A 115,343-nucleotide genomic window follows, 5' to 3' on the forward strand; every position below is an offset into this window, starting at 1 on the left:
GTATCGTCTACGTTTCACATTGTTAGCAAATTGTTAATGGTTTGGTTAGTGGTCGGTGTTATTTCCGCTTCTCTGATTTATTTTGCACATGCGGCTGACCGCTATTCAAGGTTGTGGGTAGGGCTCACGCTCGTTCTTTCTTTCTTATTGGCGGCTGGTGCGCGCTCGCTCGTGCAGTATGGGCTGCGTAGAATTCGCATTAGAGGTGGTGCCCGTCGTCCCATTTTTTTGATTGGCCCCGGCAGCAATGTACTTCATGTTGCTAAAGGAATGCGTTCGGCCTCTTGGGAGGGGCATTCCATCGCCGGCGTTGAGCGCTTACATAGTATGCCGACTATGGCGCAGCTTGAAAAAATAGCTGAACGAATCAGTGCTTCTAATGCTTCTGAAGTTTGGATCTGCGCACCATTGGAAATGGGCGAGATGGTGCATAATATCTTTTATGTGCTAAGGAATCATACTGAAGAGATTCGCTTAATTCCTGACTTTAAAGATATGCGGCTGCTTAATCATCGTACCAGCGAAGTGGCTGGTCACTTGGCGATTGACTTGAGCGTTTCGCCCATTAACGGTGTGGCGCGAGTCGTCAAGCGTACGGAGGATATTCTTTTCGGTGCTGCGATTACGCTGATGATTTTACCTATCTGCTTACTTATTGTCTTGATGATAAAAGTTACCTCGCCAGGCCCCGTTCTCTTTAAGCAGTATAGAACAGGCTCAAATGGTAAGGTGTTTAAAGTCTATAAATTCAGGTCTATGAAAGTGCATCAAGAGGAGGGCGGGTCGGTTACTCAGGCTCGAAAGAGCGATGATCGTATAACGCCGATTGGTGCTTTTTTGCGAAGGACATCTCTAGATGAGCTTCCTCAGTTTTATAATGTTTTACAAGGTCGTATGTCTATTGTAGGCCCCCGCCCCCACGCGCTAGCGCACAATGAATATTATAAGGAGCTTGTTGAGTCCTATATGCGTAGACATAAAGTCAAACCCGGTATCACAGGCTGGGCGCAAGTAAATGGGTTGCGAGGTGAGACCGAGACCCTAGAAAAAATGCAGCGTCGAGTTGAATATGATCTGTGGTATATCGATAACTGGTCGCTGTGGTTTGATGTAAGAATTATTTTTATGACTGTTTTCAAAGGCTTTAAGCATTCAAATGCTTACTGACGAGCGGGTTATATGATTTTATTAACAGGCGGTACCGGTTATATCGGTTCGCACATAGCAGTAGAGCTGCTTCAGGCTGGTCATGAAGTGGTGATTTTGGACGACCTGTCTAACAGCAACGAATCTGTGATTGGTCGCATTAAGAATATCACGCAGCGCGATGTCCTTTTCTATCATGGTGATATACGTGATGTTTCTCTGTTAGATTCTATATTTCAAAATCACCTTATTGAATCAGTGATTCACTGTGCAGGATTAAAAGCAGTTGGCGAGAGTGTTAAAAACCCTTTAGCTTACTATGACGTAAATGTTTACGGCAGTATTTGTTTATGTTCCGCTATGCAGAAAGCAGGAGTTAAGCGGCTCTTATTTAGTTCTTCTGCGACTGTTTATGGTGTAGATGCTGAGCCACCTTATATCGAAACAATGGCAAGGGGCGTTTCGAGTAGCCCCTATGGCACCTCCAAGGGCATGGTGGAACAGTTGCTGGAAGATCTTTCCGCGAGTGACCCTCAGTGGTCGGTGGGCCTTTTGCGCTATTTCAATCCTATTGGGGCGCACCCTTCGGGCTATATCGGTGAGCTTCCCCAGGGCACTCCTAATAATTTAATGCCCTATATTAGCCAGGTCGCGGCGGGAACATTGCCGGAACTCTCAATCTATGGTGATGACTATGCCACTGATGATGGTACCTGTGTGCGTGACTATTTACATGTAGTCGATTTAGCCATAGGGCATAGAGTGGCTTTAAAGGTGCTAGATAGCCCAGGCGTTCATTGTTACAACCTCGGCGCGGGAAGCGGTATATCGGTTAAGCAAATGGTGGATGCCTTTGTAGCCTCAACAGGCGTTGAAGTCCCTCATCGCTACGCTCCTCGGCGAGAAGGCGATTTAGCAGCTTTTTGGGCTAGTGCCAGCAAAGTCGAGCGTGATTTAGGATGGCGACCCGTTAAAACGCTCGAGGATATGATGATCGATACGTGGCGTTGGCAGCAATTCTCAAATAAGGCATAGCAAGGCAGCTAAGTTTTGGCTGTGATTGCTTGTTGGTATGTACCGTAAGGAATTTTGATGAGAGACCATCCATGAGTGCCTCTACGATGAGTGTACAAGCGCGTTTTCCTGAGTTTTACACTAGCGTTGCCGTTTTCCTGTTCGGTGCGATCGCGCTGGTCATTCCTAGCGGTTATTCAGTGGGAGCAGTGTTGCTGCTGTTAGGCGGGCTTGGTCTGCTGTTTACCATGCGCGTTCCGCGTTTCTCAAAGGGAGATGCTTGGATAGTGGGCGCTGTTTTGGCCTATGCGCTCGTTGCGTTAGCAGAGGTTTGGTGGGATGGCCAGGGTAGTCGAGGGCTAGATAAGCCAAGTCGTTTTATTTTAGCGATACCTGCGCTTTGGTGGGTGCTGCGCTTCCCGCCTAGGCGAGCTTTTCTATGGAGTGGTCTTGCTGTTGGTGCCATTGCCGCGGGTAGCTGGGCAGGATGGCAAAAGTTATTTGAAGGCGTGGATCGGGCCCAGGGATACACGTATGTAATTCAATTTGGCAACCTTAGCATGCTGCTTGGCGTCATGTGCTTAGCAGGACTTGGGTGGGCCACTGTGCAGCGACATCGCCACGTGTGGGTGTGCTTTTTAATGCTAGGGGCGCTAGCAGGCATTCTTGGATCTTTGTTCTCAGGTAGCCGAGGCGGCTGGGTGGGTTTCCCTATTGTTTTATTAGTGCTTTACCGCGCCTATGGCAGAAATCTGTCCGTCAGGCTAAAAACGGCGGTGGTAGCGGCTGTTATTGTAGGCGCTATCGTTGTGTATGCCGTGCCGCAAATAGGTGTGCAAGGGCGTGTTCACGAAGCATTTAATGATGTCAGTCTTTATATTTCCGGTGAGAACCGCACGACATCAGTAGGCGCGCGTTTTGAAATGTGGCGTGGGGCGGCGCATCTTATCCAAGAAAAGCCGCTACTTGGTTGGGGATACAACGGCTACAAGAACGAGATGCTAGCATTATCCGACCAAGGCTTCATATCACGTGAAATAGGTGAGTATGGCCATGCACACAATGAGTTCATTGATGCTTTTGCTAAGCGTGGCCTGCTAGGGCTGGCAGTCCTGATTGCGCTTTATTTAATCCCGTTAAGGCTGTTTTCAAAAGGGCTCACTGCGAATGGTTTATCAGACCGAGCGTTAGCAACGGCGGGTGTATTATTGCCCGTAACATATATCGATTTTGGTTTGTCGCAGGTGTTTATGACCCATAATAGCGGCGTCATGATATATGCCTTTTTGTTGGCAATTTTGTGGGGTATTCATTCAGGAAGGCTAAGGCGCTTACCAATGAAAGAGAACCATTCGTAAAGAAAGCGTTCCTATTCAGCAGGCCATAGACAGCCGATCATTGAAAAATGGTCGGTTTTTCTTTCTCTGAAGGGTTAGTGTTTTCATAATTTAAATGAGTGTCAGTACAACTGCTGTCGATGTGGAGGCGGTGGCAGTAATCCTCTACAATGGTAGCCTGGTGTGAACATAGTGCACCACCCCATTCAACCGCACAGATCGAGTAGGGCAAGGGAATATGCCCGTTTCAATCCCTGGGCGGTAGCGTGCCTTTCATCTGGAATCAATTATGCCAATATCCCAACGTTCATTTGTATCGCCAGCGCGCATGCTGCTGACAGCACTGAGTGTGGTCGCTATAAGTGGCTGTGCTACAAGCTACCCTTCTGGTAGTAATCAGCAAGAAGCGCGATACGTCCTGAATAATGATGCGGCGACGTTATTAGAAAACGAAAGCCTCAATAATTTTCTCTCGCAAGCACCGGCCAGTGGAGTTCTTAACGTGGCGCGCAGCCCGTGGGGTGATAACGTCGAGATTATTGCTGATGAGTCTTACTTAGCTGCCAGCGGGCGTGAATGCCGTAAGCTTCGCGTAGTTGCAGCAGGAGGCAGTGCTAACAGCGCTCTTGTCTGTGCAACGCCCAACGGCTGGGTAAATCAACGCGTAGTGACGCAGATAGGCATGCAAACAGTTGAAGGGCGCTATTAATGTTCAAGCAAACCGCAGCAATCGTGTCTATTACTTTTTTAAGCGCGGTCATGGGCGGCGCAGCCTGGGCGCAGTCTCTTAGCCTGTCCGATACTATTTTACCGTCTGAGAGTAGTCAGCAAGGGGGGGCACAGCAGCAAGACGAAGTGAACGATACGCCTCGTGCAGATTGGCGCAGCGGTACTTATGGCCCTGTGACGTTGCCGCTGCAAGATACCGATACTTTGCCGCCATTTGGCGCTAATCTATTTACTGGCGGCTTTCGTGGCGCCATGGGCGATGGCCTTAACCCAGACTACCGCATTAAACCCGGCGACCAAGTCACCGTCCGTGCCTGGGGGGCGTTTGAGTTTGACCGCGTGCTACCGGTAGATGCTCAGGGCAATATCTTTATTCCTGGTTCTGGCCCGATAAATGTAGAAGGGCAAAGCAGCCAGGAAGTGGATAACAGCGTCCGCAGTGCTATTACCTCCGTCTATCCGGATAACGTAGAGGTCTATACAAATCTGCAAGGCGTGCAGCCAGTTGCGGTATACGTAACGGGCTATGTAGAAAATCCTGGCCGCTATGCAGGTACGCCCAACGACTCGTTGCTGTATTTCCTTGATCAGTCCGGGGGGATTGACCAAGACCTTGGTAGCTATCGCCAAGTGAGGGTGGTGCGTGATGACCGCACCGTTGCAACCGTTGACCTATATGACTTTCTAATCGATGGCATCATTGCCCGCCCGCAGTTCCAAGATGGCGACACCATTGTGGTAGAAGAGCGTGGCCCCGCGATTGCAGTAGGCGGTGACGTGCATCGTGCCCACCGTTATGAGTTGGTCGGCAATCAGCTAAGCGGTGCTGAGCTAATTAATTTGGCACGACTTAAAAGCGGCGTTTCCCACGTACTACTCCGCGGCGACCGTGAAGATGGGCCCATTGCTCAGTACTTCCCCATCGACATGTTCTACGGCCAAATGATTCGTAGTGGCGATGAAGTGCTATTCAGCGCAGACCAGCGTAGCGAGACTATCGTTGTGGAAGTGGAAGGCAGCTACTACGGGCCATCACGCTATGCACTGCCACGCAATGCGCGTTTAAGTGAGTTACTGGACGCTATAGCTGTGCCGGAAAACATGACCGCAGTAGAAAGTGTTTCTCTACAGCGTGAAAGCGTGCGCCAGCAGCAAGCCGAGGCCCTTGAAGACAGCTTACGGCGCTTAGAAACTACCTACTTGGGCGCAGAGTCGCGGACCGATGAAGAGGCGAAAATCCGCCTGCAAGAAGCCGAATTGATAGAGCGTTTTATCTCAAGGGCTCGCGACCTAGAGCCCAGCGGCCGACTGGTTGTAGCTAACAGTGACGGTATCTCTGATATACGCCTGCAGGATGGTGATGTCATTACCATTCCTGAAATAAGTGATTCCGTACTTATCAGTGGTGAAATCCTGGTGCCCCAAGCCGTTGTTTACCGTCCCGGCATGAGCGTGATCGATTACGTCCAAGGCGCTGGCGGCTTTACTGTGCGCGCTGATGAAGACCAAATTTTATTGGTCCGCCAGAACGGTGCAGTCGAGCATGCCAGCAATTCACCGCTACGGCCGGGTGATGAGATTTTGGTGATGCCTGCCGCACCCATACATAATCTGCAGCTAGCGGCTACGCTAACCCGAATACTTTTCCAAATCGCTGTGACAACTCGAGTCGCTTTAGATCTGTAAAAAAGGAAATAGTGAGGTGTGAGGGAGTCAATACCTCACACCTCACACCTCACACCTCACTCCTTTACAAAGTAGCGCTATGGAAAATATAAGCAGTGAGCCACGGCGTGCCCGCACACCGTGGCAAGTAACCCGTAGTGTGTGGTATGCCATGTTCGTGCGTGAAGCCCTTTCCAGAACGATGGGTGACCGCATGGGATGGTTTTGGATGATTTTTGAGCCAGTCGCATTCGTCGGTATTATGATTGCTGTACGAAGTTTTATACGTGGTGACCGGCTTGTTGTTAATGCTGAGTTTATACCCTGGCTAATTGCTGGCCTGCTTGGGTTTGGGTTGGTACGTGAGGGCATGATGCGTGGTATGGGCGCGATAGATGGCAACAAATCATTATTTGCTTATCGTCAAGTGCAGCCCATCGATCCAGTCCTGGTACGTGGCTTTCTTGAAGGGGCGTTACGAAGTTTTGTATTCCTCATTTTTATTGGCGGTGGGCTAATGTTGGGGTTGGATATGTATCCCGATAATGCCATAAGAGTCTTGGCAGCTTGGTTATCACTTTGGAGTTTAGGTTTGGGTTTGGGGCTCGTCACCTCTGTTGCAGCAACTCTAGTGCCAGAAGTGGGCAAAGTGATTCGTATGCTCTCGCTGCCGCTAATGATTTTATCTGGGGTGATTATGCCACTCAATAGTCTTCCTCACTGGCTGCTAAAATACCTCATGCTGAACCCTATTCCCCATGGTTTAGAAACTCTTCGTCTTGGTTTTTTTGAGGATTATCAAGTGGTTCACGGAACTAGCATGCTCTATTTCTGGCTGTTTACATTCACCCTTATTGCCCTGGGGCTGTTAATGCACCTGCGCTTTATTGATCGCTTAAAGGCAAAATAATCCATGCAACGTTCTATAGGTAGTTTTGTAAAAAAGTCGCCGCACTGGGCCGTGGCTGCTATCGCCATTATTTTAGTTTCGTTTTACTGGTTTGTATGGGCAGAGGAGCGTTATGTTTCGCGTGCCACGGTGGTGCTGGAAAGCCCGCAAGTGGCGGCCCCTGAAATTAGCCTGTCATCAATAATGGGAGGCGGCGCTGGTAATACTAAAGATCTCTTGTTGCTGCGTGAGCACTTATTGTCAGTGGATATGCTGCGCCTCCTAGACGAAGACCTAAACATCCGAGAGCACTACACCGAACACGGCGATATTTTCGCAAGGCTATATGATCGAGACGCGCCGATTGAAGACCTGCATAAATACTATCTACGCCGCGTAAATATAGAGCTCGATGAGTACGCAGGTGTTCTTAATATTTCTGTACAGGGTTATACACCAGAGTTTGCCCATCAAATGACCACGCTGCTACTGCAAGCTGGCGAAGACCATATGAATGAAATGGGTCATCGTCTAGCCGAAGAGCAGGTCCACTTTTTAGAGCAGCAAATGGTGCGACTCGATGAGCGCTTTAAAGAAACCCGTGCCGCCTTGCTGGCGTACCAAAATGAGTTTGGTCTAGTCTCGCCCACTGATACCGTGGCAAGTATTAATCAGGTGGTGTCAACACTTGAAGCTGACTTGGCACGCTTCCAGGCGCAGCGTAACGCACTCGCCAGTTTCCAAAGCGAACAATCACCAGAGTTGCGCCAAGTTGAGCGTAATATCACCGCGCTACGCGACCAAATTATTGAACAACGTGATCGTATAGCACAGGCATCGGGTGGCTCGCTGAACAGTGTTTCTGCTGAATATGAAACGCTAGAACTGCAAGCACAGTTTGCTCAGGAAACCTACTCCAGCGCACTTGCTGCGCTAGAAAATACTCGCTTAGAAGCCGCTCGCCAGCTTAAGCAGGTAAGCGTACTGCAAAGCCCACTGCTGCCGGAATATCCCACAGAACCAAACCGGCTCTACAACAGCAGCGTCTTCGCCATCATTGCCATCTTCCTTGCCTTTATCTTCAGTATGCTGCTCATGATTATTAAAGATCACCGAGACTAAAAAGGAGCGATCTTTCGTAGCCTCATGCTCGATATTCTTCATCATGGTGGCGCTATCGGTGTGACCGGTAGCTGCCACCAGTTAATACTGAATAACGAACACTCTCTCCTTGTTGATTGTGGTCTCTTTCAGGGAAAAGATGCCGCTAAAGATAGCTTCGAACAGCTAAAAATTGAATTCGATATCTCAACGGTTAAAGCCCTGATCATCACCCATGTGCATATTGATCATGTAGGGCGACTGCCCTATTTACTAGCGGCTGGTTTCACAGGTCCGATTATTTGCTCAGAGCCTTCTGCCACGCTATTGCCCCTTGTGATTGAAGATGCGCTAAAAATAGGCTTTACCCGCGATGCGAAACTGATCAATCGCTTTCAGGAACAGTTAAGGCAGCAGGTTGTTAGCGTGCCCTATGGCAAGTGGCACAGTGTTGCCTTTGACAATGTAGGAATAACGCGCGTAAAGCTGAAGCGGGCAGGGCACATTTTAGGCTCTTGTTACGCTGAAGTGGCTTATCAGGATGCCGTTACCGGTGAAAAAGAGCGCGTTGTATTCTCTGGTGACTTGGGTGCGCCTCATGCGCCATTGTTGCCTGCGCCACAATCGCCTTACGGTTGTGATCAGCTAGTGCTAGAAAGCACCTACGGTAACCGCACTCACCCTGATCGCCGCCAGCGCCAGGCGGTATTAAAGAATGCGATAGAAACCGCGCTCGTTAACGGCGGTACCGTGATGGTGCCAGCTTTCAGCATAGGCCGCACGCAAGAGCTTCTTTATGAGTTAGAAACCATTATTCATCATGCGCACTCATCGCGCTGGGCCTCACTAGAAATCATTGTGGACTCGCCGCTAGCTGCACGCTTTACCAAGGTATATCGTGAGCTAAAACCTTACTGGGATAAAGAAGCCCAACGCCGCCTGCGCAGTGGTCGTCACCCGCTTAACTTTGCGAATCTCTACACCGTTGATAGTCACGCAGAACATGAGCAAACTGTCGAGTACTTAGCCAAAACAGGCCGGCCAGCAGTGGTGATTGCTGCTAGTGGTATGTGTGCAGGCGGGCGCATTATGAATTACCTGAAAGCCATGCTAGGTGATGTACGCCACCAAGTGTTGTTTGTTGGATATCAAGGCACAGGTACTCCAGGGCGCGATATTCAGAAATACGGCCCGCAAGGCGGGTGGGTCGATATCGATGGGCAACGCATTGATATAAGAGCCGGCGTTGCCTCGGTCAGTGGTTACTCCGCCCATGCAGACCAAAAGAATCTGCTCGACTTCGTAAAGCGTATGCGCCGTTGGCCCCACACTATCCGCCTAGTACACGGTGAACAAACCGCCCGCGCAGCACTCAAAGAAGAGCTCGAAAGCCTCTATCAGCGAAAAGGCAGGAGTGTGACGGTGAGGTGTTAAGTGTTAGAAATGAAGGTCACTCCTAACAGGCGCAGCGTTCATCCCCTAGCCATCACTAAGAATGCAAATGATTGAAATTCGCAGTCTCTACAAGCGCTACCATAACCATCACGGTAGCGACTGGGTATTGAAAGATATCAATCTCACCATCCCACCCAAGGTCAGCGTTGGCCTGATAGGTGCAAACGGTGCAGGCAAGTCGACCTTGCTGCGCTTAATAGCAGGTATGGATAAGCCTGAAAGAGGTGAGGTGATTCGCCATACCAAAGTTTCCTGGCCAGTTGGGCTTTCAGGAGGCATGCAGCAAAACATGACTGCCAGGCAAAACGTAAAGTTTGTGGCCCGTGTTCATGGCAGCTCCAGTGAAGATGTAAAACGCGTTATCAAATATGTTGAAGACTTCGCTGAGATAGGCAAAGCCTTTGATGAGCCAGTAAGAACATTTTCATCGGGGATGCGCGCTCGTATCTCATTTGGACTATCGCTAGCGTTTGATTTTGACGTTTACATCTCAGATGAAGCCACTGCGGTGGGCGATAAAAACTTTAAAGCCAAAGCAAAAGCCGCCTTTCGAGAAAAGACCGGAAAAGCCAGTCTGATTATGGTCTCGCATAGCGAGGGAATACTTAGGGAGCTATGCCAGGCAGGCATCTTTATCAACAAGGGCGAAGCCACTTGGTTTGACAAAATCGACGATGCAATTGAAGCCTACCACCAGGCATATGGTTTGGGAGAGTCTGAAAAACTTAAGCAAACGCGACAAGACCTGCTCACCGCTAGGAAAAATTTCAGGGCAGCCAAAGCAATTTATAAAGAAGCCAGTGAAAGCAACGGCGTGCCACCCAAAGAGTTAATTGAATTAAAACGTGATGTGAATGCCAAGCTTAAAATATTACGGACACATAAGGCAGCACTTAAAGCTCTTCAAGAAGCCAACGACGACGAATGAATTTTTTACAGATGGCTATTAAACATGCTCCCAACACATAAAGACAGTATTGCGCACGCCGATGACATCGCCTCTCTACACGCTTGGAAAAACTTCACTCTCAGGTTCTGGGAAGAAAATGCGCCAACTCACAACGAAGAGCAGAGCCGTCAGCTGTTTCACAATGGGTTCTACAGAAGCCGAGCAGCCCTGTACGACTTAACGGAAAATGACCTTAACGCCTATTTAAGCGACTACCAGATACATAGACTTCAATCGATAAATAAAACATATCAAACGGTTCTGTCAAACAGAGTTTTATGTAGCCATGTAATGGCAAATTACTTTGAAGTGGAAAAGAACTACTGCCTTATCACAAAAAGTGGGGTCCAGTGGTTAGAGCCACCATGGTGGAAAGACGAAACCACATTTCCAGAGACAGTGCAGATACACTCTTTAGATCCGGGTAGCTACGGGCCCTATAGGACAGTCAAATTAAGCAAGCATAGTAGCTCTCTAGAATTTCAAAAAACATTCATTGAACAGTTAGCTAGCGAAGCGCAAGAAACTGACGAGACATTAATCATTGCTGCTGCACCTACGCAGCATCGCTGGCTAACCGCGGTAAGCCCTTACGGCTATCATTTGCTTCATGTATTACTGGTGCGCGAATCGAACGATGGCCTTCCTGAAATAGCGGCTGCCAGCTTGACGATAGGAAATAGTGAAACCCACGCCAGCTCTCCGGCGAAAGTGGAAGATGGTGCGCTTAGCGCCAGCATTACTCCTCAAACAGGGCTTATAACGGCATGCCTTACACTTGCGCAACAACATAAAGTAGAAAGCTGTTTACAACATCCCGAAACAGGCCAGTCCCTAATAGGTGAGTACTTGCCAAATTGGGAGGCTATTAAAGCAGCGCTGCTTAAATTTTTTGATGAGTCATCATACTTGCACATTTGCAGTTTAAGCTTTGTAGTAACTGAGACAGGGTTATCTTTTTTTGGAACCAACACGGATGCAATGGCGGCACATCAAATGCACCAACCACTACTTGAGCACCCCGGCATTGCCGACCATGTGAATAAGGTCAGTGGTTAGCTATGCCTGCGCAACTAATTGCAACACTATTCAAAACGCTTCAATGGCGCCTTAAAGAGAAGCTAGGCTACCAGGAGGCTAAGATTCGGGCAGAAATTGAGCAAAGCGGATACTTTCATTCAGAATGGTATCTGGCTAATTACCCTGAGCTGCTGAACGAACCAAGTGCCGTAAAGGATCCGTTAGGCTATTTCTTGGCGGCTGGTATATCGCAAATGCACAACCCTGGGCCTGGGTTTCATACTCAGTGGTACCTGGATGAGTACGACGATGTCCGGGAAGCTTCAAGTAATCCACTGCTGCATTATTTACGCTTTGGTCGCCATGAAGACCGCCGATCGACTCCCTTTTTAGGGGGAGTACAAAGCATGCTGTACAGCCAGGGCAGTGCTCAGCACCATCGAGTTATTTACAAAACACGCAGAAGCGCAGATCTAAGCCACATTGGCCGCATTAAAAGACTGGATAACCAAAATAGCGTCGAGGCATGGCGAGAATTTAGCCTAGCCTTTAGGGCGCAGCAAGGAAAACTCATCCAGCAAGAGGCCGAGTACCTACATAATCGTGGTTTTCTACCTAGTCGAAAAAGGCTCTATAAGTTGCCTGGTACACGGGTAGATGCCTATATCAGCGATTTGCAGGTTAACCTCCTAGCCCAGACGAATGGCCCCATGCAGTCCGTGCTGGAAGATACTGAACTCCAGTGGCAGCTTTACAACCACCGCTTGCCCATGATGCCGAAACAAGAGCAACCTACCGGCGTGAGACTTAAAGTCATTTTAATGTTAGACCCCGCGGGTGCTGGATTGGTACCGCTTTCAGTAGTGGCTACCAAAAAAGCTACTGCCGCTACGATGGGCATGGCCTCAAGTATGGAGCTATCGCCCAACAGTGGCCGTACCCGAAGTGTAGCTCGCTTTAACACAGGTGGTGGTGTTGTAGTCCCTAGCAAGCCTCTTCCCTGGAAGAGATATGGCTATAAAGCAGCATGGCAACAAGCACAGAAGAACATTATTTTCCCTATTCAAAAAGAATCACTTTACTCATTTATTCAAGTAGATATGGATATTTCTACACCGAAGGCGCGATTGATCCGCTTAACCGGCACTGCTTCAGTAGAAGACTTCCAAGTACATGGCCCATTAATGCAAACCCAAGCAGCCATCGACTTCATGCGTGAGTTTGGAATATGAACCCTAACACCACCTTTTGGGCCCCCAAGCATACCCCTAAGCTAATTTCTACTGATCAAGTTATGTTAGCTACTGTCGACACAATGCTACCGAAAGACCACCACAAACGTCTGATGGAGAGCCTTAAGGAAACGGAGCAGCTAGCATTACTAAAACGCTTTACGCTCGACTTCCATGCTGATCCAGATCTAGACACCCTAAGCGAAGAAGAGGCTTTGTTCCTCTACGAGCGCGGTTTTCTACCTGAAAAAGTACGGCTGTATGGGCTCAACCACGACAACATCGACAGGTATCTCAGTGATGTTCAACGTTGGTTGACTCGCTTGGTAAATGGCCCCTATAGCATTGTTTTTAATAATAAAATATTGTTTGACCAAGTGTTCGGTCAGTATTGCAACGTGCCGCGTACCGTAGCAGTATGCCGGCAGGGAAGGGTAATATCCCACACCAAGTTATGGCAACAGATCGAAGCCGGTGAAGCAGGCCCGCTAATGCTAGTGGCTAAACCCTTGGGCGGTGGTGGCGGCGGAAGTGTCTACTTTATACGTATAGACAAGCGCCACGCCGTGATAGAAACCAACGATGCGATTAATCCACGTTTCAGCGTGAAATCAGAAGCGCTTGGTGACGTATTCAGTCGTCAGGGGGTGCCATTTATTGTTAATGAATATGTACAGCAAGGAGAGTTTTCTAAACGACTTTATCCACTCACAGTTAATACTGTGCGTGCTTTAGTGGTTCGTGATGAAAATACTGGGGAACCATATTTAGTACGCGCTGTATTAAGAGTGGGTAATAGTGAGTCTTACCCAATCGATAATTTTTCGTTGGGTGGACTCAGCATAGAAGTGAATAATGAAACAGGGGAGTTAGGCCACGCAGTGGCAGCAGCAGGCCGGTTCACCGGTCAGCGATGGGTGACGCATCCAGATACTGGAGAAAGAATCACAGGTGCTTACATTCCTAACTGGCAGGTATATAAAAACAAACTACTAAGCTTGTTCTATAAATTGCCTTATTTGAAGTACTGTGGCTTTGATTTAATACTGCAAGATGATGGCTTTGTAGTATTAGAGGGGAATAGCTATAGCCAAGTAAGACTTTTTCAGATGCATGAACCACTATTTAGTAATGAGCTTGTCGTTGAACTGTATGCTAAGTATGGGATTGTTGTTAAGCGGTAATTGTTATTTATATGGCATCTTGTCGAGTTGCTAACTAAACCCTACTAGAGGTGATTGTGTGAAAATATGTAATGCGGAAGTAGTTCTTTTAAAAAATATTCCTTTAACTCGTTCAGAGCGTGAGGACAGTGGACAAGAAGGGCCAGCAAGAAAGTCGAGTGAATACTCGATTTTTATTAGAATTACAGGGGATTATGACGGAGTTCCTTTAGTAGGGCTGGGTGAAGCAAGGCCTACAAGTGCCAGCAATGAGACATTGAAAAGCACCTTGCGCTATTCTCGCAAAATGGCAAGGCGTCTCGTTGGTAAACAGCTGGATTTAACGTCGCAAGCGCCTGCTGAGCACGTTCATGACGTGGTACATGAGGTGGTAAGCGATATCTTTGGTATGGGTGGCAATGTAGCAAGGCAACGACGCCCAAGCCCTTCCGTTTGCTTTGCCGCCGAATGTGCATTACTAGATTTAATTGCCAAAAACCGTGGTATTAATGTTGCGCAATTAACCAGCTCAGAAGCGCCGGTAAGTGTTGAGCGTAACGTATTCAACGAGCCTCTCAAAAAACTAGAAGGGCTACAGAGTTCTATTGCCAAAGGTAAGCAAGTAAGTGGTTGGCTTCGTCGTGGTAAACGTATTAGTGGAAAAGATGCCAGTGCCCTAGTGAATTCACTTCTTTCCTCTCTTTCAGAACGCACTCACGACCTTAAAGGCATTATACTTAACGCAGGTCAGCGTTGGTCTTCAGAAGAATGGAGCGATTTCTGCGATGGCGTTACCCTCACGGGCTTAGCTGCTAAACAAAATGTCGCGATTATTGTTGAAGACCCTTTCCATGAAGATTCCGATGCTTTTTATCAACAAGCATTTTCCAAAATGGAAGGCACCCCGCTGCGTATTATGCTGTCTAAGCCAGTGTGGGGCAGCGAATCTATCAGCCACTTAGCAGTTTACCTGCCCCATGTGGAACTGAAAATCGTTCCTCAAAAAGCAGGTGGCTACCATCAAGTGCTGGAAGCTGAAAAAGAGGCTGAGCGCTTAGGCTTCAAGGGCGGGATTTATCTTGCAGGCGTTGCGGGTACTACCAATTTCAATAGCATTGCTATGGTATCGCTAGCAAGTGCCATGCGTTTTAACCGCTATTTCTCGACCTCCTTCAAAAAAGAAGGCAAAACGCGGTTAGTGTACCCTTACGTTACGCTTGAAAATAACCAGTTACAGGTTCCAGAAGGCCCTGGTTTTGCAACCAACTTATGTCGTTCAGGGGTGCGTAAGCGTTCAATCGAGCTTTACGCGTTTAGTGCTGAAGGGCGCACCAACAAGCGCGAAGTACGCAAAGCACTACTCGATAGTACCTATGATGATCGGTTCATTGATCGCGAGCTAGCCGAACAAGAGCGTTACAGCTACTCTGACATAGCGCTTGAAGCCACCCCCAACTCGACTCGATAATGGTGTTGTAAATGTCGCCAGACCTCTTCTATGTTACACGCATTGAGCTAATTGCCTATGACAAGCCATATAATGAACCTGTTGCACATGATGTTCTGACAAATGGTGACAAACAGGTCAACTTCTACCTTAAAGTGGCCGTTACTGGTGCAGGGGAGGAGCGCGTTGCGGCTATTGAAGGGGGGCTGGGGCAGCGTACCGGTAAACCGATGGCTGCCCGTTACTGGGACTATCTGGAGACAGTAGCGTCGCGCTTGATGGGAAGCCAGTTAACGTCGGAAATAGTACACAGCGGTAGCGTGCCCAGTGCTGCAAGGCAATGGGTAGAGGCTACCGATGGCCTGATTGATAACGCTGGAATCAGTGACAAGCACCAGTGGGGCAAAATACAGTCTGCGGTCACTGGTACTTACAAACTGTTAGGAAAGGTGTTCGAAGCGTTAGCACAACAAGGGGCGGCTGAGAAAGCTGCCTCCGATACTACGCTGATTGAGGCTCTGTTCCATAGGGCAGAAAATGTTCTATATCTGCCCGAAGGAGCGCCGCCAACATACACCTATCAGCCCACGATCAAAGGTACGCCCCAAACCCCTTCAGAGCCCCTCCCACCTAATAGCTCTAACGACACGGTGCTTATGCTTCCACTCGGAACGATGGATGCCAAAAGCCATTTGATGGAGCGCGAGTGCGTACGCCAGGGTTACAATATTCTGCGTACGGGTAAAGGTGTTTTTACGGCGGATAACAAAGGGCAACGGTTCTATTTCAAGCTAAGCCGTTCACCGTTGGTGAGCATCGACGCTATTTCGCTGTGTACCCATAAAGAAGCCACTCGCGAATTTCTAGCACCGTTAGGCTTTCCGGTTCCTCGTGGGAGAATGTTTCCTCCCGGTGACTACGCGAATGCCACAAAATTTGCCAACCTGATTGGCTACCCGGTGGTTGTTAAGCCAGCAACAGGCGTACGCGGTATTGGCGTAGTTCCAAACATTACTAGCGACACCGAACTAAAAAGCGCTTTCCATGTGCTTGAAAGCAGTAAGCTAGGCCATGATGACTTTATCGTAGAAAAGCACATATTCGGCGAAGACTATCGAATTATGGTTATTGGAGGCACGGTGCGTGCCGCGACCCTCAGGGCACCTGCCAATGTAACCGGCGATGGAAAACATAATATTGCCGAATTGATACTCATCAAAAATCGTTATCGCCAAAACATTCCGCACCTGAAATCACGTCCCATCGTATTCAGTGAAGCCACTCATTATCAGCTGAATAAACAGGGGCTTACGCTGCATAGCGTACCAACGGCGGGTAAGCCGGTTATACTGTCGGGCTCGTGCAACCTCTCCCAAGGAGGCGACAGCGTCAATATTCTTCATGAAATGCATCCAAGCATAATCAAGGTCGCGGAAGACGCCGTCAAAGCAGTGCCAGGGCTTGATTATTGCGGCATTGATTTCTTGATTGAAGACCACCGCAAACCCGTTGGCGAGACCGATATCGGTATCTGCGAACTGAATGCCCACGCGGCGATTGGCACGGCGTGTTACACCATGTTTGGTGAACCGGTAAACGTGCCAAGAGACGCGATTGAAGAAGTGCTGATCAAGAATAAGCTGCCGCTCAGGCCATTGCCTGAAGATAAGATGGCTGTAAAAGTAAATATTCGCGGCAAAGTCACTGGTGTTGGTTACCGTAAGTGGCTTGCACGTCACGCACAGCGCAGTGGCCTAACCGGTTACGTGAAAAACGTAGGGCCAAGAGAGGTGGAAACAGTGTTGCAAGGATCGCTAGTCGGGATTACCGCGCTAACCACCGCGTGTATTCGTGGACCATCTGAAGCGCTGCCAACGTCGGTTCGCACAACGCATCTCGATGTGACCCACCTCGATGAATTCACTCTTATTCCCTGAAGGCTAACCCGTGATGGATGCAAGTCTCGATAACTTCACAAATTTACTTGAACAGTTGCCCAGCATTACGAAAGAAGGATTGTTAGTGCATGCGTTGCGTATGCCCAACAGTGCGCAATCATTACTGCTTCCCCGTCAGTTGGCCTACTACTACCAGCAAATACCCACGCCAGAAGCCGGGGCGGAAAACGTTAAGCCCAGTGGTTATGTGTGTGGTGTTAGTGGCCGTAACCTGTTGCCCGAAGTTAACTTCTGCCAGGACATTCGCGCATGGCGTGCCAGGTTAGAACGAGCAGGGGTGAAAGTCGTTAAAGCCGCCTCGTTTTCGGGCCGATCAATACGTGACCACGTTCGGTACGCGCGAAAGATTGGTTACCCCGTTGTGCTTAAGCCCGTCATACGTAACACGTTATTTGAAGAGTACATCAAAGACATTAAAAACGATGCTGAACTGGAATTTCTGTTCAGGCAGTCCCGTGAGCTCAAAAAGCAAAAAGCCAGTGATTTATCGGCATCGCCTTACGCCATGACACGGCTTTCCGAAGACCACATTGACGAGCATGGCCGCAAATTCCTGCCGTTAAGTGTGCGCTATATGGTTGAAAAGCAGCAGGAAGGCCAGCAGTTACGGCTAATAATGGCCTTTGGCAACGTCGTCGCGGTACTTACCAAGCCGGCAGGCGCCAAGCAATGGCAGCAAAGCGCTGATCTTCATGAAAGCTATCACGGCGTTGGCCGCAAAGTAGCAAAAGTACTTCAGGGAATGGACTTCCTGCGGATTGACTTAATCGTCGACAACCCCGCATCGCCTGCAAGCGACGACAACCATGTGGTCATCGCGGTGTCTGAACACCTTAAATGCTATAAACTCATCACAGATCATTTTGATACCGCGCAAGCCATTTTAGAGCAGGTAGCAGAATGCAAAATGCCAGACTTAGCAAAGGAAGCCACTATACATGTAGAGCTTTCAGGGGTGAGTAACGGTCAGCGATTAAAGAAAGAACTAGCCGACGTTGCCAACATGCTAGCGCTAACGCTAAAACTGGATGAGTTGGATGAAGTGATCGGGCGAGTTCACTTCGAACTAAGCGGCCCCTCCTGGGCGCTAGCTAGCCTAACGTGGATTTATGCAAATGGGTTGGGTATAAAGGAAGTGCCAACTAGCGTTTGTTGCCGATAAAATTTGATGAATGGGTTTAACTTAAAATGACGAAGTCTTTCAAAATTACGATCTGTGGTGATACTAGTCTCGGTTATTATTACCTTGAGAAAAGCAAAAATAAATATCCTGAAGCATACTCGCGTTTACAAAATAATCCGTTCTCTTTTTTTGAAGGAGTCACTCCCTTATTAGAGGGTAGTGACGAAGTGATTATTAATTTAGAAACTGTCTTGACTAAGAACCCTGGTGAGCCTATTGAAGGAAAGGAGTACCCCGGGTTTGATGATCCCGACGTCACAGTTGAAATTCTAAAAAAATTAGGCACGACAGCGGTAACACTGGCCAATAATCATGCTATGGATTTTGGTGAAGATAAGCTTATTGAAATGATAGATTTTTTGCATGCTAATGGAATAGCGACAATAGGGGCTGGTCGAAATAGCGATGAAGCAAGGGAGCCTTATGTAATTGCAATGCCAGATAACGGTCAAAAAGTTTATATACTTAATGGCATGAGAGCGCGCAAGCGTTATATAGAGTACGGTTTTTTTGCGACTAAAAATAAGCCTGGTATTGCTAGCACTAACATAGGTGCAATGAAAAGAGCTATCGATAAGATTAGGAGTCAAGATAAAACAGCGCAAATTATAGTTATTCCACACTGGCAAGGTGCCGACTATAAAGACGTAAACGAAAATCATATTAAATGGTGTCGCGATGTAATTGAGCTTGGAGCTGATGCTGTTGTTGGACACGGAACACATAAAAGAGACGGATTTATAGAAGTGAAAGGTAAGCCTGTTTACCTTTCCATTGGGAATTTTGTTTTTAATTCGCCGGGCCGTTACAGTGCATTGGAAGCAGAGCCATCAAGCATGGTTGTTTCATTTGAATGTGCTAATAATGAAATTAACCCTAATCATAATTTTATATTTTCGGACAATAAACAGTCTGATTTTAATGTTCATTCTATTGAAGACGATGCTTCTAGTGCTGCTTTAAACTCAAAAGATAAAGTCAACATGAATATTTCAGACTTTATGCAACAGCTTTTTCCTGGCGGCGGCTATGAGGTCAGGGGGAATAAAAACGCTTTGTTCTCTGGCTTTGATATTGCAATGGTCAGGCATTGTGAAAATTTATTTTATATACTTGCGGATCAGAGCTGTCCAAAAAAACTTTTTAACAGACAGAAAAGTATCGGTGTAGAAAAGCTGGTTAAGAAGGCAATCTCTAAAGGTTTTAATCGATTCGTTGTTCCAAGTGAATACAGTGATATATTTGTAAATTTCCCAGAAGTGGAAAGTTTGGTAGTAGTTGAAAAGACCTGGCCTTTTTTTATTAATGCTTCAAGGCATATAAGAAAAAATTCTGATTGTAAGATTTTTGCTGTTACAGGCTCTGCAGGAAAAACATCAACTTGTGAAATGTTAAAAACTGTGTTGAGTAAATGGCATGGTGACGACCTTTACGTAGCAGAAGGAGTAAATCGAAATTTATTTCGTGATTCTGTTTCAACGCTATCGCGGCTTAGTGGGTATGAAGCGGCAATTCTAGAGGTTTCAGCTTCTAATCAGTTTAAAAAGAATAGATTCTTCATATCGCCAAATGTAGCTATTTTTACCGCTCTATCTGAAGCTCATACTGAATATCTTGGCAGTTTGAGTGATATTGCTAAGACAAAATCCACATTGTTTCAAGATATGCCGGCCAATGGCCGTGTAGTGATTAATTTAGATATGCCATGCTCAGATATCGTGCACAAGATTGCTAAAAAATTTGCTGATGAAGTAATTACGTATGGTGAGACTGAGGCTGCGGATGTTCGATTGCTGCACCATGATTTAGCAAAAGGTATCGCTGAAGTATCTTATTTTGGTGAAAAGATCTTTTTTGAAACAAATTTATTAGCTAAGCATATGCTGTTAAATGTAATTGCCGTAATAACAGCATTAAGTGAAAAAAGCTCAGATTGGAAAGTTGTTTCAAAGGAATTAGAAAATTTTGCTCCATCTAAAGGAAGAGGGGCTGTGCATGAAGTGATTTTGAAAGGGAAGAGCCTGACTTTAGTTGATGAGTCATATAATGCTAACTTGGCTTCAGTAAAAGCTAGCTTAGATAGTCTTTCTAATTACTTGCCTAAGTTTAATGGAAGGCGTTTGGCAGTTATTGGCGATATGCTAGAGCTTGGAGATATGTCGCTAGATCTTCACAAACAGCTAGGTGTTTTAATCAATGAATCAAGCGTTGATAAAGTTATTCTGGTTGGTGAAGAGGTTGTAGAAGCTTGGCGAGAATTGCCTTCGAATAGAAAAATCGGATTATTGCCTAACTGCAAAAATTTGTTGCAGGTTCTTGATGAAAATACTTTAGATGGGGACGTTGTTTTGTTTAAAGCCTCAAATGGTATAGGGCTTGGGAAAGTTGTAGATGATATGGTCTGACTTTAGGCTGTTGGCTTATATGTTTCTGATTTTTATCTTATCACTTAAAGCTGTGAATTTTTGAGGCAGGTATGCAGACAAGAGAGCTTTTAAAAAGTTGCTCCAGCGTGATTGGGGCATCTGCGAGTGATGTTCAATTTTGCGGTGTTGATTATAGGTTGAGTAGGCTTAGCCCAGGAATGTTCTTTATCATTATGGATGACTCTTGGCCTTTGAAATCTAAGAAAAGATATCGTCAATACGGTAAAAGCGCAACCGAACTTATAGGTGAAGCACGTAAGATCGGGGTGAGTAAGTTTGTTATAAACTCCGATGCCTTTGTGGTGTCAGACTTTGTAGATTCGGAATTTATAAAAGTAACTGATACAAACAGATTTTTCTACGAAATTGCATCGGCTTGTAATGAAATATCATTAACCACGAAAATTGCTATTACAGGTTCGGCTGGAAAGTCAACAACTAAGGATATGGTTAGTCTATTATTAGATGATGAAGGAAAAAGCGAGCAACTATTTGTAGCGAGGCCATCAGAGAATATTCGTCCTACGATACTGTCGCAGTTAACTCAACTAAATGGCTATGATTATGCTGTTTTAGAAGTGGCTGGTTCATGTTTTATTTATTTTGAGAGAGAGCGGTTTAGTTTAGCTCCTGAAGTAGCAATTATTACTTCCATATCTGAGGGCCATTTAGATTACTTAGGCACGTTAAAAGGTGTTGCTGAGCACAAAGCAAAAATATTTTCTGGTATGTCCAAGAGTGGTTTCGCTGTAATAAACCTTGACACGCCGTTCAGTGACCTGTTGGTTGAAAAAGCTACGCAAGCTGGTGCAAGCGTTGTAGGTTATGGTTCATCTGAAGTTGCTGATGTACAGCTTATAGATTATGAATATTCTAGTGGTTTGGTGACAGCAAAATTCTTTGATGAAACTATTTCTTATAAATTGGGAGCACGTGGTAAGCACATGGCTCTTAATAGTATTGCCGCTGTGGTCGCAATTAAGCTTAGCGGATGTAAGGGCTGGAAGTCACGGATAAACTACCTTGAGAAGTTTTTTGCTTTAAGTGGTAGAGGAGAGATTTCTAAGATTACTATTAAAGACAAAAAAATTACCGTCATTGATGAAGCTTATAACGCGAATCCTGTTTCTATGGAGTCTGCTCTTCAGATGCTTAGTGAAATTTCACCTGATGAAGAAGGTAGAAGAATAGTTGTGCTAGGGGATATGATGGAGCTTGGTGGAGAAGCTGAGTCTCTTCATGCTAAGCTGCTTGATTCAGTTTTATCATCAAAAGCTGATAAGGTTTATCTTGTTGGCGATTATATGCAACACCTTTGGGTCAAGCTCCCAAAAAATATTAAGGGTGCACTATTCCCAACGATAGAAGGTTTTTATCGTTTTTTAAGGCCGAGCCTTAAGGATGGCGACGTTGTGCTGTTTAAGTCTTCTAATAGCACGCGATTAAATGTTGTTGTGAAAAAGCTAAAACAAGCTGGTTTATAAGGAGTTATTATGTCTAAGTCACTATCTCGTGTTGCTGTGTTGATGGGGGGGATCTCTGCGGAAAGAGAAGTCTCTCTTAAAAGTGGTACTGCTATTCTGAATGCCTTGCTGCGTTCTGGTGTTGACGCTTTTGGTATTGATGTACAAAAAAATGCAGTACAGCAGTTGTTAGAAGCTGAGTTTGATGTTGCCTTTGTCGCGCTTCATGGCCGCGGGGGCGAAGATGGCTGTATTCAAGGTGTTTTAGAATGGCTTGGTAAACCCTACACCGGCAGTGGTGTAATGGCATCCGCTATTGGCATGGATAAGTATAAGACCAAACAAGTGTGGTCTATGGGAGGTTTGTATACGCCTAAATCTACGCTTCTTCACTCTAAAGAGGAATTAGATAGGGTTTGTGGCACTTTTACGTTTCCCGTGATGGTTAAGCCAATTCATGAAGGTTCTAGCATCGGTATTGTAAAAGCAAAAGATCAAAATGAGCTGATTGAAGCTTATCAGGATGCTTTGCAATACGATAAGCTGGTAATGGTAGAGGAGTTTGTTAAAGGTAACGAATATACAGTTGCGGTAGTTTCTGGTGAGGCGCTGCCCGTAATTGGTATGGTTCCTTCCAATGATTTTTATGATTACGAAGCGAAATATCAGTCTTCAGGTACAGTTTACAACTTACCCTGTGGCCTTGAGCCTGCAACCGAAGAACGCCTCAAAGTGCTATCAAAGAAAGCCTATGAAATGATTGGCTGTGAAGGCTGGGGTCGTGTAGACGTTATTGTCGACGATTCAGGCATGCCATGGCTAATTGAAATTAATACTTGCCCAGGTATGACTGAACGTAGTCTAGTTCCTCAAGCTGCTAAGCACGCAGGCACAGATTTTGATACTTTGGTTATGTCGATTCTTGAAACTGCGAGCCTAAAGGCCCTTTAAGTATGAGCCAATCAAGTGTTATTGATAGCGCAGGGCTAGAGCAGTTTGAAAAGAGTGACTCTTCAATTCGCTTTGGTCATCTGCGCTATAATGAGGTGGCAACTGAAAACCTAGTTTGTTTAAATGATAGTGTCTGGCTACATAAACATGCTGCCTCTGCCTTTTTAGAAATGAGCAATGCCATGCATAGAGATGGCGTTGCCCCCGTTATTATTAATATTGGCTATCGCTCTTACAGGCGCCAATCCAGAACTTTTGAATATTATCGTGTGAAAAAAGAGTTTGGTACTGCTAAAACTCTTACTAGAGTTGCTTTGCCGGGCCATAGTGAACATCATACTGGCTTTGCAATTGATATTCGTTTGCCAAAGCAAATGGCGGGTGGCCGTCTATCTCGTTCAGACTCTTATAAGTGGCTTAAGAAACATGCGCATAAGTATGGTTTTTATGAATCTTATAAAAAAGATAATATCTTTGGGGTGATTTTTGAACCATGGCACTGGTGTTTTAATGGTTGTGCTGAAAGTAGAGCGCTTTTTTCAACACGTTCTTTGCTTTAAAAAACGTTGATCCGTCAGATCAAGTGTTGTTGGACATTATTCGCAGCAATGACCCAATGAGAAATTATTCTGATGATCTTTTTGAACAATTTCCCAAAATATATTCCGCATTAGCAACACATTAGTTGTAAAAATTTAGGGCTGGATTTTTCCCGCTTGTTTAGTGGTTTAATATTGGCCCTCTTCCCCCCTCCTTGTATCTATTTGCTACGGCTTTACCGATGAGCGAGCTTGTTATCCCTCCTTTTTGTGATTTTCTTCTCCAACCTGAACAGTTAGCTTGGGTTCAAGCTTCTCACCCTGCTCGTAAAGGAACCTTGCCCGCGCCGCCTTCATTCCGTTCTGCAATGGATTCACTGGTGCGTCGCTACCAGCGGGAAGAACAACAGCCAGGGGTTTGTAGTTTTGCTGAGCTGGCGGGGAATCGTGGTTGGGTGGCAGGCCAAGTACAGGCGTTGGGGGTGCCCACCGCGAAGATCCTGAAAGATGACTTTTCATTGCAGCACTTACGGGATGTGCTGGAAGGCATTGATGCGTGTGTGATTAAGCCGAAAGAGGCGCACAGCTCCCGTGGAGTGCTCTCGCTAAAGCGAGTGGATGAGATCACTTTTGAATGCTTGCAGCAGCGCTGCCGCTTGCGTTTGGTGGACATTCTTGAGCGGCTTTACCAGGAAATGCGCGAGTATCAATTTCCAAACCATTGGCAGTTGGAAGAGCTATTGCTACCGCCTTCGGGGTTGCTTCGCCCGGTCGATGATTTCAAGTTTTACGCGTTCCGTGGCCGTGTAGGATTAATCCTACAGGTAGCCCGCCAGCCGGAAGGGCAATATTATCGTTGGTACGACCGTGATTGGCACCCTGTTGAAACGGGGAAGTATGCAGAGGCGAATGATCCCGCCTTGTTACCCCCACGTGAGCCTGAGGCGTTATTAAGCGTTGCAGAGCAAGTGTCGGCGGCGTTGCCCACCCCGTTTTGTCGAATAGATTTATATGAAGCCCGCCAGGGGCCGGTATTAGGAGAACTTACGCCGGTGCCAGGGACTTACCATACCTTTGGTGAGCAGGCTGATCTTTACCTCGGGGCGATGTTTGAGTTGGACGATGCTTGACCAGACAATGTTGAGGCTGGACAACGCAATCGCTGATTAATAGCCAACATGCCGCGCATTTAAGAGCTTTGTAATGATGAACTCTGTAGTTTTGCCCAAGTGTATGGGTGATGAATCCCTAAATAGTTATACCGATGAATTAAGTGATTTAGCGCGTAACGCCCATGAAGCACATTTACTTGGGCCTTGGTTAATTGCCCGTGTAGCGGAAAGCGAGGGTGCGGAGGTCACTTGGTTTAGCAAGGCGATGTTTATCGCTACGCTCAATGATGTTCAGGTTTTTTTTTGGGATGTGCGCTCTAACGAATCGGCTGTGGGGGGCAAAATTGCCACCCACAAGCTGTTTACACACCGCTTTTTAGACCGAGGTAACGTCTCTAAACCCCGCTATAAGGTGGTTCATTCAGCGGAAGGTGCTGCAAATTTTGCTGCAAAGCTTGCTAAGCCTGTGGTGGTGAAGCCTATCAAGGGCACCCGTGGGCGTGGCGTTAGTTTAGGCTTGAGTGATAAGTCCGAGATTGTTGATGCTTATCACAAGGCGAAATCATCCATTGGCGTGTTGGTGGAAGAGCAGGTGTCTGGCATTGAGTACCGCTTTTTTGTACTTGGCGGCCAAGTGCTTTCTGTGTTGGGTAAAAACCCCGCCCATGTGATAGGCGATGGTACGCGGTCGGTAAGTAAGTTGGTGGATGCAAAGAACGAACTGCGTGCCCTAAACCCTCGTTTAATGACTAGCCTGATTCCCAAAGATGAGTGGGTGGAGCAGAACTTGTCCAAGCAAGCGCTAACCTGGGAAAGCATACCCGCTGAAGGACAGGAGGTCGTGCTTCGCCATGAGGCGAATATATCGCTGGGAGCAGACTCGTTTGATGCGACCGATAGCGTTCCAGAAATAGCGAAACAAGTGGCTGTCGAGGCCGTTACGTCTATTCCTGGCTTGGATTGGGCTGGGGTCGATGTGATGGTAGATACCTCTGATGAGTCGGAGCCGGCCGCTTACATCATTGAAGTCAATACTGGCCCTGGCATTGGTGGTCATCACTTCCCGATGCGTGGCGCACCACGAGATTTGGCAACACCTATTTGGCGGCGCGCTTATGAAAAACAGAAGGCGCTGGCCACTACGTTTTCTATTACGCCCATACACACATCTCCGCCTGTCTCATGTCAGCGCCTGGTATCTATAGAGGGAAAAGTACAGGGTGTGGGGTACCGTAAATGGTTACGTCGTGAAGCGGCGGTAATGAATATTCAAGGATGGGTTCGGAACCGACAGAATGGTACTGTACAGGCGGTATTTAAAGGCGATCGCACAAAGGTTGAACAGCTATTGGGTAAGCTGCACTTCGGACCCAAAGCTGCATCGGTGGCTAAAGTATCCGCAACCTCCCACAGCCGCTCGCTTAAGCATTCGGGCTTTATAATACTGAAAACACGTTAGTCCATGGCGTTGTTAAGCCTCTGGCGCTTACTCGTTAGTGCTAGGGAAACCCGAGGCGATTTCAGTATGTCGCTGGATAATAATCAATTGCCCATAGGGGCATTGTTCACCTACTGATGAGTTGTTGATTATTAGTGACCATTATTTCTTTTTTTAAAGCGCTTTATCCACTATCCAGTGCAAAAGAGCGCAGCGATATGCGTTTGTTAACACAACATGGCGAATTCGATCGGCGCTATTATCGAACCCAAATGCCTGCTTGGCAGCGGTGGCTATGGGTTAGGCCGGAGCTGCATTTCTTGCGTTTGGGCTGGCGTGCGGGGTTAACCCCTAGCCCGCGGTTTGACGCCCAGTGGTATACCTCCCGCTATGTGGACATAGGGCGGGCAAAAGTGAACCCGGTGCTGCACTTCTTACGTTATGGCATTCACGAAGGGCGTTTGCCAGCTGCTAATAGACATATTAGTGATTTTCCCGTGTTTCAAGACCAAGCTGTTTGGTTGCACCATCAGGCATGGCATGGCCACGCGGGTGTAGCTATTCCTAAATTGCAGGTACTGGCAGGCCAGGGGCAGCCGGCAGCGCTGTGGTATTTGGCCGGTTGGTATTATGGCCAATCTCGTTACGAACAAGCGCTTACTTATTTACAAACATTGGCGGAAGGCGATGCTGGTCGCTACCAGCAGTGGATTCCGCAGGCGTTGCTGAAATGTTATGTACGCTTAGGTAAGCAAGATGAGCTAGATGCGCTACGCGATCAACCGCATTTTTCTGGCAATGGGCTGGATCAGGTAATGCTGCCATTGGCGTCTGTTAATCTACCCTTAGAGCAGCGGCTAGCACCGCTTAACCAGTGGTTCGCTCGACGCAAACTGGTGCCGTTATTACCGCTAGAGTCGAAAAATGGCTTGGGCCGGTTAAAGACACGCCGGGTGAGAACCAAGGTGAGCCGGCGTATGCCGCTGGTGTCAGTGGTGGTACCCGCTTTTAACGCAGAAAATACGATTGGTGTGGCGTTGAAGTCGTTACTGGCACAGAGCTGGTCCAATCTTGAAGTTATCGTCGTGGATGATGCCAGTACCGATGGCACGGCTAAGCGGGTAGAAAAGAGGGCGCGCTTAGAGCCTAGACTTACGTTGATTCGACATGAGAAAAACCAAGGGGCTTACAGCGCTAGAAATACCGGTGTTAGAGCGGCCAGAGGGGCATTTGTTACGGTGCATGACAGCGATGACTGGTCGCATCCGCAAAAGATTGAACGCCAAGCGTTGGCGCTTATGCAACATGCCAGTGTGATGGCGACCCAGTCGTTTTGGATACGGGTAGATGAGAGCTTACAGCCGCTGGGGCCATGGCATTTATGTGCTGATTGGTTAGAACCAAACCCTGCCTCTGTGATGGTTCGCCGAGAGGTGTTTGGTATACTGGGAATGTGGGATGAGGTGGCGGTAGCAGCAGATAATGAATTTGTAGAGCGACTTCAGAAGCATTATGGCGCTGATGCGCTGTTTAAAGTAGCGACCAACGTGCCGTTGGCATTTTCCTTAGTGCAGGCAGCTTCGCTAACCCAGCGAAAAGCGACACACGTGCGCACCATTCATTGTGGCGTGCGCCACTTGTATCACCAAGCGGCATCTTGGTGGCGGGAAAGGCAAGTAGTGCCCGTAATGTCTAACCACAGCGTCCGTCGGCTTTTTCCAACTCCGCTTGGTAACCATCCGCAGCCCTGCATGCAGTACGATATTGCTATCGTGGCAGATGTTTCTGTGCGTAACCCACGATTATTGGAGCTGTTGAATACGCTTCTACGGCTGCGTCATGAAGGCTACTACGTTGTCGTTTGCCCCTGGAGCAGGCCAGATGATTTTAATACCCGCTGGTTAGCAGACGACATGTGGGAACTTTGCCATGAAGAGGATATTGCGATTGCCCATGGGGGCTTTAGGTTACGGTGTCGCGAAGTGCGTGTACAAGCGCTAGCTGGTTCCATAGATTGGCCTGATAGCGTGCCGCAGCTTACTATCCAGGAGGGTGTGCGTGACCTTACGGGCAGACCGCTTCCTGCCGCTAAGGCGGAATCATTAACCGTGTATTTGGCTGGTGGTGGCAGAAACGTGTTATGACGTTTTTGGGGGCGTTCAGGAGCTTTTATTGGGGGCAGCACAAGAAGGGGTGGCGGCAGTATAACTGGCGCTACCCCTTTTTATTTTGGGCGGCAGCACGCTTGTTTAACAGGCAGTGGTATTTGCAGCACTATCCTGATGTGGCAGCTGCGGGGGGAAATGCCTTCGCCCATTTTCTATTGTACGGCCTTGCGGAAGGCCGAGAGCTCTCGCCACATATCAGCATAAGCGGTTATGGATATTGTTATGGTGGCAATAGACCGTGGGAGCCTTCCTCTGTTGTTATTCATTACTGGTGGTGGGGGCGGTGGCGTGGGTTAGATCCACTGCCCTGCATTCCTGGTGATGGTGCTCAAGCAGCATTGGCTGGGCAGCCTTGCTTGGCAGTATTTGCCCATACGGTTACCCCACGTTTATATGGCGCGGAACGTAGCTTGTTGGATGCGCTGGATACTCTTGAGAAGTTGGGTATTGCAGCGGTGGTCATAGTGCCTAATGCTAGTAACCCCGCTTATTTAGCAGCGTTACAGCGCGTTAGCCGTGCACTGTACGTCTTACCCTATGGCTGGTGGCGAGAGAAACAGGCCAGTAACGCCTCCACGATAGCGTCGATGCAGGCGCTGCTTGGGGCCACAAGCGCTGACGCTGTATACATGAACACACTAACGCTGCACGCGCCCTCGGTTGCGGCTAGGCGTTTGGGCTTGCCCGTAATGACGCATGTTCGTGAATTGCCGGCGCATGATCCTGGTCTTTGCCAAGCACTGAATAGTTCGGCTGAAGGCGTGGTGGCGCACGCTGTTGCCCATTCAGATTGCTTAATTGTGAACTCTCAATGTACCGCAGAGGCGTTTCAGGGTAGAGGCGTGCCGGTATGTGTGGTGCCTAATATGGTGGATATGCCTGCTTGGCAAGCGGTACCTGCTGTGCAGCTTGATGCGCAGCGGCCGCTGCGGGTGGGGCTGATGGGAAGTTTAATTCATAAAAAAGGGCTTGTAGATTTTGCAGCGCTTGCTGACGCCTTGGCATGCGAGAGCATTGAGGTTGAATGCTGTCTATACGGTGCAGCTACTCCAGATCTAGATGCTTTGCTTCAGCAGCGTTTTGAAGTGGGCAGTGCCGCGGGCAACAAAAAAACTAACTTGTTCCACCGAGGTTATGCAGAAGAACCCAGGGCCGCGATGGCGAACCTTGATGTTGTGGTGAACCTCTCTCATTTTCAGGAGTCTTTTGGCCGTACCGTATTAGAAGCGATGGCTGCCGCAAGGCCTGTGGTGGCCTATGACTGGGGGGCATTGCCTGAGCTTGTAGAGCATGGGAAAACAGGTTTTTTAGCCCCATTGGGTGATGTTCAGCGCGTAGCTCAGTGGGTTGTAATTTTAGCCAATGACCCTAAATTACTCGCTGCTATGGGGCATGCTGGCCGCCAGCGTGCTAACGCTTTATATGGTGCTGAGGCGCATCAGGCGGCAATGGCACAGGCACTTAACTACCTATTTCCTGTGGCTACGGTGGAAGCCGGTCAGATTAGTGGTGATTCGGCTAGTAACGATTTTTAGCAACGACTGGGAGTGAAGGACTATTTCAACGTCGAATACGCTGCCCCGGTTAGGTGTTGCAGCAGTTATTAAAAATGAATTGGATGCACTGCAAGAGTGGATTGCGTTCCATTTGGCTGTGGGTGTCGAGCATTTTGTTATTGTAGACAGCGGTAGCAGTGATGGCTCTTATGCTTATTTACGCGAACTTTCTCGTCTTGGCCTGGTGACATTGGTGCGTTCCTCTGGGGATGATCATGCGTCAGGAGAGCTATTCGCTTACCATTCTTTATTGGCTGCTTGCCCCAAGACGCTAGATCTTGTGGCCTTCATTGAGGTGGACGAGTTTTTATTGCCACTGGAGGAAGGCAGTACGCCAGATAGCTCAGCAAATGCGCCACCGGCAAACGAGCTGCGTACCTGGCTTGGTGGGATATTCAGTGACTCGGATGTGAGCGCTCTGGCACTGAACTCTGCCTGTTTTGGTTCTTCCGGGGAGCGCTTTCGTGGCGATGGCTTAGTGATTGAGCGTTTTACCCAGCGTTCTTCTCGTACCTTTCGCTATAATCGATTCTACAAAAGTGTCGTTAGGCCTTCGCGGGTTAGTCATTTTGATAATGAACGCCATGCGGTACTTAAAACGGGCCGCTACGTTAATAGCAGTGGTTCGCCACTGCAACTGGTTGATGGGCTCCCTGGCGCAAGCCGTCGAGTATGTTGGCAGGGGGCCCGAATTAATCACTATGCGGTTAAATCAGTGGAAGAGTTTGTGCTTGGGCAAATGCTACATTGCACTGACATCACATTGACGACCACCCATGGTGAGGCGTATTTCGCGCGCTTTGATCGAAATGCACGCGAGTGCTATGCGGCTCAGGCGTGGGCGAGTAGTGTCTACCTGCAGTCGCTATCGTTACCTAATGCAAGCGTATTTGCTGTCCCTTTTAATGCGCCGGAGCAATCATGGTGGCGTAAAGCGCTGACGTTTTCTTTATCCTGGTGGAAGCGCGCGCATTATGTGTCTGTACAATCACACACGCTACCACTGGAACCGCCCATTACTGCCTGGAAGCGGACATGGCCTCATCGATCGGGCGTGATGCTCACCCAGCGTGGTGTGTTGCTTCAGGCAAGCTTGAGTGTTGTAGGAGTATCGGTACAGAAAGAAAACGTGAAGCTCGCTTGTACCTGGCAAGCGGGTGTGGAGTGCGTGTTTCCTGCTCATCACATTGATGGCCATAAAAGTGGTTGTCTTGATGAGGTCGCTCACTTTCGTATCGAGCTGCCTGTTCGTTCAGGAAATGTGGAGCTGTCTGCCGTGGTGATTACCGACGCTGGGGAGCGTCGTATTCCGCTAGAGCGTTTAACGCTTATGCCTGATGTGTCAGTACCGGAACGCCGGGCAAGTGCACTAATTGGAAAGCAGGGCTGGCTTTTTCTTGATCAAGATACCAACGTAAGTCTTTACCAGCACCTTGGCTATATGTCGTTAGGTCAGAATGCTATCGCTCAGTGGGTTGCCTATGCTGAACAGGTGGTGGCGCTTTCTCATCAGCTGAATGCGAAAGTGATGATGGTAGTTGCCCCTAGTAAGGAGCGGGTGATGAGCGATTATCATCCTTATCCCATGGGCGCTATTTCACCGGCCGATCAGGTCGTGACAGTGTTGCCTGATGATTTTTGTTTATATCCTGAGGCATTGCTAACGCAGATGGGTGATGACGCTTACCACGTGACGGATACCCATTGGACCCAGCAAGCTGCCATGCGTGTTACCTGTGAGGTTGTGAGTCGATTAGAGCTGGCCGCGTTGAAAGATATCGAACGTTGGTTTACTGAGGATCAGTATAAAACTGTGCGATTACGCGGGGATTTGGGAAGTAAGCTGGATCCTGTGCGTATGGCCGCTTCCCCGCGCTTGAGCTCGTTTGACCACCGGGATCTAAAACGCTATGACAACGGATTGCCCAACTTCGGGCGTGTCATCGTGTGGGAAAATAGCGCTGCGTTTCTTGACCAGTGCTGCTTGGTAATGGGTGCCTCTTCAAGCTATATGATGTTTCCATTTTTAGTGCGCACTTTCCGCCGCGTGGTATTTGTACATAGCGCTGGCAATATTGATGTATCGCTAGTTGGTTCTGTCGCTGCCCAGGTAGTGCTAGTGCAGACTAACGCTCGTTTCATGGTGGAGGCACCGCAGCTAACGTGGTCGTTGCAAGATACCATTCTTGAAAAAATAGAAGGCGTAAGCATGGATGAACATACCGTCGCGCTTGCTGAGCGCAGGCCAGCCGACCAGGCGAAATTAGCGGAATGGGGATTGGGGAAGTGGGATGATTTTCTTCCTGTAGGGTGGTTTAGCGCGTGACGATCACAGCCAATATGCAAGTGGTGCTCGGCACGCTGACATTTCAGCAAGCCCTAGCGCCTAAAGATAATGTTGTATGGGATGCCTATCACCATCGCTGGGAAGCGCTAGACGAGTCCATGGAGTTTACCGCTCAGGGCGGCGTCTATTTACCCGGCTGGTATATGATTGAGCTTATGGTAGACCGCTCGGTAACCTCGGTGGCCGCTAGCTTTCGTTTTGTGGCGGGTCGTAGGACCTTCAATATTGATATGCCTTTGCGGGTTGGCAAACTGAGTAAGCGCCTAGTGCATGTGCCTTGGGGAGTTAAGTCCTTTGCTTTCAGGCCAATGAATGCCAAGGGACATTTTTCATTGCCACACTTTCGCCTTGTGTGGGTCACTGCTTCGTTCGCCCGTGATCGTTTACTGCAGCGGTTGATTAACATTCATCAGGACTATCGCGATATCTCACAGCAAGAGGCTGCCAGAAAAGTTCGCCTGCGTGCGCGCGCGAGCGGTGAGTCATGGCGCCGAACAGCCATTCGAGAGTATGAGTCAACCTACATTAGCTTGTGCTCACGCCGTAATTATAGGCTTTGGGTGCGTGAGTTCGAAAGTAAACCAGATGGGGCTAAAATAAGAACGAAAATTCAAGCGCGGCAACTGGTAGGTGAATACCTTTTTTATATTCCTGTTGCAGGTATTCATGATGCTGATTCTCTTGTAAAAACGATAAAAAGCCTTCAGCTCCAATTGCTAGATAGCTGGAGAGCTGTGCTTTTACCCTCGGTAGGCTGCGCCGCGGATGTGCTCCCGTATCTTGAAAAAATGGTGGCGGAAGACCCACGCATTACGATATCAGATACAAAATCTGAGCCTCGAAAAATGACACTCTCTGCCTCCATGTGGGTGTCTGTTCTTAGCCCTGGCGATAAGCTATCAGCCCATGCGCTTTACATGTTGGCAGGTTATCCTGATGCAGAGTTGCTTTATAGCGATGAGGATCAGTTAGATGCTGAAGGCATGCGACATTCTCCGCTTTTTAAACCCCAATGGAACCCAGACTTGTTGCTTTCGCAGCCCTATATTGGATGTGCGATATGGGTACGTGGCGATAAATTCTCAGAGATAATGCCGGCCGGCGGCTTACCTTGCGCTACATCAATCGGCAGCTGGCAGGCTAAGCTGGCGCTTAACGTGTTAGCCAGTAATGTTAGAAAAATACAAAGTATTGGGCGCATTCTGCTTCATCGTGCAGTTTCGAGCCCGCTTTCGCTTGCTAATGATTATGCGGCTCTAGTGTCTCTCAGCCTCAATGAGATGGGCTGCTCTGCTCAGGTTGTCCCTGGGCGTGTGGTGAATTCAGCGCGGGTTATGTGGCCAGTCCCTTCGCCTCAGCCTCTCGTTAGTTTGTTAGTACCCACTCGTGATGGTGTTGAAATACTGAAGCCATGTGTGGATGCTATCTTGGAGAGAACCGCTTACCGGCATTTTGAATTATTGATTCTAGATAACCAGTCCAGCTGCGCTAAAACACTGGCTTATATGGAAGAAGTGGAACAACGTGATTCGCGGGTAAAAGTCATGCGCTGGAACCACGATTTTAATTATTCTGCAATTAATAATTTTGGTGCCCAGCATTCTAAAGGCGATATCATCGGTCTGATTAACAATGATGTTGAGCCTATCGATGGCGAATGGTTAACAGAAATGGTTAGCCAAGCATCCCGGCCGGAAGTGGGGTGTGTGGGTGCGAAGCTCTATTACCCAAATGGGACCATTCAGCATGGTGGGGTCATATTAGGGATAGGCGGAGTGGCGGGGCATGCGCACCGGTTTTTCCAACACAACGAAGAAGGCTATGCGGGTCGCCTACAGCTTGTTCAAAACCTAACGGCTGTAACGGCAGCATGCTTGCTACTGCGTCGTGAGGTGTTTGAGCAAGTAGGTGGCCTTAACGAGCCTGATTTAGCGGTCGCTTACAACGACGTAGATTTGTGCTTGAAGGTGCATAAGCTGGGATTGCGCAATCTGTGGACACCGTTTGCTGAGCTTTACCACCATGAGTCCATTTCCCGTGGTGCTGATGATACGCCTAAAAAGCGTGCCCGTGCTTTGAAAGAAGCTCGCTATATGCGAGAGCAGTGGGGGCCGTTGCTCGATAAGGACCCTGCCTATAATCCTAATTTGACGTTGGCAAATGAGGATTTTTCGTTACGATGATTTTAGGGGGAAGGCGTAGAGAGCGGCCAGATACGCATTGGCTGGTGCTTAGCGATGGCGCAAGGCCAACTGAGGATATCTATTTTTATGAGTCGGCCGCGACTGCCATGCATCATCAGGGCGTGCGAACCGAACGTTTTCCTGCTTCTCGTGCTTTTGGCGCTGCGTGGCTGCATGGGCGTTCATTTATGCGCAACTATGCTGGGGCTAACCTGCTGCTGTGCCGTTCGCTTCCCCTTAGCTGGCTGCGCTGTTTAGAGCGTAACCGTAATGCATTTGGCTATATTGTCTATCTGGTTGATGATGACATTTCCGCTGCCGCTACTGACAACATGCTGCCCGGCAGCTACCGCAAACGCATGGCGCGTATTGCTAGCCTTCAGCCGCGCTTATTGGCATTGGCCGATGAAGTGGTGGTCTGTAGCGACCAGCTCGCTCGTTACTTTACGCCTCGCCATCCTAACGTTTCAGTACTCACACCACCGTTGCTGGCGCCGTTGCCAGGCCTCGAACATTTTGCGGGTTCTCCTTCTGCGCAATTGCCCTGGCAAATAGGCTTTCACGGTACGCGGGCGCATCTTCAAGATTTACTGCACATCATGCCAGCCTTGGAAGCACTCCAACAGCAGCGTGATGATACCCAGCTTGAGGTGATGTTGGGTCAGCATATCCCGAAACGATTGGCAGCGCTGCCGCGGGTAAGGGCACCGGCGCCGTTGCCCTGGGAAGCGTTCAAACAGTACCAACGCCAGCACCGCTTTCATATTGGTTTGGCGCCGCTATTAGAAACGCCGTTCAACCAAGGAAAATCGTTTATTAAGTTTTTGGATATTGCCGCGATGGGTGGGGTGGGTCTTTACTCCAATCGCTATCCCTATACTGAGGTGGTACGCCATGGTGAAAACGGTCTATTGGTGGAAGACTCACTCGCAGCATGGTGCGATAGCCTACAGCAGTTACTGGACAACCCAATAGCGACGGCTCGTATGGCTCAGCAGGCTGCATTAGATGCTCAGCTCATCGGTGATCCGCTCAAAACAGAGGCATTCTGGATGAGCCGCAGCCGTTCAATGGACGGCGCTTTCGAGTGATTTATGTCTTTTCTGGGTTAGTTTTTTAGGGGCTATCAGTATGAAAATTGCCGTTGCAGGAACCGGCTATGTAGGGCTTTCCAACGCGATGCTGTTAGCACAACACCACGAGGTGGTCGCAGTGGATATTGTGCCGGAGAAAGTCGAGTTGCTGAATAATCGTCTCTCGCCGGTTGAAGACGCTGAAATATCAGATTTTTTAAGTCGCAACGATCTGCACTTTACGGCTACGTTGGATGCTGAACAGGCCTACGCGGGTGCTCAGTTCGTGATTATCGCAACCCCCACGGACTACGACGCGGACACTCATTATTTTAATACTAAAAGCGTCGAAGCTGTTATTGAGCAAGTCATGCGTATTAACCCTGAGGCAGTGATGGTGATTAAATCCACCGTGCCGGTGGGATACACCAAGGGTGCTTCGGAGCGTTTTAGTACCCAAAATCTTATTTTTTCGCCTGAGTTTTTGCGTGAAGGCAAGGCACTTTACGACAACCTTTACCCCTCGCGCATCATTGTCGGTGAGCGCTCTGAGCGGGGCGAGACTTTTGCTGGCCTTCTCAAGCAAGGGGCGCTGGCAGCAGAGGTTGAGGTGCTGCTGACTAATAGCACCGAGGCCGAGGCAATTAAGCTATTTGCGAACACGTATCTGGCAATGCGGGTGGCTTATTTCAATGAATTAGACACTTATGCGGAAACTCACGGCTTAGATGCCAAGCAGATTATTCAAGGTGTTGGTCTCGACCCGCGAATTGGTAAGCATTACAACAACCCAAGCTTTGGATATGGCGGTTATTGCTTGCCGAAGGATACTAAGCAGCTGCTCGCCAATTATGCGGATGTGCCGAGTAATATGGTACAAGCGATTGTGGATGCTAATCGCACGCGCAAAGATTTTATTGCTGAATCAGTGCTGCGCCGCAATCCGACCGTGGTAGGCGTTTATCGGCTTATCATGAAAACAGGCTCGGATAATTTTCGTGCCAGCGCTATGCAGGGTGTTATGAAGCGTATTAAGGCAAAAGGTGTAGAGGTGGTTGTTTATGAACCGGTATTGCAAGACGACAAGTTCTTCGGCTCAACCGTGATGCGTGATTTAGCCGTCTTTAAAGACAAGTGTGACGTCATCTTGACTAACCGAATGGTGGCTGAGCTTAGTGACGTAGAAGCGAAAGTATATACCCGCGACCTGTTTGGCAGTGATTGAAAAACAGGCAGCGTTGAAATGGCAGCATTAATGATGGTATGGCCCCTTGTTCAGGGGCTTTAGTTATTATGGTTCTCGTTATTATAGACTTGACACTTGTGGTCATCGCTTGCGGGTCTTGTTGTTAAAAGGAGTTTACACATGGAAGCCATTTTAAAGGCGTTTTACGAACAACGGCCCGATGCTAGCGTGGCTAAAGAGCTAGTCTCGTTTGGCACATCCGGTCACCGTGGCCGCTCACTTGAGCGAACGTTTAATGCATCACATATTTATGCGATCACCCAAGCGGTCGTTGACTATCGACGTGAAGAGGGCTATCAAGGGCCGCTGTTTTTAGGCTTTGATACTCATGCGCTTTCCCGCCCGGCATGGGAGTGCGTGCTCCAGGTGCTGGCCGCTAACAAGGTGGCGGTCTTTGTGGAGAAAGCTCACGGCTACACCGCGACACCCTTAGTTAGCCACGCCATTTTGCAACATAATCGTCCTCAAGGTCAGATTGAGCCTAGTACCGCATTGGCCGATGGCTTGATCATTACCCCATCACATAATCCTCCTGAAGATGGTGGCATTAAGTACAATCCCTACCATGGCGGCCCCGCTGACACGGATGCGACGGGCTGGATAGAGCAACGCGCAAATGAATATCTGCTTCGCCAGTTAGACGATGTTCTCACCGTCTCTATCGAAGAGGCAATTGCCCACGCTCAAGAGTACGATTACACCGCGCATTATGTGGCTCAGCTTGGCACCGTGGTGGATATGAGCGCGATTCAGAAGGCGAACCTAACGCTGGGTGCTGACCCGATGGGCGGCACGGCGCTGCCGGTATGGCAGGCGGTCGCGGCGCATTACCAATTGAATCTTGAGGTGGTGAATACCACCATCGATCCTGATTTTGCGTTTATGCCGCCGGATCACGACGGTAAGATCCGTATGGATTGCTCAAGCCCCGCTGCCATGGCCAATCTATTAAAGGTTAAAGACCGCTTCGATATCGCCTTTGGTAATGATCCTGATGCGGATCGTCACGGCATTGTCGATGCTAGCGGACTGATGAACCCCAACCACTTTTTAGCCGTATGTATTGATTATCTGATCATGCATCGCCCAGAGTGGGCAGCCACCTTGAAAATAGGTAAAACGCTGGTCTCATCTTCCATGATTGATCGCGTGGTGGCTTCCCATCAGCGCGAGCTTTATGAAGTGCCGGTAGGTTTTAAGTGGTTTGTGGAAGGCCTGCATGAAGGTTGGTTGGCCTTTGGTGGCGAAGAAAGTGCTGGTGCCAGCTTGCTGACTTGCGATGGAAGTGCATGGTCTACTGATAAAGACGGCATTGTGTTGTGTCTTTTAGCGGCTGAGATCATGGCGGTAACGGGCAAAACGCCTAGTGAGTATTACCGTGCGCTCACTGAGCGTTTTGGCGAACCTTTCTATAAGCGTGTTGACACTACCTGCTCACCTGAAGAGAAAGCTGCGTTTAAAAAGTTAAGCGCAAAGAGCGTGAACGAAAAAAATCTGGCCGGTGATGCTATTACTGCTGTGCTAAGCGCTGCACCGGGTAACGGCGCTTCTATTGGCGGTATTAAGGTCACGACTGAAAGCGGCTGGTTTGCCGCACGCCCCAGTGGCACTGAGTCACTTTACAAAGTTTATGCAGAAAGCTTTAAAGGCGAGCAGCACTTAGATGAGCTGATTGAGAGTGCCCTGGTGTTATTGTCGAGTGTGTTGAGATCCGTTGATGAGTAAAATGTTTTTAATTACCGGCGGCGCTGGATTTATTGGTTCTGCAGTTATACGCGAGCTTATTCAGAATACAAATCACCGTGTAGTGAACGTAGACAAACTCACTTATGCTGGTAATTTAGAATCGCTGGCGAACGTTGAGTCCAGTGGACATTATGCTTTTGTTCAGGCTGATATTTGCGATGCTAATATCATGCAGCAACTGTTTGAGCAGTATCAGCCTGATGTGGTGATGCACCTTGCCGCAGAGAGTCATGTCGATCGTTCTATTGATGGCCCGTCAGAATTTATTCAAACCAATGTGATTGGCACCGCTGTTCTACTGGAAGCTGCGCGGAGCTACTGGAACGGCTTGCAGCAACAAGATGCTGTCAAAGCTAACGCCTTCCGTTTTCATCATATCTCGACCGATGAAGTGTATGGTGATTTAGACGGTACCGATGACCTCTTCACGGAAGATACTTCCTACGCGCCGAGCTCGCCCTATTCGGCTAGTAAAGCCAGCTCCGATCATTTAGTACGTGCTTGGCAGCGCACTTACAGCCTGCCAACGTTAGTCACTAACTGCTCGAACAATTACGGCCCGTTTCATTTTCCAGAAAAGCTTATTCCTCTGATGATTCTTAACGCCTTAGCCGGTAAGCCACTGCCGATATACGGTGATGGGCAGCAGATTCGTGATTGGCTTTTTGTTGAAGACCATGCACGCGCGTTGATTAAAGTAGCTAACGAAGGTCAGGTAGGCGAAACCTATAACATTGGAGGTCACAACGAGAAAGCCAATCTTACCGTAGTGGAAACACTGTGTGACCTGCTGCAAGAGCTTGTGCCGCGCAAAAGCTCATACCGTGACTTGATCACGTTCGTCACTGACCGACCAGGCCATGATGTCCGATATGCCATTGATGCTAGTAAGGTTGAGCGTGAGCTAGGCTGGGTGCCAAATGAAACGTTCGAAACCGGCCTGCGCAAAACGGTGCAATGGTATTTAGCGAATGAGACTTGGTGGAAGCGCGTCCAAGATGGCAGCTATCAAGGTCAACGACTAGGCAGCCTTTAACACTTGTATGTGGCTACCTCATGTCCTGTAGGTAAATTAACTTAGCTGCTCTGCTAGTACATTCGTGGAGAAGATACATAGCGGCTTCCCAGGAAGCTTGCTTAGCAAGACGCCCTCACATTTAGCAATAAGGTTTCTATGGCTATCTTAATAACCGGCGGCAGCGGCCAGGTCGGCTTTGAACTTCAGCGTGAGTTCTCGCTCTTCGGTCCTATTCTGGCACCGACACGACATGAGCTTGATTTAACTAATGCCCATGCAGTGGATGCCTACTTAAACGAGCACAGACCCGAGCTAATTCTTAACGCTGCTGCTTACACAGCGGTCGATAAAGCCGAAAGTGAACCTGCGCTCGCCAAATGTCTTAATGCTAAGCTACCGAAACAGCTTGCTGGATATGCTGCTAAACACGATATCCCGTTAGTGCATTACTCAACCGACTACGTCTATCCAGGGGATGGTGTTATTCCTTGGCGGGAAGATAGTTCTACCGCACCGTTAAGCGTTTATGGCCAAACCAAGCTAGAAGGTGACCAAGCGGTTAGTCAAAGTGGTGCGAGCTGCTTGATTTTTCGCACTAGCTGGGTTTACGCTGCCCGCGGTAACAATTTTATGAAAACAATGCTGCGCCTGGGTTGCGAGCGCGAGGGCCTGAGCATCGTCAATGATCAAGTCGGTGCACCGACTCCTGCGCGCCTTATTGCTCAAATAACGCGTCTTGCCTTAATTACTCACCACTCGCCACCCGTTATTGGCATCCCAACCGGCATTTACCATCTGTCTCCGCAAGGCGAGACAAGCTGGCATGGATTTGCATGCGAAATTTTTGAGCATGCTCTTTTATTAGGTAAAAAGCTGGCCATTAAGTCTGAGCGCGTAGCGAGTATAGCCACGGCAGCTTATCCTACACCAGCACAGCGCCCGCTCAATTCACGCATGGCGCTTGGTAAACTCGAAGCTGCACTGGGCATCACCATGCCCACTTGGCAAAGCCAGCTATCGCTAACGCTTAAAGAGCTTTATGAGAAGTGAATAGTGAGCATCACAAGCAACTTACTTCAACTTCATCAGTCCCGCTTTATCTTTCACACCTTAATACTGACGGATAATTAGCCCATGAACACCTCTCCCATTAATCATAACGCTGCATATAGGAAGGGCATTATTCTTGCGGGTGGCTCTGGTACACGGCTACATCCCATTACACGGGGTGTTTCCAAACAGCTGCTGCCAATTTATGACAAACCGATGATTTACTACCCGATATCGGTGCTGATGCTGGCTGGCATCAGAGAAATTCTGGTTATTTCCACGCCTGAAGACCTTCCTCAGTATAAAAATTTACTGGGTAGCGGTGAAGATTTTGGGTTGAGCATTGAGTACCTTGAGCAGCCTAGCCCCGATGGATTGGCCCAAGCATTTATTCTTGGTGAGGAATTTATCGGTGATAGCTCTGTTTGCTTAGTGCTTGGCGATAATATTTTTCACGGCCAGCACTTCTCTGATCAGTTAAGGCGCGCCAGTGGTCATGCGAAGGGAGCGACAGTATTTGGCTATTTGGTGAAAGATCCTGAACGCTTCGGGGTCGTTGAATTTGATGAGACGGGTAAAGCCATATCCATTGAAGAGAAGCCTCAAAAGCCAAAATCGACCTATGCTGTTACCGGGCTCTACTTTTACGATAATGACGTTGTGGAAATTGCCAAGGCTGTGAAGCCCTCCGAGCGCGGTGAACTAGAAATTACCAGTGTTAATAATGCCTATTTAAAGCAGGGCCGTCTTCGCGTAGAACGCTTAGGGCGTGGCTTTGCTTGGTTAGATACAGGCACTCATGACAGTCTTCTTGAGGCCAGCCAGTACGTTCAGACGATTGAGCATCGGCAAGGGCTTAAAATTGCATGCCTGGAAGAGATCGCTTGGCAGCAGGGCTGGATTGACGACGACCACCTAGGTTTGCTTGCAGCACCCCTTGCCAAAACCCAGTATGGTCAATATCTCCAGCGCCTTTTGAAAGGTAAAAAGCACACAGTGCCGGGCGAGAAGTAAGTCAATGGCTACCATCCCTCGACACTCATAACTCACTATTCACCATTGACGGTTTAATAATGAAGTACGAGAAGCTCGCCATCTCTGATGTGGTTCTGCTCACGCCGCAAGTTTTCGGCGACGAGCGCGGTTTCTTTATGGAAACCTTTCGCCAAAGTGAATTTGAAACTAACTGTGGCAACTATCAGTTTGTGCAAGACAATCATAGTAAATCTGTGCAGGGTATATTACGGGGTTTGCACTACCAATATCAGAAGCCCCAGGGAAAATTGGTGCGCGTTATTAGTGGCGAAGTGTTTGATGTTGCAGTCGATATGCGCACAAACTCATCTACATTTGGCCAATGGGTAGGAGTGCTGCTAAGCGCAGAAAACAAACATATGCTGTGGGTTCCTCCTGGCTTTGCGCATGGCTTCTACGTCACCAGCAATGAAGCTGAGTTTCAGTACAAGTGTACGGATTATTACGCGCCGGGTGATGAGGTATCCGTGCATTGGCAAGATGCTGACTTAGCGATTAATTGGCCGCTAGCGGATGGTAAGCTGCCAACACTATCAGGTAAGGATGCTGACGGGCTGGCATTTTCTGACGCTCCTTGCTTTTCGCATGGTTGAATAGCGTGTTATCGCTGGGTAACCCAATAAATGGTATCAGCAAGGCATTCGACTAGTTCACGAATCAAGTAACTTGTAATTTAATCAAGGAGGCTATAAATGACGCAGGTGCGTAAAGCGATTATTCCCGTGGCAGGTTTTGGTACCCGTTTATTGCCGATCAGTAAGGCAATTCCCAAAGAGATGGTGCCGGTAGTCGACCGCCCCTTGATTCAGCATGTGGTGGAAGAGGCGCTGGCGGCGGGTATTAATGAGATTATCCTGGTAACGCGATCCGGAAAGTCCGCCATTGAAGATCACTTCGATGCGCATGCCGAGCTTGAAGACTCACTGGCTAGCAAAGGTAAAGATGCGTTGCTGGAAGTATTGGCAGCCATCGCGCCACCGCAGTTAAGAATCACCAGCGTGCGTCAGCCTAATGCAAAAGGCCTTGGGCATGCGGTGTTTTGCGCAGCTCATTTATTAAGCCAGAACGAGCCTTTCGCTGTGATTCTGCCCGATGTGCTGGTCAAGCCACAGGCGGGTGATGCTCGCTGTGATCTTGGTGACATGGTGATGCGTTGGGATGCGAACAGCGCCGCGCAAATCATGGTGGAAGCCGTGCCGGAGAATGAAGTGTATCGCTACGGCATTGTGGACTGTGGCGGCAGCGAACCGAATGCTGGTGAAAGCGCTGATATGCGTGGCGTGGTTGAAAAGCCTAAGCCAGAAGAAGCGCCTTCGCGCCTGTCTGTCATTGGGCGCTACGTGTTGCCTTTCCGTGTGATGGAGCTATTGAGTGACCAGTCACCCGGTGCCGGTAACGAGATCCAACTGACTGATGCGATTGACCGTTTAATGCAGGAGGGGCATTCAGTGCAGGCTTTCCGCATGACCGGCCGCACCTTTGATTGCGGTCACATTGAGGGCTGGTTGAAAGCGAATACTGTTCTCGCTCGAGAAGCAGGTTACGACGTATAAGCCTCTTGCCACACACATTGGCGCTGCCTTTTAGGCAGCGCCAAATACTAACAGAAGATTATTGAAAGCCTTTAATTTCACTGCTCTTCGTTTAAAAAAGGTTTATTTGATTTATCCTGCGCACCAGCTTTGTGCAAAATATTATAGACTTTGGTCTTAATTTTGCGCATAAACACGTTATACCAAACCGGCATAGGGTATGCAGGAAGACGCGCCCGCAGTTAAATACGACAACGCTCTGGCCAGCCCACTGATTTTTGAAACTGCAAGGGTATGTCGCTCTATGCCTTACGTTCACGACACGCTTACTCGGCTTGCCAAAAGCAGCCCTGCCCAATCAGAATTTTATCAAGCCACAGAAGAAGTGCTTGAGTGCCTGCGGCCGCTGTTTGAACGCTCTCCGCACTATCTTGATCACAGTATTATCGAGCGAATAGTTGAGCCGGAACGCCAGGTGATGTTTCGCGTAAGCTGGTTAAACGATGCTGGTCAGGTCAAGGTTAATAAAGGCTACCGCGTCCAGTTCAACTCTGCGCTTGGGCCCTATAAAGGCGGCTTGCGCTTTCACCCTAGCGTTACTTCGGGCACCATCAAATTTTTGGGGTTTGAGCAAATCTTCAAGAACGCTCTGACGGGTTTGCCCATCGGTGGAGGAAAAGGGGGCTCCGATTTTGACCCCAAAGGTAAGTCCGATAATGAGATTATGCGGTTTTGCCAGTCTTTCATGTCGGAGCTGTATCGGCATATAGGTCCTAATAGCGATGTTCCTGCTGGTGATATCGGCGTGGGAACACGTGAGATAGGTTACCTTTTTGGCCAATACAAACGCCTGACAGGCCGTTATGAAGGCGTGCTAACGGGTAAAGGGCTTAGCTGGGGCGGCTCGCTTGGCCGCAAAGAAGCGACGGGCTATGGCGCCGTCTACTTTGCCCAGAATATGCTGGCGGCGCGAGATGAAACGCTAAGTGGCAAAACCTGCTTGGTGTCTGGGGCAGGCAATGTCGCTATCTATACCATCGAGAAACTCTACGAGCTAGGCGCCAAGCCAATCACGTGCAGCGACTCTCAGGGGACTATTCATGACCCCGACGGTATTGACCTTGATTTGCTGAAGGAGCTTAAAGAAGTTAAGCGGGTTTCTTTAGAAGCGTATGTCAATGAGCGGCCTGATGCGCACTATATTTCCGTGCGTGATTATCCTAAGGGTGGTCATGCTGTATGGCATCTGCAAGGTGATGTGGCTTTCCCTTCCGCCACTCAAAATGAGCTAACGGAAATCGATGCGCGGGTAATGCTAGCCAACGGCGTGCGCTGTGTGAGTGAAGGGGCCAACATGCCCTCTACTACAGAGGCGGTAGACCTCTTCTTGGAAGCAAAGATTGACTATGGCCCGGGTAAGGCGGCTAATGCCGGGGGTGTCGCGACGAGCCAGCTGGAAATGGCGCAGAATAGCAGCATGGAGCGTTGGCCGATGGAAAAAGTCGATCAAAAGCTCAAGCAAATCATGAGTGATATTTATCAGCAGTGCGCTACTACGGCGGAAGAGTTTGGTGAGCCGACCAATTTAGTCCTAGGGGCTAATATAGCCGGTTTCCGAAAAGTCGCTGATGCCATGATTGAGCAAGGCGTCACCTAATCGCCTTTCTCATGTGAATCGCCTATACTGGTGGCAGACAGTCCTTCCCTTCTGGGGGAGGGCTGTTTTTGTTGGTAGCTTTTCATACCGTTAATTCATCTTCAAAACAAATTAAGTTTTTTGATTTTGTTGCTTTCTAAGGAGAGTAAGCATGGGGCAGCGTCCTCCTATTACCATTAACCGTCTTGATGCCGAGCGCCTTCAGCGCTTGATTGATAATGCATCTGACAAGGACTTGATGGTGGCGGAACTACTCGAAGAAGAGTTGTCTCGTGGGGAAGTTATCGATCCTCAAGAAATTCCTGACGATGTTGTCAGTATGAATAGCCAGGTGCGTTTTACCGATTTGTCTAGGGAGCGCAGCATGGTTCGCACCTTAGTGTACCCACACTTGCTGGACAGTGTGGCTGATGGAATTTCAGTGATGGCCCCCATCGGTGCAGCGTTGATTGGCCTCAAGGTCGGCAGTGTCATCGAGTGGCCATTACCTAATAACACCGAAGTGCGCCTGCGTATCGATGCTATCGTTTGGCAGCCAGAGCGCGAAAAGCAGTTTCATCGCTAGGCGACGCTAGGATTTCACCAAGTTATCCACAGGCAGTTCGATGTGCTGAGGGCGCTGCAAAACATTGAGTAAAACGATAGCGCGCTCTTCGCCTTTGCAGCGTGAGAAGATAGCTTCTAAGTCTTTAAATGGGCCGTCGGTAATGGTGACTTTCTCTCCGGCGCAGAAGTGGCTATGAATGCCTTCCTGGCGATGTGGCTGTGCACGTAACGTTTCGACCAGCGATGCGGGCACAGACACTGGCCTGTCGCCGAAAGTTAGCAACCGAAGGACACCACGGGTGGAGCGAATGGGTCGCCAGTTGCTGACTATCTGGTCTAAACAGATAAACAGGTAATAAGGAAACAGGGGCTCAACGACAGTGGTTAGCTTGCCTTGACGTTTACGTTGGGCATTCAGTACCGGGTGGAACACCTCATAACCTTGGTTAGCGAGGTGCTCCGCGGCGCGAAATGACTCGCCTCCTTTACACTGAATAACATACCAGGAGGAGACTGGGTTTTTGGAGACCAGGTTTTCAGAGGCTATGTTTTCAGAGGCTATGTTTTCAGAGACTATGTTTTCAGAGCTTTCGTCGACGTCCATACGATCATCCTTAGCCTTAACGTGCTGATTTATTAAGGCAGCAGCTTGGCGAGTGCATCTAGCGTTTGATCAACCTGCGACCGAGTGTGATCACACGAAAGGAAAAAACGTAGCCGTGCGCTTTTTTCAGGAACCGCCGGGTGCAAAATCGGTTGTACGTTAATGTGCTCGGCTAGTAGCCCGTGGGAAAGCCGGGCGGCGGCGGCAGAGCTGCCAATAATCACCGGTACGACCGCCGCACCGATGCTTTTACCCGTATCCAGCCCGCGTGCTTTTGCCTGTTCAAGGAAGTAGCGCGAAATGCTGTGAAGTCGCTGTACGCGTTCCGGCTCCTGCTGAAGGAGCTCCAAGGCCATCAATGAAGGCGCAGCCACCTGGGCAGGCATCCCAACGCTGTAGAGAAAACCTGGCGCGAGGTAGCGAAGCATTTCGACCAGCGGTTTGCTGCCGGCAATATAGCCTCCGCAGCCTGCCATGGATTTACTCATGGTGCCCATCCAGATATCCACGTCCCGCGAGTCGATATCAAAGTATTCGCGTAACCCCAGGCCGGTGTCCCCCATCACGCCAAAAGAATGTGCTTCATCAACCATTAGCCATGCCTGGTAGCGCTGCTTAAGCTCGATAAAACGGGGTAGCTCAGGGACATCGCCATCCATGCTGTAAAGCCCTTCAATCACCACCAGAACACGTTCAAACTGATGCCGATGACGGGCTAGCAGAGCTTCCAGCGCTGCTGGGTCGTTATGGCTAAACGACATGCGTTTGGCGCCTGATAGCTGCGCGCCGACTAACGAGCTGTTGTGAATATATTCATCGTGAAGTACCAGGTCTTTCGGGCCAAGCAGGTAGCCAAGCGTTGACACATTGGTCGCGTGGCCGCTAACAAAGGCAACGGCATCTTCAACGTCATACGCCTTAGCAATAGCCTGTTCCAATTCCTGATGAATGGGCCGCTCACCGGAAACCACGCGACTGGCAGAAACCGATGTGCCATAGCGTGCTACGGCATCACAGGCGGCCTGGTTAATCCGCGGATCGCCGGAGAAACCAAGGTAGTTGTAGCTGGCAAAATTAATGCAGGTTTGTCCATTGATGACGCTGGTCGCTCCTGCGGTGCCTTCATGCACTTTAAAGAACGGATCGATCAGGCCCAACTGCTCTGCAGCTTGACGCATCATGGCAATTTGCTGATAGCCAGGCTGGGCATCAAAGCGTGTGAAACGCTCGGGCACCGAGCGCTGCTCGGCCCCTTCAGATGAAGGGGCATTGCTAGCACGCGACGTGGAACGTCTGCGTGCTTGTTCTAGAAGCTGTTGTTTCAGGTCAGAGCGCTTAGCGGTCATGATGTCTCGGTTGTCGATGATGATGTCGCGGGCACAGGCTCGTCGGTCAATTCTTCACTGCCGAAACCCTCCGTGCCGTGCTGTGCAGCCAGCGAAGCAATCGCATTCTGCGAGTCGTCGTCAACGTCGTCGTGCTGGTGCATTTTTTGAATCAACACACCCGCCAATTTATCCAATGTCGATGCTTCACTGAGCACCATGACTGACACCTGGACGCCCAAACGGTTCTCAATGGCCGTCATTAGCTCAACACCCATCAGCGAGTCAAAGCCCATGTCGTAAACCGAGCGATGAATATCGAGCTTCTCTTCATCAATCAGCAAAATGCTGGCCAACTCGGTGCGCAGTAGCTCCGTTACCGTGCTGTGCAGCTCCTCAGGGGAAAGGTCGGCCAGCAGGGCACTGATGTCATCGTCTGCGTCCACGCTGCTATCGTCGTCGCTGGCGCGGGCAATTTCGTTAAAGCGAGGCGCGTCAGCTGTTGGCAGGAAGCGAGCAAGCGCACCCCACTCAAGCTCTAGCACGCCAAGGCTTGGCCCTGGCGTTAACAGCATTTGTTCGAGCACGTTAAGCGCGTCATCTGAATGCAGCGCCGAACCGCCTAGACGTTCTTGCAGCGCGTCCCGAGTGCGGGTGTTGCGGGCCAAAAAGCCGACATCGTCAATCGCGCCCCAGCGGACACAGGTTGCTGGCAATCCAGTCGCACGGCGGTTAGCGGCAAAGCCTTCTAGCCAGTGGTTAGCAGCCACATAGTTGGCTTGGCCAGGGTTACCGAACAGCGTAGTGGCAGAAGAATAGAGAATGAAGAAGTCCAGCGCCGCCTTGCGAGTCAGCGCATCTAAATGACGGGCGCCGTCGATTTTGGGTGCCAATACTTTCTGGATCCGTTCAGCATCTAAGTTGCGAATCAAACCATCGTCAATCACCGTGGCGGCGTGAACAATGCCACGCAGAGGCGCGAGCTCGCTTTTCGCCCGCTCAAGTACCGCTGCCAGTGCGGAGCGGTCGGTAATGTCGCAGGCCAAGGCGAGTACCTTAATGCCTTGCTGCTCAAACGCCGCGATAGCTGCTTGAGCCTCTTCTGTGGCGGGGCCGCTGCGGCTAAGCAGAATCAGCTGCCGCGCGCCTTTTGCTACCAGCCACTGAGCCGTTTTTAAGCCAAAGCCACCGAGGCCGCCCGTCACTAAGTAGCTGGCCTGTTCAGGGAGCGCCATTGTCGCCGTGCCTAATAAGTCGTGCTTGGGCGGTGCAATGGGCTGTTCGTAAGTCACCACCACTTTGCCAATCTGACGCGCCTGCTGCATATAGCGGAAGGCATCGATCACTTGGCTGTGGCTGAACGAGGTAAACGGCAGAGGGCTCAGAGTGCCGTCATTGAACAGTGCCATCATTTCGCCAAACAGGCGCTGGGTGAGCGCAGGTTGTACCTTCATGAGCTGGTCCGAATCGATGCCGAAGTAGCTCAGGTTGTTGCGGAAAGGGCGCAGGCCAATGTGAGTATTTTCATAGAAGTCGCGCTTACCTAGTTCTAGAAAGCGACCAAACGGGCGCAGCGCGCGTAGGTTCTGATTGATTGCTTCCCCGGCTAGCGAGTTAAGCACTACGTCAACACCTTCGCCCTGGGTATCTTCGAGAATCTCTTCTGCGAAGGTGAGCGAGCGTGAATCGTAAAGCCGCTCGATGCCCATCAGGCGCAGAAAATCACGTTTTTCGTCAGAGCCGACCGTGGCGTAAATTTCCGCTCCCAGCCACTGAGCGATTTGTATAGCCGCGATGCCCACACCGCCTGCTGCGCCGTGAATCAGTACCTTTTCGCCTGGCTCTACCCGGGCCAAATGCTTGAGCGCGTAATAGACAGTGAAGAAAGTGGTGGGAATGGTGGCCGCGGCGGCAAAGCTAATGCCTTCCGGTAATGGCGCAACGGCATGCTGGCTAGCGATGACGCAGTCACTGAAACTGGCCGGGCCGAAGCCCACTACGGCTTGCCCCGGTGTCACGTGCGTCACGTTGCTGCCCACGGCTTCAACCACGCCCGAAAACTCAAGGCCTAGCGTTGGCCCGGCAAAGCCGTTTTCAATCGCTTCATCAGAAAGCAGGCCCAGGGTATACATGACATCGCGAAAGTTCAGCCCAGTGGCTTTAACGCGAATTTCCACTTCGTCAGCACTGGCTGCCGGCAGAGGGCGCGGGCGCCATGCTAGCTGGCGTAGCTGTCCGGGCATAGCAAAGCCCAGCGTCATCGCCTGGCGGGGCTGCTCGCTTGAGGTTGCCGTTTCAGGCTGCGGCGCAGGTAGCGTACGTAGCCGTGTGGCAAAGCGGTGGCCTTGGCTGTCGATCAGCGCCTCGTTTTCGCTATCGGGCTGGCTGAGTAGCTTCGCCCATGTATCAAGAGCCGGCACGCTAATGGCCGCCGGTATATCCAGCAGATAAACGCTGTGCCCTACGGCTTCATTGGCAAGCGAGCGGCCAAAGCCCCATAGCACAGCATCACCGGGCGCATCGTGATCATCTGGTGTGTGGCTAGCGCTTTGCCAAAGCGAGCTAAGGCCTCGGGTGACCAGCCATAGCGAGGCCGCGAGCGACTGCTGCTCTAATGCCAGCGTCCACTGCAAGGCGTGCTCGCAGCGTGCAGTTTGCTCGGCTGTGCTGCTAGCGCCTAGCCCACGTAAGTCGATCACATTAAGCGTTAGGTCACTATGATTCGCTAACATTGGTTCGGACAGCGCATCGGCCAATAGCGCAGCAGGCACTTTTTGGCTGATGCTGAGCAGGGCAGACGCGCCCAGTTGCTGTAGTGTTTCAACCAAGCTTGCAGCTACTGTTTCGCTAGCTGAATCAGCGACCACTAAGTGGCGACGTGAGAGTGCACTGGAAATTGTTTCAACTGATTTTTCGGGATAATGCGCATGCAGAAGATAAGCACCGCTGCCGCTTTCTTCTAGTGCCATAGGCGCAGAAACGACAAAGCCTTGATCGTTTAGCCAGCCGATCAACGTATCTTGTTCCAGCGCGGTTTGATCAATATCCGGTGTGGCCAGCAGGTCATCAAGCCAGCGGCTGGGAACAATGCCAATAAGCATTAATTGAGCGCCAGGGGCGAGCTGCGTGGGTAGCGCTTCAATTAACTGGCGCGTGGCTGCGGGCTGAGTGACATTGACGCTGACGAATGCCAGCTGTGCTTTTTCAGCGCAAGCGGGCTCAGTAAGCGAGGAAAAACCTTCTTGACTCAGGTGCTGTACGTCCATCAGCGGGAAGCGTTCTTGCAGCTGCTCTGCCTGATGACGGGCGGTGTCGTGGGTGGTAATCACACGATAATGGCTGAGGTCGCTATTGGCCGCATGCCTGCTGCGTTCCAGTAAACGCTCGCCCAGCGCGGGCGCACTAGGGCCGGCTTCCAGAAGCTGCAGACGCTGCCCGGCGGGTAGGGACGCTAACAGTGTATCTACCAGCAGCCCCAGCTCGCCCGCGATGGCTTGCCAACCGCTTTCACCCACTAGAACACGATTTAAGCGCGCTAAGTGGTCATGGCTAATGCCTAAAGAGTCTAAGTCGCTAGTGCCGCTGCGCAGTGCATTTTGATGTAGTCCTAAACGGCCTACGAGGTGAATCGGGGCAAAGTAGTCCGGGTAGTCTTGCACCAGCAGTTGCCAGATAACGTCTGGCGAATGCTGTGCTTGATCTGCTTCTTGCGACGTTTCTTGACCTGTTTCTTGAGCCAAGCTTTGCTGGGCAAACGCATCGCTCAGGCTATCAAGCAACGGCGCTACTTCATTGCCATAGCGCTGGCCGGTTCGTTCAGTGTAAATACTGACGATATTGGCCAGTTGCGCCATTGCTTCGGCTGGTAATGTCAGCGGTTTGGCCTGAAGTGGCGCTGGCGTAAGCTCAATATCAAGATAGCTAAAGTGCTGATGATGGGCGCGGTTGAGGCGAATTGCTTTAAAGCGAGTTTTGCTCAGTACGGCAACAGCGTTCCCGGCCGCGTCATACAGCTCAAAATCAGCGGTAAACGAGTGCGGTGCACGCTTGCCCATCACCGCACGGGCTAATACGGGCGCGCCTGCCTGGGTATTTACCTGAATGCGCCCAACGCGTACCGGCACAAAGGCCAGCTGTGCGGCAAACTCGCTGTGCTGCGCGAGCAGCGGTATAAACATTTGAAAGGCGCTGTCCAGAATGCCGGGGTGTACGTGCAGCGTGGTGAGCTGCGCTTGAACCGCCTCCGACAGGGCAATTTCGCCGATGACCGCATCGCCTTCAATCCATCCGCGTGAAATGGCTTGAAAAGAAGGGCCGTAGTGAAGGCCAATGCGCTCGGCCATTTGCAGATGATCGTTTAGCGTGTAGTCCGGCGCGCGACTGGGGAGCGCAGGTGCTTTGCGATTAAGCAGGAAGCCACGGCTCTCACGCATTGTGCGTGCCACGGCATTCAACTGCCATTCACTGCTGGTAGCTGGTTCGCGCGAGTGAATTTCTAGGCGACCGTCTTCGGGCAGATAGGCAAGGCGCATGGTGCGACCATGAGTGCCATCTAGCAGCAGCGGGGCGCGAATTTCTAGCTCTTCTATATCCAGCAGCGGAGTATCTTTTAGCTGCAGCGCTGCCGCGAGCATGAGCTCGACAAACCCGGCGCCGGGGAAGACTGCCCCTTCGCCAACGACGTGGTCTGCAAGCCAGGGCTGGCGCTGGGTGTCGAGCTGGCTTTCCCACGTGTGTTCATGCTGAGACAGCGAGTAGCCCAGCAGTGGGTGCTGATAATAACGGCCGAGCAGGCCTTGGCTGTCGCTGGTGCCTTGCACCCAGTGATGCTCACGTTGCCAGGCATAGCGCGGTAACGGTACGCGCTTACCCTCAACGGGGAAAAAGTTGCTGTCTAGAGCAAGGCCGCTTAGCAGCAGCTGGCTTAAGCAGCGCTGTAATCCGTCAAGCCCTGACTTATGGCGCTCAATGGTGCCAAAAACGAGGCCCGGGCATTCTAACTGGCGCAGAGAGTCGTTGAGATAACGCCGCAAGATAGGATGTGCGCCGATCTCGATAAACACGTTATGGCCTTGCTGAATCAATGCGCTGGCAGCATCGTCAAACAGCACCGGTTCACGGATATTTTTCCACCAGTAGGTGGCATCTAGATCACGACCATCAATCAGTGTGCCGGTCACGGTGGAATAGTAGGGAATTTGCGTGGCCTGCGGGGCTATGTCGGCCAGTGCATGAATGACGCCAGCCTCAATGCTATCCATCGCCGGGCTATGGAAGGCGTAATCCAGTGGCAAACGCTTAGCGAAGATGCTCTTGTCGCTCAGGGCCGCTTCCAATGCACCTAGCTGTGCGCTGTCGCCTGCCAACGTAATGCCTTTCGGGCTATTAATGCCGGCCAAGCAAACGTTATCGTACGCTGGATTTGCCAGCCACTCAGCAATGTCGTCGGCGCTGATAGCGACGGCGGTCATGACGCCTTGGCCGCGGGTTTTACCCTGATAGTCGCTACGGAAGTAAATGACTTTGACCGCATCTTCCAGGCTTAGCGCACCGCTGGCCCAGGCGGCGGCAACTTCACCGACGCTATGGCCGAAAACCGCGGTGGGCGTAATGCCTTGATGGCGAAGCCACTCTGTGAGCGCTACCTGCAGCGCAAATAGGGCGGGCTGGGCTATCTCAGTCAGCGCAAAACGGTCTTGTTCAGCCGGGGCTTGGGCCTGCGGGTTTTCAGTATTGCGACCTTCAAGCTCGGCGCGTAAAGAGAAATCACCGTACTGCTGAAATAATGCATCAACACGGTCTATCGCCTCAGCGAAGACCTGTGAATCCTGTAGCAGGTCACGCCCCATGGTTTCCCACTGACAGCCGTTGCCGTCGTAAACAAAAACTGGCCCCGCCGCGTTGGATAAGCGCGTAAGTAGGGTGGTGCTTTTGGTTTCACCCGCTGCAAATTTACTCAGAGCGATAGCCGCTTCTTCTGACGTCTGAGCAAAAAACAGGGCGCCATGGCTATGCTGGTCGCGGCGGTTAAACAGGGTATGGGCGATATCGTACAGCGGCGTAGTGCCGTTTTCGCGCAAATAGCTGGCCAGCGCATCGGCGCTTTGTGTGAGCGCGGCTTCGCTACGCGCGCTAAGGCGAATGGGTAGTCGTGCGCCGGGTGTTTGTGGCGTTGGCTGAGTTCGCTCAGGTGGGCTTTCTAAAATAACGTGGGCATTGGCCCCGCCAAAACCGAAAGAGTTAATGCCAATAACCAGGCGGCCCTGTTTTTTTAGCGCTTGGCCCTTGGTAACCACCGACAGATTCCACTCATCAAATTTGATGCGCGAATTGAGTTTGCGAATCCCAATGGTGGCCGGTACTTCACGGTGCTGAATGCTATAAAGCGCTTTTGCTAACCCAGCAACGCCAGAGGCGGTTTCCAGGTGGCCAAGGTTGCTTTTAACCGAGCCAATCAGTAGCGGTGTTTTACGGTACTGACCGAGCGCCTCGCCAATGGCGCGAGCTTCAATCGGATCGCCCACCGCAGTGCCTGTGCCATGAGCTTCTAAGTAGTCGATCTCATCGGGTGCTATGCCCGCCTGCTGATAGGCGCGCTTCATCAAGTCAATCTGGGCGCTGGGGTTAGGGACGGTCAGGCCGGATTTGTGACCGTCGGTGTTAACCGCAGAACCTGCCACAACGGCCATAATATTGTCGCCATCGGCAACCGCTTGATCATACTCTTTGAGCAGGAAAATGCCGGCGCCTTCCGAGCGCACATAGCCATTTCCGGAGTCATCGAATACCTGACAGCGGCCCGTCGGCGAGAGCATGCTGGCTTTGGAGAAAATAATAAAACCGTAAGGGTGCAGGTGCAGGCTAATGCCGCCTGCCAGCGCCATATTAGTTTCACCACTGCGAATCGATTGGCAGGCCTGGTGAAAGGCCACCATGGAAGACGAGCAGGCGGTATCCAGCGACATGCTGGGACCATGTAAATCGAACACATATGATAGACGGTTCGATGCAATGCTCGACGTATTGCCAGTGGCGGTTGAGGCATCAATCGCCGCCATATCGTCTGCGATGCGATAGGAATAGTCTAAGCTTGCGACGCCTAAAAATACCCCGCACTGGCTACCGCGCAGGGAGCTGGGTGTAATGCTGGCATCTTCCATGGCCTCCCAGGCGAGCTCTAACAGCATGCGCTGCTGAGGGTCCATATTGGCCGCTTCGCGAGGCGAAATGCCAAAAAACTCAGCGTCAAACCCGCTGATATCACCCAGGCTACCGGCGGCAAACGTCACGCTGGTGCCGGGGTGGCGTTTGTCAGGGTGCTGGAAAGCTTCATGGCTCCAGCGGTCGGCTGCCACTTCAGTGACTAAATCTTTTTCGGCTTGCAGGTCCTGCCAGAACGTTTCAGGGGTGGTGCCGGGGAAACGATGGGCGGCGCCGATAATGGCAACGCGTTTAGTCATTCTTGCTCCTGAGGTTCTGGTTCTGCCTTGATCATAACGCTACTTATATCGTGTCCAAACACTTGTTTGAATAACTGGACGCCAAGTTCGTTTGCGGCTAATTCATAAGGTTCGTTGGCGCTTGCCAACCGTTCGCCTGCTGCTAACAAGTGCTGTGCTTCCTGGCCCTGCGTTGACCATAGCATGTAGGGGGTGCGGCTATCCGGCGGCGTAAAATATTCATAGGCCTCCGGTAGAATGGGCACATGGTCACCATACCAGCCTAGCAGCCCCTGCCTATTTGCTGTATTTAATGCATTCTTAACGCTCGCTAGCATCTTGTCCGATTCACCAAGATGGTGCAAATAGACAGCAAGATCGCGTAAATGATCCGGTAATGGCCAAGGCGCGCCGGGCATGGTCGAGGCTAGCGTGTCTTGACTGGGCGTTTCTAGATGCAGCGGGCCGTGATTCTCCATGGTGATCACAAAAACAAATAGCGGCCTATTATCGTCATCTTCAAGCAGGCGTCCAATCTTTCGTGCCACCGCTTGGTCACTGATATATTGACCTGCTTTGTCATTGCTCTCAAATGCACTGATATCAATGAACTGGTCAAAGCCCATTTGCGGTATCACTTTGTGGCGAAAATAGAAACTTGCCAGGTAGGGATGCACGCAGACCGTACGGTAACCTGCTGCTTTAAAAGAACTTGCCAAGCTGGGAAGCGTGTGACGTGATAACGTACGGTAAGGATTGAATTGGCGCGCGCCCCATTCCTCAGGTGCGATGCCCGTTAGCACAGCGCATTCAGTGCGAACAGTATTGGCGCCCCAGGCAGGCACGTTTAGCGGGCCGTGAAGCGTAGCGTTTGCGCGGGTGGTATCAAAATGATGCAGAAGACCGCTGTCAACGCCGTCACACCACGAACGTGGGTCAAAGAATGACTCGCTCTGAATTAATACCACATTGGGTAGTGATTGCTCAGTTGGATGCGCTTTCGCTACCTCTGTTAATGCATGAAAGGGCGATTGCTCAGGCTTAGGCACGGGGGCGCGCATAAGCGCCACGCCGTAGGCCCAGAGGCTAGCAAATAGTCCTAGCTGGTGCATGTCGTGTACGGGTTGCAACGTGATGGCAGGCTGCTTGGGCAGGCTAAATGACAGGAGCAGCACGCCTATCGCAATGATCTCAAACGCACCGATTAAAAAGCGGCTCGCGCCTTCGCTTGTGACAAGCGACGTTTCCCAATAGAAAAAAGCGCCAATAGCCACAGCCCCTGCGCTGCTGGCGGCAATCGCTAGCCCAACGCCAAAGAAAGGGACGTATAAGCGTGGGTGCAACATGGCGTCCCAAAAGTATTCAAAATCGTGGCAGATAAACGGCTCGTTGAGCGTGCGTGATTTGCTATTGCTCGACTGAATAACAACCAACTGCAGCGAAAGCACCACCACTACCGCAAACCAGGGGCGCTGTAGGAGCAATGCCAGCAGCCCAAAGAGCAGCAGCCAAGAGCCGATATGGGTGACATTAACCGCTATGCTGCGCTGCCAAAATGGGCGCGTTCGCGGGTTAAGCAAGGCTTCAAAGGCGCTGCAAATTATCAGGCCCACAAGGAGTGGCCACATAAGTGCACTAATCATGAGGTGTCTCCCCGTGATCATTAAAGCCCAGACGTTGAATTAGCCACTGAGAAATGCCAGCGGGCAGTACGGCAAGCCACCAGGTGCCAAAGTTGAGCGGGAATGGAAAGCTGATGCGCGAGCGATTAGCCGTTATGCCGTGCTTAATCACCTTAGCGGCGCGCTCGGGTGGCCACTCCCAAGGTTTGGGCCCAGGCATGGCGTCACACATGGGGGAGGTAACATAGCCGGGCATCACCACTGTCACGCCAATGCCGTGAGGGGCAAGCCGCCCGCGAAGGCCTTCGCCGTAGGCTTTTATGCCTGCTTTGCTAGCGCTGTAGCTCGGCGTAGTGGGCAAGCCGTGCCATGCGGCAAGCGAGCTAATAAAGACCAGCTGGCCGCTGCCGCGGCTTTGCATAGCCGGTACTAAATGCTGTGCCATCGCGATAGGCGTCTTGAGGTTAAGGTCTAGCAGCGCTTGTACTTCTCCCCAGGGCTCTAACATGTCCGCTCCTTGGGGGTGGGTGTTTTTGCCCGCATTAGCGATGACGATATCTGGAACTTGCTTGGCGCATAGTTCGTCCAGCCACGCCTTTAGAGCATGATCATCGGTTAGATTGATGGTCGAAAGCGTGACCTTTGCACCCTGATGGCGGCAAATCTCGGCCAGGGCCTCTAGTTTATCCTGCTGTCGCCCGTGCAGAATTAGCTGCGTATTCGGAGCTGCGTAGGCACGCGCCAGGGCGCCGCCAATGGCACCGGTCGCGCCGGTGATCAGGACGCACCGGTGGTGGTTTGCAGCCGTTTTCTGAAGGGTGGTCATAGCAGTTCCTCCAGCGGCGACGGGCAGGCTTCGAGCACCCGCGCGGCGTTGTCGACGGCTAAATCGATGCTAGGCTGGCAGTAATAGCCGCCATTGATTTGAACCGCATGCATCACCGTTTTCTGAAAATAGCCAAACAGCTCTGCGCTAGGCGGCTGTGGCTGCTGCCAGAAATCTTCAAGGATGCCTTGGTCGGTGAGCCCCGCGAGATTGTAGATGGGGTCGCTTAGTGCGAACGTTGGGCAATGTTTTTCAAGCGAAACGATACCCACCGTACTATTAACGGTTACGTTGCCTTTGGCGTGCTTGAGCAGCGCGTTAAGGTCGCCAGATTCCAGGTACACAATGCGCCCTTGCAAGCCGTAATGATCAGCGAGCCGGCTGATGATTTTAGGGTAGTTGGCAAGGCCCATATCCAGTGGGTGATTCTTAATGCACAGCATCGCATCGCTGGGTGCGTACTTCGCAAATGAGCCCATGACATGCTCCATCACTTCCTGCATATCGGCGTAGGGAGAGTGGTGGCGGATCTGGGCATCGCTGTTTAATTGCAGTGGCAGCATAAAGTAGGGGCGGCCGCTCTCAATCAGTTGTTTGATACGCTGGGCGTCGCGTTTTTTCCAGAATTTTAGCTGGGTGAAGCGCTTAACGTAGCCTGCATACTCAACGGGGGCGTTAATCGGCGCGTGATTGCGGTAGCGGGGCGCGACTAGCGGGTTCGCCAGGCCAGCCAAATGATAGCTAACGTCATGCATCGCGCGAATCTTAAAGGAGGATCGAAAGCGTACCGGGGCGGGCAGCTCGGGCAGCGCTTTGCCTGTCTCGTAAAACCAGCGTGGATCACGGGGCAGCAGCGAATGACCATTAACGCCGTCACGCTCTAAGGTAATCCAAAAGGGGCGAAAGTAGCCTTCCTCAAAGACATGAGTGCGTACGCCAGCTGCCTCCGCATTATCGACCGCGGGGCGGTGAATAGGCCGACGATCACCAAACATCACTTGATCAGTAATGGCATATTTTTGCCAAAGTGCTTTGATGTAACCGGGTAGCTCGTCTTCAGCGCCGCGAAAGAGGTGGTTTTCTCCATGGGTGCGCTGCCAGTAGGCGATATCGCCCGCATTGAAGTTGACCTTTACAACGCGATGCCCGTCATTCACCAAGCGCTTGGCTAAGCGAGGATAAAACGGTGAGCAAACGCCCTGCAAAAATAAGAATGCACGCTTCGGATGCTTCAACTCAATGCCTTTTAATCAACAAGTTACGATAACAGCGGTAAAGATGCTGTTTCCATGTAAGGGTAGAATGTTGTGCTCTTGCCTGTTCCAACAGGCTAATGACCGTTTCAGCATTGCATAGCTGCCCGGAGGCTGGGTCCACATAGCCGGGATACAAAATCAGCGTGCCTGCAACCAGCGCGTTTAACGAGAGTGAACGCGTGCGGCGTGGGCAGCTAAGCGAATCCTGTGTTAACCCCCAGCCAGCATAAAATGGCAAGCCATACGTGCACACTTCACGCTTGCGCAGCAGTGCTTCAAACCCTGTTAAGGAACTCATCGTGTGAACGGCGTCAACACGCTCTAATAACGCCGCGATATCGATATCACTGGCCTCTAGATCATACAGGCGTTTGGCATTGGTATCGAGTTTACCGATGCGCGCTCCGCTCAATACGTCAGGGTGAGCTTTATAAATGATAAAGGCATCTGGATGGGCGCTACGCACGACACTTAATAACCCGCTATTGGTGGTGATATGGGGCGAGCCTGTAGCAATAGAGGCGTCACTTTCCACCTGGCCGGGTACCAGGATCGTATAACGATCCTGAGGTAGATCAATGTCTGTTTGGCCACGCACGTTGTATTTAGAGAGCTTGAGCGCCACGAGCCGCTCACGCAGCTGCTGGGCGCGAAGCAGCAGGTCATCGCTAAACGTGGTGCTGTTGAGCAGTGTCTCTAAGTCACTGGATTGGCCGGGGTCGTAGTAGATGCCCTGGGAATCAATGACGAGTGACAGCGGCTGAGTTAAGTCGACCCCCAGGCCCACCGAGCGAATAAAGCCATCTTCCATCCGCCATAATGTTTCCATGTGCTGGGCATATTGGCGTTTAAAATTCGCATCAATGCGGCTTGACCAGACCAGTAGCCGCTTTGAACCAGGCTCAGCATTTAGTGCACAAGGTAGCTTTGGCTGATATTCGATCTGAGCGGCGGCACCTAGAAAATTGCCAATAAAGCGACGCTTCCAAGATGAAAAGCCACAGGCTAACCATGTGCCTCGGTAGCGTTCCTGCTGGCGCTTTTGATCGGTGATCAGAGCGATAGTTTCTTCCAGCGTGGCGGGCTGCTGGGTGTAAGGGTTAGCGTAGCGGCAGTAGCGCAAATAGGCTGCGGCAAACACTTCTGTGAGCGTACGCGCTTGGCGTCGTCGGTGGCAGGGAATTTGATCCTGTGTTAATCCCCAGCCTGCGTAAAATGGTATGCCGAAACAGTTGACCTGCTTGCCCGCTAGCAGGGCTTCAAAGCCGAGTTGGCTGGTCACCACATAGACGTGATCCACGTGATCAAAAAGCGCCCAAGGATTGAGGTCTTCACTGATAACATGACAACGAGGATGCTCAGCGGCTTTTAGCAGGTGGCCTTGTTTTTTACCCGCGATGACGTCCGGATGAATTTTAACCAAAATGTCAGCATCGGGATGCTCGCTTAAGGCCGCTTCAAGCATCTGCTCAAAGCTTTCAGCACTTGCGCCGCCATAATGAATGGACGCATCGCCAGCGGTTTGATCAACAACTAATACACGTGCCTGGTGTGATGCCTGAAGAGGGTGGTCCGCGGCGTGGTTATATTTGGATAGCCGATAGCGGGCAATCAACGCCATACAGCGCGTTGCTTGGTCTAGCTCTTCATCATCAAAGGTATCGGTGTTGAGCCAGTTTTCTAAGTCAGAGGGGCGCGAGGCATCGTAATAAATGCCGGTATGGTCGACGACGAGACTATGCGGCTGAAAGCCATTAACACCCAGGCCTAGCGAACGGAGGAAGCCATCCTCCAAGGCGATATAGGGCAATTGGTGGCGTTGGGCATACCCCCGAGCACGCACGCTGGTGGGCTTTAATCCCCAGCCGACCACCGCGTCAGGTTTGCGTTTCACGGGATGGATACGTTCAAAACGATCAAATTCGGTCAGCAGTGCAGGCAGGGCGCTAACCTTACGGATACCTGATGACGTGTAGCCTGCTGTTCGTTTCGCCATAAATAAGGCCGCGGTGAGGTGACAAAAGAGTAGGCGGGCGAACATACGTGAAATAACGGTAGGTATCAATTCAGCACTGCTGATTGTGAATGCTGCTGACAAAAACCTGCAATGCGATGCTGAACGCGATTATTTAATAGTAGTAAATGTCCGTGTAGCTTGCAGGTTTTAACGCGCGCGCAATGCTCTTTTTTGATAACCTCATGATGTGAGTATAATTAATAATACTGAGGCTTTAGTTGCAGCGAATGAATGTGATCTATAGCAAGGTAGTCCGGTGCCATTAGCGCAACGTTTAACATTAAAGCGATTTCCTCGCTTTCATTCTTTAAAAGGTCGGCTCCTGCTGGGCCTGGCTTTTACTTGGCTGTTAGTCGTGACGTTGGTGCTTGGCATGGCTTGGCAAGCAGGCAAAGTTATGGTGCAGGAGACCAATATGGTTCATCTGCGCTACGAAGCAACATTATTAGCCGATGAAGTTACCCAACAAATAGAGACGCGCTTTCAAGCGCTTAACCGTTTAGGCACCATTATTGGTAATAATGACGATACGCAATGGTTAAGCGAACAGCTGCGAGTAAATGATGCTTTAATCGCATGGTTTGAGGGTGTAATAGTGGTAAATGCTACTGGGCGGGTGGTGGCTGATTGGCCTGCCATTGGCGGGCGTGTTGGACTTGAAACCTCGGGCCGTGAGCACTTTGGTATGCTGCGTGGTACCCGTCAGCCTTACGTCAGCGAACCCTTTGTGGGTGCTGTGAGTGGCGTGCAAATGGTGCTGGTGAGCGTTCCTCGCCTCAACGAAGAGGGTGAATTCATCGGTTTGATTGGCGGCATTGTGAGCCTCAGCTCTGGTGGCTTGTTTGACCGGTTGTCAAAGGTTCGGTTAGGCGAGAAAGGCTATGCGGCTGTCGCTACGGCTTCGGGCAAAGTTTTATATCACCCAAATAAATCGCTGATTAATTCTTTTGTACCCAGTGCGACATTTAACCCTTGGTTGGACTTGGCACTGGATGGATGGGAAGGCGATAGCATTGGAATGCTGCGAGATGGTCAAATGGCGCTGCAATCATACGCCCAGGTATGGCCGGCCAGTTGGGTAGTGGGGCTCTATCTGCCTATCGATCAGGCCCAGCTTCCGCTATCAGAATTTATTTATCGGCTGTGGTGGACGTGGTTGACGCTTGCCATCTTAATGATGCCGTTAATGTGGTGGGTGCTTGCGCGCGTTTTAACGCCGTTGAAGCATTTAGAGATCCAAATTGGTGAGGTGGGGGTAGGCCAGCGTGAGCAGGTTGCTTTAGCCACGACCATGGAAGAGCTGCAGAAGGTTGCTACCACCTTTAATAGGGTCGAAAGCGAGCGTCAACTACTCGTTGAACATTTACAAGAGCGCCAAGCCTTTTTAGATTCTGTGCTCAATGCTACGCCTCAAGGAATGTTTATTACCAATTGTGGTGGTGCTATCACCTACATGAACCCGACGTTGCTGGAAATGCTCGGAATTGATAGCGCCTTCCAAGTAGAGGAGTTGCTGCAGCATATCCATCATGAGGATCGTGCTGGCGCTAAAGACATGTGGCGGCATAGCTTGAAGAATGGCAGTGATTTCGTTAGGCAATTGCGCTTTATGCGCAGTGATAGCGAAACGTATTGGCTGGATTTTCATGCGCGAGCGGTTGTGCTTAAGCGGGGTGGGCAGGCGCTAGGTTGGGTCGGTGTTGTGAAGAACATCACTGAGCGTCGCGAAAGAGAAGCTATTCAGCGCTGGGAAGCCGAACACGATCCACTGACCGGCCTATTGAACCGGCGAGGCTTTGAACGACGTCTCGAAGAGGCGTTTGCTGAATTTAAAAAAACCAATACCTCTTCGGCATTGCTACTGTTTGATTTAGACCACTTTAAGCCTATTAATGATCAAGGTGGCCATGCTCTGGGCGATGAAATGTTACGACGAGTCGCCCAAGTGGTGGTCTTGAAAGTTCGTCGTAGCGACCATGTGGCGCGCCAGGGCGGTGATGAATTTGGTGTGCTGCTCTCAAGATGCACTCTATCGCAAGCAGAAAAAATTGCAGACACGTTGCGCCGCGCTGTTAGCGCTGTTTCGGTTATTCATGAAAGTAAGGAGCACAGAGTGACAATGAGTATTGGCGTCACGACGTTTAATGAAAGCGATACCAATGTGGCTGACGTACTTGTGCGTGCTGATGTAGCCAGTTATGAAGCTAAAAACCTTGGCCGGGATAATATCGTAGTGAATGTTTCTTCTAACGATCGTGATTCGTCAGCGTTATTCGATTAACGGTGATTACTGCGCAAAAAAAACGTAGCGAAATGACGTTTTATGTTAGCTCTCAGCCCTCTACTATCGATCATTCGTGGCTTAGCCAGTCGACAAATCACGTTTGGCAGTAGAGTATAAGCAGGTGCTTAACTGACCGAGATCTTGTTGTGAACCTACTTGAACTGTTTGCCCGCACGCTTGATATCACGCTGCCTGTGTTTGCGATGGTATTTGTTGGTCTAGTGCTAAAACGGTTGAAGTGGATCGATAGTACGTTTGTGTCAACCGCTTCTGCGCTTGTGTTTAGAGCTACGCTGCCTACCCTGATTTTCCTCAGTTTGATAAAAGCCGACTTAAGCGTTGCGCTGGACGTATCGCTCATGGTGTTCTTTGCTGCAGCCACGCTGGGCCAGTTTCTACTCAGCTGGCTGTGGGCGCATTTTCGTGTACCACGTAAAGATCGCGGCATTTATGTGCAAGGGGCGTTTCGAGGCAATTGCGGCGTGGTGGGGCTGGCGCTGGCAGCCGGCATGTACGGTAACTATGGCATTTCAGCGGGTAGCCTGCTGCTAGGCGTGGTGATTGTGATGTACAACGCATTTTCGGTCGTCGTACTGGCATTCTATCAGCCGGGCCAGTCGACCGACTGGCGCAGTCTGTTAAAACACATAGCCACCAATCCGCTGATTATTTCCGTATTTGCGGCACTGCCTTTTACCGTATTTGCGATCCCGTTACCTAGCTGGCTGATTACCTCAGGCGATTACTTTGCGTCTTTAACACTGCCTCTAGCATTGATTTGTATCGGTGCAACGCTCTCAGTATCGAGTATGCGTGCCGGTAGCCAGGTAGCCCTAGGCGCAAGCTGGATGAAGATGGTGACATTGCCGGTGCTCTCCACCTTAGCGGCGTGGATGGTGGGCTTTTCGGGCGAGCAGCTAGGTTTATTGTTCCTATTCTTTGCCAGCCCAACCGCTGCGGCAAGTTTCGTAATGGTTAAAGCGATTGGGGGTAATGTGGCATTAGCGGCCAATATCATCGCGATTACCACACTCATGGCGAGCATTACCGTGACGGTCGGCGTTTTTGCCCTACGCTTGCTGGGTTGGATTTAGCCTCCTCGGTGGCCCTACCTGGGCTGACGCGTTATACTGCCGCCCGCTTATTTTAGAAAGCTTAAGTCCCTGTAGCTCAGTAGGATAGAGCAGCCGCCTCCTAAGCGGCAGGTCGCAGGTTCGACTCCTGCCAGGGACGCCAACGGCCATTCTGTGACCTTATTTACTATTCTTAATACCTAGCGATCACATACTTGGGCAATTATTTGCCTGCCTTGGTGCTTCATCGCTACTCGTTCCTGCTCTACGCACCCATAATGCACGGACAAATAATAATTAAAAGGAAAGCCCGTGCTTATTAAGGTAATGATGTTGATGCTGGTGCTCTGTTTCGCGAGCGTGGCCAGTGCTGAGAAATCGCTTGACCAATCCAGTGGATGGACAACCCAAGCCGAGCTTGTTGTGAGTGGTGAAGAAATCGTGTGCAACGACTTAGTGTTTGATGCGATACCCGACGCGTTGTTGATTGCCCAAGGCGGATGTTGTCGCATGTGCTCCAAAGGAAAAGCATGTGGCAACTCGTGTATTAGCCGTAGCAATACCTGCCATCAACCCAGAGGGTGTGCTTGTGATGGTTAGGTGAAGGCTGAGATAATTTTGTAAGCCTCGCCCACACATATGCGGGGCTTTCTCGTTATGGGTGAGGGGCCAGCACTATTGGTCTTTCGGTTGGTGCACTTAGCGCTTAGAAATGAGAGCTTAGAAATTAGGGCTTAGGATCTCGCCCAACGGTAAACGTGCGTGGCGTTTGCCTTACACACATGGCGGGTAAAGTGTTGATTGGGTAGCAGTGTGCTTTATTACCCAAGGCTAGTAATATATCTGTATAGACAATCTGTTTTCATCGAAAAGGAGCTTCATGACTAGTCCTCCTCTCTACCAGCAGATCCGTCAACATCTGCTGGATAGAATTCAGTGTGGTGATTGGCAACTGAATCATCAGATCCCCACGGAAGAGCGGCTGGCGAAGGACTTTGGCGTAAGCCGAATGACGGCCAATAAAGCCATTAGAGACTTAGTGCAGCAAGGGTACTTGGTGCGCCAATCGGGTGTTGGAACGTTCGTGACGGACCGTAAGGTCGAGTCCTCTTTAGTCGAGGTCTACAACATTGCCGAGGAAGTGCTTTCTCGGGGGCATCGATATAGCAACGAGGTGATTTTTCAAGAGGCGATAGAAGCTGACGATGAAGTCGCGCTTCGATTAGGAGTGAGGCTGGGCAGCCGAGTTTTTCATACGTTATTAGTTCACCATGAGAATGACATTCCGATTCAGCTTGAGAACCGCTACGTTAACCCGCGCTGGGTACCTAATTATCTGGACACCGATTTTTCACGCCATACGCCTAATGAGGTGCTAGTCGCCGCCTGTCCAATGACGGATATGGAGCACATTGTTGAAGCGGTACTCGTCGATGAGCAAACGGCTAAATGGCTAAGTATTGATACGCAAACTCCTTGCTTGAGCATGGTGCGTCGTACTTGGTCTCAAGAGCACTTAATTAGCTATGCGCGCCTCATCCACCCTGGAAACCGCTACAAGTTGCGCTCTTCTCTGCTAAGGAAAACCGCTTAAATGTGAGAGGGAGATTCCAGCCCAACGAGGTCGAGATACCGACCTCGTTGGGCTGTGGTGAGCGCTTTGGTTCAACTGATCAGCGATTGAACCAGATAGCCCGCGGGCACAGCTAGGAGCAAGCTCAAGGCTACTCGGATAAACCACACTACCAGCATGCGGCCCACAGAAAGAGGAATGCTGGTAGAAAGGATGCACGGAATCGACGCAGAAAAGAACAGCACGGCGGAGACGGAAACCACGCCTGCAGCGAAACGGGCGACGAATTCAGCCTCAGCCATCAGCAGAGCCGGTAGGAACATTTCCGCCAGCCCAGAAGCAGATGCCTGCGCTAGCGCTGCAGCGTCATCTAGCCCCCACATGGCGACAAAGGGATAGAACAGCCATCCCAACCATTCAAATAATGGCGTGTACTTCGCGACGATCAGACCGAGCAGACCTACTGACATTATCGACGGTAGGATGCTGATGGCCATTATCAACCCTTCTTTAAAGTTGAGCGCTACGCTGCGGTGAAGGCTGGGCGCGTTGGCAGCAATCTCCGTGCCTGCTTGCCAGGCCGTGCTCAAGCGTTTTCCAGGTTGTGGCTCAGGCTCCCCATCACTTTTTTGGTCATCCATGTTTGCCAGAGGCGGCAGCCGCACCGTGATAGCTGTGACGATGAACGTAATCACCAGGGTGAGCCAGAAGTACAAGTTCCAAATGCTCATCAGATCCAGCGTACGGGCCACGATGATCATGAATGTTGCCGACACGGTGGAAAAACCAGTGGCAATGATGGCAGCTTCCCGGGCTGAGTATTGCCCTGCTTGGTAAACGCGATTAGTGATCAATAGCCCGATAGAGTAGCTGCCCACAAACGAGGCAACGGCATCAATTGCCGAGCGCCCAGGGGTTCGCCAGATAGGGCGCATTACCGGCTGAACAAGTACGCCAATCAATTCCAGCAAGCCATAGCTGATCAACAGTGCCAGGAAAATAGCCCCTAGCGGTACGATTAAACCTACCGGAATGACCAGCTTTTCAAACAAAAAGGGCAGCATGTCCGGTTCGTGCAGAAAAGCGGGACCCCAGCCCGTTAACGCCATGACTGCCACCGCAACGCCGCAGATTTTCAGCACGGTGAAGATGTCTTCGGTCAGCGTTCGTCGCCAATAGCCTTTGAGGAGTGGGTAGGCGGCGCCTGCCACGATCATGGCTAAAGCGTAGATGCCGCTGTATTCCCCCATTAATGAGCGTAGCCCTGTGACCATATGATCGAGCAGGATAGTACGCCTTCCGCCTATCTCGATGGGAACAAAGAAAATAAGAATGCCCAGGATACTCGGTATAAAGAGCTTCAAGATGGTGGAAGTGCTGGTTCGCTGCTCGGTGGGTGGGCGTATAGCGCTCATGGGCGTGCCTCTAATGGTGTGGTTATCATCGATATCACCGTGCTGTATTTATGTATATACAATAAATTAAACCTACCTGACGTATCCGTATAGCGCTTATAGATAGACATTAGTCTAATTTGGCAATTAATTTTCGATGCTTTTTATTTCCTTTTTAATATTTAAGTAATTGTTATTTAAATGATTATAGTTATGTTAATAACGATTTAATTTACTCCACTTGTTTCTTGCTTTATCACTTCACTGCTTGACGAAAGGGCAGGTGGTGGGCTTAATTGTATATACATTATATTTGCTCGGAGAAGACCTCCATGCCCAACAACAAGCGGCGCTACATTTGGCGTGATATCAGTGTCTTTGATGGTCTGAAAACGTTGCCGACAGCCATGGCCGTCATTACTCAAGGTGAACGTGTTGTCACCGTAACGCCCATGGATGGCTTCGATGAGTCACTGGCTGATGGTTGCCATGAGATGGGGCGGGGCGGTGTCATGACGCCCGGGCTGGTGGATTGCCATACGCATTTGGTCTTTGGTGGCGCGCGTGCCGATGAGTTCGAAGCGCGTTTGGAAGGCGCCAGTTATGAAGACATTGCGCGCCGTGGCGGCGGTATTCTGCGTACCGTATCCGCGACGCGTGCAGCGAGTGAACAAGCGCTCTTCAACGCTGCCTTGCCACGTCTCAACGCGCTGGTCGAAGATGGGGTCACCACGGTAGAGATCAAGTCAGGCTATGGGTTGGACGTGCCCACTGAACTTAAGATGTTGCGTGTCGCTCGGCGCCTGGGAGAGGAATTGCCTGTACGTGTGGTAACGACACTGCTAGGTGCCCATGCGCTGCCACCAGAGTATGAGAACAACAGCGACAGCTATATCGATCTGGTCTGCAATGAAATGATTCCTGCCGCAGCAGCCGAAGGTTTAGCCGATGCCGTCGATGTCTTTTGTGAAAAAATCGCCTTTTCAGTAGCGCAATGTGAGCGGGTTTTCAAAGCCGCCCAAGCTCATGGTTTGCCCATCAAAGCACATGCCGAGCAGCTATCAAATTTGGGGGGCGCTGCGATGGCAGCGCGCCACGGCGCATTGTCAGCTGACCACATTGAGTATCTTGATGACGCCGGTATTGCTGCCATGCGCGAAGCGGGTAGTGTGGCCGTCATTCTCCCCGGTGCTTTCCACACCCTGCGTGAAACGCAGCAGCCGCCCATTGCGGGGCTGCGCGAAGCGGGCGTGCCGATGGCTGTTGCCACCGACGCCAACCCAGGCAGCTCGCCGATATTCATGCCCACGTTAATGCTCAACCTGGCTTGCACGCTGTTTCGCATGACGCCCCAAGAAGCGTTGGCAGGGATGACCGCCAATGGCGCTGCCGCGCTAGGGTTGAAAGGGCAGGGCCAGATTCATGAAGGCGCTGTGGCCGATCTATGTATCTGGGATATTGAGACGCCAGCTGAGCTGGCCTACGCGGTGCAGCCAGGTCGCCTACGGCAGCGCCTCTATCATGGGGAGTTAACCCATGGCCGCTGATACATCTATTGATATGTCGCTGTGGCAGGGGCGCACCGATCCTGAACCCGATAGTGACCGGTGGCACCAGCGTATTGAGCCGCTAACGGGCAGTGCGGTTCCGGGGTGTGTATTGCTGGGCTTTGAAAGTGACGCAGGCGTTGCGCGTAATCAAGGCCGCATTGGTGCTGCTGAAGGCCCTAATGCGTTACGCCGTGCACTGGCGCCGCTGGCGTGGCATCGCAAAGCGCCTGCTTACGAGGCAGGTAATGTGAGATGTATCGATGATGCTTTAGAAGCTGCACAACAAACACTCGCTGATCGCCTGACGTCAATACTAACGGCTGGCCATCTGCCTATTGTGTTAGGCGGGGGGCATGAAGTGGCGTATGGCAGTTGGAGTGGTTTGGCACAATTCATTAAGCAAAAAGCCTCAGCGCCAAACGATCAGGCAACAAAAGAAACACCACCGCGGATCGGCATTATCAACCTGGATGCGCACTTCGATTTGCGCGATCCAGCGCATATTCGCTCCTCAGGCACCCCCTTCGCCCAGATTGCCGATAAGTGCCAAGAGTGGGATTGGTCGTTTCGATACGCCTGCCTGGGGGTAAGCCGCGTGGCTAATACGCGCGCTTTATTTTCGCGCGCCACCGCACTCAGAACATTGATTCGTGAAGATCGCGAGATCGATGCGCTACACCTTGGCTCTATTGTCAGAGACGTGCAGCACTTCATCGCCAAATGCGACCACCTTTATCTGACCATCGACCTGGACGTACTGCCTGCCGCCGAAGCGCCTGGCGTGAGCGCCCCCGCCGCGCGTGGTGTTTCGCTTGCCTTGATAGAGCCGCTTGTTGAAGTGGTGCGTGACAGCGGCAAGCTTCGCCTCGCTGATCTGGCTGAGCTTAATCCAAGCCTTGATATTGATAGCCGCACCGCCAGAGCGGCGGCTCGTCTCGTGCACTTGCTGACCTTTGATAACCGAACGTTTAAAACCGAACTTTGAAAGCTAGCTAGCCCTGGATAACTGACAGGGGCTCATCCTGCTCACTTAATAATGAACAGAAACATAAGGAATGACGCCATGTTACCCAACGATAAACGTCACGATGCTTCACGTAAAATCATTGCGCCGACCGGCACTAAACTCAGCTGTAAGAGCTGGCTGACCGAAGCGCCGCTACGCATGTTGATGAACAATCTTCATCCGGATGTGGCCGAAAGCCCAGAGGACTTGGTGGTTTACGGCGGCATTGGTCGTGCTGCTCGTGACTGGGCATGCTATGACAAAATCGTCGAAACGTTACAGCGCTTGGAAGATACTCAAACGCTGCTCGTGCAGTCCGGTAAACCCGTCGGCGTCTTTGAAACCCATAAAGATGCACCCCGAGTACTGATCGCCAATTCCAACTTGGTGCCGGCCTGGGCTAACTGGGAGCACTTTAACGAGCTGGATCGTAAAGGCTTGATGATGTACGGCCAGATGACCGCTGGTTCCTGGATCTATATCGGTTCCCAAGGCATTGTGCAGGGTACCTATGAAACCTTCGTTGAGGCGGGTCGGCAGCACTACGGCGGCGAGCTTAAGGGGCGTTGGATTTTGACCGCCGGACTTGGTGGTATGGGGGGCGCTCAGCCGTTGGCGGCTACGTTGGCCGGTGCCTGTTCGCTGAATATTGAGTGTCGGCAGGCGAGCCTCGACTTCCGCTTGCGTACCCGCTACCTGGATGAGCAGGCTGAGAACCTTGATGATGCATTGGCGCGTATTAAGCGATATACCGCCGAAGGTAAGGCTATTTCTATCGGCTTATGTGGTAATGCCGCCGATGTACTGCCCGAGCTGATTAAACGCGGCATCAAGCCTGACATGGTCACTGACCAAACCAGTGCCCACGATCCATTGCATGGCTACCTGCCTTCTGGCTGGACATGGGAAGAGTACGTGGCGCGCGGTAAGAGTGAGCCTGAAACCACCGTAAAGGCGGCCAAGCAATCAATGGCAGTGCACGTGCAAGCGATGCTCGACTTCCAGAAGATGGGCGTACCCACCTTTGATTACGGCAATAACATTCGCCAGATGGCAATGGAAGAGGGGGTTGCGAACGCGTTTGATTTTCCTGGTTTTGTGCCCGCTTATATCCGTCCGCTCTTTTGCCAGGGCATCGGCCCGTTCCGCTGGGTTGCGCTCTCTGGGGATCCTGAGGATATTTATAAGACCGACCAGAAGGTCAAAGAACTTATTCCTGATGATCCTCACCTGCATAACTGGCTCGATATGGCGCGTGAGCGCATTAGCTTCCAGGGGTTGCCTGCACGCATTTGCTGGGTGGGGCTTAAAGATCGTGCTCGCCTGGGGCAGGCCTTCAACGAAATGGTTAAAAGTGGCGAGCTAAAAGCGCCGATCGTGATTGGTCGCGATCATCTCGATTCTGGTTCCGTTGCCAGCCCCAACCGTGAAACAGAGGCGATGATGGATGGCTCAGATGCTGTCTCGGACTGGCCATTACTTAATGCGCTGCTAAACACTGCCGGTGGAGCCACATGGGTGTCGTTACACCATGGCGGTGGGGTAGGTATGGGCTATTCCCAGCATTCTGGCGTGGTGATCGTGTGTGACGGCAGCGATGATGCCCACGCCCGCTTAGGCCGTGTGCTGCGCAACGACCCAGGCACTGGTGTGATGCGCCATGCCGATGCTGGCTATGACATTGCTAAACAGTGTGCCAGCGAAAACGGTCTTGATTTGCCGATGGTCAAGTAAGAATCCCCATTAACAACCTTAATACCTTTAGCTTCTCTGGACACAAAGATAAAGGTGTCGACAGACAGCATGTCGGCACCTGATAAAAAAGCGCTATAACAATAAACTTCAACAGGAGACATAAAATGTCACTAACAGACAGGAAACAGTTAAAGCGAAGCGTCTTTATACCCGCCTTCGTGATTGTTCTGTTGGCCGTCATCATTGGCTTAGTTAATAACGAACTGCTGGTCAGCGTGGCTAGGCAGTTATTTTATCTCTCGCTATCCGATTTTGGTTGGCTTTATCAGTTACTGGCCATTTCGACGCTCGGAGTGACAGCGTTTATATTCTTTTCCAAGGCGGGCAATATTCGATTGGGTGGGGTAAATGCTAAGCCTACGTTCTCATTGGCGGCTACCTTTGCCATGGCGTTAACCGGTGGAATAGCGACTGGGGTTGTTACTTACTCTGTCAATGAGCCCATTATCTACCTGGGCAATATTTATGGCGAGATCGCCAATCAGTCATTTGAACCCAACAGTGGTGAAGCGGCGATTTTCGCTTTGGCCAGGAGCTTCCATAATTGGAGCTTTATACCCTACGCCATGTACTCCATTGTTGGCTTGATGATTGGGTATATGCACTTTAATCGCAAAGAACGCTTTTCTATCTCTTCAACACTCTCCCCGCTACTTGGTAGTCGCGAGCAAAGCCCCTTCGTACGCGCCGTGGTCGATATTATTTCAATACTTGCCATCGCACTGGGTCTTGCATCCTCTTTAGGGGCTGGCCTAGCGCTGATTAGCTCTGGCATTGAAGCTGAGTACGGTATCGCTTCTAATCCTACTACTTGGCTGATTTTAACGTTGGTGATTGCGGCGATCTTTATTACTTCGGCGGTGTCCGGTCTCAAACGGGGCATCCGACTTTTATCATCAGTCAATGCTTATATCTTTTACGCTTTTGTAGCCATTCTGTTAATTATTGGCCCATTGAATTACATCCTAAGTTTATCGGTAACCAGCTTGGGTTACTGGTTCGATAACTTCTTCCTTTGGTCATTCGACACCAAAGAGTCCGGAGGTGAAGCGCTGGTCACTTGGTGGACCATGTATGACTGGTCGATCTGGATAGCCTACGCACCTTTGATGGGCCTTTTTTTGGCGCGGATCTCCTATGGCAGAACGCTACGTGAGTTCCTGGTGATTAACTGGATTCTGCCTTCTGTGTTCGGCATCGTTTGGTTCGCAATATGGGGCGGGTCAGCCATTAAGTGGCAGATGGATGGCACCCTCGACCTTGTTAGCGTGGTGACCGAGAATGGTGCGGTATCTGGGCTTTGGGGCTTTCTACAACATTTACCATTGTCCTCCTTGCTCATTCCGTTAGCCATTGTGACGCTGGTCATTTCTTTCTCCACTTCAGCTGACTCAATGTCCTCAACCATTGCGACCATCTGCACTAAAGACATGACAGCGGAAGAAGAGGCTCCTCGTAAGCAGAAAATTCTCTGGGGGCTTTCAATTGCGATTATCGCCTATGTGATGGTGGCCTTTGGGGGTGGTGCTCAGGGTGTCGACGGTATTAAGTTCCTGGCGGCAGCGGGAGGTTTTGTCGTGCTGTTTCTGTTTACTCTGATTGTGGCTTCTGCAGTGAAGGTTTTTATTATTCAAGGAGCTGGTGAGCCTGCAAATAAGCCAGCGCTTTCTGTTGAGAAGACCGGAGATGCACATGAGTGAGTTATCTGGGTATCTTGAAATCGGCACTACGCCTCCTGCTTGGCTGGAGGTGGTCAAGGTCGCCCGCCATGGGCATCAGTTATCGCTGTCGCCTCAAGCTTGGGAAAGGGTGAGCTGCGCGCGCGAGGCTGTCGAAAAGATTGCCGCTTCAAGCGTGCCCCATTACGGCATTAATACCGGTTTGGGTGCGCTATGCGATGTGGTGCTTAAGCAAGATGAGCTGCAGCGCCTTTCACACCACACCCTGATGAGCCATGCCTGTGGCGTTGGCACACCGCTGCGAACGGAACAAGTTCGGGCGATCATATGCTGCGCGGTGATCAACTATAGTCATGGTTACTCCGGTATTAGTCTGGCCGTGCTGGAGGGGCTGATCAAATTGTTGAATGAGCAGGTGACTCCGATCGTGCCCTCGCGCGGCTCGGTGGGTTACCTTACTCACATGGCGCACATTGGGCTGGCTCTGATAGGTCATGGCGATGTTGAATTTCGCGGACAACGCATGCCTGCCAAGCAAGCGCTGGATGTCATCGGTATGCCGACGATAACGCTTGGCCCCAAGGATGGCCTGAGCCTCGTTAATGGTACCCCCGCTATGACGGGATTGGCTTGCCTGGCGCTTGCCGATGCCGCCCGCCTATCGGCGTGGGCGGATATTATCGGCGCTATGAGTTTTGAAGCATTGGGCGGGCAAATGAACGCCTTTATGGCGGAGGTGACGGCTCTAAAACGCCACCCAGGCGTTCAGCAAACGGGCGATAATTTACGTCGGCTTCTCGCCGATAGTCCGCATCTCATGCGCCATAAAGGCCAGCGATTGCAGGATGCGCTGAGTCTGCGCTCAATGCCTCAGGTGCATGGAGCCTGTCGAGATCAGTTCGACCACGCATCCCGGCAGATAGAGAAAGAGCTTCACTCAGCGACCGATAATCCATTAGTTATTCCATATAACGGCGGCTATCAAATTGTGTCGCAAGCCAATCCTCACGGTGCTTCGGTGGCGATGGCATGCGATCTACTTACCATCGCTGTCTGCGAATGGAGCTCAATCTCCGAGCGGCGCGCTTATCGATTAGTATCACCTCAGGCAAATCATTTACCGCCTTTCTTGACTGTCGAAAGTGGCGTCAAATCCGGCATGATGATAGCTCACTATTCGGCTGCCTCATTGGTCGCTGATAACAAGCGCTTGGCTCAGCCTGCAGTGACTGACAACTTTGTTACCTCGGGGCTGCAGGAAGACCATCTAAGTTTGGGTGAAAGCGCAGCTTTAAAGCTTGATCAGGCCATCGACAATGCTTTCTACGTCCTTGCTATCGAATATCTATTGGCCGCACAGGCCTTTGATTTGATAGACGGTGAAGACTTCGCCGTGGGTACTTTATTGGCCTGGAGATCACTCCGTGAGATTCTTCCTGCTTACCAGGAAGAGCATGCTCTGCACTTAGATATTCAGGCGGTCTACGAATGGTTGCGAAATGACCACTCGCTGGAAAACATGCTGCCTATAGCTCCGAACTTACTGCCTGGCAGTTAACCAATATAATTTTGAAGACACACAGTTCTTAAGGGAGGCAGCATGAAACAGCTCTGGTGCAACGCGCCAGGCGACAACAACTGCGGGCTCTATACCATTATATGCGCTGCGGTAGGGATTATTGGTGAGGGACAGATGTGTGGATGGCTGTAAAGAGAGGCTATCATATTGCACGTATCAGGTATGCTCTCTGTTTGCCTCTCACGTGGTTAACTATTGCCAAGGAAGTACCCCATGTTTTTTCCTAAACGCCTTGCCCTCACATTGCTCATTTTTATATTGGCGCTACTACCGCCCACGCTATTTGCTCAGGATGCTCATATTGGCAGCGTGCGTACCGAGTTCCGTATGCTTGGGCCCAATAACACCATTGAAGTAGAGCGTTTTGATGACCCGAAGGTGCAGGGTATTTCCTGTTACATTTCCTACTCGCAGGTCGGCGGCATTTCCGGAGCGGTTGGGCTGGCTGAAGAGGCAAGTGAGGCCAGCGTGGTATGCCGGCAAACGGGAGAGATAGTGTTTACCCCGGCTGATGTGGAGGAGCAAGAGGTGATTTTTACCCAGCGCCGCTCAGCATTGTTCAAAAATCTGCGTGTTGTGCGTATGCACGACACCGAAACGCAAACCTTTGTTTATCTTACCTACAGCACTCGGCTAGTGGATGGGTCGCCTAAAAATGCTATTACGGCCGTTCATTACGGTGATTGATAGTCAACGCTTCTGGCCTTGACGCGATTCAGGTCGGCTATGCGATATAAGAATGTAGATGTAACGGCGTAGCGGAATAAGCGCCCCGTAGTAGGGCGCTTGGGTATGACGTTAACCGCCGAACTTTTCGTTTTCACCGAGGTTCGGCGTGGCGTCTTTTTTCAGGTTAGCTTTCGCAATTTCGTAAAGCTGGAAGGCTTTGCTCTCTTTTGATTTCCAGTGCTCGCCCATCTCTACTTTAATTTCCAGCAGCGCAACATCCGGGTCGTCTTTGCCTTCAGGAAACCAGGCTGCAATGAAAGAGTTCCAGTATTTCTCGATCAGATCGCGATCATTGGTAAGGTTAGCTTTTCCGGAAAGCGAAACGTACACGCCATCTTCTTGATCAGAAAAACTAAGGCATACATCATGATCTCGTTTGGCTTCAAACACCTTTTCGGCGCTGCGCCGAGTAAAAAACCACAGGGTGCCGCCATACTCTTCTTGCACTAAGTGCATTGGCCGGGCGCGCGGGGTGTCGTTGTCTAACGTCACCAGCATGCCAACTTTGATATCTTTGATCATCTTCCAGATCTTTTGCTTATGTTCAGGGCTGGACATAGCTTCACTCTCCTTATGAATTCGATATTGGCCGTCTGAATTCGATCTTGGCCTTATGATCAGGGTACTGCCCGCCGGTACAGCTCATGTCTATCTACAAGAGCTATACATCTGCGAGGCTGATTACAGCTTAGCTACCATTTTTGATAACAGCAAATGGTGGCATCAATAAGATAGCCATTGATAGCGTGCGGCGCTAAGGTAATGAATGAGTGTTCGAAACATAAAGGAGGCCGCCATGCGGATGATTTCAACGCCGGTAGAGGCAGGGTGTAACGTTAAAAGGCTGATGCGTGAGGGCCGTCAGGTTTTTTTAATGAGCGCTTTGCTGTTGCTGGCAGGTTGTGCAAGCGAGGGTGGGGGCGATAACACGCAAAACTATATGACCCAGCGCGCAGCTCAATACTGCGAAAGTATTGGCGGTGAGACGGAGGTTCAAGAAACCAGCCTGGGCACCGGAAGATACTGCCGCTTACCCGATGGGCGAGTAGAAAATCAGGGGCAGCTCTATCGTAACGAGCGGATGGAGAATGACTGATCAGCGCTCGGTGCTGCCAGTTTAAGCGTGTTTAAACTCAGAGGTCAGGAGCCAGAGTTCAGGAGCCATAAACATGGCTATTTGAGCGCGCTGCTTTTTCTACGCCAAACGCTAATGGCAGTGGCTAGTACGGCACAGGCTGCTGCTGGTAGCAGTACGTCGAGCGCTGAGTCGAGGGTCCAGCCGCGCCAAACGCCCTCGAACATGCCAACCGGTAGTGTTTCACCCCATTCCCAGCCGCGTTGAATACCTAGCCGATATTCGTGCTGTGCAATCTCTCTTCCCAGTAGCAGCGCAATGGCGATACTGCCTCCCACCCTCGCCGAGACTAGCCACAGCAAGGCGCACTGAATCATCAACGCAATAATGACGTGCTCTAAATGTGTAATGTTCATGGTTACGTCCCCTATGCGGCACTGTTTTGGCTGGCCGATATTGAATATACGACGCCATTATTTTCGATGGATTTCCGATCTTGAGAGCCGAACACGCTATGGTAGAGCCGCTTTTCTATAAAACGTTTCAATTCTAGGCAATGCTATGCGTCTTGATTACCAAGGCCCTTTACCTGAAATGGTGGGGTTTTTATTGTTACCGCAGTTTTCCATGATGGCCTTCTTCGCAGCGGTTGAGCCGTTACGGATTGCGAATCGTATTTCTGATCGCCCACTGTTTGACTGGACGCTGATTAGCGCTGACGGTGGGCCGGTAACGGCGTCGAACGGCATGACGCTAATGGCGGATCAATCAACTGGCCAGGTGCACCATTTGCCCTCACTGGCAGTGTGCAGCGGTTTCACGCCAGAAGCCCATCTTACTCGGCACTTAATGGCATGGCTGCATCAGTTAGACCAGGCGGGCTGCTGTTTAGGCGGTATTGATACGGGGGCATTCTTGCTCGCGTCAACCGGGTTGCTAACGCATGAACGGGTGGCGCTGCACTGGGAGAGCCTGCCTGCTTTTCACGAACGCTTCCCGGGTATCGAGACAACCGACGAACTTTACGAACTAGGCGAGCGGCGTTTTTCCTGCGCGGGCGGGGCGGCCGCCATGGATATGGCGCTAGAGGTGATTGCGCGCCGCTATGGCGCGAAACTGGCTATCGATGTCTCTGAGCAGCTTATTCATGACCGTATTCGAACGCGCAGTGACCAGCAGCGCACGGCGTTGGTGAAGCGGCTAAGCACTCATAACCGGCACGTGGTAGAGGCGGTAGCGCTAATGGAGCAGAACATTGAAGAGCCGCTCAGCCTGGAAGAAGTGGCAAGCCGCGTTGAGGTGTCGGTTCGCCAGTTGCAGCGCCTATTTGAGCAAGAGCTAAGCATGACGCCTCGCCAGTGGTACTTGCAGCTACGCGTTAAACGCGCCAAGCGGCTGCTGGTCGAGACCGATTTAGCAGTGCTGGCGGTGGGGCTGGCCTGTGGGTTTAGTTCGTCATCAAGCTTTGCGCGCACGTTTCGTGCCCATTACGGCTACTCACCAAGAGCCGTTCGCTACCGGTGATTTTCAACCCCGTTGTAGAAAAGCCCTTTAAATAAGAAGTGGCGCCTTGTGGTTGGTAAGTGTCGCTTCATGCTTAGTGACCTGCAGGTAGCGGCGCATACTGGTTTAATCCAGTTAATAAAAGGTTTAGCCTTATGTCTTACACTACCAAGTCGTTGTCACTTACAGCGGGTTTTTTACTTTCTGCGTTCGCTGCCGCCCCAGCGATGGCGGAGCTTGATGAGCTGCGTTTTGGCGTGCCGCCGTGGCCTGGCGTTACCGTGAAATCGGAAGTGGCTGCTCAACTACTTGAGACAATGGGGTATAAAACGCGCCAGCAAGATTTAGCCGTGAGCATTATTCTGGGCGGCTTATCGCGTAACGATCTGGATATTTACTTAGGCGGCTGGTATCCCGTCCAGACTGACATGATCGAGCCTCTGGTGGCTGACGGAAAAGTAGAAAAAGTGGTTTCCAATATCAAAGGCGCCAATTCAGGGCTCGTCGTGCCGCAGTATGTTTATGATGCAGGGGTGACCACCGTGGCTGAGTTGGCCGAACATCGTGATCAATTCGGTGGAGAAATCCAAGGCATTGAAGCGGGCACCGGTATTAACGAGGCGATCCTTAACGCCATTGATAACGACATTGCAGGCCTGGGGGATTGGCAGCTGAGTGAAAGCTCAACCTCGGCCATGCTGGCCCAAGCTGAACAAAAAATAGCCGATGAAGAGTGGGTGACGTTTGTCGGCTGGGAGCCTCACTGGATGAACGTGAGCTTTGATTTGGCGTATTTAGCCGATAGCGATGATGCAGGCGTAGCCTCAATTGAAAGCACCGTGTGGACGGTCACACCTGCCAGCCTATCTGAGGAAGCCCCCGAGGTTCACCGTTTTTTGTCACAATACGTGATCGATATTGAAGACCAAAATGACTGGGTGCACGAGTATAGCTATGAAGAGCGTGCGGCGGATGATGTCGCGCAAGAGTGGATTAGTAATAACTTAGACACTGTAGCCCAATGGCTAGACGGCGTTAAAACCCGCGATGGCGAACTCGCCATTGATCAGGTGCGTGCGCAGTTCGGCTCTTAACGTATCGGTTGATCTTAAAACGGCTGATCTTAAAACGGTTGTTCTTGAAACGATTGCTCTTAAAACAGCGCCTTATTCAGTAAGGCGCTGTTTTAGTTTAAGGCAAAAGTCCTGCCATGCCGCGCCCATTGTGGGCAGTTGCGATTGGGCGTGAAGAGCGGCGTGCACCATTTGCAGTGCACATCGATAGCCAACTGAAGCCCCCGCTTTACGCCAGCCAGTAACGGCAGCTTCCATTGGCAGCGTTAGCGGGTCGTGCGCTACCGTCAATACTTCAATGCACGTGCTAGGAGGGCGTCGATCAAACTGATGTGCATTGATTTCTGGCCAGTATTTTCGAATGCCGAGTACGTCACTACATGACAGCAGCGGTGCATCTTCACCGAGATATTCCAGCAACAGTTCGCCAACCGGCGGGTAAATCAACCCTAACGGCGGCGCCTCGATAAGTGAACGAGCAAGGTCGATAGCTAACCTCCCGCCAGCGCTGTCACCCACTAACGCAATAGGTTGAACGGCCATTAGTATCGTTTGGCAGTCTGCCAACATAGCCGCGTAATCTACCTCTGGCGCCAGCCGATAGTTGACGCTGACCACTTCACGCCCTAGCGCTTGAGCTAGGCTTGCGGCGGGGCCGTGATGGCTCTCCACTGAGCCGATGGTAAATCCGCCGCCATGGATAAACAGCACACAGCCCGGTGCTAGCTGCTGGGGAATAAAGCGGCGCACGCTAACGCCGCTCAAAACGGTATTTTCAATTCTCATTCCCAGCGGGTCAGGTGGGGCGAACGTGCGGCAAAGCTTATCGTAGGCGCTGCGCGCTTGTGGCAAGGGCAGCTCATCCATCGCCGCCAGTCCTGCGCTAAAGTGCTGAATAAAGGCCTCTATGTTCATCTTCCCTGTCCCTATTAGCGTCGTAACCCTTAGCGTCGAATGCCAATGGTGCGGCCAGCAAGTTCCGGCCAGGCATCGCTGCTTGCTCGTGGCAGTGCTGCTACAAGATGTGCGACTGCTTCGGGAAACGGGCTTGGTCGCCCAGAGTCCTGTGCCATGCCCATCAGCATTTGTTCGTTGGTCGCTAATAGGTTGCCTTCATCGTCGAACATGGCGAAAAACACGTGCAGGCGTTTTGCATCGCTATCAAGCAGCGTTAGGTCAATATTGAGCGGTTGGCCTTGCTGCGCTTCGCGGCGATAACACAGGTGGGTTTCCAGGGTATAAATCGTGTAGCCATAGTGCTCACGGCCCGCTTCATCTAAACCTATGTGGTCAATCAACGATTCACAGGCTTGGGAAAAGACGCGGGCGTACTCCGCGTCGTTCATGTGCCCGTTGTAGTCGACCCACTCGGGTGCGACGTGGGTTTCATGGATGATCATTAAATGCGTCCCTTTAGCCCTTCGGCTTCCGGCCAGTATTTTTGCACTACCTCCAACAGTTCGACTAAAAAGTCATCCCGACGCCGGTCCAGCGTGGCTACTGAGCGCCCGGCGGCTTGGTGCTCACAGCCCTCGACCACTTTGTCGATTAGCTCATCGGTGAGTTCTGGGGCCTCCAGTTTGGTCCAGGGGAGTTTTAGCGCGGGGCCGAATTGTTCCAACATATGGCGCATGCCAGGCTCGCCACCGGCTAAGTGGAAAGTGAGGAACGTGCCCATCAGCGGCCAGCGCAGACCACAGCCATAAACCACGGCGGCATCGATTTCTTCAGTGGTGGCCACACCATCGTTGACTAAGTGTAAGGCTTCGCGCCACAGCGCTTCCATTAAGCGGTCGGCGATGTGGCCCTCAATTTCACGACGAACCACCAGTGGTCGCATGGCGAGCGACTGATAAAGCGCTTGGGCGCTAGCAATCTGCGCGGGCTGTGTTGCCTCGCCCCCGACAAGCTCAACCAGCGGCAATAAATATACCGGGTTGAAGGGGTGGGCGACGATGACACGCCCCGGCGCTTGCTGGCAGTTTTGCTGCAGGTCGGTAGGTTTGAAGCCAGAGGTGGACGAGCCAATAATGACATCGGGTGTCGCGGCGGCGTCAATGGCGGCCAGGATTTCTTGCTTAAGCTCTAGTCGCTCAGGAACGTTTTCCTGAATCAGGTCCGCGCCGTTAACTGCCTCTTCAGTCGTCGCTGCAAACGTCAGTCGCTCCGGGCTGGCGTTGGGTGCCAGGCCAAGCTGTGTTAGCGAGGGCCAAGCGTTGTCAATAAACGCTTGGGTGCGCGCTGGCGCATTCGGATCAGGATCAAAGGCAACCACATTCCAACCCTGTGCGAGTGCGCGGGCAATCCAGCCGTTGCCAATCACGCCGGTACCGATAATGGCTAAGCGATTCATAGGCCACCTCCGGCAGGGTCACGTAATTTAAGATGGGCGCGGGTTTCAGCAGGCGTCATCACCCGAGCGCCAAGATTCTCAATGATGGTCGCGGCTTTCTCGACCAGTTGGCCGTTATTGGCCAGCACGCCTTTTTCCAAAAACAGGTTATCTTCCAAGCCAACCCGTGCGTGGCCACCCAGCAGCACCGCTTGAGCAACCATCGGCATTTGATGGCGGCCTATACCAAAAGCTGCCCAGTTAGCGTTTTCCGGAAGTTTGTTGCGCATCGTTAACATGGTTTCGGTGTCCGCTTCGGCGCCCCAAGGAATGCCCAAGCAGAGCTGGTAAAGCGGATCGCCGTCGATCAAGCCTTCTTGCTGAAGCTGGCGGGCAAACCAGACGTGGCCTAGGTCAAAGCATTCTAGTTCCGGCTTAACGCCAGCGGCTTGAACGAGACGAGCATGTTCACGCAGCCAATCGGCAGGGTTTACGTACACCATGTCGCCAAAGTTTAGGCTGCCGCAGTCTAGGGTACAAAGCTCAGGAAGTAGCTCGCCCACCGGTGCATGGCGCTCTGCCGGTGTTTGAATATCAGTGCCCGGGCCGCCGCGAGAGGGGTCTTGCACATCCGGTATCCAGTCACCGCCACCGCCCGCTGTGATGTTCATGACGATATCCACATCGGCCTCGCGTACGCGCTCCATCACTTCACGAAACTGCTCTGTAGAGTGGCTAATGCCGCCGGTTTCCGTATCACGTACGTGGATGTGCGCGATGCTGGCCCCAGCATGGGCAGCCTCAATACAAGAGGCTGCGATGGCCTTGGGCGTAATGGGAACATTGGGATTTTTAGCGGTGGTATCACCTGCGCCAGTGACGGCACAGGTAAGGATGACATTGCGATTCATAGCGTGCTCTCTAATAAGCAGTTTGTTCGCCTACTAGTGTGTCGTCGTGAGCAGCAAAAAAGTTGTCGTAAAGCGCCGTTCAATATACATAACGTGCAGCTTGGTCAGAAAAAGACAGCGCGCTACGCTAGTGTCGAGCGACTAAAGTATAAGCGGCGGGGGCTTTCTCTATCTCATCCATACTACCATACTAGTCATGTCAGAAGGTGCCGCCACGGCCGGCAAGCTTTCATATCCGGATTCAGGTTTATGCAGACGACATTACAAACGCTATGGCAAGAAACCCGTGACAGCGATTCAGTTCGCCAGCGGCTATTTCAAGTATTAAGGCAGTCGATCATTCAAATGGTGCTGGCCCCTGGCCAAGCGCTGTCGGAAAAAGAAATCGCTGACACGTTCTCTGTCAGCCGCCAGCCAGTGCGGGAAGCGTTTATAAGGCTATCTGAGGCTGGCTTGGTGGAAGTGAAGCCTCAGCGCGGCACCTACGTGGTCAAGATATCGCAGCGAGCGGTGTTAGAAGCGCGCTTTGTTCGAGAGTCTCTGGAGGTAGCCATTGCTTTAAAGGCCGCCAAATGCACCCTTTCATCCAGTGTTTTAATGGAGCTTAACGAACTCATCGTCCGTCAGCGCAGCTGTATAGAACGCAAAGATCATGACCGTTTTTTCCTTCTTGATGAGATGTTCCATCGCACGTTGGCATTTTCGACAGGCCAAGTCATGGCCTGGAAGGTGATCGAAGACGTGAAGGCACAGCTAGACAGGGTCCGCTATTTGAGTATTCCTGACTCTACACCCATCGCTAAATTGGCTGATCAGCATCAGGCTATTGTCGATGCAATAGCTGATGCAGATACCAACGCGGCAGCGAAGGCTATGAGTATTCATCAGCATGAAATACTTAACTCGCTACCTGAGCTGGAGCATCGTTTTCCTGAGATGTTTGAAGAGTTAGAGTTGGTTACTCCAGCTCTGGCCATTTAAAATGAATAATTAAAAATTACTAATTCGAATTTATTAAACACAGCTAGCTGTATTAATAAATTAGTGAAACACCAACAATAAATGAAGACCCTTAGGAGCAGAAGATGAAGCTTAAAAAATTACTTCCCGCTATTGCACTGCTAGTCGTTAGTAATTCAGCACACGCCGCTTACCAGCTGAATATTTCAATAGCGCTAAACCCGCAAGATCCTATCGCTCAGGCAATAGTGGATGCTCAGCAAGTAATTGAGGAGCGTTCTGAAGGAGAGCTAACGATTCAGCTTTTTCCTAATAGTCAGCTTGGCTCAGATGAAGATGTGGTAGAGCAAATCCGTAGTGGTGCCAATATTGCGATCCTTATTGATGCTGGGCGGTTATCGGAGTACCAACCAGAATTGGGGATTTTAAGCGCTCCTTACTTAGTTGAAGACTATCGTGATTATCATCAAATTACGAGCTCACCACTTTATCTAGATTGGGTGGAGAGCTTGGCTGACTCAAGTGGTTTGCGACTGCTTAATTATAACTGGTTTCAGGGCACTCGGCAGATGCTGACCCAGAATGAAGTTAATACACCCGATGACTTACGGGGAGTGCGTGTGCGCACCATTAACTCGCCTGTATGGGTTAACACCATTGAAGCCATGGGTGCTACGGCTACCCCATTGCCATGGTCGGAGGTTTACTCTGCTCTACAGCTAGGCTCCATCGATGGTGCAGAGGCGCAGCTTACAGGTGCTGAAGGGCAAAATCTTCACGAGGTAATTACCCATATAGCATTGACGAATCATATTCACTTGATGACAGGTATTGCCACCTCTGAGCAATGGTATCAGTCCTTGCCTGAAGAGTTACGCATCATTCTTGATGAGGAATTATTAAAAGCCGGAGAAATAGCGAGTCAGGCGACGGCCGATGAGCAAGAAGGCGTCCGCGAGCGAATGGAAGCCGCAGGCGTAACCTTTAATGAAGTTGATCTCGACGTTTTTCGCGAGCGCGTTGGTAACGTCTATCAGACGCTAGGTTATGACCAATACCGTGATCAACTGCTTACTGAGGAGTAATCAGCACCAACTCCCATCTGTTTTAAGGTGGGGGTACTTCCTTTTCGCTAGTTTTTAACAATCCGCATGCCCCGTGGGGCGAGGAATGCTGTATGTGGTATTGGTACGATAAAGGTGAGGAGTGGCTAGCCATTACGCTACTCGGTGGTACGTCTCTTTCCATGTTAGTAAGTGCAACGGCTAGAGCCATTGGGCAACCCTTTGCCGGGGGGGCTGAGTTGGCTCAATTTCTATTTATCTGGACCGCGGTATTAGGCGCCGATATTACGTTGCGGAGGGGTGGGCAGGTGCGAATCGATGCATTTGTGGTGCGAATGCCAGCCAAACTGCAATGGATAGTCACGAGCCTTTGCCTTGCGATGATGGCGCTCTTTCTCGCTCTTCTCATATGGTATGGCTTTGCTTTAGCCTCCTCAAATTGGCAGCGGCCTATGGGGGTAGCTGGACTGAGCTACGGCTATATCACGCTAGCGTTGCCTGTCGGTGCTTCATTAATGTTGCTAACCCTCATACGTCGTGTTGTCGCAAACGGAATCATCGGTAGTTTGGTTACTGACGATGATGAGATTGTGGAGGAAGCGCTATGACAGCTGTTTTACTGCTGAGTTTCGGCTTGCTCCTCATGGCCATTGGCATGCCCGTTGCTTTTGCCATTGGTATTGCTGGTTTTTCTTATTTTCTCCTGCCGGACACCTTTTTACCTACGAGTATCGCGGTGCAGCGAATAGTCTCATCAACGCAATCATTTCCTCTGCTAGCCGTCCCGCTATTTATCTTCATTGGCCACCTGATGAACGCCAGTGGTATTACCCCCCGCTTGGTTCATCTTTCTACCTTGCTGGCAGGATGGATGAGCGGTGGTTTAGCCCAGGCTAGTATCGTGTTGAGCACCTTGATGGGCGGTGTGTCAGGTTCAGCCGTGGCGGATGCCGCTATGCAATCTCGTGTGCTAGGTAAAAGCATGATTAAAGGTGGATATTCGCTCGGCTTTACAGGTGCTGTGCTCTCTGTAGGAGGGTTAATTACCGCGACCATACCGCCTAGTATTGGATTGATTCTGTATGGCTACCTGGGTGAAGTTTCCATTGGTCGTTTGTTTATTGCAGGACTTGTGCCGGGATTCCTGCTAATGGTGGCGCTGATGGTGACTACTTACATCATGGCCAAGCGGCGGGGATACCTTCCAGTAAGGGAGAACCTTCCCACTGGTCGCGAGGTTTTAAAGGCCCTGCGTAGCAGCATTTGGGCAATTCTTTTCCCGGTATGGTTATTAGTAGGTATTCGTTATGGTCTGTTTACGCCTTCAGAGGCGGGCGCATTTGCAGTGGCTTATGCACTATTGATCGGCTGCGTTATACATCGGGAAATGGGGATTAAAGAGATCCTTAACGCTATGCGCGCCAGCGTTAGAGATATTGGCATGATCATGCTGATTATTATGTTTTCAGGCATCATCGGCTATGTTGTCTCATTTGAAAGAGTACCACAAACAATAGCTGAGCTAACGCTAGGTGTATTCTCAAGTCAAATAACGTTGTTGCTTACCTTGGCTGTGCTACTTGTTTTTCTAGGTATGTTGTTAGAGGCTACGGTCGTTGTAATGTTGTTAACGCCTATTTTGGTGCCTGTTATTAAAGCCGCGGGTGTTGATCCTGTTCATTTCGGGCTACTAATGATGACGCTGGTTACCTTTGGTGGCATGACACCTCCCGTGGGTATTTCAATGTATACAGTGTGTGGCATTTTACGTTGCTCCTTTTATGACTACAGTCGTGAACTGTTGCCCTTTGCTTTAGCGGTGTTTGCGGTAGTGCTGGGTATTATATTTTTCCCCAGTGTTGTGCTCTTTTTGCCCAATTTGCTGCTGGGTTAAAACTACCATTGATGCTTATCTAATAAAGGAGCAAAAATAATGTTTAACGATAATATTGAGTTTATGGGTAAAGACTTCCTATTAGAAAATGAAGCAGCCCGACGGCTTTATCATGAACACGCGGCTATTATGCCGATTTGCGATTATCACTCACATCTAGATCCTATCGAAATCGCCAATAATATACAGTTCGACAATTTAACCCAGCTATGGCTCAAAGGGGATCACTATAAATGGCGCGCTATGCGCTGTGCAGGCATTGCTGAACAGCGAATTACCGGCGATGTCAGTGACCGGGAACGTTTTCAAGCCTGGGCGGAAACTGTCCCCGACTGTCTTGGTAACCCTCTCTATCACTGGACGCATCTTGAGCTGAAAAAACCGTTGGGAATCGACAATCTGCTACTTTCACCCAAGACGGCTGAGGAAGTTTGGTATCGTTCTCAACAGCGATTGGCAGAGCCTCAGCTTAGTGCCCAGGGTATTTTGGAACGCTTTAACGTGCGTACTATTTGTACCACCGATGACCCCGTCGATAGCTTGGAAACCCACCAACGCCATGCGCAGGCGAACACTGGGCCGACTATGTTGCCGACATTTCGAGCCGATACGGTGCTCAAAATAGAGCAGCCAGCCTTTGTTGACTACCTTGCTACGCTTGAAGTCGCCAGTGGCGTCACGATACAGCGCTTCGATGACCTGCTAGCGGCACTGTTCCAGCGTCTTGAGCATTTTGCCAGCCTAGGTTGTTGCCTTTCCGACCATAGCCTGGAGAAACCTGTTTTTGTTGAGCCTCCTTCGGCCCAGGAGCTGGATCGGATACTCGACAAAGGAATGCGTGGAAAAGAGCTGAGCCACGACGAGGCTCATGGTTTTAACACCGCGGTACTGCTATGGCTTGGCAAAGAGTACGCCCGCCGAGGCTGGGTAATGCAGCTTCATATTGGCGCTCTGCGTGATTTAAGCCAGCGTGGTCGACGTGAAATAGGCGTTAACAGTGGTTTCGATGCGATTGGCGATATCACTTACGCAGAACCCTTGGCGGCGCTGTTGGATGCGCTTGATAACCAGCATCAACTGCCACGCACTGTGCTTTATAACCTCAACCCAAGGGATAACGAAATGCTCGCTGGTTTGGCGGGCTCCTTTCAAGGCGATGGGATTCCCGGCAAGGTGCAATTTGGAGCCGCTTGGTGGTTTAACGACCAGCGTGATGGCATGGAGCGTCAACTGACGACCCAAATGCAGTTTGGCCTGCTGCGTTACTTTGTGGGCATGCTGACGGATTCGCGTAGCCTTCTATCGTTTTCCCGCCACGACTACTTTCGACGTATTTTTTGCCAAATGCTGGGCGCTCAAATGTCCCGGGGTGAGTTGCCCAATGATATAGATCGCGTTGGTGAGATGGTTCGAGCGGTTTGTTACCACAATGTGCAGCGCTACTTATTTGAGCGTTAATTTCTTTTTTGTTTTTTGCTTCTTACTCCTTGTGATGGACTTACCATGATCATTAGTGATGCATATTTAATCGTAACGTCTCCAGGCCGCAACTTCGTCACGCTAAAAATTGTTACCGAGTCCGGCGTGTATGGAATAGGCGATGCCACCTTAAATGGCCGTGAGCTGGCGGTGGTCGCCTACCTCGAGGAGCATGTGCTACCGACTCTTATTGGCCGCGATGCCAGCCGCATTGAAGATATCTGGCACTTTCTTTACCGCGGTGCTTACTGGCGGCGGGGGCCGGTCACTATGTCGGCCATTGCAGCAGTAGATTTAGCGCTATGGGATATCAAAGCGAAAGCGGCAGGCATGCCGCTCTATCAGTTGCTGGGTGGCAAAAGCCGTGAGCGAGTGATGACCTATGCCCACTGTACCGGTAAGGATATTGACGCTTGTCTCAGCGAAGTCGACAAGCATGTAAAACTTGGTTACCGCGCGGTACGGGTACAGACGGGGGTGCCAGGCATCCCCACCACCTACGGCGTCACCAAAAAGGCAGGTGAGCGTTACGAACCCGCCGATGCAGAATTGCCCAGCGAGAATGTATGGAGCACTGAAAAATACCTAAATCATGTGCCTAAACTGTTTGCGGCGGTACGCGAACAGTTCGGCGAAGATCTTCATATTTTGCATGATGTACATCACCGTTTGACACCCATTGAAGCGGCAAGGTTGGCGAAAGAAGTTGAGCCTTACCATCTGTTTTGGTTGGAAGATTGTGTGCCGGCTGAGAACCAGGAGAGCTTTCGGCTAATTCGGCAGCACTCAACCACACCGTTAGCGGTGGGTGAAGTGTTTAACTCGATACACGACTATCGTGAGCTACTGGAAGGGCAATTGATTGACTATGTCCGCACGCCGCTTAGCCATGGTGGCGGCATAACCCATGTGCGAAGAATTGCTGATTTAGCCTCGCTTTACCATGTGCGCACCGGTTTTCATGGCGCCACAGACTTGTCACCGGTGTGCTTAGGCGCCGCGATCCATTTTGATACATGGGTTCCTAATTTTGGTATCCAGGAGCATATGCCCCATGAAGCGATAGTGGACACGGTTTTTTCTTATGACTACGAGTTTGTCGATGGTCATTTCATCGTAGGCGAGACCCCAGGGCATGGCGTCGATATTGACGAACAGTTAGCCAAACAATACCCCTATAAGCGCGCGAGCTTGCCGGTTAACCGGTTAGAAGACGGCACTCTATGGCATTGGTAAATGCGTGGCATAGGTAACTTAAAGAACGGGTAAGGAGGTTCTGTCAATGAAAGCATTTCAAGTTAAGGCGCCGCACGCTTATCAGGTTGCCGATATTGATACGCCCACGGCGAACGCGGGAGAAGTCCTGGTGCGAGTGGCGTTTGCCGGTATCTGCGGCTCTGACATGCACATCATCCATGGCGATAATGCCTTCGTCCGCTTTCCGCGTATTACCGGCCATGAGTTTGCTGGCGTCGTCGAATCCCTAGGCGACAACGTCGAGGGAGTGGCTGTTGGTGATCGCGTATGCGTAGATCCCGTGATCAGCTGCGGTGAGTGCTATCCCTGCAGAATTGGCCGCCCTAATGTGTGCAGCTCGCTGGAAGTCATCGGCGTGCATCGTGACGGCGGTTTTGAAGAGTTGGTGGCCGTTCCCGCGGCTAACGTGCACCGCTTGCCGGATCACATCGGGCTCGATGCCGCTGCGTTGGTTGAGCCTTACACCATCGCGGCCAACGTGCTTGATCGCATGCAGCCGCATCCTGGCGATCGCCTGATGATTCTTGGTGCGGGCGTTATTGGTATGACGATTCTACAAATGGCCTTAGCTAAGGGTATTAAAGACGTCATCGTCACGGATGTGATTAACGAGCGCTTGGCAGCGGCTAAAGAACTGGGTGCCACGCACGTGTTTAATAGCCGTGAACACGATATTGAAAAAGAAGTGCTCGCCTTGACGCAAGGCGAGGGCGTGCCGCTGATTGCCGATGCGGCCTGTGTTCCTGCGCTTTTACCTCAAATGCTGCGCCTTGCATCAGCTGCCGGGCGTATTGGCCTGCTCGGCTTTAGCGTGCAGCCAAGCGACCTTGTTCAGCTAGAGGTTATTAAGAAAGAGCTGACTTTGGTGGGGTCGCGTCTTAATAATCGCAAGTTTCCTGAAGTGCTTGGGCTAATGGCCAGTGGCCAGCTCGACCCATTGGCGCTAGTCAGCCATCGACTACCGCTTAGCGACATGCCTAGCGCCATCGACATGCTTGACCATCGTCCTGAAGAAGCCCGAAAGGTACTTATTCAAATTAGCACTTAGCTTCAAACTAGTACTTAACTTCAGATTAGTACTGAGCTTCAAATTAGTACCTAGCGGCGCATGCCAACTCACGTTCAACCACGTTCGACTAACAATAAACAATGCAAATGTGCAGGAGCAGAAAATGATTAAACAACTGTTAACAACGGCGGTACTGGGAACGGTGCTGCTGAGTAGCCAAGCGGCATTAGCGGCAGACTACACGCTGCGTTTTGGTCACTTAGCCAACGAGCAAAATATTTGGCACCAGGCGGCGGAGAAGTTTAAGGAAGAGGTTGAGGCCAATTCCGACGGTCGTATTGAAGTTCGTCTTTATCCCAGTGAACAGCTGGGGAGTGAGCTGGACGTGATTAACAGTATCCAGCTGGGAACAGCGGATATGACGATTACCGGCGAGAGCCTGCAAAACTGGGCGCCCAAGGCCGCCATGATGGCCGTTCCTTATGCTTTCAGGGACTCTGAGCATATGCAGGCCGCCATTAACGGCGATGTAGGCGCTCAGATTGAAGAGCAGATCACTGAGCGGACAAACCTGGTTCCGTTGGCGTGGTTTGAGCGCGGCCCGCGTGAGTTGACATCTAACCGTCCTATCCGCACGCCGGATGAACTGGATGGCCTACGCCTGCGTGTGCCTAACGTGCCGCTGTTCGTTGATACCTGGCAGGCAATGGGCGCTCGTCCTACCCCCATGGCGTTTAGCGAAGTGTTTACCGCGCTTCAGCAAAACACGCTGGAAGGCCAGGAAAATCCGCTTAGTTTGATTGAAAGTGCCAGCTTCAATGAGGTGCAGGACTACGTCAACATGACCGGGCACGTGCGTAGCTGGATCTACGTCGTAATCGGACGTAATCAGCTTGAAGACATGCCTGACGAGCTTCAACAAGTAGTGCGCGATGCGGCGCAAACCATGCAGACGTATGAATCTGAGCTGTTCATCGAGGACCAGGCTCGTCTGGAGCAGGCCCTACAGGAACGCGGTATGGAATTTGTGGAAGTCGATCTTGATGCGTTCGCCGAAAAAGCGCGCCCAGCGGTACTTAAGGCGTTAAACGAAGAGCAGCGTGAGCTTTTCGACGCTATCCAAGACCTGTAAGGCCGTTGGTAATAAATTTGTAGTAATTGGTAACGCGGGTGGGCTGGTTTCGTGCCAGCCCATCGGCCATCTGCAAGAACAGCTTGCCCATGAGGATACGTTTATGAGCTCGGATCAAAAAGCGCTTGAACAGGAAGCGTTAGACAGTCTGGATTCGATGTCGTCGGTGCCAAAGATCCAAGGCCCCATTGGGCGCATGATTGGCTGGGTGGATACCTGTTTTCTGACCCTGTCGGTCATGGCATTAATTGCCATTGCTGCCACGGTACTGCTGCAAGTTTGTTCACGGCTGTTTCTACCGTTTTCCATTGCCTGGACTGAAGAGCTCTCGCGCTATTTGTTTATTTATATGGTGGCTTTGTCGGCAGGCGTTGTACTGCGTCAGAACCGAAACATCAGCGTTGAGCTTTTTCATCACATGCTGGGCCCACGCGCCAAGGCTGGGTTTCAGGCACTGATTTACCTAATGATTGGTTTATTTGCTTTTCTAGTACTGCCGTACGCTTGGCAGTATGCACAAAACGGCGCATGGCAGACCTCGCCAACGCTGCGTGTACCTATGCTGTATATCTTTTTCTCAACGGTAGTCACCTTTGCGCTGCTCCTGGTTTACAGCTTGCTAGGATGCCTTGAAGGAATTATCGCAATGTGTCGCTCCTCTGCCTCGCTTGATCAGGAGTTGTAAGCATGGAAGTTATTATCCTCTTTAGCGTCTTTTTAGTCTTACTGGTAGTGGGAATGCCCATCGCGTTTGCGCTCGGCATCGCGTCATTGTCTTATCTACTGTTGGAAGGTATTTCGTTAACGATTGTGCCGCAACGTATGTATGCGGGCATCGACACCTTTGTATTGCTGTGTATTCCCGGCTTTGTGCTGGCAGGCAATTTGATGAATGTAGGCAATATCACTGAGCATATTGTGCGTTTTGCGAATGCGTTACTAGGCCATATCCGTGGTGGCTTGGGGCTTGCCAACGTAGGCGGCTCAATGATTTTTGGCGGTATTTCCGGCACGGCTGTCGCGGACTCAGCGAGCATTGGCGCGGTAATGATTCCGGGCATGGCGCGCTCAGGCTATGACAAGCCGTTTGCGGCGGCGGTCACCGCTGCATCGTCTACCGTAGGGCCGATTATTCCCCCCAGCGTGCCAATGATTATTGCGGGCTCTCTGAGTGGCATTTCAGTGGGCCGCATGTTCCTCGCAGGTGCCATTCCAGGCCTGCTGATGGGGCTTGCCATGATGATCACGGTTTACGTTCTGGCCGTGCGTCGCGGCTATCCAAAAGAGAAGCGCGTACCGGTAATGCAGCTGCTTAAAGAAGCCAAAACGGCGTTCTGGGCACTCTTGATGACCGTGATTATTCTTTACGGCATTATCGGCGGTTTTTTCACGCCGACCGAAGCATCGATTGTCGCCTGCCTTTATGCGCTGGTAGTCGGGATGTACGTTTATAAAGGACTGACGTGGAGAAAGCTTCCCTCGATCTTAGCCGACACCGTTTTAACCTCGTCGGCGCTGCTGCTAATGGTGGGGTTGGCAAACTTGTTTGGCTGGATACTGACCAGCGAGCAAATTCCTCAGATGATTGCGAGCCTGATTCTATCCATCAGCGATAATCCACTGATTGTACTTTTGATTTTGAATTTAATTTTGCTGTTTGTGGGTGCCTTTATGGAAACCATTGCAGCACTGATCATTCTGTTCCCCGCGCTGGTCGGCGTGGCGACGGGCGTTGGCGTCGATCCGGTGCACTTTGCGGTGATCGCCGTTATGAACCTGATGATAGGACTGACAACGCCGCCGGTGGGCGTCTGCCTATTTGTCGTCGCCGGGATTGGCAAGCTGCCGATGCTAACGGTCGCCAGAGCGATCGTACCGTTTCTGCTGTGCAATTTAGCTGTGCTGTTCCTCGTGACCTACGTGCCTGCCATTTCGCTTTGGCTGCCTAATCTATTGATGGGGAGTAATTAACAATGGCGACACAGCGCATAGACGCGATGCCTAAAACGGGCCAGATTGGGATTGTGCATTTAGGTTTAGGTGCCTTTCATCGTGCGCATCAGGCGGTTTACCTTGAGCGCTATCGACGGCGTAGCGGCGACGGTGAGTGGGGCGTATGCAGCGCAAACTTACGCTCAAGTATTGCATTAGTTGATAGCTTGCGCGGGGCCGATTATCGCTACCATGTGGCTGAATATGCCGATGCACAAACGCTAACGCTACGCGAAATCGGAGTTATCGAAGAAACGCTATTTTCTGGCTGTGATGCCGCAGGTAACTGGGGGCGTGATCGAGAAGCGCTGCTTACTCGGCTAGCCGCGCCGACGACCCGTATTGTGACGTTAACCGTTACGGAAAAAGGCTACTTCCTTAATCCGGCTACCGGCGAGCTGCGCATTGATGACCCGATGGTGGCGGGCGACATTGCCTCGCCTCGGCAGCCCCGTACGGCGCCAGGGCTGTTGGTAGAAGCGTTAGCACGACGCTATAGCGCGGGCACTGCGCCGTTCACGGTGCTTTCTTGTGACAACATGCCGCAAAACGGCCAGCGTACGCGAATGGCCGTTTTGCGGCTTGCCGAACAGCGTAGCGCTGAGCTGGCTCGCTGGATTGATCAGCGAGTCGCGTTTCCCAGCAGCATGGTTGACCGTATTGTGCCCGCCATGACCGACGCGGATTTCGAGCGCCTTGCGGCATTAGATGTTAACGACCCCAACGCCGTCGTGGGCGAGGAATTTTCACAGTGGGTCGTAGAGGATAACTTCCCCACAGGCCGGCCCCGCTGGGAAACTGAAGGGGTTGAGATGGTGCGTGACGTCGCGCCGTTTGAAACCATGAAGCTGCGCATGTTGAACGGCAGCCACTCACTGCTGGCTTACCTTGGCGCATTAGCCGGTATCGAAACGGTGGTTGAGGGCGTAGGCCATCCAGCGCTGCGTGCGCTGTTGCGTCGCTATATGCTCGAAGAGGCAGCCCCTACGCTTGATATGCCGGAAGGGGCTGACCTTGTCGTCTATGCGGATTCGCTGCTGGCGCGATTTACTAATGACAGCCTGCGTCATCGCCTACAGCAAATTGCTATGGATGCCAGTCAAAAGCTGCCTCAGCGCTGGTTAACCGGTGCCTTGACTCGCGCTAATGCGGGGCAGGCTTCGCCGTGTGTGGCGCTGGGGGTGGCGGCATGGATCCACTATACCGCGGGCTATGATTTAAACGGGCAGGCATATTCTGTCGATGACCCGATGGCTAAACTTTTTGCTGAGCTGCATCACATTCACGGTGATCATCCGGATGCGCTGGTTGGCGCGTTTTTGGCAATCGATGAAATAGTGCCTGCACAGCTTGCCGCGAATCAGCCATTTGTTGACGCGGTAGTGTCAGCGTATCGCGTGCTGAAACAAGGCGGGCTGAACGGGGCGCTAGCCGCGCTAAACAGCGAACAATAGGGAGAAAGTAATGGAGCATACGTGGCGCTGGTTTGGCCCTAATGATGCAATCCGGCTTGAGGAAGTACGCCAAACAGGTGCGACCGGCATTGTCACGGCATTGCATGAGATACCCAATGATCAGGTGTGGCCGGTAGCGGCCATTCAAGCGCGCAAGGCTATGATTGAAGCCGCCGGGCTGCGCTGGTCGGTGGTTGAAAGCGTGCCGGTAAATGAAGCTATCAAAAAAGGCCTGCCCGAGCGCGATGCGCTGATAGCAACGTATTGCCAAACGCTGCGCAACCTGGCGGCCTGCGGAATCGATACCGTTTGCTACAACTTTATGCCGGTGCTCGACTGGACGCGTACGGACCTTACCTATGCATTGCCGGATGGTGCGCTGGCGTTGCGCTTTGATCAGGTGGCCTTTGCGGCGTTTGATCTGTATCTGCTTCAGCGCCCAGGTGCCGAACAAGAGTACAGCGATGAAGATAAGGCTCAGGCGAGCCGCTATCTTGAAGGATTGGATAGCGGTGGCCGCGACAAGCTCGTCAATACATTGATTGCAGGGCTGCCCGGTGCTGAAGAGCACTATACGCTGGAGCAGTTTCGAGGCGTGCTGGCCGAGTACGCTGAGATTGATGCGACGCGACTGCGGGATAATCTAGGCTATTTTCTGCAGGCCATTATCCCTGTGGCTGAAGAAGTGGGTATTCGTATGGCGATTCATCCGGATGATCCGCCTCGGCCGCTGCTGGGGCTACCTCGGGTTGTCTCAACTCGTGACGATGCCCAGTGGATCATTGATCGCCTGCCAAGCCCGGCCAATGGTTTGACGCTGTGTACGGGTTCTTACGGCGTTCGTGAAGACAATGATTTGATTGCCATGACGCGCCACTTTGCCCCGCATATTCACTTTATCCACCTGCGCGCCACGCAGCGCGAAGAAGATGCGCGCTCGTTTCACGAGGCGCCGCATCTCAATGGCGACGTGGATATGGTCGGCGTCATAAAGGCGCTGGTGGAAGAGGAGTCCCGCCGTGAAAAAGAGGGTGGCGGGCGTTTGCCGCTCCGCCCCGATCACGGCCATCACATTCTGGATGATCAGCAGCGTAATACGGCACCCGGTTACCCGCTTTACGGGCGCATGCGTGGCCTAGCCGAGCTTCGCGGTGTAGAGCTTGCCGTGCGGCAGTTAGCCCTAAGTTAGTCGCTTAATGCGCAATGCAAAAAGCCCCGCTGATGTTTGTCACCAGCGGGGCTTTTTTACTCGGTTAGCCGCTAACTATTCGCGGATGTTTCCGTATTCGTCAAGGTTGGCTCAGGCACTTGCTCCATACGTTGGCGCTCCTGGTCTAGAATCGCCAGCGCCTGCTCTGAAGTGACGCGTGAGGCGGGTGTGATGAGAGTAACGATCACCCCAGCGGCCAAGGCGGCTAGCACTGCGGGAATGCTCGGATTACCCCAGAAAGCCGTCCATTCGCTGTTAGCAATAATGATTAGTGAGGTTGCTGAAGCGAAAATTAGCGTAGCGATCGCGCCTTGCCAGTTATAGCGTGGCCAAAAACGACCCAGCATGGCTGTCACAAACAGGCCTGACAGTATCGTTGAGATCATGCGGGTGATGTAGGTGATCACATTGTCTGAGGCAAGCGCGAAGAGTAGCGCCAGGCCAATAGTGGCGACGAGCGCAATACGTGAAAAACGCACGACGTTGCGTGCTGAAGGTGTGCGTCCCGCTACGAGCACATATAAATCACGAATCAGCGTGGAAACACCGGCAAGGGCATCTGAGCTTGCACTCGACATGGTCGCAGAAAGGCCGGCGACTAATAACAATAACCCTAGCCCGAGTGGCATGATTTCAGTCGCCAGAAAGGGGAACGCGTAGTTACTATTATCAAGCCCAGGATTAAGGGCGTGAGTGGCCATGCCAATGATCGCGGGGATGATAGAAAAGCCTAGGTAGAGCACCCCGGTAATCAAGAACGAGCGACGGACTGACTTCACTGACTCGCCAGAATAAATACGCTGGCGGAAAGACGGTGTTGCCAACACGCCAATAGCAATAACGGCCGCTAACGAAAGGGCGGGGAGCGCGCCTATTTTATCAATGCCTAGAAAGCTTGTGGCACTGACCTCCATGCCTGCCGTTAACCCTGAGAAACCGCCGACTTCGATCAAGGCAAGCACCGCCATTAAAATGAAGCCCGCGAAGAGCACAACGGCTTGAATGGTGTCGGTCCAGATAACCGCAAAATATCCTCCCACAACGCAATAAATGCCGAAGCCTAAGGCGACGAGAATGCGGGCAGTGGTTAGATCAATCCCTGCCATCCAGGAAAGATACAGACCGCCCCCCAGAATATGCGCGCCCAGCCAGCCGATGCAGGCGATATAGATCAGCAGGGCAACGACGTTGCGTACTAGACGGTTAGCGCCAACGTAGTAGGCCAATTCTTCACTCATGGTCATAAACCGAAACTTACGAACCGGCGCAAAACAAACGGCTAGCAATAGGATGCCCACAGCGCCGCCGAGCCCGTATAGCGCACCGGCCCATCCATTGGCGTAGCCGAAACCGACGGCACCCATACTGGAACCGGTACCCACCATAGTAGCCACCGTCGTGCCCACCGTCAGAAAGAGGGGAACGCTGCGCCCGCCAAGTAAAAAGTCGTCGCCACTGCCGCGTTTGTGTCTTGAAACCCACCATCCAAATACCACCATCGCGACAATGTAGAGCACAAAGGTGGTGAGGAATATTTGACTGTTCATGGTAACCTCTTATCGTTGTTTATCCGGCCGTTGCCGCGGCCGTCAGTAGGCAATGGAAGCGACTATCGCGAGGCTTTTTCTCCTAATCACGCGGTAATCTGGCGCCGCACCCTTGCCGGGGTGCGGCGTTTTCTTTATGGCGTTTAGGCGCGGTCAGCGCGGTAACATTTCACGTCTACTTCCACTTTGCAGTCCACCACTAAGTCCTGAACGCTACAGATGCGCGCCGGCGGGTTATCGCCAAATATCTCCTTAAAGACTTTATTGAAAGAGCTAAAATAGCGTGCATCCGTTAGCACGGTGGTGACATGAACGACATCTTCGACGCCATATCCGGCTTCTTGCATGATGGCGATGCAGTTATCGAACGCGAGGCGGGTCTGCTCAACGATGCTGCCTTCAACGACTTCACCGTCGGTCATAGGCGTTTGGCCAGATACATATAGCCAGCCGCCTGCTTCTACGGCGCGTGCAAAGGGTAGCTTTTGTCCGCCGGTGCCTACGCCGCCTTCAGTGCCGTATCGAGTAATGCTCATGGTGTTTGCTCCTGGTTGGGTTGAACGATGAAATTGTTTTGAGGAATACGCTCAGTGCGGCGTAACATTCGCCCGTGGCGCTGGTCGGTAATAGCGCCTTGGTAATAAGCGATCCTGCCATTGACCACGACCATATCGATGCCTTTGGCCGCCGCGATGGGGGTTTCGTAATTGGCGGTATCTTCTAATGCGTCGAGATCAAAGAGAGTGAGATCGGCGTAGGCGCCGATGCGCACAGTGCCGCGATCCGTTAAGCCAAAGTTGGCCGCTGAAAGACTGGTCATCTTGCGCACCGCTTCTGCCAGTGGCATTAGGTTTAAATCACGGCTGTAATGGGCAAGAACGCGCGGGAAGGCGCCCCATAGCCGTGGATGCGGGTGCGGGTCGTTGGGCAGGCCATCGGAGCCCACCATGGAGAGTGGATGCGCGAGCACTTGCTGCATATCCGCCTCACTCATGTTGTGGTAAACCGCCCCTGCAGGCTGCAGCTGCTTTGCAGCGTCCAGTAATGACAAGTTCCACTCGGCAGCGATGTCTTTCAGCGGGCGCCGCGCCTGTTCTGGGTGGGGGTGTGACCAGGTAATCGTAATCTCAATTTCATCGGTCACTTGGCCCAGGTCGAGAGTAGAAGAACCCGCCGTGTAGGGGTAGCAGTCACAGTGAACATGTTGATGCTGTGCGGCGATTTCAAGTTTATTAAGTGCTTTCCCAGCACCGCCCCAGTTGCCTGCGCCGGCGCATTTTAGATGTGAGATCACTAGTGGCACTTTGCCATTGCGAGCAGTGCTAAAGGCCTCGTCCATCGCATCCAGTAAGCCGGCAAACTCATCGCGAAGGTGAGTGGTGTAAACGCCACCCGATTCCCCGACGACCGCTACTAGCGGGGCCATCTCTGCGCTCGGCGCGTGGATCGCATTACGATAAGCAAGTCCTGAACTTAGCCCAAGCGCGCCCTCATCAAGCGCTTGGCGCAGACGTGAAGCCATCGAATGGATCTCGTCTTCGCTGGCAGGTCGCGAGAAACTATCCATGACCTGGCTACGCAAACTGGTGTGTCCCACTAATGCCGCCACGTTAATACTGGGCATCGCGGCGTCTACCGCGTTGGCATAGGCTGCAAAGCTTGAATAGCGGAAGTCTTCTAAATCGCCCAATAGGTTCATCGGGTCGGGAACGTCATGGGTTAGTGTGACGGGGCTGGCACTAATGCCGCAGTTACCCACGACCACGGTGGTTATTCCCTGGGTTAGTTTTGGCAGCATTGCTGGAGTACGCACGACATTCGTATCGTCGTGGGTATGAACGTCGATAAAACCCGGCGCTAGGTAGCGCTCTTGCGCATCAATAATGGTGGTGGCCGTTGCATCGGGCATATTGCCGATGGCGCAGATGCGTTCGCCTTGAATAGCAACATCAGCACGAAAATGTGGGGCGCCAGAGCCATCGAGCACATTGGCATTACGAATTAGCAGGTCATAGACCATTTTAGTCTCCTAATGGCTGGCGATTATCACCACCGCGATGGTCATCTAGGCTCAGCTTGAGCCGGCGCAGCTTAGTGCGCGAGCGCTCGCGATGGCGCATAGCAAGCTCAAGTGCCAAGACATCGATGACGGCAAGCATGGCGTAGCGTGATGCCGAAGGATGATAGATAAAGTCGGTTTCACGCGAGGTCACCGGCAGCACAATGTCGGCAGTGTTGGCGAGTGGCGAGTTCATCGCCGTAATAGCGATAACGGTGGCGCCGTACTGCTTGGCAATTTGCGCAGACTCCACCATTTCAGGGGTGTAGCCGGTGGCGGACAGCACGACCACCACATCGTCCGGCTCAAGCGTCGATGCCACCATGCGAGGCAACAGCGCTTGAGGGTAGGCGCACACTGCATAGCCAAGACGCACTAGGCGAAACTGAAGCTCCTGCGAGAGAATGCTAGAGCCACCTCCCGCGCCAAAAACGAGGATCTGTCGCGCTTTATCCAGCTGCTCAACGGCTCCGGGTATATCCGCCTGAGCGAGAAGATCTCGGTTAAACGCCAGCGTCTGCATAGCAATGTCATACACCACGCTTGAGCTATCGTCAGGGGTCGCTTCTTGAATAAAGCGTCGGCCTGCTGCCAACGCTCGATTTAAGCGTGTTTTTAAGTCGCGTACGTTGGTGCAGCCGACGGCGCGTGCAAAGCGAGTCACACTTGCATCGCTAACCCCGGCGCGCTGGGCAATCTCACCGATACTTGCTTCGGTGACAAAATCGATATCGGCGAAGATAAGCTCAGCCACTTTTTTTTCCGCATCACGAAGCGCGCTAACGTCAGTCGTAATACGGGATAAAATATCTATTTCTTGGCTCACCGTGGGCTCCTGAAGGTTGCCTTGCCTTAAAAGTATGTTAGTTTCTAACTTGAAGTCAATGAGTGTGAAAGTATCTAACATTGCCGCTTTGTCATTCATGATGATGAGGCGCAGGCAAAGAGCGAGGAGATGGGCGCATGGAAGTAGTGACGTTAGCAATGGAAAAAGGCAGCGTGGAACTGGGTCCCAATCTTTTGTCCGGTGTCAGCCTGCCCGCCGCCGTAGTGCATGAAGGGCCGCTTAACCATAACCTGGCTTGGATGCAACGGTTTGCAGAGGCCCACGGTGCTCGCTTAGCGCCCCACGGCAAGACCACCATGACGCCAGCACTGTTTCGTCGCCAGCTTCAGGCGGGGGCGTGGGGCATAACCCTGGCGACCGCGCCACAGTGTCGTGCCGCTTTCACTCACGGCGCCACGCGATTATTAATGGCCAACCAGTTAGTTGGGCAGGCGAATATGGCGATTGTCGCGGGCCTGATCGGGCAGGGGGCTACGTTTTACTGTGTGGTTGATAATCATGACAACGTGCGCGAATTAGGGCGCTTCTTTGCCGAACGTGGCTTGACGTTATCGGTTCTCATTGAAGTGGGCGTAGCGGGGGGGCGCTGTGGTTGCCGCAATCAGCAGGAAATTCTCTCGCTGGCGGAAGCCATCGCCGGTGAGCCGGCTCTGTCATTAGCGGGTTTAGAAGGCTATGAAGGCGTTGTTCACGGTGATAATCCAGAGGCGGGCATTCGTGCCTATGCCAAGTATTTAGTGGATGTTGCTCTAGAGCTTGAGGCTGAACAGCGCTTTTCAGAGCCCAACCCCATTGTGACGGCGTCGGGTTCTGCCTGGTACGACGTTATTGCTGAAGCCTTTCAAACATCCCTGCTTCAGGAGAAGTTTACCCCCGTACTGCGCCCCGGTTGTTACGTCGTACACGACCACGGGCTATACCGTGAAGCGCAGTCTGCGGTGCTAGAACGCCGCCCTGATTTGCATCAAGGACTGGAGCCGGCGCTGGAAGTCTTTGCCCAGGTACAGTCGCTTCCTGAGCAGGGGCTTGCCATCGTTGCGCTAGGAAAACGCGATATTGGCTATGACCCGTTACCGGTGGTCTTACGCCGCTATCGCGAAGGCGGTGACCCAGCGCAGCTTTTGTCAGTGGCCGGCTGGGAGGTGACGAACATTATGGATCAGCACACCTTTATAAAGCTTCCCGAAGGGGTATCGGATATCAAGGTGGGGGACATTCTCGCTTTTGGCGCCTCCCATCCTTGCTTAACGTTCGATAAATGGCGCCAACTGATGCTGATAGACGCCGACCTCAACGTTAAGGAACGCTTGGCTACCTGCTTTTAGCGAGCGAGCCAACCACCGTCAATGGCTAGACGGTTGCTTGCAGAGATAAGCGCGCGATAGCGGCGGGCAATTCACTGGCATGATGAATGCCCACCGCGCCTTCAGGCGTGCGCTCTTCTTCTGGAAAGTGATTGAGATGCACTACGTGCATACCTGCTTTTAGTCCCGCTTCTACGCCCACGGCCGCGTCATCAATAACGATGCACGCCTGGGGGGCGTAGCCCATGGCAGCGGCCGCTTGGCGATACAGCTCAGGGTCGGGCTTCCACACATTAAGGGTATAGGCGCTGAATAGGCGGTCGCCAAAATGATGGCCAAGCTCAGTGCTTTCTAGCGCACAGCGGATTTTGGGTTCAGGGCCATTGGAAACCACCGCTTTAGGGTGGGCTCCTAGCTTTTCCAGCGCGGCGGGCATGCCGGGAATAGCTTCAAGTTCTGAGCGCATGCGTATCTCCATGCGTGCGCGCATGCCTGCTTCAAGCGCCGAAAACTCGCTGTCAGTGAGTGCTTGAAAGCGGCTTTCCAGCGTTTGAACGATGGTCTGGAAACGCACCCCCCGAAATTCCTCCATGTACTGCTGGGCGGAAAACGGCAAACCGAATTCGGGAAGAATCGTCCCCATGACATCGGCGAGCAGCACCTCGCTATCAACCAGCGTGCCGTCGCAGTCAAAAAGCAGGCAGAAAGGCGCCGCTGCTGGCGTCGCGCTGCTCATCGCCATGTTTCTTCGTTGACCAGGCTAATGGGCCGCTCGCCCTGCAGCGCCAGGCGGATATTATCCACCGCACGTTGGGCCATCGCATCGCGCGTTTCATGAGTGGCAGAGCCAATATGAGGCAAGGCCACGACATTGGCCATCGTGGCCAGCGGTGATGAAGCTGGCAGCGGTTCTTGCTCAAACACATCCAGGCCGGCCGCTTTAATCACGCCGTTTTCGAGTGCCTGGATCAGCGCATTTTCATCGACCACTTTGCCGCGGGCGATATTGATGAAGATGCCAGACGGCTTCATCAGTGCAAACTCTTGGGCGCCGATCAGACGCTCGGTTTCAGCGGTAAGAGGAACCGTCACGCAGACAAAATCGGATTCAGCCAGCAGCTCGCTAAGTTCGCGGTGCTGGGCACCCAGCTCACGGTCTAATTCAGGCTTGGCAGAGGCTTTAGCGTAAAGCACCTTCATGCCAAATCCCAGGGCACCGCGCCGAGCGACGGCCTGGCCAATGCGTCCAAAGCCGACCATGCCCAGCGTTTTGCCGTGCACATCGCTACCGAACTGTTCAGGGCCAACGCCAGCCTGCCAGTGGCCATCTTTGACCCATTGGGCTAATTCAACCACGCGGCGTGCGGTGGCCATAATAAGCGTAAAGCCCGTATCAGCGGTGGTCTCGGTGAGTACGTCAGGCGTATTACACAGCATAATGCCGCGCTTAGTGAGCTCATCAACGGGGATGCTGTCATAGCCAACAGAGATGGTCGCGATGACGGCAAGATTGGGCGCAGCATCCAAAATCTTTGCCGTAATCGGCAGGCCAGAACCCACAATGCCATGGGCCTGGGCTAATAATGCGCGGCTCTCTGGGGCATCAAGCTTGGCTGATTTAGGCAGTACGTCTACCTCAAACAAGCCGCTAAGTTCTGATAGCTGAGCATCGTTAAGACGTCCTTGAACCACTAAGCGTTTTTTCACTGATACTTCCTTATTAAAATTGTGTCGAGTTAAGCAGTTGGCTGGTCGGCTTCAAGCGTGCTTAGCCGCTCGCGATCAGGCAGGCCTTCCATATCGCCAATGACCTGAATCGCTTGAGCGCCGATCAGATTGCCGCGCATGGCCGCTTGGCGTGCCGAGCGGCCGTCTAACAAGGCGCTGACAACACCCACTGCGAAGCCATCGCCGGCACCTACGGTATCCACAACCTCGTCTACTTGGCAACCGTCTACAGTAAAGCTCTCTTCTTGACCGTCTAAATGGCCGCGATAATAGCTGCCTTCCGGCCCCAGCTTGATAATGACGGCGCTGGCGCCTTGGTCAAGATAGTAACCTGCTACGTCATAGGGCGTCTTCTGACCGGTGAGTAGCTGGCCTTCTGAAAGCCCTGGCAATACCCAGTCAGACAAGGCGGCAAGGGCATTGAGCGTCTCGCGCATGTCAGATTCACTGGCCCACAGGCTGGGGCGTAAATTGGGATCAAAGGAGATGCTGGCACCGCCCGCGCGTGCCTCTTTGAGCATGTGATAGGAAAGCTCGCGGGCGCTGGCAGACAGCGCCGGGGGAATGCCGGTCGCGTGCACATGGCGAAGCGCCGCGAAATCGACATTGCTAGCGTCTTGCGAGGTTAGGTGGCTGGCGGCGCTGCCGCGACGAAAATACTCAACGCTAGGGTCGGCTCCATCCAGCGCACGCTCTTTGAAAAGCAGCCCTGTAGGGTGCTCGCTATCGTTATGCAGATAGCGGCAGTCGAGCCCTTCATGCTCTAGCGTTTGGCGAATAAAGTCGCCAAAACTGTCACTGCCCACCCGGCTCAACCAGCCAACATGAAACCCTAGTCGCGCCAAGCCGATCGCGACATTAGTGTCTGCTCCTGCAATGCGGCGCTGAAAATGTTCTATTTCCGAAAGTTTGCCCGGCGACTGCGCCACAAACATGGTCATGGCCTCGCCAAAGGTGAGAATTTCCGGATGATTTGAAAATGAAGGAGGCATAAGTCATCTCGTAATGTTGTGATTAGCCCGATATGGGAACGATACCATTTGTGACCGCAATGATTAATTCGTGATACCTGTGATTGATTTGTACTGCAAAAATATTAGCGCTGCGTAGAGCCGCGTGCCATCAGTTTGGGTGGAAAGCTGAGCTGCTTGGGCATGGCCACTTTGGTAGGCGTAATGCGGTGCATTAAACAGTGCATCGCAGTTTTGCCGATCGTATTGGTGGGCTGCGCTAGTGTTGTGATGCCCGGGGCGACGAGTGCACACCAGTCGAGTTCATCAATGCCCATTAGGCCTACCTCGCCCAGGCGTAACCCGAGTTTTTGAAACAGCCGTGCGACGTCTAACGTCACGTTGCCGTTAGCGCATAGAACTGCGCAGCATAGCGAACTGTGCTCGCTGAGAAAGCGGCGAAGCGTCTCAAGCGCAGCGGTATCGCCATCGGCTGGCAGCAGCAGCGTGGCGTGCGTCAATTCGCGCTGTGTGGCGTCGTGGATAAAGTGGGTTAATCGCTGCTGTCGGCTACTCGACCGCTCAGGCGCTTCGCTGACATACAGCAGGGCTTGATATCCTTGGGCAGTGAGATGGTCGAGCGCCAGCGCTATGGCTCGCTGATTGTCGAGGCCCACCACCTCTGTATCGACGTGATTTACTTCACGGTCGAGCAAGACAACCGGTGTTCCCTGGCTGATAAATCGATGCAGCTGGCGCTCGGGACTACCGGCGGCATTCACCACCAAGCCTGCCACCTGATAAGCACCCAGCAATGCTAGGTGCTGACGTTCCTGCTCGGGGTCATTATCTGTGTTACACATCAGTAGCGAATAGCCATGCTGGCGGCATGCTTGTTCAACTCCATGCGTAATCGCGACCGAAAAAGGGTTGCGTATATCCGCTACCAGCATACCGATTAGCTTGGAGTGGCCGCCTTTTAAGCCGCGTGCCATTTGGTTGGGCTGATAGCCCAGCCGCTCTGCCGCTTCGGCAATACGTGCCTGTAGTGACGGAGACAGCCGTTCGCGCTCATCGCCGAAGTAACGTGAAACGCTGGTTTTAGACGCGCCGGCTAAGCGAGCGACTTCAAGAAGGGTGGAGCGGCGAGCGGCGGTAGACATAGCGATCGACTGCGAAATGGGAACGTTCCCACGATAAAAGGTTTAGCGCGTGGGAGCAACCGATTTACAAGCAAGCGTTTGACGGCTAAGGAAGGTAAACTACGGGCCCCTTTATGCCTAAAGCGACGCCTGCGGTATGCACCCCAACGATATGTCGAAGAACAACCTCATAAATAGTTATGAATTAACGCAGGCTGGCGATCGCTATTTTGACGGTTTAGCCGACAAATTTTCCCGCTCTCTTTATCAAGCGCCCCGAGGCGAACTGCGCTTAGCCATGCTCGACTATTTGCTACCCACCATGCTGCAGCTAAACGGCCAAAAGGTGCTAGATGTGGGCGGGGGATTAGGTCAGCAAGCGGCGTGGTTTGCTGAGCGAGGGCACGCGGTGACCATGTCTGAGCCTTCAGAGGATATGCTGAATTACGCTAAGCATTGGCATCGTGACGCGAAATCGCTACCGGAAGAGGCCGTTACCTATGTGCAGGCGCCGCTGCAGTCATTAGTCGATCAGGCACCCGGACCATGGGCGCTGATTACCTGTCATGCGGTGCTGGAGTGGCTGGGCGATCCGCGGGCGGCAGTCGCTGCTTTGAGCACTTTATTAGCGCCCGGCGGGCAGCTGAGTTTGATGGTATTCAATCGCGACGCGCTGCGTTTTTCGAACGCGGTCAAAGGCAATCTAGAAAAGGCCTTGAGCGATCGCTTAGCGGGCAAAGGTAAGCGCCAACGATTGACGCCCATTTCACCCGTGACCCACGCTGATATTGAGCAGTGGAGCGCTGAGAACGGGCTGCGAATAGAGGCCGTTGCCGGTATTCGTGTGTTCCAAGATTATTTGCGCCAGCCGCCTACGACACCCGTTGAGCGTGAAACACTGCTGGAGTTGGAAAAACAGTACTGTCGCCAAGATCCGCATTGGCGCCTAGGCCGCTATCTACTTTACACATTAAGCAAACCGGAGATCACTGAATGAGCGCAAGAGTGCCCGCGTGTCAGTTACTAGAACGTCAGCAGGATAATTATGCCGCGCTGTGGGTCATCGACCCTCCCATGGATAGCTGGCTGGCTGACCAGTCAGAGGGCGTGGTCAGTGGCAATCAGGGCGTGCTGAACGAGTGGGCCGCCAAAGGCAAGCAAGCCCACAATCCCTTTGAAAGAGCTGTCGGTGAGCCGTTGGGCAAAGAGGTCGTATTATTTTGGCCCAAAGCGCACCAGCTGGGTATCTGGTGGCTTAAGTGGCTATGCGAGCAGCTACCCACCGGTACATCCATTGAAATAGTGGGTGAGCATCAGGGGGGCATTAAGCGAGTTCCTAAAATATTGGCTGAGCTGGGTATGCCATGCGATAAGCGAGATAATGCGCGGCGCTGCTCGCTTTTTGTCACTCGCACTGCGGCGCTAGACTTAGCCAGTGGGAATGGAGCCAGCGATAGCGCTTGGCAACGTTTTGAGGCCGTCGGAGTAACGCTGGAGAGCCATCCAGGCGTGTTTGGTCATGGCAAAGTGGACGAGGGCACGCTGCTGATGCTGGAAAGTATCGACAGTTGTTTGCCAAACAAGCCGCTTAAAGTGCTCGATATGGGCTGTGGTGACGGCATTGTGAGCGCTTGGCTGGCGCAGCGTGGCCATCATGTGACCGCTATCGACGTCAGCGCTTTTGCAATAGAGGCCTGTAAGCGTACGTTGGCCGCTAATGGGCTAGCAGGGCGTGTGCTGCATAGTGATGTCTTTAGTGCATTGGAAGGCGAGCAGTTTGACTGGATTATCAGCAATCCACCGTTTCACAAAGAGCGTGATATTAGCTATGGTCCTAGCCAGCGCTTAATAAACGGAGCGCCAGAGCATCTAAGCGCAGGCGGTCGTTTAGTGATTGTCGCCAATGGCTTTTTGCCTTATCCAGAGCACTTGCAGCGTGCGTTCCAAGACTTTCAAACCCTAGCGGATAACCGTCGCTTCAAAGTGTATTCAGCGATCAAGCCATCACGCTAGTGCGGTGGCTTAAGTACGGCGGCTCACTCTGCAAAGAAAACGTTGAGCACATGGTCGAGATGTACTTCCATCGCATGGCGAGCCGCATCGGGGTCACGTGCTTCAATGGCCTCAACGATTCGTTCGTGGTCGTCCTGAGAGCGCTGCGGCATGTCCGTTTCCATAAATAAGTCTTGGAGGCGGCGGAACATGGGACCGTATTTATGCCCGAGTAGGTGCTTGATCAACAGCGCATAGGCCGCATTGCCCGATGCTTCGGCAATGCGGATATGCAGCAGGCGATCCCCCGCGCAGTTGCGCCCGCCGTTGGCGTTGTCGGACACGTTGCGCTTATACGCTAAGCGCATCGCTTTCAGATCTTCTTCAGATGCATTCTGGGCTGCCAAGGCAGCAATTTCTGGCTCCAGGTAGCGGCGTGTCTGAAGGAGAGAAAAGGGCGGAATTTCTTCATTTAAATTGAGCTCGATTTCGCTCTCGAACTCAGGGTCCAGCGCCCAGGGTTCGGTGCGTGCGGCTGCACGCATCACCGGTTCGATAGACGTATAGCGAGCGTCGAGCACCACCACACCATAGCCAACACGCACGGCCACTTGGCCTACTACTTCCAGGGCAATCAAAGCCTCTCTAACGGATGCGCGACTAACGCCAAGTGATAGGGCAAGCTCGCGCTCAGGAGGGAGCAGCGTTCCCGGAGGGAATTCTCCTTCACTGATAAGCTGCTGAAGCTGATCAGCAATCTGACGATAGAGGCGCTGTGAGCGGATGGCTTGAATCGGCATTCGTGGTGCTTCCCGTCCATTTTGTCGATGGTTTGCGGCTACAAGGCGTAGCGACTAAAAAGAGGTAACGACTAAAGCTTATAAAGACTAAAGCCTATAAAGAACACAGCTTATAAAGACTAAAGTTTATAGCGACTAAAGTTCATCTTAAAAAACCGACATTTGGTCTTTTTGTGGCTTGCCAGGATGAAAGAAGTTCGCTCATACTCGGTTCATTGGTCAGGCCATTGGATATCTGGATGATTTGGCCTTATGTATGTTCCCATGATTTTCAGAGACGTGCCATCGCTATTAAAGGTGTGATATAGCATGAGACTCAAGAATAAAACTGCACTGATCACCGCCGCTGCGAACGGTATTGGGCGTGCCAGCGTTGAACGCTTTGTGGCCGAAGGCGCGCGCGTATTCGCCACAGATATCGATATTAGCAGCCTAGAAAATATGCCGGGTGTGGAAGCGTATCGCCTGGACGTAACGGACAGCCAAGCGATCCATGAGTTGGCTAGCTCGCTGCCAGCATTGGACATACTGTTTAACTGCGCAGGCATGGTTCCCGGTGGCAACATTCTGGAGTGCGACGAAGCCTCGTGGCAGCGCTCCATGGACCTGAACGTCACCTCGATGTTTCATACCCTGCAGGCTTTCCTGCCCGGTATGCTAAAAAACGGTGGCGGCAGCGTTATCAACATGGCGTCACTGGCATCTAGCATTAAAGGTGTGCCCAATCGCTGCGCATATGGCACCTCTAAGGCGGCGGTGATTGGGCTAACCAAGTCGGTAGCCGCCGACTTTATGACCCAAGGCATTCGCTGTAATGCGATTTGTCCTGGCACCGTTGAGTCACCCTCGTTGAAGCAGCGTATCGCTGAACAGGCCCGCCAAGAAGGGCGCAGCGATGCCGACGTGCTTGAGGCGTTCAAGGCGCGGCAGCCGATGGGCAGACTAGGGCGCGTTGAAGAAGTGGCAGCGCTAGCGACATTTTTGGCCTGCGATGAGTCGCAGTTCATTACCGGCACCACTCAGTTAATTGATGGTGGCTGGGCCAACTGATCATTATAGGAGTCATAACAATATGAAACTCGTACGTTTTGGACAGCCGGGCCAAGAGAAGCCGGGCATTATCGACAGCCAGGGCGCTGTGCGTGACCTTTCCGCCATCGTTGATGATATTGCCGGCGATGTGCTCAGCGATGAAGGGCTACAGGCACTGCGCGACCTGGATCTTTCGACATTGCCAGAAGTCGCGGCGGATACTCGCCTAGGGCCCTGCGTTGGCCGCATTGGTAAGTTTATTTGCATTGGTCTTAACTATTCTGATCACGCTGCGGAAACCGGTGCTGAAGTGCCGCCAGAGCCAGTCATTTTTAACAAATGGACCAGCGCGGTGTGTGGCCCCAACGATAACGTGGAAATTCCCCGCGGCTCTCAGAAAACCGATTGGGAAGTAGAGCTTGGCGTTATTGTGGGTAAGGGCGGCCGCTACATTGATGAAGCCGATGCCATGTCTCATGTGGCGGGTTTTTGTGTGGTTAACGATGTCTCTGAGCGCGCGTATCAGCTGGAGCGAAGCGGCACCTGGGATAAAGGTAAAGGCTGCGATACGTTTGGCCCCTTGGGCCCCTGGCTTGTATCACGCGATGACGTTGCTGACCCTCATCAGCTTAATATGTGGCTTGAGGTCGATGGCCACCGCTATCAGAACGGCAACACCCGCACGATGGTGTATCAGGTGCCTTTTCTGATCAGCTACTTGAGCCAGTTCATGAGCCTCCAGCCCGGTGACGTTATTTCTACCGGAACACCCCCAGGTGTGGGCATGGGCCAGCAGCCAGCGATTTATCTTCGCGACGGGCAGCAGATGCGCTTAGGCATCGATGGCCTGGGTGAACAGCTCCAGCGCGTTGTTCAAGCATAAGATGAAAATGGTCAGTTAGATCTAACGTCGGCGCCAGCGGCTTAATTTGCCGCTGGCGCTTCACTCAATAAGATTGTCAGACCACTAGATGGCGGGGTATTGCGCCGCCAAAGGTCTGACCACTGGATCAATGTACCTATTAATTTAACGTATCTATCAAGTCCAAGTACTTATCAAGTCCAAGTACTTATAACGTTAATGTACCTATCAGGTTGTATGGCTCATGGTCTGCGCTTGGTGGCCAGTGCTTTGCGAAAAGGAGCGCACTAATGCAAGTTCTCGTTTGTTCAAAACCGCATCACCTCGAGCTAAGCCAGGCCAGCCGCCCAGCATGCACCCCTGGCCACGCGGTTGTTCGTATTCGCCGTATCGGTATTTGCGGTACGGATATTCACGCCTACGGTGGCAACCAGCCCTATTTTGAATATCCACGGGTATTAGGCCACGAACTGGCGGGGGAAGTGATCGAGACCGGGGACGAGCAATCGCAGCATTGGGTCGGTAAGAATGTTTACGTGATTCCTTATCTACATTGTGGTGAATGTCGCGCTTGCCTGCAGGAAAAAACCAACTGCTGCCAGCACATGCAGGTCATTGGTGTGCATCGAGACGGTGGTATGGCGGAGTACTTAGCCGTTCCAACCAGCCACCTTGTGGTCTCAAAAACGTTGAGCCTTGATCAGCTAGCGCTAGTGGAATGTATGGCTATTGGCGCGCATGCGGTACGACGTAGTCAGCTGCAGGCGGATGAGCTGGCCGTCGTCGTTGGCGCCGGTCCTATTGGAATGGGCGTGCTGCAGGTAGCTAAGAGCCGTGGCGCACGTACGCTGATGGTAGACACTAATGCCTCACGGTTAGCTTTTTGCCGCGATGTGCTGGGCGCCGATGCCGTTGCGAATCCCTTGGAAGATGATGTTGCTGAACGCATCAGCCAATTGAACGGCGGGGCGCTGGCAGAGGTTGTTTTCGATGCAACCGGCAATCCTCGTGCGATGGAGGCAGGTTTCGATCTTGCCGGCCATGGCGGCCGCTATGTGCTGGTCAGTATCGTCAAAGCCGACATTGCATTTAATGATCCTGATTTCCATAAGAAAGAACTGACGCTGATGGGCAGCCGCAATGCGACGCCTGAGGACTTTGCCTGTGTCGTGTCGCTCATGGAAAGTGGCGCTATCAATGCCGATGCGATGATTACGCATCGTGCACCGCTCAGGGATGTGCCCGCCAAAATGCCGCAGTGGTGTGATCCTGCCAATCACGTCATTAAAGCCATGATCACCATCGATACTGACGAGGCGCACTCATGAGTGACCTGATTGCGACGCAAACGCCCCATCTCACCCTGCGGGTCCACGCGCTGGATAATGTCCGAGTGGCACTCACCGACCTGCCTGCAGGCACGGTGGTTGAAGATCAAGACACACAGATTACTCTCCCTGGCCCCGTGCGCCATAAGCACAAGTTCGTACTGGGTGACATGGCGGTTGGTGATTTGGTTGTCATGTACGGCGTCACGGTGGGTAAAGTGACTCAGCCTATTGCCGCAGGCGGCGCTATTACCACCGAAAACCTAGTGCATTCAACGGATGATTTGCCTGCGAATAGCCAGCAAACCGCGTGGCAGCCGCCGGCGGTCACCGCATTCGAGAAGACCACGTTCGACGGCTACCACCGCCCCGATGGCCGAGTTGGAACGGCCAATGTGTGGCTCGTAGTGCCGTTGGTGTTTTGTGAAAACCGTAATATTGAGGTGCTTCGCCAGTGTGTCGCTGACGCGCTGGGTGATGATCCTTTTCAAGACTACAAGCGCATGGCGCGCCAGTTATTGCATGGCGACAGTGCGGCTGAGTCTACGACGTCTTCAAATGAGCGTTTATTTCCTAACGTTGATGGCGTGCGTTTTCTGGTTCATCAGTTGGGCTGTGGTGGTACGGACGGCGATGCCGAGGCGCTCTGTCAGCTGCTGGCAGGCTATATTTGTCACCCCAACGTAGCGGGAGCAACGGTGCTGAGCCTGGGCTGTCAGAAAGCGCAGATCACCATGCTACAAAATGCTATCGCAGAGCGTGACCCAGCGGTCTACAAGACCGTTAGCTATTTCGAACAGCAGCGCTCTGAGAGTGAAGAAGTGTTAATTCGTGATGCGTTAACGGCTATTTTTGATGGCCTCAAGCAGGCCAATCAAGTCACCCGGCAGCCCGCACCGCTTTCTGAGCTCACGCTAGGCGTTGAGTGCGGCGGTTCGGATGGTTTTTCCGGGCTTTCTGCCAATCCGCTAGTGGGCGCAGTTGTTGATCGTTTAGTGGCGCTGGGTGGCAGCGGTATTTTGAGTGAGTTTCCTGAGCTGTGCGGTGTCGAGCATGAGCTGCTGGCGCGCTGTAGTGATCCAAACGTTGCCGAGCGGTTTAGCTCGCTGATGGCGGCCTATCAGCGTCATGCCCATGCGGTCGGCGCAGATTTCTCTATGAACCCTTCGCCGGGCAACGTGCGTGATGGCTTGATCACCGATGCGATGAAGTCAGCCGGGGCTGCCAAAAAGGGTGGCGATAGCCCGGTGGTTGACGTACTTGATTACACCGAGCCCATGACGCGTAAGGGGCTTAATCTACTGTGCACCCCAGGCAATGACGTGGAGTCGACGACAGGCTTAGTGGGCTCCGGCGCCAACCTTGTACTGTTTACGACCGGATTGGGTACGCCGACCGGGAACCCAGTTGCGCCGGTGCTGAAAATTGCCAGCAACAGCGAGCTCGCTAGCCGTATGAGCGACGTAATCGATTTTGATGCCGGTCCTATTATTCGCGGTGAAACCGATATCGCGACACTGGCTGATGAGCTGCTGACGATGTGTATCGACACCGCATCGGGGCGCTATGTCACCAAAGCAGTGCGGCTTTCACAGTTGGACTTTATTCCCTGGAAGCGGGGCGTCTCGCTGTGAGTCTCTCGCTGCATCAAGCAAGCATCGTTCAGTTTGGCACCAGCCGGTTTCTGCTAGGCCACGTGGCCGCCTTTGCTGGCGAGGCCATAGCTCAAGGGGTTAGCCAAGAGGCCGTACTGGTAGTGCAGACCTCTGATCGTCCGGAAGGCAAAGCCAAAGCCTCGGCCTTGGCGCAGCAGGCTAGCTACCCTTTACATGTTAAAGGCTTGCGCGACGGCTTACCTGTCGATGAGCAGTATGCCGTTGTCAGTGTGGCCGGCTGTATGGTGGCTGCACAAGAGTGGGCGTCATTAGCGCGCCACTTTATCGAAACGGCCCGCTGGGTGGTGTCCAATACGGGCGATAGCGGCTATCAGGTCGCCAATGATTCCAGCTTGGCGGACGTGCCTTCAAGTTTCCCAGGCAAACTTACCAAGCTGCTTTATGCGCGTTTTCAGGCAGGGCGGCCAGGGCTGACGATGCTTCCTTGCGAGTTGATTAGCCGCAACGGTGACGTACTAAAGGAGCTTGTCGCTACCTTGGCTCGACTGGACTATCAAGATACCGACTTTGACGCATGGCTGGTGTCCCAGTGCTGCTGGGTCAATACGCTGGTGGATCGTATCGTTTCAGCGCCGCTTGAACCCGTCGGCGCCGTTGCCGAACCCTACGCGCTTTGGGCCGTGCAACAAACGCCAGGCCTAGTCATGCCGTTTGAACATTCTGCCGTGCAAGTGGTGAACTCACTGCAGCCTTATGAATTACGCAAACTGCATATTCTCAATCTGGCGCACAGTTACCTGATAGATCAGTGGCGCTATCTGGGTTTGGGTGAATCAATAACCTACGTAAGAGAAGCCATGCAGGAGCCGCGGCTGCGTACGGCGCTTAATGAGGTGATAGCAGAGGAGGTGCTGCCCACATTATCCCGTGAGCTGCCCGACATGGACTTACAAAGCTACTGGCAGAGCACGCTGGAGCGATTCGATAATCCATATCTGGATCACCGCTTAGAAGATATCGCGAACTATCACCACGACAAGCTGGAACGTCGTTTGAAACCCGTGGTGAGCATGGCTAAACAACACAACATTCTAACGCCTCGGCTTGAAAAGGCGCTTGAGCGATAAGCATTGGCAACCGCGGCTTACCACGTGTTTGGCCGTCACTATTACTGCAGTTAAACAAAAAAAGTGGAGTACTACATGCGCCTTAATAAACTCACTCTTGCTATTACGCTTGCGACCGCAACCAGTATTGGCATTGTTAGCACCGCGAATGCCAGCACGGTCATTCGCGTGGCTTATGGCAACCAGCCCGGCGAGCCGGTGGACGTTGCTGTCAACCAGTGGGCCGAATGGGTGAACGAGGCTAGTAACGGTGAGCTGGAGCTGAAAGCGTTCCCCGCCAGCCAGCTAGGCTCGGAAACCGATGTAATGGAGCAGGCGCGGTTTGGCTCAGCCATTATTTCGATTACCGCCTACAGTAATTTTCTTGACTCGGTGCCTGATCTTGCGGTTTTAGATGCGCCGTATTTAAGCGAAGACTTCGACTCTAAACTCAAGGTTTTTGACTCCGAGTGGTTTGCTGAGCAAATGACCCTGCTGCAGTCGTCCGGTTACCACATTGTCATCCCTAACGCGGTGTATGGCGTTCGCCATCTGCTCACGCGTGAGCCGGTTAATACGCCGGAAGACCTCGACGGTGTAGGCGTGCGCGTGCAGAACTCGCAGATGTATGTCGAAGCGGTTCGCGCCATGGGCGCAACGCCGACGCCTATGTCGCTGGGTGATGTCTATCCCGCCTTGGCTCAGGGAATGGTCGATGGTGTCGAAAACCCGGCTGCCGTGCTTTACGGCGGAAAATTTTATGAAGTGATCAAGCACCTGAGCTTAACGGCGCATATGCACACCGTCGCGCCTTTCGTTACCGGCCAGGCCTTCTGGGAACAGCTGGATGAAGAGCAGCAGCAAATTCTGACCGATACAGGCCAGCAAATGGCTGAATACCTGGCTGAGCTTGTCGCTGAAGATAGTGAGCAGGCGCTTGAGAAGCTGCGTAGCGAAGGCGTGGAGATTCACGAAATAGATACCACTCCTTTCCGTGAGCGGGCAGCCGAGCAAATTCCCTCCGCTTTTCCGCAGTGGACCGACGGTCTTTACGACAACGTCTACAAGATTATCAACGGCTGATTAGCGTGTGATTTTATGGCTCCCCGGCGTGCCGGGGAGCCTAATCGAGGAGGCTGGTATGAAGCGTATTTTTACGTGGCTGGATCGGGTCATGCGCCTTGATGAGGTTATCGCCACCGCCGCTGTTTTTGCTCTTTTCCTGGTGGCTATTAGCAACATATTTATGCGCTATCTATTTGGTTCGCCGCTGGCATGGACAGAAGAGATACTCCAATTGCTGCTGGTCTGGGCCACCTTTTTAGGCGCCAGTGCGCTGGTAAGGCGCCGTGAGCATGTGTTTATCAGCTTCGTTACCGACAAGCTTCCACCTCGCTTAGCGCATTGGAATGAGCAGGTGTTCAGCGTTGGCATCATTTTGATCAGTGCCTTGGTCATGCTGTATTGGGGAACTCAGCTGCTTAGCTTCTCAGCGTTTCGCAGCACGCCGATGCTGCAAATTCCCTATTACTGGATTCACGTAGCCATCCCTGTCAGCGCGGTGGTGATGATTTATCACTGTGTGGTCCGGCTGATTCAG

The 115,343-nt window shown here is 51.8% G+C and carries 92 protein-coding genes and 1 tRNA gene (2 of these 93 cut by a window edge); 70 read left to right on the forward strand and 23 right to left on the reverse strand.

The window, feature by feature from the left end:
• The 35 genes from ACT3TF_RS04680 to rnk form a co-directional block, all read left to right on the forward strand.
• On the forward strand, window positions 1–1,167 hold the 3' portion of the coding sequence (locus ACT3TF_RS04680; protein WP_444671671.1) for an undecaprenyl-phosphate glucose phosphotransferase. It extends 234 nt beyond the left edge of the window; the window shows 1,167 of its 1,401 coding nt (coding positions 235–1,401); its start codon lies beyond the left edge, outside the window; the stop codon is at window positions 1,165–1,167.
• A gap of 12 nt (window positions 1,168–1,179) precedes the next feature.
• Entirely contained in the window at window positions 1,180–2,181 is a 1,002-nt protein-coding gene (gene galE, locus ACT3TF_RS04685; protein WP_192535860.1) for a UDP-glucose 4-epimerase GalE, read from the forward strand.
• 71 nt (window positions 2,182–2,252) lie between these two features.
• On the forward strand, window positions 2,253–3,518 hold the full coding sequence (locus ACT3TF_RS04690) for an O-antigen ligase family protein (protein WP_192535861.1): 1,266 nt from the start codon (window positions 2,253–2,255) through the stop codon (window positions 3,516–3,518).
• Window positions 3,519–3,786: 268 nt separating this feature from the next.
• Complete coding sequence (locus tag ACT3TF_RS04695) at window positions 3,787–4,206, forward strand: DVU3141 family protein (RefSeq protein WP_192535862.1); 420 nt, start codon at window positions 3,787–3,789, stop codon at window positions 4,204–4,206.
• Between the two features lie 50 nt (window positions 4,207–4,256).
• A complete protein-coding gene (locus ACT3TF_RS04700) occupies window positions 4,257–5,912 on the forward strand; it encodes a polysaccharide biosynthesis/export family protein (protein WP_444671770.1) in 1,656 nt (551 codons plus the stop codon).
• A 79-nt stretch (window positions 5,913–5,991) separates the two neighbouring features.
• On the forward strand, window positions 5,992–6,801 hold the full coding sequence (locus ACT3TF_RS04705; protein WP_193062330.1) for an ABC transporter permease: 810 nt from the start codon (window positions 5,992–5,994) through the stop codon (window positions 6,799–6,801).
• 3 nt (window positions 6,802–6,804) lie between these two features.
• A complete protein-coding gene (locus ACT3TF_RS04710; protein WP_193062332.1) occupies window positions 6,805–7,902 on the forward strand; it encodes a chain-length determining protein in 1,098 nt (365 codons plus the stop codon).
• Window positions 7,903–7,926: 24 nt separating this feature from the next.
• Window positions 7,927–9,315 (forward strand): MBL fold metallo-hydrolase, encoded by a 1,389-nt coding sequence (locus ACT3TF_RS04715; protein ID WP_444671672.1) that lies wholly within the window; start codon window positions 7,927–7,929, stop codon window positions 9,313–9,315.
• Between the two features lie 67 nt (window positions 9,316–9,382).
• Entirely contained in the window at window positions 9,383–10,264 is an 882-nt protein-coding gene (locus tag ACT3TF_RS04720; protein ID WP_444624324.1) for an ABC transporter ATP-binding protein, read from the forward strand.
• Window positions 10,265–10,288: 24 nt separating this feature from the next.
• Entirely contained in the window at window positions 10,289–11,344 is a 1,056-nt protein-coding gene (locus ACT3TF_RS04725) for a sugar-transfer associated ATP-grasp domain-containing protein (protein ID WP_444624323.1), read from the forward strand.
• Between the two features lie 2 nt (window positions 11,345–11,346).
• Entirely contained in the window at window positions 11,347–12,537 is a 1,191-nt protein-coding gene (locus tag ACT3TF_RS04730; RefSeq protein ID WP_444671673.1) for a hypothetical protein, read from the forward strand.
• Window positions 12,534–13,721 (forward strand): sugar-transfer associated ATP-grasp domain-containing protein, encoded by a 1,188-nt coding sequence (locus ACT3TF_RS04735; protein WP_444671674.1) that lies wholly within the window; start codon window positions 12,534–12,536, stop codon window positions 13,719–13,721. The genes ACT3TF_RS04730 and ACT3TF_RS04735 overlap by 4 nt, the downstream gene beginning before the upstream one ends.
• Before the next feature lie 58 nt (window positions 13,722–13,779).
• A complete protein-coding gene (locus ACT3TF_RS04740; RefSeq protein WP_444671675.1) occupies window positions 13,780–15,168 on the forward strand; it encodes a hypothetical protein in 1,389 nt (462 codons plus the stop codon).
• A gap of 11 nt (window positions 15,169–15,179) precedes the next feature.
• On the forward strand, window positions 15,180–17,084 hold the full coding sequence (locus tag ACT3TF_RS04745; protein WP_444671676.1) for an acylphosphatase: 1,905 nt from the start codon (window positions 15,180–15,182) through the stop codon (window positions 17,082–17,084).
• Between the two features lie 10 nt (window positions 17,085–17,094).
• Window positions 17,095–18,267: a hypothetical protein gene (locus ACT3TF_RS04750; protein WP_444671677.1), complete on the forward strand. Its 1,173-nt coding sequence runs from the start codon at window positions 17,095–17,097 to the stop codon at window positions 18,265–18,267.
• Between the two features lie 26 nt (window positions 18,268–18,293).
• Entirely contained in the window at window positions 18,294–20,693 is a 2,400-nt protein-coding gene (locus tag ACT3TF_RS04755) for a CapA family protein (RefSeq protein WP_444671678.1), read from the forward strand.
• A 71-nt stretch (window positions 20,694–20,764) separates the two neighbouring features.
• Window positions 20,765–22,198, forward strand: a complete 1,434-nt coding sequence (locus tag ACT3TF_RS04760) for a UDP-N-acetylmuramoyl-tripeptide--D-alanyl-D-alanine ligase (protein ID WP_444671679.1) — start codon at window positions 20,765–20,767, stop codon at window positions 22,196–22,198.
• Between the two features lie 9 nt (window positions 22,199–22,207).
• A complete protein-coding gene (locus ACT3TF_RS04765; RefSeq protein WP_444671680.1) occupies window positions 22,208–23,128 on the forward strand; it encodes a D-alanine--D-alanine ligase in 921 nt (306 codons plus the stop codon).
• A 2-nt stretch (window positions 23,129–23,130) separates the two neighbouring features.
• A complete protein-coding gene (locus ACT3TF_RS04770) occupies window positions 23,131–23,688 on the forward strand; it encodes a M15 family metallopeptidase (RefSeq protein WP_444671681.1) in 558 nt (185 codons plus the stop codon).
• Window positions 23,689–23,909: 221 nt separating this feature from the next.
• On the forward strand, window positions 23,910–24,797 hold the full coding sequence (locus ACT3TF_RS04775) for an ATP-grasp fold amidoligase family protein (RefSeq protein WP_444671682.1): 888 nt from the start codon (window positions 23,910–23,912) through the stop codon (window positions 24,795–24,797).
• 73 nt (window positions 24,798–24,870) lie between these two features.
• Window positions 24,871–26,238: an acylphosphatase gene (locus tag ACT3TF_RS04780; RefSeq protein WP_444671683.1), complete on the forward strand. Its 1,368-nt coding sequence runs from the start codon at window positions 24,871–24,873 to the stop codon at window positions 26,236–26,238.
• A 197-nt stretch (window positions 26,239–26,435) separates the two neighbouring features.
• A complete protein-coding gene (locus tag ACT3TF_RS04785; RefSeq protein ID WP_444671684.1) occupies window positions 26,436–28,361 on the forward strand; it encodes a glycosyltransferase in 1,926 nt (641 codons plus the stop codon).
• A gap of 122 nt (window positions 28,362–28,483) precedes the next feature.
• Window positions 28,484–29,920, forward strand: coding sequence for a glycosyltransferase family 4 protein (locus ACT3TF_RS04790; protein ID WP_444671685.1), 1,437 nt, complete (start codon window positions 28,484–28,486; stop codon window positions 29,918–29,920).
• A gap of 79 nt (window positions 29,921–29,999) precedes the next feature.
• Window positions 30,000–32,267, forward strand: coding sequence for a glycosyltransferase family 2 protein (locus tag ACT3TF_RS04795; RefSeq protein ID WP_193062368.1), 2,268 nt, complete (start codon window positions 30,000–30,002; stop codon window positions 32,265–32,267).
• Between the two features lie 581 nt (window positions 32,268–32,848).
• Window positions 32,849–34,471, forward strand: a complete 1,623-nt coding sequence (locus tag ACT3TF_RS04800; protein ID WP_192535883.1) for a glycosyltransferase family 2 protein — start codon at window positions 32,849–32,851, stop codon at window positions 34,469–34,471.
• Entirely contained in the window at window positions 34,468–35,562 is a 1,095-nt protein-coding gene (locus tag ACT3TF_RS04805; protein ID WP_444671686.1) for a glycosyltransferase family 1 protein, read from the forward strand. Before ACT3TF_RS04800 ends, ACT3TF_RS04805 begins: the two co-directional genes overlap by 4 nt.
• A 40-nt stretch (window positions 35,563–35,602) precedes the next feature.
• A complete protein-coding gene (locus ACT3TF_RS04810) occupies window positions 35,603–36,769 on the forward strand; it encodes a nucleotide sugar dehydrogenase (protein WP_444671687.1) in 1,167 nt (388 codons plus the stop codon).
• A 141-nt stretch (window positions 36,770–36,910) separates the two neighbouring features.
• On the forward strand, window positions 36,911–38,515 hold the full coding sequence (gene pgm, locus ACT3TF_RS04815; RefSeq protein WP_444671688.1) for a phosphoglucomutase (alpha-D-glucose-1,6-bisphosphate-dependent): 1,605 nt from the start codon (window positions 36,911–36,913) through the stop codon (window positions 38,513–38,515).
• Window positions 38,508–39,572, forward strand: coding sequence for a dTDP-glucose 4,6-dehydratase (gene rfbB / locus ACT3TF_RS04820; RefSeq protein WP_444671689.1), 1,065 nt, complete (start codon window positions 38,508–38,510; stop codon window positions 39,570–39,572). The genes pgm and rfbB overlap by 8 nt, the downstream gene beginning before the upstream one ends.
• A 138-nt stretch (window positions 39,573–39,710) precedes the next feature.
• On the forward strand, window positions 39,711–40,604 hold the full coding sequence (gene rfbD / locus ACT3TF_RS04825) for a dTDP-4-dehydrorhamnose reductase (RefSeq protein ID WP_442346141.1): 894 nt from the start codon (window positions 39,711–39,713) through the stop codon (window positions 40,602–40,604).
• Between the two features lie 84 nt (window positions 40,605–40,688).
• Entirely contained in the window at window positions 40,689–41,618 is a 930-nt protein-coding gene (gene rfbA / locus ACT3TF_RS04830; protein ID WP_096281137.1) for a glucose-1-phosphate thymidylyltransferase RfbA, read from the forward strand.
• A gap of 59 nt (window positions 41,619–41,677) precedes the next feature.
• On the forward strand, window positions 41,678–42,232 hold the full coding sequence (rfbC, locus tag ACT3TF_RS04835) for a dTDP-4-dehydrorhamnose 3,5-epimerase (RefSeq protein ID WP_192535888.1): 555 nt from the start codon (window positions 41,678–41,680) through the stop codon (window positions 42,230–42,232).
• 99 nt (window positions 42,233–42,331) lie between these two features.
• A complete protein-coding gene (locus ACT3TF_RS04840; RefSeq protein ID WP_444671690.1) occupies window positions 42,332–43,192 on the forward strand; it encodes a UTP--glucose-1-phosphate uridylyltransferase in 861 nt (286 codons plus the stop codon).
• A 283-nt stretch (window positions 43,193–43,475) separates the two neighbouring features.
• On the forward strand, window positions 43,476–44,828 hold the full coding sequence (gene gdhA, locus ACT3TF_RS04845; RefSeq protein ID WP_442347313.1) for an NADP-specific glutamate dehydrogenase: 1,353 nt from the start codon (window positions 43,476–43,478) through the stop codon (window positions 44,826–44,828).
• 151 nt (window positions 44,829–44,979) lie between these two features.
• Window positions 44,980–45,393 (forward strand): nucleoside diphosphate kinase regulator, encoded by a 414-nt coding sequence (gene rnk, locus ACT3TF_RS04850; RefSeq protein WP_096281131.1) that lies wholly within the window; start codon window positions 44,980–44,982, stop codon window positions 45,391–45,393.
• A 6-nt stretch (window positions 45,394–45,399) separates the two neighbouring features.
• Here the strand turns inward: rnk and rfaH are convergent, their stop codons facing one another.
• Genes rfaH through ACT3TF_RS04885 form a run of 7 tightly spaced genes read right to left on the reverse strand, consistent with a single transcriptional unit; the run spans window position 45,400 to window position 60,442 of the window.
• The gene (gene rfaH, locus ACT3TF_RS04855) at window positions 45,400–45,978 is read right to left on the reverse strand and encodes a transcription/translation regulatory transformer protein RfaH (protein WP_444671691.1); all 579 of its coding nucleotides are present in this window, start codon (window positions 45,976–45,978) and stop codon (window positions 45,400–45,402) included.
• A 32-nt stretch (window positions 45,979–46,010) separates the two neighbouring features.
• Window positions 46,011–47,324: an aminotransferase class I/II-fold pyridoxal phosphate-dependent enzyme gene (locus tag ACT3TF_RS04860; RefSeq protein WP_444671692.1), complete on the reverse strand. Its 1,314-nt coding sequence runs from the start codon at window positions 47,322–47,324 to the stop codon at window positions 46,011–46,013.
• Window positions 47,321–54,763, reverse strand: coding sequence for a type I polyketide synthase (locus ACT3TF_RS04865; RefSeq protein ID WP_444671693.1), 7,443 nt, complete (start codon window positions 54,761–54,763; stop codon window positions 47,321–47,323). Before ACT3TF_RS04865 ends, ACT3TF_RS04860 begins: the two co-directional genes overlap by 4 nt.
• Window positions 54,760–56,385 carry an LTA synthase family protein gene (locus ACT3TF_RS04870; RefSeq protein ID WP_444671694.1) on the reverse strand — a complete coding sequence of 542 codons (1,626 nt, stop codon included), beginning with the start codon at window positions 56,383–56,385 and terminating at the stop codon, window positions 54,760–54,762. The genes ACT3TF_RS04865 and ACT3TF_RS04870 overlap by 4 nt, the downstream gene beginning before the upstream one ends.
• A complete protein-coding gene (locus ACT3TF_RS04875; protein ID WP_444624725.1) occupies window positions 56,378–57,190 on the reverse strand; it encodes an SDR family NAD(P)-dependent oxidoreductase in 813 nt (270 codons plus the stop codon). Before ACT3TF_RS04875 ends, ACT3TF_RS04870 begins: the two co-directional genes overlap by 8 nt.
• A complete protein-coding gene (locus ACT3TF_RS04880; protein ID WP_193062396.1) occupies window positions 57,187–58,425 on the reverse strand; it encodes a capsule biosynthesis protein in 1,239 nt (412 codons plus the stop codon). Before ACT3TF_RS04880 ends, ACT3TF_RS04875 begins: the two co-directional genes overlap by 4 nt.
• A gap of 1 nt (window position 58,426) precedes the next feature.
• Complete coding sequence (locus tag ACT3TF_RS04885) at window positions 58,427–60,442, reverse strand: capsular polysaccharide biosynthesis protein (protein ID WP_444671695.1); 2,016 nt, start codon at window positions 60,440–60,442, stop codon at window positions 58,427–58,429.
• Window positions 60,443–60,836: 394 nt separating this feature from the next.
• Between ACT3TF_RS04885 and ACT3TF_RS04890 the strand changes: the two genes are divergently transcribed.
• From ACT3TF_RS04890 to hutC, 4 genes are all read left to right on the forward strand, one after another.
• Window positions 60,837–62,744, forward strand: a complete 1,908-nt coding sequence (locus ACT3TF_RS04890; RefSeq protein ID WP_444671696.1) for a diguanylate cyclase — start codon at window positions 60,837–60,839, stop codon at window positions 62,742–62,744.
• 149 nt (window positions 62,745–62,893) lie between these two features.
• Entirely contained in the window at window positions 62,894–63,841 is a 948-nt protein-coding gene (locus ACT3TF_RS04895; RefSeq protein WP_193062403.1) for an AEC family transporter, read from the forward strand.
• Window positions 63,842–63,906: 65 nt separating this feature from the next.
• Window positions 63,907–63,983: transfer RNA gene (locus ACT3TF_RS04900), tRNA-Arg, on the forward strand.
• Window positions 63,984–64,700: 717 nt separating this feature from the next.
• On the forward strand, window positions 64,701–65,414 hold the full coding sequence (hutC, locus tag ACT3TF_RS04905; protein ID WP_441684986.1) for a histidine utilization repressor: 714 nt from the start codon (window positions 64,701–64,703) through the stop codon (window positions 65,412–65,414).
• Between the two features lie 71 nt (window positions 65,415–65,485).
• On the opposite strand, the gene ACT3TF_RS04910 is transcribed toward hutC, so the two are convergent.
• Window positions 65,486–66,808 carry a YjiH family protein gene (locus ACT3TF_RS04910; protein ID WP_441684988.1) on the reverse strand — a complete coding sequence of 441 codons (1,323 nt, stop codon included), beginning with the start codon at window positions 66,806–66,808 and terminating at the stop codon, window positions 65,486–65,488.
• A gap of 311 nt (window positions 66,809–67,119) precedes the next feature.
• Here ACT3TF_RS04910 and hutI point away from each other — a divergent pair, with 311 nt between their 5' ends.
• The 6 genes from hutI to ACT3TF_RS04940 all read left to right on the forward strand — a co-directional run bounded on the left by hutI (window position 67,120) and on the right by ACT3TF_RS04940 (window position 75,043).
• Complete coding sequence (gene hutI, locus ACT3TF_RS04915) at window positions 67,120–68,334, forward strand: imidazolonepropionase (RefSeq protein ID WP_444671697.1); 1,215 nt, start codon at window positions 67,120–67,122, stop codon at window positions 68,332–68,334.
• Window positions 68,324–69,322 carry a formimidoylglutamase gene (hutG, locus tag ACT3TF_RS04920; protein WP_441684991.1) on the forward strand — a complete coding sequence of 333 codons (999 nt, stop codon included), beginning with the start codon at window positions 68,324–68,326 and terminating at the stop codon, window positions 69,320–69,322. Before hutI ends, hutG begins: the two co-directional genes overlap by 11 nt.
• 78 nt (window positions 69,323–69,400) lie before the next feature.
• A complete protein-coding gene (gene hutU, locus ACT3TF_RS04925; protein ID WP_441684993.1) occupies window positions 69,401–71,077 on the forward strand; it encodes a urocanate hydratase in 1,677 nt (558 codons plus the stop codon).
• A gap of 125 nt (window positions 71,078–71,202) precedes the next feature.
• Window positions 71,203–72,798 (forward strand): BCCT family transporter, encoded by a 1,596-nt coding sequence (locus ACT3TF_RS04930; RefSeq protein WP_441684994.1) that lies wholly within the window; start codon window positions 71,203–71,205, stop codon window positions 72,796–72,798.
• Entirely contained in the window at window positions 72,791–74,335 is a 1,545-nt protein-coding gene (locus tag ACT3TF_RS04935) for an HAL/PAL/TAL family ammonia-lyase (RefSeq protein ID WP_444671698.1), read from the forward strand. Before ACT3TF_RS04930 ends, ACT3TF_RS04935 begins: the two co-directional genes overlap by 8 nt.
• Before the next feature lie 234 nt (window positions 74,336–74,569).
• The gene (locus tag ACT3TF_RS04940; protein ID WP_441684998.1) at window positions 74,570–75,043 is read left to right on the forward strand and encodes a CreA family protein; all 474 of its coding nucleotides are present in this window, start codon (window positions 74,570–74,572) and stop codon (window positions 75,041–75,043) included.
• A gap of 111 nt (window positions 75,044–75,154) precedes the next feature.
• On the opposite strand, the gene ACT3TF_RS04945 is transcribed toward ACT3TF_RS04940, so the two are convergent.
• Window positions 75,155–75,643 carry a pyridoxamine 5'-phosphate oxidase family protein gene (locus ACT3TF_RS04945; protein WP_193062404.1) on the reverse strand — a complete coding sequence of 163 codons (489 nt, stop codon included), beginning with the start codon at window positions 75,641–75,643 and terminating at the stop codon, window positions 75,155–75,157.
• A 238-nt stretch (window positions 75,644–75,881) separates the two neighbouring features.
• Between ACT3TF_RS04945 and ACT3TF_RS04950 the strand changes: the two genes are divergently transcribed.
• Window positions 75,882–76,181, forward strand: a complete 300-nt coding sequence (locus tag ACT3TF_RS04950; protein WP_225734260.1) for a DUF333 domain-containing protein — start codon at window positions 75,882–75,884, stop codon at window positions 76,179–76,181.
• 77 nt (window positions 76,182–76,258) lie between these two features.
• Here ACT3TF_RS04950 and ACT3TF_RS04955 read toward each other — a convergent pair whose 3' ends face one another.
• Window positions 76,259–76,576, reverse strand: a complete 318-nt coding sequence (locus ACT3TF_RS04955) for a hypothetical protein (protein ID WP_441685002.1) — start codon at window positions 76,574–76,576, stop codon at window positions 76,259–76,261.
• Between the two features lie 145 nt (window positions 76,577–76,721).
• On the opposite strand from ACT3TF_RS04955, the gene ACT3TF_RS04960 reads away from it, so the two are divergent.
• Together ACT3TF_RS04960 and ACT3TF_RS04965 are read left to right on the forward strand one after the other, a co-directional pair.
• Window positions 76,722–77,684, forward strand: coding sequence for a GlxA family transcriptional regulator (locus tag ACT3TF_RS04960; protein ID WP_444671699.1), 963 nt, complete (start codon window positions 76,722–76,724; stop codon window positions 77,682–77,684).
• Between the two features lie 134 nt (window positions 77,685–77,818).
• The gene (locus ACT3TF_RS04965; protein ID WP_444671700.1) at window positions 77,819–78,757 is read left to right on the forward strand and encodes an ABC transporter substrate-binding protein; all 939 of its coding nucleotides are present in this window, start codon (window positions 77,819–77,821) and stop codon (window positions 78,755–78,757) included.
• 72 nt (window positions 78,758–78,829) lie between these two features.
• On the opposite strand, the gene ACT3TF_RS04970 is transcribed toward ACT3TF_RS04965, so the two are convergent.
• From ACT3TF_RS04970 to ACT3TF_RS04985, 4 genes are read right to left on the reverse strand one after another with little or no spacing between them, the layout of a single operon-like run.
• The gene (locus ACT3TF_RS04970) at window positions 78,830–79,651 is read right to left on the reverse strand and encodes an alpha/beta hydrolase fold domain-containing protein (protein WP_444671701.1); all 822 of its coding nucleotides are present in this window, start codon (window positions 79,649–79,651) and stop codon (window positions 78,830–78,832) included.
• Window positions 79,652–79,680: 29 nt separating this feature from the next.
• Complete coding sequence (locus ACT3TF_RS04975) at window positions 79,681–80,136, reverse strand: thioesterase family protein (RefSeq protein ID WP_444671702.1); 456 nt, start codon at window positions 80,134–80,136, stop codon at window positions 79,681–79,683.
• Window positions 80,136–81,089, reverse strand: coding sequence for an L-carnitine dehydrogenase (locus ACT3TF_RS04980; protein ID WP_444671703.1), 954 nt, complete (start codon window positions 81,087–81,089; stop codon window positions 80,136–80,138). The genes ACT3TF_RS04975 and ACT3TF_RS04980 overlap by 1 nt, the downstream gene beginning before the upstream one ends.
• A complete protein-coding gene (locus ACT3TF_RS04985; protein ID WP_441685011.1) occupies window positions 81,086–81,979 on the reverse strand; it encodes a 3-keto-5-aminohexanoate cleavage protein in 894 nt (297 codons plus the stop codon). Before ACT3TF_RS04985 ends, ACT3TF_RS04980 begins: the two co-directional genes overlap by 4 nt.
• 249 nt (window positions 81,980–82,228) lie before the next feature.
• Here ACT3TF_RS04985 and ACT3TF_RS04990 point away from each other — a divergent pair, with 249 nt between their 5' ends.
• The 12 genes from ACT3TF_RS04990 (at window position 82,229) to uxuA (ending at window position 95,409) form a co-directional block, all read left to right on the forward strand.
• Window positions 82,229–82,960, forward strand: a complete 732-nt coding sequence (locus tag ACT3TF_RS04990) for a GntR family transcriptional regulator (RefSeq protein WP_096281034.1) — start codon at window positions 82,229–82,231, stop codon at window positions 82,958–82,960.
• A gap of 104 nt (window positions 82,961–83,064) precedes the next feature.
• Window positions 83,065–84,024 (forward strand): C4-dicarboxylate TRAP transporter substrate-binding protein, encoded by a 960-nt coding sequence (locus ACT3TF_RS04995; RefSeq protein WP_096281031.1) that lies wholly within the window; start codon window positions 83,065–83,067, stop codon window positions 84,022–84,024.
• A gap of 92 nt (window positions 84,025–84,116) precedes the next feature.
• A complete protein-coding gene (locus tag ACT3TF_RS05000; RefSeq protein ID WP_096281029.1) occupies window positions 84,117–84,611 on the forward strand; it encodes a TRAP transporter small permease in 495 nt (164 codons plus the stop codon).
• Window positions 84,608–85,897 (forward strand): TRAP transporter large permease, encoded by a 1,290-nt coding sequence (locus tag ACT3TF_RS05005; RefSeq protein ID WP_444671704.1) that lies wholly within the window; start codon window positions 84,608–84,610, stop codon window positions 85,895–85,897. The genes ACT3TF_RS05000 and ACT3TF_RS05005 overlap by 4 nt, the downstream gene beginning before the upstream one ends.
• A 39-nt stretch (window positions 85,898–85,936) precedes the next feature.
• Entirely contained in the window at window positions 85,937–87,355 is a 1,419-nt protein-coding gene (gene uxaC, locus ACT3TF_RS05010) for a glucuronate isomerase (protein ID WP_444671705.1), read from the forward strand.
• A 45-nt stretch (window positions 87,356–87,400) separates the two neighbouring features.
• Window positions 87,401–88,612, forward strand: coding sequence for a D-mannonate dehydratase ManD (gene manD, locus ACT3TF_RS05015; RefSeq protein WP_193062415.1), 1,212 nt, complete (start codon window positions 87,401–87,403; stop codon window positions 88,610–88,612).
• Window positions 88,613–88,658: 46 nt separating this feature from the next.
• The gene (locus tag ACT3TF_RS05020; RefSeq protein ID WP_444671706.1) at window positions 88,659–89,681 is read left to right on the forward strand and encodes a Zn-dependent oxidoreductase; all 1,023 of its coding nucleotides are present in this window, start codon (window positions 88,659–88,661) and stop codon (window positions 89,679–89,681) included.
• A 124-nt stretch (window positions 89,682–89,805) separates the two neighbouring features.
• Complete coding sequence (locus ACT3TF_RS05025; RefSeq protein WP_193062419.1) at window positions 89,806–90,774, forward strand: TRAP transporter substrate-binding protein; 969 nt, start codon at window positions 89,806–89,808, stop codon at window positions 90,772–90,774.
• Between the two features lie 103 nt (window positions 90,775–90,877).
• Window positions 90,878–91,459, forward strand: coding sequence for a TRAP transporter small permease (locus tag ACT3TF_RS05030; protein ID WP_444671707.1), 582 nt, complete (start codon window positions 90,878–90,880; stop codon window positions 91,457–91,459).
• 2 nt (window positions 91,460–91,461) lie between these two features.
• Complete coding sequence (locus ACT3TF_RS05035) at window positions 91,462–92,745, forward strand: TRAP transporter large permease (protein WP_096281017.1); 1,284 nt, start codon at window positions 91,462–91,464, stop codon at window positions 92,743–92,745.
• A 2-nt stretch (window positions 92,746–92,747) separates the two neighbouring features.
• Entirely contained in the window at window positions 92,748–94,220 is a 1,473-nt protein-coding gene (locus ACT3TF_RS05040; RefSeq protein WP_444671708.1) for a mannitol dehydrogenase family protein, read from the forward strand.
• A 10-nt stretch (window positions 94,221–94,230) separates the two neighbouring features.
• Window positions 94,231–95,409 carry a mannonate dehydratase gene (uxuA, locus tag ACT3TF_RS05045; protein WP_444624739.1) on the forward strand — a complete coding sequence of 393 codons (1,179 nt, stop codon included), beginning with the start codon at window positions 94,231–94,233 and terminating at the stop codon, window positions 95,407–95,409.
• Between the two features lie 71 nt (window positions 95,410–95,480).
• Here the strand turns inward: uxuA and ACT3TF_RS05050 are convergent, their stop codons facing one another.
• The 4 genes from ACT3TF_RS05050 to ACT3TF_RS05065 all read right to left on the reverse strand — a co-directional run bounded on the left by ACT3TF_RS05050 (window position 95,481) and on the right by ACT3TF_RS05065 (window position 99,862).
• Entirely contained in the window at window positions 95,481–96,977 is a 1,497-nt protein-coding gene (locus ACT3TF_RS05050) for a sodium:solute symporter family protein (protein WP_444671709.1), read from the reverse strand.
• A 143-nt stretch (window positions 96,978–97,120) separates the two neighbouring features.
• A complete protein-coding gene (locus ACT3TF_RS05055; protein WP_096281009.1) occupies window positions 97,121–97,513 on the reverse strand; it encodes a RidA family protein in 393 nt (130 codons plus the stop codon).
• Window positions 97,510–98,997: an N-acyl-D-amino-acid deacylase family protein gene (locus ACT3TF_RS05060; RefSeq protein WP_441685030.1), complete on the reverse strand. Its 1,488-nt coding sequence runs from the start codon at window positions 98,995–98,997 to the stop codon at window positions 97,510–97,512. Before ACT3TF_RS05060 ends, ACT3TF_RS05055 begins: the two co-directional genes overlap by 4 nt.
• 1 nt (window position 98,998) lies before the next feature.
• Entirely contained in the window at window positions 98,999–99,862 is an 864-nt protein-coding gene (locus ACT3TF_RS05065) for a MurR/RpiR family transcriptional regulator (protein ID WP_096282385.1), read from the reverse strand.
• Between the two features lie 137 nt (window positions 99,863–99,999).
• On the opposite strand from ACT3TF_RS05065, the gene ACT3TF_RS05070 reads away from it, so the two are divergent.
• Window positions 100,000–101,208: an amino acid deaminase gene (locus tag ACT3TF_RS05070; RefSeq protein ID WP_441685032.1), complete on the forward strand. Its 1,209-nt coding sequence runs from the start codon at window positions 100,000–100,002 to the stop codon at window positions 101,206–101,208.
• 25 nt (window positions 101,209–101,233) lie between these two features.
• On the opposite strand, the gene ACT3TF_RS05075 is transcribed toward ACT3TF_RS05070, so the two are convergent.
• From ACT3TF_RS05075 to ACT3TF_RS05090, 4 genes are all read right to left on the reverse strand, one after another.
• Window positions 101,234–101,929, reverse strand: coding sequence for an HAD-IA family hydrolase (locus ACT3TF_RS05075; RefSeq protein ID WP_444671710.1), 696 nt, complete (start codon window positions 101,927–101,929; stop codon window positions 101,234–101,236).
• The gene (locus ACT3TF_RS05080) at window positions 101,920–102,894 is read right to left on the reverse strand and encodes a 2-hydroxyacid dehydrogenase (RefSeq protein ID WP_441685035.1); all 975 of its coding nucleotides are present in this window, start codon (window positions 102,892–102,894) and stop codon (window positions 101,920–101,922) included. Before ACT3TF_RS05080 ends, ACT3TF_RS05075 begins: the two co-directional genes overlap by 10 nt.
• 29 nt (window positions 102,895–102,923) lie before the next feature.
• A complete protein-coding gene (locus ACT3TF_RS05085; protein WP_441685036.1) occupies window positions 102,924–103,907 on the reverse strand; it encodes a sugar kinase in 984 nt (327 codons plus the stop codon).
• A 104-nt stretch (window positions 103,908–104,011) separates the two neighbouring features.
• Window positions 104,012–105,028, reverse strand: a complete 1,017-nt coding sequence (locus tag ACT3TF_RS05090; RefSeq protein WP_444671711.1) for a LacI family DNA-binding transcriptional regulator — start codon at window positions 105,026–105,028, stop codon at window positions 104,012–104,014.
• Between the two features lie 136 nt (window positions 105,029–105,164).
• Here ACT3TF_RS05090 and ACT3TF_RS05095 point away from each other — a divergent pair, with 136 nt between their 5' ends.
• Both ACT3TF_RS05095 and ACT3TF_RS05100 read left to right on the forward strand, forming a co-directional pair.
• Window positions 105,165–106,004, forward strand: coding sequence for a methyltransferase domain-containing protein (locus ACT3TF_RS05095; RefSeq protein ID WP_441685039.1), 840 nt, complete (start codon window positions 105,165–105,167; stop codon window positions 106,002–106,004).
• Window positions 106,001–107,020, forward strand: coding sequence for a methyltransferase (locus tag ACT3TF_RS05100; RefSeq protein WP_444671712.1), 1,020 nt, complete (start codon window positions 106,001–106,003; stop codon window positions 107,018–107,020). Before ACT3TF_RS05095 ends, ACT3TF_RS05100 begins: the two co-directional genes overlap by 4 nt.
• Window positions 107,021–107,043: 23 nt before the next feature.
• Here the strand turns inward: ACT3TF_RS05100 and ACT3TF_RS05105 are convergent, their stop codons facing one another.
• Window positions 107,044–107,799: a FadR/GntR family transcriptional regulator gene (locus tag ACT3TF_RS05105; protein WP_193062433.1), complete on the reverse strand. Its 756-nt coding sequence runs from the start codon at window positions 107,797–107,799 to the stop codon at window positions 107,044–107,046.
• 309 nt (window positions 107,800–108,108) lie between these two features.
• On the opposite strand from ACT3TF_RS05105, the gene ACT3TF_RS05110 reads away from it, so the two are divergent.
• The 7 genes from ACT3TF_RS05110 to ACT3TF_RS05140 form a co-directional block, all read left to right on the forward strand.
• Complete coding sequence (locus tag ACT3TF_RS05110; protein ID WP_193062435.1) at window positions 108,109–108,849, forward strand: SDR family oxidoreductase; 741 nt, start codon at window positions 108,109–108,111, stop codon at window positions 108,847–108,849.
• 22 nt (window positions 108,850–108,871) lie between these two features.
• Complete coding sequence (locus ACT3TF_RS05115; RefSeq protein ID WP_193062437.1) at window positions 108,872–109,714, forward strand: fumarylacetoacetate hydrolase family protein; 843 nt, start codon at window positions 108,872–108,874, stop codon at window positions 109,712–109,714.
• A gap of 269 nt (window positions 109,715–109,983) precedes the next feature.
• A complete protein-coding gene (locus tag ACT3TF_RS05120) occupies window positions 109,984–111,021 on the forward strand; it encodes a zinc-binding alcohol dehydrogenase family protein (RefSeq protein ID WP_444671713.1) in 1,038 nt (345 codons plus the stop codon).
• Window positions 111,018–112,655 (forward strand): UxaA family hydrolase, encoded by a 1,638-nt coding sequence (locus tag ACT3TF_RS05125; RefSeq protein ID WP_444671714.1) that lies wholly within the window; start codon window positions 111,018–111,020, stop codon window positions 112,653–112,655. The genes ACT3TF_RS05120 and ACT3TF_RS05125 overlap by 4 nt, the downstream gene beginning before the upstream one ends.
• Window positions 112,652–113,764, forward strand: a complete 1,113-nt coding sequence (locus ACT3TF_RS05130; protein ID WP_441686549.1) for a mannitol dehydrogenase — start codon at window positions 112,652–112,654, stop codon at window positions 113,762–113,764. The genes ACT3TF_RS05125 and ACT3TF_RS05130 overlap by 4 nt, the downstream gene beginning before the upstream one ends.
• A 75-nt stretch (window positions 113,765–113,839) precedes the next feature.
• Complete coding sequence (locus ACT3TF_RS05135; RefSeq protein WP_444671715.1) at window positions 113,840–114,826, forward strand: C4-dicarboxylate TRAP transporter substrate-binding protein; 987 nt, start codon at window positions 113,840–113,842, stop codon at window positions 114,824–114,826.
• A gap of 58 nt (window positions 114,827–114,884) precedes the next feature.
• Window positions 114,885–115,343: the 5' portion of a TRAP transporter small permease gene (locus ACT3TF_RS05140; protein ID WP_096280974.1), read on the forward strand. The gene runs 15 nt beyond the window's last position; the window shows 459 of its 474 coding nt (coding positions 1–459); its start codon is at window positions 114,885–114,887; its stop codon lies off the right edge, out of view.

It is taken from the genome of Halomonas sp. AOP25-F1-15 (genome assembly GCF_052378675.1).
Taxonomy (GTDB): domain Bacteria; phylum Pseudomonadota; class Gammaproteobacteria; order Pseudomonadales; family Halomonadaceae; genus Vreelandella; species Vreelandella casei.

What these genes read in the sequence shown, in the direction of transcription:
- ACT3TF_RS04760 (WP_444671679.1), top strand. Translation starts at nt 20,765, where the DNA reads ATGCAGACAAGAGAGCTTTTAAAAAGTTGCTCCAGCGTGATTGGGGCA.
- ACT3TF_RS04745 (WP_444671676.1), top strand. Translation starts at nt 15,180, where the DNA reads ATGTCGCCAGACCTCTTCTATGTTACACGCATTGAGCTAATTGCCTAT.
- ACT3TF_RS04870 (WP_444671694.1), bottom strand. Translation starts at nt 56,385, where the DNA reads ATGATTAGTGCACTTATGTGGCCACTCCTTGTGGGCCTGATAATTTGC.
- ACT3TF_RS04840 (WP_444671690.1), top strand. Translation starts at nt 42,332, where the DNA reads ATGACGCAGGTGCGTAAAGCGATTATTCCCGTGGCAGGTTTTGGTACC.
- ACT3TF_RS04775 (WP_444671682.1), top strand. Translation starts at nt 23,910, where the DNA reads ATGAGCGAGCTTGTTATCCCTCCTTTTTGTGATTTTCTTCTCCAACCT.
- ACT3TF_RS04785 (WP_444671684.1), top strand. Translation starts at nt 26,436, where the DNA reads ATGCGTTTGTTAACACAACATGGCGAATTCGATCGGCGCTATTATCGA.
- gdhA (WP_442347313.1), top strand. Translation starts at nt 43,476, where the DNA reads ATGCCTTACGTTCACGACACGCTTACTCGGCTTGCCAAAAGCAGCCCT.
- ACT3TF_RS04700 (WP_444671770.1), top strand. Translation starts at nt 4,257, where the DNA reads ATGGGCGGCGCAGCCTGGGCGCAGTCTCTTAGCCTGTCCGATACTATT.
- ACT3TF_RS04990 (WP_096281034.1), top strand. Translation starts at nt 82,229, where the DNA reads ATGCAGACGACATTACAAACGCTATGGCAAGAAACCCGTGACAGCGAT.
- ACT3TF_RS04765 (WP_444671680.1), top strand. Translation starts at nt 22,208, where the DNA reads ATGTCTAAGTCACTATCTCGTGTTGCTGTGTTGATGGGGGGGATCTCT.
- ACT3TF_RS05135 (WP_444671715.1), top strand. Translation starts at nt 113,840, where the DNA reads ATGCGCCTTAATAAACTCACTCTTGCTATTACGCTTGCGACCGCAACC.
- ACT3TF_RS04725 (WP_444624323.1), top strand. Translation starts at nt 10,289, where the DNA reads ATGCTCCCAACACATAAAGACAGTATTGCGCACGCCGATGACATCGCC.
- hutU (WP_441684993.1), top strand. Translation starts at nt 69,401, where the DNA reads ATGTTACCCAACGATAAACGTCACGATGCTTCACGTAAAATCATTGCG.
- ACT3TF_RS04970 (WP_444671701.1), bottom strand. Translation starts at nt 79,651, where the DNA reads ATGAACATAGAGGCCTTTATTCAGCACTTTAGCGCAGGACTGGCGGCG.
- ACT3TF_RS04890 (WP_444671696.1), top strand. Translation starts at nt 60,837, where the DNA reads ATGGCTTGGCAAGCAGGCAAAGTTATGGTGCAGGAGACCAATATGGTT.
- uxuA (WP_444624739.1), top strand. Translation starts at nt 94,231, where the DNA reads ATGGAGCATACGTGGCGCTGGTTTGGCCCTAATGATGCAATCCGGCTT.
- ACT3TF_RS04950 (WP_225734260.1), top strand. Translation starts at nt 75,882, where the DNA reads ATGCGGATGATTTCAACGCCGGTAGAGGCAGGGTGTAACGTTAAAAGG.
- ACT3TF_RS05070 (WP_441685032.1), top strand. Translation starts at nt 100,000, where the DNA reads ATGGAAGTAGTGACGTTAGCAATGGAAAAAGGCAGCGTGGAACTGGGT.
- ACT3TF_RS05050 (WP_444671709.1), bottom strand. Translation starts at nt 96,977, where the DNA reads ATGAACAGTCAAATATTCCTCACCACCTTTGTGCTCTACATTGTCGCG.
- ACT3TF_RS05030 (WP_444671707.1), top strand. Translation starts at nt 90,878, where the DNA reads ATGAGCTCGGATCAAAAAGCGCTTGAACAGGAAGCGTTAGACAGTCTG.
- ACT3TF_RS04935 (WP_444671698.1), top strand. Translation starts at nt 72,791, where the DNA reads ATGAGTGAGTTATCTGGGTATCTTGAAATCGGCACTACGCCTCCTGCT.
- ACT3TF_RS04965 (WP_444671700.1), top strand. Translation starts at nt 77,819, where the DNA reads ATGTCTTACACTACCAAGTCGTTGTCACTTACAGCGGGTTTTTTACTT.
- ACT3TF_RS05085 (WP_441685036.1), bottom strand. Translation starts at nt 103,907, where the DNA reads ATGCCTCCTTCATTTTCAAATCATCCGGAAATTCTCACCTTTGGCGAG.
- hutG (WP_441684991.1), top strand. Translation starts at nt 68,324, where the DNA reads ATGGCCGCTGATACATCTATTGATATGTCGCTGTGGCAGGGGCGCACC.
- ACT3TF_RS05055 (WP_096281009.1), bottom strand. Translation starts at nt 97,513, where the DNA reads ATGAGCATTACTCGATACGGCACTGAAGGCGGCGTAGGCACCGGCGGA.
- rfaH (WP_444671691.1), bottom strand. Translation starts at nt 45,978, where the DNA reads ATGGACGTCGACGAAAGCTCTGAAAACATAGTCTCTGAAAACATAGCC.
- ACT3TF_RS05025 (WP_193062419.1), top strand. Translation starts at nt 89,806, where the DNA reads ATGATTAAACAACTGTTAACAACGGCGGTACTGGGAACGGTGCTGCTG.
- ACT3TF_RS05035 (WP_096281017.1), top strand. Translation starts at nt 91,462, where the DNA reads ATGGAAGTTATTATCCTCTTTAGCGTCTTTTTAGTCTTACTGGTAGTG.
- ACT3TF_RS05115 (WP_193062437.1), top strand. Translation starts at nt 108,872, where the DNA reads ATGAAACTCGTACGTTTTGGACAGCCGGGCCAAGAGAAGCCGGGCATT.
- ACT3TF_RS05090 (WP_444671711.1), bottom strand. Translation starts at nt 105,028, where the DNA reads ATGTCTACCGCCGCTCGCCGCTCCACCCTTCTTGAAGTCGCTCGCTTA.
- ACT3TF_RS04720 (WP_444624324.1), top strand. Translation starts at nt 9,383, where the DNA reads ATGATTGAAATTCGCAGTCTCTACAAGCGCTACCATAACCATCACGGT.
- ACT3TF_RS04860 (WP_444671692.1), bottom strand. Translation starts at nt 47,324, where the DNA reads ATGACCGCTAAGCGCTCTGACCTGAAACAACAGCTTCTAGAACAAGCA.
- ACT3TF_RS04770 (WP_444671681.1), top strand. Translation starts at nt 23,131, where the DNA reads ATGAGCCAATCAAGTGTTATTGATAGCGCAGGGCTAGAGCAGTTTGAA.
- ACT3TF_RS04780 (WP_444671683.1), top strand. Translation starts at nt 24,871, where the DNA reads ATGATGAACTCTGTAGTTTTGCCCAAGTGTATGGGTGATGAATCCCTA.
- ACT3TF_RS04865 (WP_444671693.1), bottom strand. Translation starts at nt 54,763, where the DNA reads ATGACTAAACGCGTTGCCATTATCGGCGCCGCCCATCGTTTCCCCGGC.
- galE (WP_192535860.1), top strand. Translation starts at nt 1,180, where the DNA reads ATGATTTTATTAACAGGCGGTACCGGTTATATCGGTTCGCACATAGCA.
- ACT3TF_RS04945 (WP_193062404.1), bottom strand. Translation starts at nt 75,643, where the DNA reads ATGTCCAGCCCTGAACATAAGCAAAAGATCTGGAAGATGATCAAAGAT.
- pgm (WP_444671688.1), top strand. Translation starts at nt 36,911, where the DNA reads ATGGAAGCCATTTTAAAGGCGTTTTACGAACAACGGCCCGATGCTAGC.
- ACT3TF_RS04730 (WP_444671673.1), top strand. Translation starts at nt 11,347, where the DNA reads ATGCCTGCGCAACTAATTGCAACACTATTCAAAACGCTTCAATGGCGC.
- ACT3TF_RS05125 (WP_444671714.1), top strand. Translation starts at nt 111,018, where the DNA reads ATGAGTGACCTGATTGCGACGCAAACGCCCCATCTCACCCTGCGGGTC.
- rfbC (WP_192535888.1), top strand. Translation starts at nt 41,678, where the DNA reads ATGAAGTACGAGAAGCTCGCCATCTCTGATGTGGTTCTGCTCACGCCG.
- ACT3TF_RS05100 (WP_444671712.1), top strand. Translation starts at nt 106,001, where the DNA reads ATGAGCGCAAGAGTGCCCGCGTGTCAGTTACTAGAACGTCAGCAGGAT.
- hutC (WP_441684986.1), top strand. Translation starts at nt 64,701, where the DNA reads ATGACTAGTCCTCCTCTCTACCAGCAGATCCGTCAACATCTGCTGGAT.
- ACT3TF_RS04985 (WP_441685011.1), bottom strand. Translation starts at nt 81,979, where the DNA reads ATGAATCGCAATGTCATCCTTACCTGTGCCGTCACTGGCGCAGGTGAT.
- ACT3TF_RS04955 (WP_441685002.1), bottom strand. Translation starts at nt 76,576, where the DNA reads ATGAACATTACACATTTAGAGCACGTCATTATTGCGTTGATGATTCAG.
- ACT3TF_RS04735 (WP_444671674.1), top strand. Translation starts at nt 12,534, where the DNA reads ATGAACCCTAACACCACCTTTTGGGCCCCCAAGCATACCCCTAAGCTA.
- rnk (WP_096281131.1), top strand. Translation starts at nt 44,980, where the DNA reads ATGGGGCAGCGTCCTCCTATTACCATTAACCGTCTTGATGCCGAGCGC.
- ACT3TF_RS04755 (WP_444671678.1), top strand. Translation starts at nt 18,294, where the DNA reads ATGACGAAGTCTTTCAAAATTACGATCTGTGGTGATACTAGTCTCGGT.
- ACT3TF_RS04805 (WP_444671686.1), top strand. Translation starts at nt 34,468, where the DNA reads ATGATTTTAGGGGGAAGGCGTAGAGAGCGGCCAGATACGCATTGGCTG.
- hutI (WP_444671697.1), top strand. Translation starts at nt 67,120, where the DNA reads ATGCCCAACAACAAGCGGCGCTACATTTGGCGTGATATCAGTGTCTTT.
- ACT3TF_RS05105 (WP_193062433.1), bottom strand. Translation starts at nt 107,799, where the DNA reads ATGCCGATTCAAGCCATCCGCTCACAGCGCCTCTATCGTCAGATTGCT.
- uxaC (WP_444671705.1), top strand. Translation starts at nt 85,937, where the DNA reads ATGTTTAACGATAATATTGAGTTTATGGGTAAAGACTTCCTATTAGAA.
- ACT3TF_RS04930 (WP_441684994.1), top strand. Translation starts at nt 71,203, where the DNA reads ATGTCACTAACAGACAGGAAACAGTTAAAGCGAAGCGTCTTTATACCC.
- ACT3TF_RS04810 (WP_444671687.1), top strand. Translation starts at nt 35,603, where the DNA reads ATGAAAATTGCCGTTGCAGGAACCGGCTATGTAGGGCTTTCCAACGCG.
- ACT3TF_RS05040 (WP_444671708.1), top strand. Translation starts at nt 92,748, where the DNA reads ATGGCGACACAGCGCATAGACGCGATGCCTAAAACGGGCCAGATTGGG.
- manD (WP_193062415.1), top strand. Translation starts at nt 87,401, where the DNA reads ATGATCATTAGTGATGCATATTTAATCGTAACGTCTCCAGGCCGCAAC.
- ACT3TF_RS05120 (WP_444671713.1), top strand. Translation starts at nt 109,984, where the DNA reads ATGCAAGTTCTCGTTTGTTCAAAACCGCATCACCTCGAGCTAAGCCAG.
- ACT3TF_RS04980 (WP_444671703.1), bottom strand. Translation starts at nt 81,089, where the DNA reads ATGAATCGCTTAGCCATTATCGGTACCGGCGTGATTGGCAACGGCTGG.
- ACT3TF_RS04975 (WP_444671702.1), bottom strand. Translation starts at nt 80,136, where the DNA reads ATGATCATCCATGAAACCCACGTCGCACCCGAGTGGGTCGACTACAAC.
- ACT3TF_RS04995 (WP_096281031.1), top strand. Translation starts at nt 83,065, where the DNA reads ATGAAGCTTAAAAAATTACTTCCCGCTATTGCACTGCTAGTCGTTAGT.
- rfbD (WP_442346141.1), top strand. Translation starts at nt 39,711, where the DNA reads ATGGCTATCTTAATAACCGGCGGCAGCGGCCAGGTCGGCTTTGAACTT.
- ACT3TF_RS04710 (WP_193062332.1), top strand. Translation starts at nt 6,805, where the DNA reads ATGCAACGTTCTATAGGTAGTTTTGTAAAAAAGTCGCCGCACTGGGCC.
- ACT3TF_RS04715 (WP_444671672.1), top strand. Translation starts at nt 7,927, where the DNA reads ATGCTCGATATTCTTCATCATGGTGGCGCTATCGGTGTGACCGGTAGC.
- ACT3TF_RS05110 (WP_193062435.1), top strand. Translation starts at nt 108,109, where the DNA reads ATGAGACTCAAGAATAAAACTGCACTGATCACCGCCGCTGCGAACGGT.
- ACT3TF_RS05060 (WP_441685030.1), bottom strand. Translation starts at nt 98,997, where the DNA reads ATGGTCTATGACCTGCTAATTCGTAATGCCAATGTGCTCGATGGCTCT.
- ACT3TF_RS04885 (WP_444671695.1), bottom strand. Translation starts at nt 60,442, where the DNA reads ATGGCGAAACGAACAGCAGGCTACACGTCATCAGGTATCCGTAAGGTT.
- ACT3TF_RS04705 (WP_193062330.1), top strand. Translation starts at nt 5,992, where the DNA reads ATGGAAAATATAAGCAGTGAGCCACGGCGTGCCCGCACACCGTGGCAA.
- ACT3TF_RS05005 (WP_444671704.1), top strand. Translation starts at nt 84,608, where the DNA reads ATGACAGCTGTTTTACTGCTGAGTTTCGGCTTGCTCCTCATGGCCATT.
- ACT3TF_RS04875 (WP_444624725.1), bottom strand. Translation starts at nt 57,190, where the DNA reads ATGACCACCCTTCAGAAAACGGCTGCAAACCACCACCGGTGCGTCCTG.
- ACT3TF_RS04690 (WP_192535861.1), top strand. Translation starts at nt 2,253, where the DNA reads ATGAGTGCCTCTACGATGAGTGTACAAGCGCGTTTTCCTGAGTTTTAC.
- ACT3TF_RS04695 (WP_192535862.1), top strand. Translation starts at nt 3,787, where the DNA reads ATGCCAATATCCCAACGTTCATTTGTATCGCCAGCGCGCATGCTGCTG.
- rfbB (WP_444671689.1), top strand. Translation starts at nt 38,508, where the DNA reads ATGAGTAAAATGTTTTTAATTACCGGCGGCGCTGGATTTATTGGTTCT.
- ACT3TF_RS05095 (WP_441685039.1), top strand. Translation starts at nt 105,165, where the DNA reads ATGCACCCCAACGATATGTCGAAGAACAACCTCATAAATAGTTATGAA.
- ACT3TF_RS05075 (WP_444671710.1), bottom strand. Translation starts at nt 101,929, where the DNA reads ATGGCGATGAGCAGCGCGACGCCAGCAGCGGCGCCTTTCTGCCTGCTT.
- ACT3TF_RS05020 (WP_444671706.1), top strand. Translation starts at nt 88,659, where the DNA reads ATGAAAGCATTTCAAGTTAAGGCGCCGCACGCTTATCAGGTTGCCGAT.
- ACT3TF_RS04910 (WP_441684988.1), bottom strand. Translation starts at nt 66,808, where the DNA reads ATGAGCGCTATACGCCCACCCACCGAGCAGCGAACCAGCACTTCCACC.
- ACT3TF_RS04960 (WP_444671699.1), top strand. Translation starts at nt 76,722, where the DNA reads ATGCGTCTTGATTACCAAGGCCCTTTACCTGAAATGGTGGGGTTTTTA.
- ACT3TF_RS04940 (WP_441684998.1), top strand. Translation starts at nt 74,570, where the DNA reads ATGTTTTTTCCTAAACGCCTTGCCCTCACATTGCTCATTTTTATATTG.
- ACT3TF_RS05000 (WP_096281029.1), top strand. Translation starts at nt 84,117, where the DNA reads ATGTGGTATTGGTACGATAAAGGTGAGGAGTGGCTAGCCATTACGCTA.
- rfbA (WP_096281137.1), top strand. Translation starts at nt 40,689, where the DNA reads ATGAACACCTCTCCCATTAATCATAACGCTGCATATAGGAAGGGCATT.